108 protein-coding genes and 1 tRNA gene (1 of these 109 running past the window's edge) are annotated in these 115,343 nt (G+C 61.1%); 41 read left to right on the top strand and 68 right to left on the bottom strand.

The features are described 5' to 3' along the window. Positions 1-31: 31 nt before the first annotated feature. Entirely contained in the window at positions 32-1,048 is a 1,017-nt protein-coding gene (dusA, locus tag C8264_RS07270; RefSeq protein WP_281261435.1) for a tRNA dihydrouridine(20/20a) synthase DusA, read from the top strand. Between the two features lie 319 nt (positions 1,049-1,367). Here the strand turns inward: dusA and C8264_RS07265 are convergent, their stop codons facing one another. Together C8264_RS07265 and C8264_RS07260 are read right to left on the bottom strand one after the other, a co-directional pair. Next, the gene (locus C8264_RS07265; protein ID WP_108460292.1) at positions 1,368-2,054 is read right to left on the bottom strand and encodes a retropepsin-like aspartic protease family protein; all 687 of its coding nucleotides are present in this window, start codon (positions 2,052-2,054) and stop codon (positions 1,368-1,370) included. Positions 2,055-2,117: 63 nt separating this feature from the next. Next, positions 2,118-2,963 (bottom strand): adenosylcobinamide-GDP ribazoletransferase, encoded by an 846-nt coding sequence (locus tag C8264_RS07260; RefSeq protein ID WP_108460291.1) that lies wholly within the window; start codon positions 2,961-2,963, stop codon positions 2,118-2,120. A 65-nt stretch (positions 2,964-3,028) separates the two neighbouring features. Here C8264_RS07260 and cobT point away from each other — a divergent pair, with 65 nt between their 5' ends. Next, positions 3,029-4,051: a nicotinate-nucleotide--dimethylbenzimidazole phosphoribosyltransferase gene (gene cobT, locus C8264_RS07255; protein WP_108460290.1), complete on the top strand. Its 1,023-nt coding sequence runs from the start codon at positions 3,029-3,031 to the stop codon at positions 4,049-4,051. Here the strand turns inward: cobT and C8264_RS07250 are convergent. Further along, positions 4,048-5,574 carry a sensor histidine kinase gene (locus C8264_RS07250; RefSeq protein ID WP_108460289.1) on the bottom strand — a complete coding sequence of 509 codons (1,527 nt, stop codon included), beginning with the start codon at positions 5,572-5,574 and terminating at the stop codon, positions 4,048-4,050. The two genes, cobT and C8264_RS07250, sit on opposite strands and share 4 nt — an antisense overlap. Positions 5,575-5,739: 165 nt before the next feature. Between C8264_RS07250 and C8264_RS07245 the strand changes: the two genes are divergently transcribed. The 3 genes from C8264_RS07245 to C8264_RS07235 all read left to right on the top strand — a co-directional run bounded on the left by C8264_RS07245 (position 5,740) and on the right by C8264_RS07235 (position 7,246). Beyond that, complete coding sequence (locus C8264_RS07245; RefSeq protein ID WP_245892973.1) at positions 5,740-6,234, top strand: thermonuclease family protein; 495 nt, start codon at positions 5,740-5,742, stop codon at positions 6,232-6,234. A gap of 121 nt (positions 6,235-6,355) precedes the next feature. After that, positions 6,356-6,835 carry an Lrp/AsnC family transcriptional regulator gene (locus C8264_RS07240; protein WP_108460326.1) on the top strand — a complete coding sequence of 160 codons (480 nt, stop codon included), beginning with the start codon at positions 6,356-6,358 and terminating at the stop codon, positions 6,833-6,835. A gap of 9 nt (positions 6,836-6,844) precedes the next feature. Then, positions 6,845-7,246: a VOC family protein gene (locus C8264_RS07235; RefSeq protein WP_108460288.1), complete on the top strand. Its 402-nt coding sequence runs from the start codon at positions 6,845-6,847 to the stop codon at positions 7,244-7,246. A gap of 187 nt (positions 7,247-7,433) precedes the next feature. Here the strand turns inward: C8264_RS07235 and moaA are convergent, their stop codons facing one another. Both moaA and C8264_RS07225 read right to left on the bottom strand, forming a co-directional pair. Next, complete coding sequence (moaA, locus tag C8264_RS07230; protein WP_108460287.1) at positions 7,434-8,450, bottom strand: GTP 3',8-cyclase MoaA; 1,017 nt, start codon at positions 8,448-8,450, stop codon at positions 7,434-7,436. Between the two features lie 96 nt (positions 8,451-8,546). Beyond that, complete coding sequence (locus tag C8264_RS07225) at positions 8,547-9,077, bottom strand: L,D-transpeptidase (RefSeq protein WP_211197771.1); 531 nt, start codon at positions 9,075-9,077, stop codon at positions 8,547-8,549. A 317-nt stretch (positions 9,078-9,394) separates the two neighbouring features. Between C8264_RS07225 and rpiA the strand changes: the two genes are divergently transcribed. From rpiA to C8264_RS07200, 5 genes are all read left to right on the top strand, one after another. Continuing rightward, the gene (gene rpiA, locus C8264_RS07220; protein WP_281261434.1) at positions 9,395-10,144 is read left to right on the top strand and encodes a ribose-5-phosphate isomerase RpiA; all 750 of its coding nucleotides are present in this window, start codon (positions 9,395-9,397) and stop codon (positions 10,142-10,144) included. After that, the gene (locus C8264_RS07215; protein WP_108460285.1) at positions 10,119-10,631 is read left to right on the top strand and encodes a DUF2059 domain-containing protein; all 513 of its coding nucleotides are present in this window, start codon (positions 10,119-10,121) and stop codon (positions 10,629-10,631) included. The genes rpiA and C8264_RS07215 overlap by 26 nt, the downstream gene beginning before the upstream one ends. A gap of 114 nt (positions 10,632-10,745) precedes the next feature. Further along, positions 10,746-12,125: a glutathione-disulfide reductase gene (gene gorA, locus C8264_RS07210; protein WP_108460284.1), complete on the top strand. Its 1,380-nt coding sequence runs from the start codon at positions 10,746-10,748 to the stop codon at positions 12,123-12,125. A 94-nt stretch (positions 12,126-12,219) separates the two neighbouring features. Beyond that, positions 12,220-13,596, top strand: coding sequence for a class II 3-deoxy-7-phosphoheptulonate synthase (locus tag C8264_RS07205; protein WP_108460283.1), 1,377 nt, complete (start codon positions 12,220-12,222; stop codon positions 13,594-13,596). Between the two features lie 101 nt (positions 13,597-13,697). Next, a complete protein-coding gene (locus C8264_RS07200) occupies positions 13,698-15,593 on the top strand; it encodes a PAS domain-containing protein (protein WP_205245635.1) in 1,896 nt (631 codons plus the stop codon). Positions 15,594-15,602: 9 nt separating this feature from the next. On the opposite strand, the gene C8264_RS07195 is transcribed toward C8264_RS07200, so the two are convergent. Continuing rightward, positions 15,603-16,010 carry a response regulator gene (locus C8264_RS07195; protein WP_108460282.1) on the bottom strand — a complete coding sequence of 136 codons (408 nt, stop codon included), beginning with the start codon at positions 16,008-16,010 and terminating at the stop codon, positions 15,603-15,605. A 214-nt stretch (positions 16,011-16,224) separates the two neighbouring features. Between C8264_RS07195 and C8264_RS07190 the strand changes: the two genes are divergently transcribed. Beyond that, positions 16,225-17,133, top strand: a complete 909-nt coding sequence (locus tag C8264_RS07190; RefSeq protein WP_108460281.1) for a hypothetical protein — start codon at positions 16,225-16,227, stop codon at positions 17,131-17,133. 122 nt (positions 17,134-17,255) lie between these two features. Next, on the top strand, positions 17,256-18,581 hold the full coding sequence (gltX, locus tag C8264_RS07185) for a glutamate--tRNA ligase (RefSeq protein WP_108460280.1): 1,326 nt from the start codon (positions 17,256-17,258) through the stop codon (positions 18,579-18,581). Here gltX and C8264_RS07180 read toward each other — a convergent pair. Beyond that, positions 18,526-19,695, bottom strand: a complete 1,170-nt coding sequence (locus C8264_RS07180) for a DUF2865 domain-containing protein (protein ID WP_108460279.1) — start codon at positions 19,693-19,695, stop codon at positions 18,526-18,528. The two genes, gltX and C8264_RS07180, sit on opposite strands and share 56 nt — an antisense overlap. Positions 19,696-19,830: 135 nt before the next feature. Between C8264_RS07180 and C8264_RS07175 the strand changes: the two genes are divergently transcribed. The 8 genes from C8264_RS07175 (at position 19,831) to C8264_RS07140 (ending at position 29,399) form a co-directional block, all read left to right on the top strand. Further along, complete coding sequence (locus C8264_RS07175; RefSeq protein ID WP_108460278.1) at positions 19,831-20,832, top strand: fumarylacetoacetate hydrolase family protein; 1,002 nt, start codon at positions 19,831-19,833, stop codon at positions 20,830-20,832. A 374-nt stretch (positions 20,833-21,206) separates the two neighbouring features. Then, complete coding sequence (cysS, locus tag C8264_RS07170; RefSeq protein ID WP_108460323.1) at positions 21,207-22,619, top strand: cysteine--tRNA ligase; 1,413 nt, start codon at positions 21,207-21,209, stop codon at positions 22,617-22,619. Positions 22,620-22,660: 41 nt separating this feature from the next. After that, positions 22,661-23,137, top strand: coding sequence for a GFA family protein (locus tag C8264_RS07165; protein WP_108460277.1), 477 nt, complete (start codon positions 22,661-22,663; stop codon positions 23,135-23,137). Beyond that, positions 23,134-23,610 (top strand): GFA family protein, encoded by a 477-nt coding sequence (locus tag C8264_RS07160; protein WP_108460276.1) that lies wholly within the window; start codon positions 23,134-23,136, stop codon positions 23,608-23,610. Before C8264_RS07165 ends, C8264_RS07160 begins: the two co-directional genes overlap by 4 nt. 4 nt (positions 23,611-23,614) lie before the next feature. Then, complete coding sequence (cimA, locus tag C8264_RS07155; RefSeq protein WP_108460275.1) at positions 23,615-25,231, top strand: citramalate synthase; 1,617 nt, start codon at positions 23,615-23,617, stop codon at positions 25,229-25,231. Positions 25,232-25,341: 110 nt separating this feature from the next. After that, complete coding sequence (locus C8264_RS07150) at positions 25,342-27,090, top strand: LysM peptidoglycan-binding domain-containing protein (RefSeq protein ID WP_108460274.1); 1,749 nt, start codon at positions 25,342-25,344, stop codon at positions 27,088-27,090. A 93-nt stretch (positions 27,091-27,183) separates the two neighbouring features. Continuing rightward, positions 27,184-27,504 (top strand): ArsR/SmtB family transcription factor, encoded by a 321-nt coding sequence (locus tag C8264_RS07145; protein WP_162783497.1) that lies wholly within the window; start codon positions 27,184-27,186, stop codon positions 27,502-27,504. Next, positions 27,504-29,399 carry an ABCB family ABC transporter ATP-binding protein/permease gene (locus C8264_RS07140; protein ID WP_108460272.1) on the top strand — a complete coding sequence of 632 codons (1,896 nt, stop codon included), beginning with the start codon at positions 27,504-27,506 and terminating at the stop codon, positions 29,397-29,399. The genes C8264_RS07145 and C8264_RS07140 overlap by 1 nt, the downstream gene beginning before the upstream one ends. An 8-nt stretch (positions 29,400-29,407) precedes the next feature. Here C8264_RS07140 and C8264_RS07135 read toward each other — a convergent pair whose 3' ends face one another. The 10 genes from C8264_RS07135 to C8264_RS07090 all read right to left on the bottom strand — a co-directional run bounded on the left by C8264_RS07135 (position 29,408) and on the right by C8264_RS07090 (position 44,413). Next, a complete protein-coding gene (locus C8264_RS07135) occupies positions 29,408-29,791 on the bottom strand; it encodes a type II toxin-antitoxin system death-on-curing family toxin (protein WP_108460271.1) in 384 nt (127 codons plus the stop codon). 2 nt (positions 29,792-29,793) lie between these two features. Continuing rightward, complete coding sequence (locus C8264_RS07130; protein ID WP_108460270.1) at positions 29,794-30,033, bottom strand: type II toxin-antitoxin system Phd/YefM family antitoxin; 240 nt, start codon at positions 30,031-30,033, stop codon at positions 29,794-29,796. Between the two features lie 110 nt (positions 30,034-30,143). Continuing rightward, entirely contained in the window at positions 30,144-33,497 is a 3,354-nt protein-coding gene (locus C8264_RS07125) for an efflux RND transporter permease subunit (RefSeq protein ID WP_108460269.1), read from the bottom strand. Beyond that, on the bottom strand, positions 33,494-34,771 hold the full coding sequence (locus tag C8264_RS07120) for an efflux RND transporter periplasmic adaptor subunit (RefSeq protein ID WP_108460268.1): 1,278 nt from the start codon (positions 34,769-34,771) through the stop codon (positions 33,494-33,496). The genes C8264_RS07125 and C8264_RS07120 overlap by 4 nt, the downstream gene beginning before the upstream one ends. Positions 34,772-34,785: 14 nt before the next feature. Continuing rightward, positions 34,786-35,313, bottom strand: a complete 528-nt coding sequence (locus C8264_RS07115) for a PadR family transcriptional regulator (protein WP_205245633.1) — start codon at positions 35,311-35,313, stop codon at positions 34,786-34,788. A 151-nt stretch (positions 35,314-35,464) separates the two neighbouring features. Next, on the bottom strand, positions 35,465-36,298 hold the full coding sequence (cysQ, locus tag C8264_RS07110; protein ID WP_108460266.1) for a 3'(2'),5'-bisphosphate nucleotidase CysQ: 834 nt from the start codon (positions 36,296-36,298) through the stop codon (positions 35,465-35,467). 70 nt (positions 36,299-36,368) lie between these two features. Further along, on the bottom strand, positions 36,369-37,154 hold the full coding sequence (locus C8264_RS07105) for an SDR family oxidoreductase (protein WP_108460322.1): 786 nt from the start codon (positions 37,152-37,154) through the stop codon (positions 36,369-36,371). A 59-nt stretch (positions 37,155-37,213) separates the two neighbouring features. After that, the gene (locus C8264_RS07100; protein WP_108460265.1) at positions 37,214-38,485 is read right to left on the bottom strand and encodes an AGE family epimerase/isomerase; all 1,272 of its coding nucleotides are present in this window, start codon (positions 38,483-38,485) and stop codon (positions 37,214-37,216) included. A gap of 239 nt (positions 38,486-38,724) precedes the next feature. Next, entirely contained in the window at positions 38,725-39,672 is a 948-nt protein-coding gene (locus C8264_RS07095; protein ID WP_108460264.1) for a class 1 fructose-bisphosphatase, read from the bottom strand. Between the two features lie 82 nt (positions 39,673-39,754). After that, positions 39,755-44,413: an NAD-glutamate dehydrogenase gene (locus tag C8264_RS07090; RefSeq protein ID WP_108460263.1), complete on the bottom strand. Its 4,659-nt coding sequence runs from the start codon at positions 44,411-44,413 to the stop codon at positions 39,755-39,757. Between the two features lie 267 nt (positions 44,414-44,680). Between C8264_RS07090 and C8264_RS07085 the strand changes: the two genes are divergently transcribed. Continuing rightward, on the top strand, positions 44,681-45,706 hold the full coding sequence (locus C8264_RS07085; RefSeq protein ID WP_108460262.1) for a sulfate ABC transporter substrate-binding protein: 1,026 nt from the start codon (positions 44,681-44,683) through the stop codon (positions 45,704-45,706). Between the two features lie 221 nt (positions 45,707-45,927). Here C8264_RS07085 and C8264_RS07080 read toward each other — a convergent pair whose 3' ends face one another. From C8264_RS07080 to C8264_RS07070, 3 genes are all read right to left on the bottom strand, one after another. Beyond that, complete coding sequence (locus C8264_RS07080; protein WP_108460261.1) at positions 45,928-46,230, bottom strand: DUF6894 family protein; 303 nt, start codon at positions 46,228-46,230, stop codon at positions 45,928-45,930. 85 nt (positions 46,231-46,315) lie between these two features. Then, positions 46,316-46,855: a flavin reductase family protein gene (locus C8264_RS07075; RefSeq protein ID WP_108460260.1), complete on the bottom strand. Its 540-nt coding sequence runs from the start codon at positions 46,853-46,855 to the stop codon at positions 46,316-46,318. Between the two features lie 135 nt (positions 46,856-46,990). Next, entirely contained in the window at positions 46,991-47,593 is a 603-nt protein-coding gene (locus C8264_RS07070; protein WP_108460259.1) for a superoxide dismutase, read from the bottom strand. Positions 47,594-47,679: 86 nt separating this feature from the next. On the opposite strand from C8264_RS07070, the gene C8264_RS07065 reads away from it, so the two are divergent. From C8264_RS07065 to C8264_RS07045, 5 genes are all read left to right on the top strand, one after another. After that, a complete protein-coding gene (locus tag C8264_RS07065) occupies positions 47,680-48,345 on the top strand; it encodes a helix-turn-helix transcriptional regulator (RefSeq protein ID WP_108460258.1) in 666 nt (221 codons plus the stop codon). Further along, complete coding sequence (locus tag C8264_RS07060) at positions 48,342-48,818, top strand: group III truncated hemoglobin (protein WP_108460257.1); 477 nt, start codon at positions 48,342-48,344, stop codon at positions 48,816-48,818. Before C8264_RS07065 ends, C8264_RS07060 begins: the two co-directional genes overlap by 4 nt. 262 nt (positions 48,819-49,080) lie before the next feature. After that, positions 49,081-49,950, top strand: coding sequence for a sulfate ABC transporter permease subunit CysT (gene cysT / locus C8264_RS07055; RefSeq protein WP_108460256.1), 870 nt, complete (start codon positions 49,081-49,083; stop codon positions 49,948-49,950). Further along, positions 49,940-50,812: a sulfate ABC transporter permease subunit CysW gene (gene cysW / locus C8264_RS07050; RefSeq protein WP_425430667.1), complete on the top strand. Its 873-nt coding sequence runs from the start codon at positions 49,940-49,942 to the stop codon at positions 50,810-50,812. Before cysT ends, cysW begins: the two co-directional genes overlap by 11 nt. A gap of 12 nt (positions 50,813-50,824) precedes the next feature. Continuing rightward, entirely contained in the window at positions 50,825-51,862 is a 1,038-nt protein-coding gene (locus C8264_RS07045; protein WP_108460254.1) for a sulfate/molybdate ABC transporter ATP-binding protein, read from the top strand. Positions 51,863-52,013: 151 nt separating this feature from the next. On the opposite strand, the gene C8264_RS07040 is transcribed toward C8264_RS07045, so the two are convergent. Continuing rightward, positions 52,014-52,481, bottom strand: coding sequence for an Lrp/AsnC family transcriptional regulator (locus C8264_RS07040; protein ID WP_108460253.1), 468 nt, complete (start codon positions 52,479-52,481; stop codon positions 52,014-52,016). A gap of 121 nt (positions 52,482-52,602) precedes the next feature. Here C8264_RS07040 and putA point away from each other — a divergent pair, with 121 nt between their 5' ends. Next, positions 52,603-55,992, top strand: a complete 3,390-nt coding sequence (gene putA / locus C8264_RS07035; protein WP_108460252.1) for a bifunctional proline dehydrogenase/L-glutamate gamma-semialdehyde dehydrogenase PutA — start codon at positions 52,603-52,605, stop codon at positions 55,990-55,992. A gap of 60 nt (positions 55,993-56,052) precedes the next feature. Here the strand turns inward: putA and C8264_RS07030 are convergent, their stop codons facing one another. From C8264_RS07030 to C8264_RS07010, 5 genes are all read right to left on the bottom strand, one after another. Next, complete coding sequence (locus C8264_RS07030; protein ID WP_108460251.1) at positions 56,053-56,544, bottom strand: GAF domain-containing protein; 492 nt, start codon at positions 56,542-56,544, stop codon at positions 56,053-56,055. A gap of 159 nt (positions 56,545-56,703) precedes the next feature. Further along, a complete protein-coding gene (locus C8264_RS07025; RefSeq protein WP_108460250.1) occupies positions 56,704-57,453 on the bottom strand; it encodes an ABC transporter ATP-binding protein in 750 nt (249 codons plus the stop codon). Then, on the bottom strand, positions 57,450-58,283 hold the full coding sequence (locus tag C8264_RS07020) for an ABC transporter ATP-binding protein (RefSeq protein ID WP_205245632.1): 834 nt from the start codon (positions 58,281-58,283) through the stop codon (positions 57,450-57,452). Before C8264_RS07020 ends, C8264_RS07025 begins: the two co-directional genes overlap by 4 nt. Continuing rightward, positions 58,283-59,182 carry an ABC transporter permease gene (locus tag C8264_RS07015; RefSeq protein ID WP_205245631.1) on the bottom strand — a complete coding sequence of 300 codons (900 nt, stop codon included), beginning with the start codon at positions 59,180-59,182 and terminating at the stop codon, positions 58,283-58,285. The genes C8264_RS07020 and C8264_RS07015 overlap by 1 nt, the downstream gene beginning before the upstream one ends. Beyond that, positions 59,182-60,183 (bottom strand): ABC transporter permease, encoded by a 1,002-nt coding sequence (locus C8264_RS07010; RefSeq protein ID WP_425430669.1) that lies wholly within the window; start codon positions 60,181-60,183, stop codon positions 59,182-59,184. The genes C8264_RS07015 and C8264_RS07010 overlap by 1 nt, the downstream gene beginning before the upstream one ends. 203 nt (positions 60,184-60,386) lie before the next feature. On the opposite strand from C8264_RS07010, the gene C8264_RS07005 reads away from it, so the two are divergent. The 3 genes from C8264_RS07005 to C8264_RS06995 all read left to right on the top strand — a co-directional run bounded on the left by C8264_RS07005 (position 60,387) and on the right by C8264_RS06995 (position 63,987). Next, complete coding sequence (locus C8264_RS07005; protein ID WP_108460247.1) at positions 60,387-61,070, top strand: helix-turn-helix domain-containing protein; 684 nt, start codon at positions 60,387-60,389, stop codon at positions 61,068-61,070. Further along, positions 61,067-62,653 carry an ABC transporter substrate-binding protein gene (locus C8264_RS07000; RefSeq protein WP_108460246.1) on the top strand — a complete coding sequence of 529 codons (1,587 nt, stop codon included), beginning with the start codon at positions 61,067-61,069 and terminating at the stop codon, positions 62,651-62,653. The genes C8264_RS07005 and C8264_RS07000 overlap by 4 nt, the downstream gene beginning before the upstream one ends. A gap of 233 nt (positions 62,654-62,886) precedes the next feature. Further along, positions 62,887-63,987, top strand: a complete 1,101-nt coding sequence (locus C8264_RS06995; protein WP_108460320.1) for a M24 family metallopeptidase — start codon at positions 62,887-62,889, stop codon at positions 63,985-63,987. Positions 63,988-64,044: 57 nt separating this feature from the next. Here the strand turns inward: C8264_RS06995 and C8264_RS06990 are convergent, their stop codons facing one another. From C8264_RS06990 to C8264_RS06960, 7 genes are all read right to left on the bottom strand, one after another. Then, positions 64,045-64,959 carry an ABC transporter ATP-binding protein gene (locus C8264_RS06990; protein WP_108460245.1) on the bottom strand — a complete coding sequence of 305 codons (915 nt, stop codon included), beginning with the start codon at positions 64,957-64,959 and terminating at the stop codon, positions 64,045-64,047. Continuing rightward, positions 64,956-65,984, bottom strand: coding sequence for an ABC transporter ATP-binding protein (locus C8264_RS06985; protein ID WP_108460244.1), 1,029 nt, complete (start codon positions 65,982-65,984; stop codon positions 64,956-64,958). The genes C8264_RS06990 and C8264_RS06985 overlap by 4 nt, the downstream gene beginning before the upstream one ends. Before the next feature lie 4 nt (positions 65,985-65,988). Continuing rightward, positions 65,989-66,846 (bottom strand): ABC transporter permease, encoded by an 858-nt coding sequence (locus C8264_RS06980; protein ID WP_108460243.1) that lies wholly within the window; start codon positions 66,844-66,846, stop codon positions 65,989-65,991. A gap of 6 nt (positions 66,847-66,852) precedes the next feature. Beyond that, positions 66,853-67,857, bottom strand: a complete 1,005-nt coding sequence (locus C8264_RS06975; RefSeq protein WP_108460242.1) for an ABC transporter permease — start codon at positions 67,855-67,857, stop codon at positions 66,853-66,855. A 310-nt stretch (positions 67,858-68,167) separates the two neighbouring features. Then, complete coding sequence (locus tag C8264_RS06970; protein ID WP_205245630.1) at positions 68,168-70,087, bottom strand: ABC transporter substrate-binding protein; 1,920 nt, start codon at positions 70,085-70,087, stop codon at positions 68,168-68,170. Positions 70,088-70,389: 302 nt separating this feature from the next. After that, positions 70,390-71,901, bottom strand: a complete 1,512-nt coding sequence (arfA, locus tag C8264_RS06965; protein ID WP_108460240.1) for an arabinosylfuranosidase ArfA — start codon at positions 71,899-71,901, stop codon at positions 70,390-70,392. A gap of 133 nt (positions 71,902-72,034) precedes the next feature. Further along, complete coding sequence (locus tag C8264_RS06960) at positions 72,035-72,964, bottom strand: ArsR/SmtB family transcription factor (RefSeq protein ID WP_108460319.1); 930 nt, start codon at positions 72,962-72,964, stop codon at positions 72,035-72,037. A gap of 185 nt (positions 72,965-73,149) precedes the next feature. Between C8264_RS06960 and C8264_RS06955 the strand changes: the two genes are divergently transcribed. Then, a tRNA-Gln gene (locus tag C8264_RS06955) sits at positions 73,150-73,223 on the top strand. 150 nt (positions 73,224-73,373) lie between these two features. Next, positions 73,374-75,017 carry a site-specific integrase gene (locus tag C8264_RS06950; protein ID WP_108460239.1) on the top strand — a complete coding sequence of 548 codons (1,644 nt, stop codon included), beginning with the start codon at positions 73,374-73,376 and terminating at the stop codon, positions 75,015-75,017. Positions 75,018-75,032: 15 nt separating this feature from the next. Here C8264_RS06950 and C8264_RS22075 read toward each other — a convergent pair whose 3' ends face one another. The 20 genes from C8264_RS22075 to C8264_RS06845 form a co-directional block, all read right to left on the bottom strand. Further along, positions 75,033-75,779, bottom strand: coding sequence for a hypothetical protein (locus tag C8264_RS22075; RefSeq protein WP_162783496.1), 747 nt, complete (start codon positions 75,777-75,779; stop codon positions 75,033-75,035). 95 nt (positions 75,780-75,874) lie between these two features. Then, complete coding sequence (locus C8264_RS06935; RefSeq protein ID WP_108460236.1) at positions 75,875-76,093, bottom strand: hypothetical protein; 219 nt, start codon at positions 76,091-76,093, stop codon at positions 75,875-75,877. Then, entirely contained in the window at positions 76,093-76,386 is a 294-nt protein-coding gene (locus tag C8264_RS06930; protein ID WP_108460235.1) for a hypothetical protein, read from the bottom strand. The genes C8264_RS06935 and C8264_RS06930 overlap by 1 nt, the downstream gene beginning before the upstream one ends. A 116-nt stretch (positions 76,387-76,502) precedes the next feature. Next, a complete protein-coding gene (locus C8264_RS06925) occupies positions 76,503-77,033 on the bottom strand; it encodes a hypothetical protein (protein ID WP_108460234.1) in 531 nt (176 codons plus the stop codon). A 50-nt stretch (positions 77,034-77,083) separates the two neighbouring features. Beyond that, positions 77,084-77,275 (bottom strand): hypothetical protein, encoded by a 192-nt coding sequence (locus C8264_RS06920; RefSeq protein WP_108460233.1) that lies wholly within the window; start codon positions 77,273-77,275, stop codon positions 77,084-77,086. An 840-nt stretch (positions 77,276-78,115) separates the two neighbouring features. Beyond that, the gene (locus C8264_RS06915; RefSeq protein WP_108460232.1) at positions 78,116-78,574 is read right to left on the bottom strand and encodes a hypothetical protein; all 459 of its coding nucleotides are present in this window, start codon (positions 78,572-78,574) and stop codon (positions 78,116-78,118) included. A 51-nt stretch (positions 78,575-78,625) separates the two neighbouring features. Beyond that, positions 78,626-79,240, bottom strand: coding sequence for a hypothetical protein (locus tag C8264_RS06910; protein WP_108460231.1), 615 nt, complete (start codon positions 79,238-79,240; stop codon positions 78,626-78,628). A gap of 11 nt (positions 79,241-79,251) precedes the next feature. Further along, positions 79,252-81,354 carry a phage tail tape measure protein gene (locus tag C8264_RS06905; protein WP_108460230.1) on the bottom strand — a complete coding sequence of 701 codons (2,103 nt, stop codon included), beginning with the start codon at positions 81,352-81,354 and terminating at the stop codon, positions 79,252-79,254. 12 nt (positions 81,355-81,366) lie between these two features. Continuing rightward, on the bottom strand, positions 81,367-82,992 hold the full coding sequence (locus tag C8264_RS06900) for a terminase large subunit (protein WP_108460229.1): 1,626 nt from the start codon (positions 82,990-82,992) through the stop codon (positions 81,367-81,369). Then, complete coding sequence (locus tag C8264_RS06895; protein ID WP_108460228.1) at positions 82,967-83,362, bottom strand: phage terminase small subunit P27 family; 396 nt, start codon at positions 83,360-83,362, stop codon at positions 82,967-82,969. The genes C8264_RS06900 and C8264_RS06895 overlap by 26 nt, the downstream gene beginning before the upstream one ends. After that, positions 83,359-83,673 (bottom strand): phage head closure protein, encoded by a 315-nt coding sequence (locus tag C8264_RS06890; protein ID WP_281261436.1) that lies wholly within the window; start codon positions 83,671-83,673, stop codon positions 83,359-83,361. Before C8264_RS06890 ends, C8264_RS06895 begins: the two co-directional genes overlap by 4 nt. Then, positions 83,673-84,083, bottom strand: coding sequence for a DUF3168 domain-containing protein (locus C8264_RS06885; protein WP_108460226.1), 411 nt, complete (start codon positions 84,081-84,083; stop codon positions 83,673-83,675). The genes C8264_RS06890 and C8264_RS06885 overlap by 1 nt, the downstream gene beginning before the upstream one ends. After that, positions 84,080-84,505, bottom strand: a complete 426-nt coding sequence (locus tag C8264_RS06880; protein ID WP_108460225.1) for an HK97-gp10 family putative phage morphogenesis protein — start codon at positions 84,503-84,505, stop codon at positions 84,080-84,082. The genes C8264_RS06885 and C8264_RS06880 overlap by 4 nt, the downstream gene beginning before the upstream one ends. After that, entirely contained in the window at positions 84,505-84,795 is a 291-nt protein-coding gene (locus C8264_RS06875; protein ID WP_108460224.1) for a head-tail connector protein, read from the bottom strand. Before C8264_RS06875 ends, C8264_RS06880 begins: the two co-directional genes overlap by 1 nt. After that, complete coding sequence (locus tag C8264_RS06870) at positions 84,792-85,280, bottom strand: hypothetical protein (RefSeq protein ID WP_108460223.1); 489 nt, start codon at positions 85,278-85,280, stop codon at positions 84,792-84,794. Before C8264_RS06870 ends, C8264_RS06875 begins: the two co-directional genes overlap by 4 nt. Continuing rightward, positions 85,277-85,633 carry an HNH endonuclease signature motif containing protein gene (locus C8264_RS06865; protein ID WP_108460222.1) on the bottom strand — a complete coding sequence of 119 codons (357 nt, stop codon included), beginning with the start codon at positions 85,631-85,633 and terminating at the stop codon, positions 85,277-85,279. Before C8264_RS06865 ends, C8264_RS06870 begins: the two co-directional genes overlap by 4 nt. Further along, positions 85,633-86,244 carry a phage tail assembly chaperone gene (locus C8264_RS06860; RefSeq protein ID WP_108460221.1) on the bottom strand — a complete coding sequence of 204 codons (612 nt, stop codon included), beginning with the start codon at positions 86,242-86,244 and terminating at the stop codon, positions 85,633-85,635. The genes C8264_RS06865 and C8264_RS06860 overlap by 1 nt, the downstream gene beginning before the upstream one ends. A gap of 1 nt (position 86,245) precedes the next feature. Beyond that, complete coding sequence (locus tag C8264_RS06855) at positions 86,246-87,754, bottom strand: phage major capsid protein (protein ID WP_108460220.1); 1,509 nt, start codon at positions 87,752-87,754, stop codon at positions 86,246-86,248. Next, positions 87,754-88,110 (bottom strand): gene transfer agent family protein, encoded by a 357-nt coding sequence (locus C8264_RS06850; RefSeq protein ID WP_108460219.1) that lies wholly within the window; start codon positions 88,108-88,110, stop codon positions 87,754-87,756. Before C8264_RS06850 ends, C8264_RS06855 begins: the two co-directional genes overlap by 1 nt. Further along, the gene (locus C8264_RS06845) at positions 88,110-89,363 is read right to left on the bottom strand and encodes a phage portal protein (protein WP_205245629.1); all 1,254 of its coding nucleotides are present in this window, start codon (positions 89,361-89,363) and stop codon (positions 88,110-88,112) included. The genes C8264_RS06850 and C8264_RS06845 overlap by 1 nt, the downstream gene beginning before the upstream one ends. A 134-nt stretch (positions 89,364-89,497) precedes the next feature. Between C8264_RS06845 and C8264_RS06840 the strand changes: the two genes are divergently transcribed. Both C8264_RS06840 and C8264_RS06835 read left to right on the top strand, forming a co-directional pair. Further along, entirely contained in the window at positions 89,498-89,776 is a 279-nt protein-coding gene (locus C8264_RS06840; RefSeq protein ID WP_162783495.1) for a hypothetical protein, read from the top strand. Beyond that, positions 89,776-90,252: a PIN domain-containing protein gene (locus C8264_RS06835; protein WP_108460217.1), complete on the top strand. Its 477-nt coding sequence runs from the start codon at positions 89,776-89,778 to the stop codon at positions 90,250-90,252. Before C8264_RS06840 ends, C8264_RS06835 begins: the two co-directional genes overlap by 1 nt. A 177-nt stretch (positions 90,253-90,429) precedes the next feature. On the opposite strand, the gene C8264_RS06830 is transcribed toward C8264_RS06835, so the two are convergent. The 7 genes from C8264_RS06830 to C8264_RS06800 all read right to left on the bottom strand — a co-directional run bounded on the left by C8264_RS06830 (position 90,430) and on the right by C8264_RS06800 (position 94,658). Further along, positions 90,430-90,627, bottom strand: coding sequence for a Flp family type IVb pilin (locus C8264_RS06830; protein ID WP_108460216.1), 198 nt, complete (start codon positions 90,625-90,627; stop codon positions 90,430-90,432). Positions 90,628-91,032: 405 nt separating this feature from the next. Then, positions 91,033-91,284, bottom strand: coding sequence for a hypothetical protein (locus C8264_RS06825; RefSeq protein WP_108460215.1), 252 nt, complete (start codon positions 91,282-91,284; stop codon positions 91,033-91,035). Positions 91,285-91,473: 189 nt separating this feature from the next. Further along, on the bottom strand, positions 91,474-91,704 hold the full coding sequence (locus tag C8264_RS06820; RefSeq protein ID WP_108460214.1) for a cold-shock protein: 231 nt from the start codon (positions 91,702-91,704) through the stop codon (positions 91,474-91,476). A gap of 112 nt (positions 91,705-91,816) precedes the next feature. Beyond that, on the bottom strand, positions 91,817-92,956 hold the full coding sequence (locus tag C8264_RS06815) for a phage major capsid protein (RefSeq protein ID WP_108460213.1): 1,140 nt from the start codon (positions 92,954-92,956) through the stop codon (positions 91,817-91,819). Then, positions 92,947-93,615: a head maturation protease, ClpP-related gene (locus C8264_RS06810; protein WP_108460212.1), complete on the bottom strand. Its 669-nt coding sequence runs from the start codon at positions 93,613-93,615 to the stop codon at positions 92,947-92,949. The genes C8264_RS06815 and C8264_RS06810 overlap by 10 nt, the downstream gene beginning before the upstream one ends. Further along, the gene (gene fabA / locus C8264_RS06805) at positions 93,539-94,066 is read right to left on the bottom strand and encodes a bifunctional 3-hydroxydecanoyl-ACP dehydratase/trans-2-decenoyl-ACP isomerase (protein WP_108460317.1); all 528 of its coding nucleotides are present in this window, start codon (positions 94,064-94,066) and stop codon (positions 93,539-93,541) included. The genes C8264_RS06810 and fabA overlap by 77 nt, the downstream gene beginning before the upstream one ends. Before the next feature lie 28 nt (positions 94,067-94,094). Then, a complete protein-coding gene (locus C8264_RS06800; protein ID WP_162783493.1) occupies positions 94,095-94,658 on the bottom strand; it encodes a TetR/AcrR family transcriptional regulator in 564 nt (187 codons plus the stop codon). Between the two features lie 428 nt (positions 94,659-95,086). On the opposite strand from C8264_RS06800, the gene C8264_RS06795 reads away from it, so the two are divergent. From C8264_RS06795 to C8264_RS06765, 7 genes are all read left to right on the top strand, one after another. After that, the gene (locus C8264_RS06795; RefSeq protein ID WP_108460210.1) at positions 95,087-96,049 is read left to right on the top strand and encodes a TAXI family TRAP transporter solute-binding subunit; all 963 of its coding nucleotides are present in this window, start codon (positions 95,087-95,089) and stop codon (positions 96,047-96,049) included. A 150-nt stretch (positions 96,050-96,199) separates the two neighbouring features. Next, positions 96,200-98,311 (top strand): TRAP transporter permease, encoded by a 2,112-nt coding sequence (locus C8264_RS06790; protein WP_108460209.1) that lies wholly within the window; start codon positions 96,200-96,202, stop codon positions 98,309-98,311. Continuing rightward, positions 98,308-98,724, top strand: coding sequence for a DUF1850 domain-containing protein (locus C8264_RS06785; protein ID WP_108460208.1), 417 nt, complete (start codon positions 98,308-98,310; stop codon positions 98,722-98,724). Before C8264_RS06790 ends, C8264_RS06785 begins: the two co-directional genes overlap by 4 nt. 124 nt (positions 98,725-98,848) lie before the next feature. Further along, the gene (locus C8264_RS06780) at positions 98,849-99,412 is read left to right on the top strand and encodes a TetR/AcrR family transcriptional regulator (protein WP_108460207.1); all 564 of its coding nucleotides are present in this window, start codon (positions 98,849-98,851) and stop codon (positions 99,410-99,412) included. A gap of 44 nt (positions 99,413-99,456) precedes the next feature. Beyond that, positions 99,457-100,641: an efflux RND transporter periplasmic adaptor subunit gene (locus C8264_RS06775; protein WP_245892970.1), complete on the top strand. Its 1,185-nt coding sequence runs from the start codon at positions 99,457-99,459 to the stop codon at positions 100,639-100,641. Between the two features lie 9 nt (positions 100,642-100,650). Next, the gene (locus C8264_RS06770; protein ID WP_108460205.1) at positions 100,651-103,794 is read left to right on the top strand and encodes an efflux RND transporter permease subunit; all 3,144 of its coding nucleotides are present in this window, start codon (positions 100,651-100,653) and stop codon (positions 103,792-103,794) included. Positions 103,795-103,843: 49 nt separating this feature from the next. Continuing rightward, entirely contained in the window at positions 103,844-104,419 is a 576-nt protein-coding gene (locus C8264_RS06765; protein ID WP_162783492.1) for a PadR family transcriptional regulator, read from the top strand. On the opposite strand, the gene C8264_RS06760 is transcribed toward C8264_RS06765, so the two are convergent. The 8 genes from C8264_RS06760 to C8264_RS06725 all read right to left on the bottom strand — a co-directional run. After that, a complete protein-coding gene (locus C8264_RS06760; RefSeq protein WP_108460203.1) occupies positions 104,376-106,481 on the bottom strand; it encodes a beta-galactosidase in 2,106 nt (701 codons plus the stop codon). The genes C8264_RS06765 and C8264_RS06760 overlap by 44 nt on opposite strands. Before the next feature lie 77 nt (positions 106,482-106,558). Then, positions 106,559-107,434, bottom strand: coding sequence for a 2-hydroxy-3-oxopropionate reductase (locus C8264_RS06755; RefSeq protein ID WP_108460202.1), 876 nt, complete (start codon positions 107,432-107,434; stop codon positions 106,559-106,561). 10 nt (positions 107,435-107,444) lie between these two features. Continuing rightward, complete coding sequence (gene hyi, locus C8264_RS06750; protein WP_108460201.1) at positions 107,445-108,221, bottom strand: hydroxypyruvate isomerase; 777 nt, start codon at positions 108,219-108,221, stop codon at positions 107,445-107,447. Between the two features lie 10 nt (positions 108,222-108,231). Next, positions 108,232-109,971, bottom strand: a complete 1,740-nt coding sequence (locus tag C8264_RS06745; protein WP_245892969.1) for an ABC transporter ATP-binding protein — start codon at positions 109,969-109,971, stop codon at positions 108,232-108,234. A gap of 4 nt (positions 109,972-109,975) precedes the next feature. Further along, a complete protein-coding gene (locus C8264_RS06740) occupies positions 109,976-111,148 on the bottom strand; it encodes an ABC transporter permease (protein ID WP_108460200.1) in 1,173 nt (390 codons plus the stop codon). Then, a complete protein-coding gene (locus C8264_RS06735) occupies positions 111,148-112,134 on the bottom strand; it encodes an ABC transporter permease (protein ID WP_108460199.1) in 987 nt (328 codons plus the stop codon). The genes C8264_RS06740 and C8264_RS06735 overlap by 1 nt, the downstream gene beginning before the upstream one ends. Positions 112,135-112,145: 11 nt before the next feature. Beyond that, positions 112,146-114,254, bottom strand: a complete 2,109-nt coding sequence (locus tag C8264_RS06730; protein WP_108460198.1) for a family 10 glycosylhydrolase — start codon at positions 114,252-114,254, stop codon at positions 112,146-112,148. Between the two features lie 83 nt (positions 114,255-114,337). Continuing rightward, positions 114,338-115,343: the 3' portion of an ABC transporter substrate-binding protein gene (locus tag C8264_RS06725; RefSeq protein WP_108460197.1), read on the bottom strand. 914 nt of this gene lie beyond the right edge of the window; the window shows 1,006 of its 1,920 coding nt (coding positions 915-1,920); its start codon lies off the right edge, out of view; its stop codon occupies positions 114,338-114,340.

Genomic DNA, 115,343 nt, shown 5'->3' with positions numbered 1-115,343 from the left:
GGACCCGCTTGCCTCAACCCGGTTCGTTTCCTTGCTTCAGCAGCCACACATCCCGCTAGCGCAGGCGCGCAAATTCTCCGTCGCCCCGATGATGGACTGGACTGACCGCCGCTGTCGCTTCCTTCACCGCTTGCTGACGCGCCATTCGCTGCTGTTCACCGAGATGGTCACCTCGGCCGCCATCGTGCATGGCGACGTGGAACGCCATCTGCGCTTTGACCCCATCGAGCAGCCGGTGGCGCTGCAGTTGGGCGGCTCCGATCCGGTCGAGCTTGCGCAGGCAATTCGCCTCGCCGAACCATTCGGCTATGCTGAGATCAACCTCAATGTCGGTTGCCCGTCCGATCGCGTGCAGTCGGGCCGGTTCGGCGCGTGCCTCATGGCCGAGCCAACGCTGGTCGCCGATTGCGTTCGCGCTATGCGGGACGCCACCGATCGGCCCGTCACCGTCAAATGCCGCATCGGCATCGACGATCAGGATACCGAGCAAAGCCTAGACCGTTTTGCCGATGCCATGGTGCAGGCGGGCGTCGATGCGCTTTACGTCCATGCCCGCAAGGCATGGCTAAAGGGCCTTTCGCCCAAGGAAAACCGGACCATTCCGCCGCTCGACTACGATCGTGTGCACCGCCTGCACACCCGCCTGTCGCCCCTGCCGGTGATGATCAATGGTGGGCTCGAAACGCTCGAAGCAGCCGAAGCCGAAATGGCCCATATGGATGGCGTCATGCTCGGCCGCGCCGCCTATCACACGCCGATGCTGCTCGCCGAAGTCGACCGGCGCTTCTTCGGCAGCACCGATGAAGTCATCACGCTTGAGGCTGTCATGCGCGCCATGGCCGACTATGCCGAGCGCGAGCAAGGCGCCGAAGGCACCCGCATCAACAGCATCACCCGCCACATGCTGGGCCTCGCCAATGGCCTGCCCGGCGCGCGCCACTTCCGCCAGATCCTCAGCGTCGATGCCTGCAAGCCCGGCGCCGGTCCAGAGGTCATCTTGCGCGCGCTCGAAGCGGTGAACAGGCCGCGTCTGGCTGAAGCGGTCTAAAGCGCGTCGCACAGCAGCAGAGCTTGTCATGCAGAACTGGGTTGTTCAGCAGACCTCATGGTGAGCCTGTCGAACCACGAGGTCGTGGCACCAGGCCTCCACTCTCCCGACCTCGTCACCCCAGGCTAATCGAACGCGCCACGCTTCAGGAAGTGTTGAGATTCATGATTGAGCAGCGGTCAATCCGAACAACCACAGCGTCATTCCCGCGAAAGCGGGAACCTCCGTTTTCTTCTTTCGCACTCACCAACGGGGGGGGCCACTTTCGCGGGAATGACGCGGAGGAAAGTCGTCGCATAGGCGCAAATCTCAACAGGCCCTAGTCGGCCAGCTCCAGCGAATTCTGCGTCACGCTATAGCGCGACAGGGTTTCAAGGAACGTCATGCCGAGCAGGCTCGTTTCCAGCGCTTCCGCTTCGGTCACGAAAGCCACCACGCGCTCGCGCACAATGCCGCCCACCTCGATCTGCTCCAGCCGAACGCGCGCCGCCCGACCGGTGCCGTTCGCGGTAGAAACCGGGATGGTGAAATCGAGATTGGACGTGTCGATCCCGGCGGCCTCCGCATCGTCCAGCGTCAGCACCACGGCGCTGGCGCCTGTGTCGAAGATCATCGGCGTGGTATGGCCGTTGACCGTCGCATTGACTTCGAAGTGCCCACCCATGCCGCGCCGGAATGTCGCCGTGCCCTGGCTGGCGTCCACCAGCGCCACGCCCGGCCTGAATTCGCCGGCAACGCGTCCGGCGATCCCGACGATTTCGTCGCGATAGGCATAGGTCAGCCCGGCGATGGCAAAGATGCCCACCCAGAGCACCACGCTGCCAAGCAGTTCCGAGGCTTTTCTGCGCCGCGTAAAAAGCCCACCCGCAAACACCACCAGCAGCACCAGCAGCGGGACCAACTGCGCCGTCTGCTGCTGGGTCATCCCAACGAGACTGCCCGCATCCGCACTGATGAGCAGCGCCAGCCCAACTGCAACAAGAAGCGCAATGCCGATAAAGATCATGCCCTTGCGTCCTTTCGTGGCCCTACCCCATCCATAAAGGCATGGGCGGTGTCGTTTTCAAGGTCAGACAAAGGGCAATAACGCCGCAAGCACCGCAATTTCCACCAATGCTCCCAATGCGCCAATCAGGTCTCCCGTCTGTCCGCTGACCATTCGCTTACATAGCCAGGTCCATCCGGCAATCACCAGAACGGCTAGCACCAGCGCACAGGCCAGCCCCAGCAAACTCGCCGGCGGTCCCGCCAGGATAAACAACAGCAAGGTCGCAAACACCGCACCCACCGCGAACGCGCCGCGCCCCACCTGTCCGGCAGTGGCCGATGCGCCATTGCTGCGCGCTGGCGGCAGAGCAACTGCCAACCAGAGCGCGCCTGAGCGTCCAACAATGCTGGCCGCGAGCCAGACCGCGCCAGCGGCCAGCGGGTTGATCGCGGCCATCGCGCCAAGCGCGGTAATCCGCAGCACGATAAACAAAGCCAGCGCCGCCACCCCATAGGTGCCGTGCCGGCTGTCCTTCATGATCTCGAGCCGCCGCTCGACCGTTTGCCCGCCGAACAGGCCATCCATCGCATCGGCCAGCGCGTCATCCGCCATGGCGCCACTGGCAACCAGCATGGCGGCCACCGCCAGGGTCGCGGCGAAATACACCGGCAAGCCGATCAGCGCCGCGCCGATCAGCAGCAGCGCCGGACCAATCCCGATGGCGACGCTGGCCATGGGCAGGGCCATGGCAATGCGGCTGAGTTCCGGCTTCTGGTGCGACGACGATCCAGTGGGCAGGCGCGAAAAGAATCGCAGCGCCATGATGAAATCGTCCTTGAGGCCGAAGCCCTGCGCGGCAGCGCCCGGCTCGCTTGCCGCCACGTTTCCAGGCTCTATGGCATCATCGGCTTGCTGTTTTTCGCTCAATTGCTTTTGGCTCGGTTCTGCGTAACAAGGTCGCCAATCTCCTACCACAGCATTCCGGACGTGCCATGCCTTCGCTCAATCCCGCTTACGCCGACGTTCTCGAATTGCTGACCCTGGTGCCCGATGGCGACGAAGCGGCCGTCGCCGCCGTGCGCGAGCGCGACGCCCAGTTGACCAAGCCCGCCGGCTCGCTCGGCGCCATGGAAGGGCTCGTTGAATACCTCGCACGTTGGCAGGGCAGGGCACACCCACGGCTCGACAATCCCATGGTCACCATTTTCGCCGGCAATCACGGCGTGACCGATCAGGGCGTGTCGGCCTTCCCGCGCGAAGTCACGGCCCAGATGGTCGCCAATTTCACCAATGGCGGCGCGGCGATCTCCCAGATCTGTGCCCTGCACGAAATCAACCTGCGCGTGTTCGAACTGGCGCTGGAGCTACCCACCGGCGACATCACCCAGGAAGCCGCGCTCGACGACAAGATGTGCGCAGCCACCATCGCCTATGGCATGGAAGCCGTCGCCGGCAAGCCGGACCTGATCTGTCTGGGCGAAATGGGCATCGGCAACACCACCGTTGCCGCTGCCATCTACGCAGCCCTGTTCGGCGGCACGGGCGCCGACTGGGTCGGTCGTGGCACCGGCGTCGATGATGCGGGTCTTGCCCGCAAGGCCGACGCGGTCGATCGCGCACTGGCCCGCCATGCCGGCGAGCTCGATCACCCCCTGGCGATTCTTGCGCGCCTCGGCGGCCGCGAGATAGCGGCGATGCTCGGCGCCCTCCTTGCCGCGCGCCACCAGAAGGTGCCCGTCATTGTCGACGGCTTCGTTGCCACTTCCGCCGCCGCGATTGCCTATGCGGTCAACCCCGATGCCATCGCCCATTGTGTCTTCGCCCACCAGTCGGCGGAACACGGCCATGCACGGGCGCTCGAAGCCATGGAGCAAACGGGTTTGCTGCATCTCGGCATGCGTCTGGGCGAAGGCACCGGCGCCGCACTCGCGGCCGTGCTGGCGAAAACAGCGCTTCACCTGCACAACAACATGGCGACGTTCCAAAGCGCTGCGGTGAGCGGCCGGGAAGGCTAGCCGGCTTCGGAGTAAATCTCGAGGCGGCTCTTCTTTTCGACCACCGGAGCCAAAGCGTCCATGACGCGGGCGCGAGGAAAAGTCGCAATAACTTCGGTGCCGAACCGTAGCTTGCTGAACAGGTCGAACCGCCCCTGATGCAGTTCCATGATCTTCTGCACGATGGGTAGACCCAGGCCCGCGCCCTGTTCGGCGGTCTTTTGTGCCAGCGATCCCTGGCCGAACGAGGAGAGCACGGTCTCGATCTCCTCCTCCGGAATCCCCGGCCCGTTGTCCTTGACCGACACAAACTGCCCGCCGTCCCCGCTGCGGGTAACCACCAGCACCACCTTGCCATTCTGCGGCGTGAATTTGATGGCATTGCTCAGAAGGTTCAGCACCACCTGGCGGATTGCGCGTTCATCGCCCCAAAGCCGCGGCAGGTTGTTGCCCACATTGTAGACTAGCTCGATGCCCTTGCTCTTGGCCCGAAGCTCCATCATGCGGCGGCAGTCTTCGGCGATATCGACCAAGGAAACGACTTCTTCGTTGAGATCGTACTTGCCCGCTTCGATGCGGCTAAGGTCCAGCAGCTCGTTGATCAGGTTCAGCAAATGCTGCCCGCTGCTGTGAATGTCACCTGCATATTCCTTGTACTGTGGCACATGATGGGCCCCCAGCAGTTCGGACTGCAGCACTTCGGAAAAACCGATAATGGCATTCAACGGCGTCCGTAGCTCGTGGCTCATGGTCGCAAGGAACTGCGACTTGGCGATATTGGCCTGCTCGGCATGGCGGCGGGCTTCGTCCGACATCTGCCGGGCTTCCTCGAGCTCGTTGATGAGCGAATCCTTCTCCGCCTGGTGCGTGATCGTCTCGAGTTCGGACGCGTGCAATTGGCGGGCCAGATACACAAAGAAGATGACCCCGGACACGGAGACGGCGGCGAGCGTGTAGTTCAGCGTTCCGCCCAGCGCGATCAGGTTGCCTGAAACCGTGATCGCAACGGGCAGGGTGCTGGTCAGCGTCGCCGGAGGCAGTGTGTGCGTTGCAACGGCGTTTGCCGCCACCGCCACCAGCACCATGGCAAACATCACCGGCGTCAGCGTCTCGGGATTGGCCACCAGCGTGAACAGCGCCAGGGTGGACCATGACAGCCCGCAAATGGTCTCTCCGACCACGAAGCTAGTAGTCCATTGCGCGGCGTTGAACTTAGCCGGCTCGCTTCTCTTGAAGCGTTGGGCCACCAGCACGACGATCAGCAGACTCAGCAAAACCATGCCCGCCCACAAGGCGGTAAAGATCGGCGGCACCCAGAATGTCGCGACGATCGCCAGGATAATGACGAGACCGGCTATCGGCAGGGCCGAACGCAGCCGTGAGCTTGCATAATCATGCATCAGCTCGAAATCATAGGAGGCGCGGGTGCCTGAACTGGACGTAAGGCGCTGGCGCGCATCAAGCACGGTCTTTTGTGCTGCGCGCTTGCTGTCGCGTCCCATCTGTGAACGGACGTCGTCGGTGACAGCCGGTTGGGGCGACATGGGGACTCGTTTACTCGTTACTAGGTAATGCGAATGGTAAAAGCATTCGCTACGCTTACTGGCCAAACACTAGCGGTCTCATAGTTAATAGGCGGTGAAACCCTGCGACGGCGATTATATCAAAGGCGCCCATTTGCCGGTCGCGGCGGGGCTATCCTTGCCATCGTGATCCTGGCGGCCGCTGCGGCCATGGCTGCCTATCTGGAGCCTGCGCCCCTACCTGTCGGCGGAATGGCGCGGGTCAGCGATGGCGATAGTTTTCGGCTTGGCGACACCCGCATTCGCCTGCTCGGCATCGACGCACCCGAACTGCGCCAGACCTGCCAGGACCAACAGCAGCGCTCCTGGGCCTGCGGCGAGCGCGCACGCGATAGCCTCGCTTCCTTGCTCAAGCAGGGCGAAGTCGATTGCCGGCCTGAAGGCACCGATCAATACGGCCGCCTGCTCGCCTACTGCACCGTTGCGGGGCAGGATCTCGGCGCCGCCATGGTCAGCGATGGCATGGCCATTAGCAGCGACAATTATTGGCGCGAGGAGCAAACTGCCCGCAAAACCCAAGCAGGCATCTGGCAAGGCGGGTTCGAAACTCCGAAAAACTGGCGGCAGGATCGATGCAAACAGCCCTTTGCTTGGGGCCTGCCTCCCCACCTCGGCTTTTAGCTGTATCGGCCATTCGCGCAATAATATTGCGAAAGGGCGCTGGGTATGGCAGGTAGAACGTCAATTTACAGACGATTTCAGCTGATCTGGAAAATCTGATTTCACGGGGGCAGGCATGGCTTTGGACAAGATCGACCGCAAGATACTGACACTCCTGCAAAAAGACGCAACAATGCCCGTCGCCGAGATTGGCCGCAAAGTTGGCCTTTCCACCACCCCGTGCTGGCGCCGCATTCAGAAGATGGAAGAGGACGGCGTTATCCAGCGCCGCGTCGCTGTTCTGGACCCAGCCAAGGTCAATGTAGGTGTCACCGTATTTGTCTCGGTCAAGACTAACGAGCATAACGATGCATGGATGCGCAAGTTTGCGGGGGTAATCGACGAGTTTCCTGAAGTCGTCGAGTTCTACCGCATGAGTGGCGACGTCGATTATCTCATGCGCGTCGTGGTTCCAGATATTGGCGCCTATGACTCCTTTTATAAAAAGCTCATCAGCAAGATCAACCTGACCGATGTTAGTTCAGCGTTTGCCATGGGACAGATCAAATATACCACCGCGCTCCCGCTCGACTTCGCTATCGTCGTCGACGACGACAAATAGGTGGCGGTCATGCTGATTGATTTCGAACATATCGGCACCACCTCGCGAGACCTCGACAGGACAATCGAATTCTACTGCGATCTGCTTGGCTTCCGCCTCGTGCTGCGCAAGCCACAGGCGTCAGGCGAACTGGCTTTCCTAAACGCTGGCGGCGGCATGCTGGAGGTTTTTGCTCCGGCAACGGCCATCACGCCCGCTCGCGATGTCCCCCCGGGCGAAGCAGGCATGCGCCACCTGACCCTGGCCGTGACCAACGTGGATACCATGGTCAACCGGCTGGAAGCCGCCGGCGTCAAAGTCATCGAACGTCCGCGCAACGCCCACAACACCGAGCTCATCAAGCGGGTAGCCTTCGTGCGTGATCCCGATGGGATCATCGTAGAACTGATCGAACGAGCGGAAGGGCGCTAGAGCGCGACGCGTTTAGTGGGCCTCAGGTGAAGGGTGCCGGCAGACCTCATGGTGAGCCTGTCGAACCACGAGGTCGAGCGAGTGGAGGTTCCTGTGCCACGACCTCGTCCTTCGACAGGCTCAGGATGAGGTCTACTGAGTCAATCCTATTACGTGCGGCGCGCTTATAGTCCAGCGCACCTACACATTAGCCGCCAGTAACACTCATGTGTCTCGTCACAGCTGGCGTTGGTCGATTGCGATCCAGCACGAAATCATGCCCTTTGGGCTTGAGCAGCATGGCCTGATCCAGTGCTGCATCGAGCGCCTCGGCGCCTCCGTCGCGCAATGCGTCGCGTAGATTGACCTGATCGTCTTGCCCCAGGCACATGAACAACTGCCCGGTGGCGGTCAGCCGAACCCGATTGCAGCTTTCGCAGAAATTGTGGCTCATCGGGGTGATGAAACCCAGCACGCCGTCGGTTTCGGCCACGTGCACATAACGGGCTGGTCCGCCCGTGCGCTTGTCGAGCTTGGTCAAGCTGTAGCGCCGTGCTAGCCGATCATGCAGTTCGCGCAGGGGCAGATAACTGTCCACCCGGTCAATTCCGACGTCTCCGAGCGGCATGCCCTCGATCAGGGTCAGCCCCATCCCGCGGCCATGCGCCCAGGCCATCATGGGCTCGATCTCGTCTTCGTTTACCCCGGCCATGGCGACCATGTTGATCTTAATCGCAATCCCCGCCGCCTGTGCCGCGTCAATCCCGCTCATCACGTCTTCGATCCGGCCCCGGCGGGTGATGTCTCGGAAGCGCTGCGGATCGAGCGTGTCGAGCGACACATTGATGCGCCGCACGCCAGCCGCATGAAGCCCCTGTGCGTGCTTGGCCAATTGGCTGCCATTGGTGGTGAGAGTCAGTTCCTCAAGACCGCCGGCGCCAATGCGGGAGCCCAGGGTCTGCACCAGATCCATGATGTCCCTGCGCACCAGCGGCTCGCCGCCCGTCAGCCTAATCTTGCCCACGCCACGGCCAATAAACGACATGGCGATGGTTTCGATCTCCTCGAAACTGAGCACTTCCTTTTTGGGCAGGAAGGTCATGTTCTCGGCCATGCAATAGACGCACCGGAAATCGCAACGGTCCGTCACCGATATCCTGAGGTATGAGATATGCCGCCCGTACCGGTCAACGAGCGGGCGGGCAGGGGGCGCTTGCTTGGTCATTGTCTCAATCTATGCGCTTGCCCGCGCAATTCAAAGCAGTGTGCAAACAAAAAGGGCCGCCTCGATGGCGGCCCTTCGTGAAATATTTTCGTCTCGTCAGTGATTGACCACGATCGTCGCGCCGACCCGAACACGTTCATAAAGATCGGTCACGTCCTCATTGGTCAGGCGTATGCAGCCTGAAGACACTGCCTGGCCAATCGACCATGGCTCGGAGGTTCCGTGCACGCGATAAAGCGTCGAGCCGATATAGAGGGCGCGAGCGCCCAGCGGATTATCCGGTCCCCCTGGCATGTAGGCCGGCAGGTCCGGCACGCGCTTGCGCATCTGCGGCGGCGGCGTCCAGCCTGGCCATTCGGCCTTGCGCGTGATGCGGTGCTTACCCGACCAGGTGAAGCCGTCGCGGCCCACGCCGACGCCGTACTTCATGGCCTTGCCGCCTTCCAGCACCAGGTAGAGCCGGCGCTCGCCGGTTTCGATCACGATGGTGCCGGGTTTGTAGTTGGTCGCATAGTCCACCACCTCCTTGCGGACGGGGCTGCCCCTGCGGCTGCTGCTCGAGGCCGCCGAGGGCTCCTCCCAGGTATTGGTGGAGGCATTATAGACCCGCGCGGCCATGGTTGGCATCACGCTGGTCGCCGACAAGACTAACGATAGCGCGACCGCTACCACAGACTTTAGATTAAACATCTGACGACTTGGCCTTTGAAGTAGAACGGACTCGATATCGGAATATCGAAACAATCTCCGCTGCTTACGCTTAATGTCCCGAAGCGGAAAGTAGCCCGCGCCACCATTCCGCCGCACTCGCCTTATCTTCGCCGATATGTGTTGCCGGAAAGTTACAACACGCGTTCACCACGACGTGATCGCTCAGGCAGGAGTGCATTGACTCTGTCGGTCGCCCTCTGCAAGGAACAAGGGCATCAACAGTCGGGGCGAGCGTGAGCGAAGATCTGAAGCGGCAGGCGGCTGCCATGGCGTTGCGATGTGTGGAGCCCGGGATGCGCCTGGGCCTGGGCACTGGGTCAACTGCGCGACACTTCGTTGACCTGCTGGGCGAGAAGGTTGCGGCGGGGCTCGACTGCATCTGCGTACCGACGTCCGAAGTAACGGCGGACCAGGCGCGATCCCTTGGTATTTCCCTGTCCGATCTTGATCATCTGGATCGGCTCGATCTGACGATCGATGGCGCCGATGAAATCGACTCCAGGCTTAATCTCATTAAGGGTGGCGGCGGGGCGCTGCTACGCGAGAAGATCGTTGCGGCCGCTTCCGACGCAATGATCGTAATTGCCGATGCGTCCAAGCTCGTGCAGACCCTTGGGCGCTACCCCCTTCCGATCGAGGTAAACCGCTTTGGGCTTGGCGCGACGACCCGGGCCATATCCGAGATTACCAAAGCCCATGGTGCTGAGGGCGGCATTCGCCTGCGCGACGCATCTTCCGGCGTTCCCTTTGTCACGGATGGTGGACACCTCATTGTAGATGCTTTTTTTGGCCGCATTTCGCAGCCAGAAGCGCTGTCGCGCGACTTGTTGGACATTGCTGGTGTGGTCCAGCACGGGCTTTTTCTCAACATGTGCAAAACAGCTTATGTGGCAGCGCCCGATGGCGTAAGAACACTCTCAAGCGGCAAGACCTTTTGGGACAATAGGGGTAAAAACGATGACCGGTCTGATTTCGCGCGGTAAGGCGCTGTTGGCAGTAGCGCTGAGCGCTACCATTCTTGCGGTGTCCGCGCCTGCAATGGCTCAGGAAGTGCCGCCCGAGCAGTTGGAGCTTGCGCGCAAATATATCGACCTGACCGACCGTTCGGCCATCTACGAGACGACCCTGGTCGAGATCGCGATCGGCACCATGCGCCAGATCGTGCAGCAGAATCCCGAAATTTCCGAACAGACCAACACTGCGATCAGCAAGATCCTGGAAGAGTACAAGGGCCGCAAGGGTGAGCTCCTCGACCAGTTCGCCCGCGTTTATGCAGTTCGCTTCACCATCCCCGAGCTGCAGGAAATCGTGGCATTCTATGAATCTCCCACCGGCAAGAAGCTCGCGGCAGCCAACGCTGAGGTGAACATCGATCTGCAGCGCGTCATGCAGGTTTTCACCAACAATGTTCGCCCGGAATTCTTCGCCAAGGTGCGCGCCGAGCTGCGTGAGCAGGGCATCGAGCTTTAGTAGCCAGCATCGCAGAATCGAGGACCCCGCCCGGCGCGGGGTCTTTTTTTGCCTATGACATCCGACTATATCTATCGGTAAACACCGATATAAGCTGAACACGCAGGAGCCACAATGTCCCACGACTATGATCTGATCGTTATTGGTGGCGGCTCCGGCGGGGTTCGCGCCGCACGGATGGCGGCCACCTATGGCGCCAAAGTCGTTGTGGTCGAGGAGTTCCGTGTCGGTGGCACCTGCGTTATCCGCGGCTGCGTGCCCAAGAAGCTTTATGTCTATGCTTCAAGGTTCAAGGATCAGTTCGAAACTGCATCCAGCTTTGGCTGGCAGGTCGATGCCAGTTTTGATTGGCCCACATTGGTGGCCGCCAAGGAAAAGGAAATTACGCGGCTCGAGCACGCCTATACTTCCAATCTGGCCAAGCCCGGGGTGGAGATTATCAAGGATCGCGCGGTCGTCACCGGACCCAATAGCGTGCGCATTGTCGGCCAGAACCGCGAGTTGAGCGGCAAATACATTCTGGTTGCCACGGGCGGCCACCCTTTCGTACCGGACATTCCGGGCGCCGAGCTTGCGATCACGTCCAGCGAGGCATTTGATCTGCCCCAACTGCCGCATTCGATCCTGATCGAGGGCGGCGGGTATATCGCCGTGGAATTTGCCACCATCTTTGCCGGGCTTGGGGTGAACACCACTATTGTCTATCGGGGCGATCGCGTGTTGCGCGGGTTCGACGAAGACATGCGCACCGGCCTCGAAGCCGGGCTGATTGAGCGCGGCATCAAGCTCATCTACCAAACTACGATCACGTCGCTTGCCTCGTCGGGTAATGACGTTTCCGCCAGCTTCAGCAATGGTACCACCGCTCCCTATGGTGCCGTGATGTTCGCCACGGGACGCACCGCCAATACAATGGGCCTTGGACTTGAGGCTGCCGGAGTCAAACTCACCGTTAACGGCGCCATTATGGTTGATGCGCATTCGCAATCATCGGTGCCCTCCATCTATGCGGTGGGCGACGTAACCGGCCGGGTTGCTCTGACTCCAGTCGCCATTCGCGAAGGCTGGTACTTCGCCGAGACGCTGTTCAACGACAATCCGATGGCCGTGGATTACGGCCTGATCCCTACGGCGGTGTTCTCCGAGCCGGAGCTGGGCGTCATCGGCCTCAGCGAGAGCGAAGCGGCCATGAAGTGCGATGTCGATGTATATCTGGCCCGCTTCCGGCCAATGATAAACACGCTCTCGCACAAGACCGAGCGCATGGTTCTAAAGCTCATCACGGAGAAAGAGGGCGGTATGGTCCTGGGCTGCCATATCCTGGGACCGGGCGCAGCCGAGATGATCCAACTGGTCGCTATTCCCATGGGAATGAATGCGACCAAAGCCGACTTCGACCGGGCTATGGCGCTCCATCCTTCCGCCGCTGAAGAGCTCGTGACCTTCAAGGCGCCGAGCTATAGCTATCGCGATGGTGTAAAGATCGGCGCCTGAGCCGGCTTAACGTGGTCCGATTGCACTTGGCAGGCCCGCCAAGCCTTGGTATTCCGCCATTCACGCTGTTTGCGACCCGCAAGGAACTGCTGCAATGACCACCTGGACCCCCGATAGCTGGCGCGCGAAGCCGATCTCACAGGTGCCGGCCTATCCTGACCAGGCGGCGCTGGCAGAGGCCGAGCGGCAGTTGGCCACGTTCCCGCCGCTGGTTTTTGCCGGGGAGGCGCGCGACCTCAAGGCGCGTCTGGCGGCCGTTGCGCGCGGTGAAGCCTTCCTGCTTCAGGGCGGCGATTGCGCCGAAAGCTTCGCCGAACATGGCGCGGACCATATCCGCGACTTCTTCCGCGTCTTCCTGCAGATGGCGGTGGTGCTCACCCATGGCGCGAGCAAGCCCGTGGTCAAGGTCGGCCGCGTTGCCGGCCAGTTCGCCAAGCCCCGCTCGGCCGACACAGAAACCATCGATGGCGTCGAACTCCCGAGCTATCGCGGCGACATTATCAACGCCATCGACTTCAACGAAAAGGCGCGCGTTCCCGATCCTGATCGCATGCTGCAAGCCTACCGTCAGTCAGCTGCAACGCTCAACTTGCTCCGTGCATTTTCGATGGGCGGATATGCCGAGCTGACCCGCATTCATGAGTGGACGGTCGGCTTCATGAAGGGGTCCAACTGGTACCCGCGCTATGAGGAAGTCGCCCGCAAGATCGACGACGCCATCACCTTCATGGGCGCGCTGGGATTGAACCCCGACAACACGCCCGCCCTGCGCCAGACCAGCTTCTACACCAGCCACGAAGCGCTTCTGCTGGGCTATGAGGAGGCGCTGACCCGTCGCGACTCCATCACCAATGACTGGTACGCGACCTCCGGCCACATGCTCTGGATCGGCGATCGCACCCGCCAGCCCGATGCTGCCCATGTCGAATACTTCGCGGGCATCAAGAACCCCATCGGTATCAAATGCGGCCCGACACTCTCCAGCGACGATCTGCTGCGCCTGCTCGATCGCTTGAATCCAACCGATGAGGCCGGACGCATCACGTTGATCGCCCGCTTCGGTTCCGACAAGATCAACGACCATCTTCCGCGCCTGATCGAAACCGTCCAGAAGGCAGGCCGCACCGTCGTCTGGTGCTCCGATCCGATGCACGGCAACACCATCAAGGCATCGACCGGCTTCAAGACGCGACCGTTCGAGCGCGTTCTCTCCGAAGTGCGCTCGTTCTTCGAGGTTCACCGCGAGATGGGCACCTATGCCGGCGGCGTCCACATCGAAATGACGGGCGACGATGTGACCGAATGCGTGGGCGGCGTGTCTGCGGTTACCGAAGCCTCGCTCTCGGACCGCTATCACACCTATTGCGACCCGCGCCTCAATGCGAGCCAGGCGCTGGAACTCGCTTTCCTGGTGGCCGAGGAAGTTCACGCGCAGAAGCCGCCGCGCAGGCAGCTGGCTGCGGGGGAATAATCAGCCCCAGGCAACTGCCAGGGGCAGCGACGCGTTTCGTCGATCTCATCGCATAGTCAGGCGCGGCGGAAAAGCTGTGCGCCGTCTCTTGAAAGCCGCGAATGCCCAAGTCTTTGTTCCCCGCGGCAAGTCCCGAGACACGAGCGCAACTCGAGCAGGATCCAACGCTCAAGCTCATCAACGATTATGATTGGGCGGCGAACCCGCTCGGCCCGATTCCTGAATGGCCACAAAGCCTGCGTGGCGCCGTGCGAGTGATGATTGCTTCGACCACCCCGATGGTCATGCTGATCGGGCCGGCCGGCATCCTCATCTACAACAACGCCTACGCGGAATTCGCCGGTAGTCGTCATCCGGAAATCTTTGGCCTTCCGGCAACCGAGGCGTGGCCCGAGATCGCCGATTTCAATCGCCACAAGATTGCCATGGGCCTACGCGGGGAATCGCTGATCCTGCGCGATCAGGAACTGGTTCTCAACCGCCATGGTCGGCCGGAATCCGGCTGGATGGACCTTCACTACAGCCCCTTGCTTGGCGAGGATGGCGGGCCGGTTGGGTCGCTCTGCATCGTACACGAAACAACCGAACGGGTACTGGCGGAAAAGGCGCTGGCCCGCAGCGAGGAGCGTCTGTCGCTCGCGCTCAATGGTTCGAGTCTCGTCGGAACCTGGGACTGGGATGTCATCAATGACGTGGTTACGTCCGACGACAAGTTCGCGGAAATGTACAATCTCGATCCGCTCCATACTGGCATCGGCGTGCCTATCAGCGAGTTCTTGCGCGCCGTGCATCCCGATGACACAACGCGCCTTGGTGACGAGATCTGTGCTTCCTTGCGTGACGGCGCGCCGCTAAAATCCGAATACCGCCTGGTGGGGTCGGATGGGGAAGTCCGTTGGGTTGTGGCGTCGGGCCGCCCGCGCATGGACGCCGAGGGCCGCGCCACGCGTCTACCGGGCGTTGTGGTTGACGTGACCGCGGAGCGCCGCATTTCGGCGGCGTTGGCAGAAAGCGAACTGCGCTTCCGCACCCTGGCCGACACCATGCCCCAGATGGTCTGGTCCACGCTGCCGAATGGGTATCACGACTACTATAATGCCCGCTGGTACGAGTTCACTGGTGTCCCGGTCGGCACGACGGACGGCGAAGGTTGGAACGACATGTTCCACCCCGAGGACCGTGAGCGCGCCAGGACTGTGTGGAAACACTCCCTGGAAACGGGCGAACCCTACGAGATCGAATATCGTCTGAAACACCACACGGGCACCTATCGGTGGACCTTGGGGCTGGCGCTGCCCATCCGCGACACCGAAGGAAACATCGTGCGCTGGTTTGGCACCTGTACCGATATCCATCAGACCAAAATCGCCGGCGAAGAACGCGAACTGGTGGCACAGGAACTTAGCCATCGCATCAAGAACATCTTTGCGGTGCTCAACGGCATCATCAGCCTCTCGGCCCGCAGCCGCCCCGAGGTTAAACCATACGCCGATGACTTGCGGCAGCGCATCTTCGCCCTAGGTGAAGCACACGACTACATTCGACCCCATAGCCAGGGTGCCGGCGCAAGCCAGGGCTCCCTCAAGGTGCTCGTCGAACGGCTGATGCAGCCCTATCGGTCTCAAGACAGTGAGCGCATTGAGATCCTGGGCGAGGATGTCATCATCGATGATGCAGCGGCAACGCCGCTGGCGCTCTTGTTGCACGAGTTGGCAACCAACGCCGCCAAATACGGTGCGTTGTCCTCGCAAGAGGGCAGGGTGGTTTTGACGGGCTCGCAGGGCGATGATCGCTACCATCTCTCCTGGAAGGAGATCGGTGGCCCGCCGCCGTCGGGGGCTGTCGCGAATAGCGGCTTCGGTTCGCGGATGATGGAACTCAGCGTGAAAGGCCAACTGGGCGGATCGCTTGAGCGGCTCTGGGAGCCCAACGGATTACGAATCGAGATCGAAATCCCGATCTCGTCCCTGCAGCGTTCGTCTCGCCTGGGCAGCTAGCGCCGGCTTTTAGACGGCACTGGCAAAAAGCTGCAGTCGCTTGGGTGGGGTGGCGTCGGTTTGACCTCGTCGCGCCACCGCGAACAGCACTGCCGCTCGCAACTCGCTGTCCGTCACGGGTTTGGGCAGCACACCAATCGTTCCCGGCACGCCGTCGCCGAGTTGGGATGGGTTGGCGGTCATGAACAATACGGTGACACCGTGCCTCTGAGCCAGCGCTCGCCCGATCGCTACGCCAGTCGGGCCGTCCTTCAGGTTAAGGTCAACGAGTGCAACATCGGTCTGGTCAGCAAGCGCCATCGCGGTTTTTTGGTCAGCAGCAATGCCTGCAGTTTCCAACCCCATTTCGTCGATCACGTGCTCAATTTCCGTCGCTACGAAAATCTCATCCTCTACAACCAGAACTCTACAGGTCATTCAACAACTCTTAGCCAATCTGCCTTCTGGCATTCCGGCAACTACAAATATCTCGTTGCCGGCTGTCGCACATGTTCTCACTGCTTACGCGCAGTGTGTGCCCCAGCTGTTACTAAAGCCACAATCTGTTGCTTGGTAGCCAGCTTAGCGGAACATTAACCCTAATGAGAGATCAATAAGCCGTAACAAAATGGGCTTTTGATCCGGAGGATCCATGTACCGCTACCTGCAAGGCACTGTTGCACTTCTCGCGCTCAGCGCAGCCGTGCCGGCATTGGCGGCTGACTACGGCTTCCAGGACATGCGGCCGGCCTACGCTCAGGATTGGGGAACGGCTGATAATCCACTGCGCTTCGAGACAGGTCTGCGTTATTGGCATTCCTGGGGGGAACAAAGCACCGAGATTGGTGGGGAGACATTCGGCGTTCAGGATCGCAGCCACATCCTTGAGGGTCACTTTCGGATTGATGATGACTACACATCTACGTTCGTGAAAGGTCAGGCGGGGTATTCTTTCTACACAATCGGCGAGTACGAGACGCCTTTTGGAGAGTCGCCCTCTTTCGAGGGAGGGCAGGTCGGCTATGTAGGCGGTGATCTCGGTTATACCCCTTTCGGCAACGAGGCGTTCAGGATCGGCGGGCTCCTTGGATATCAGTTCACAAGGGAATCGCCGGATCGAAATCGCCTAGACGTCCTAGCCATTGATGGGATCAATGTTCAGTCGTTGCGCCTCGGCATCACTGCGCACGCTGACATCAACGAGTTCTTCGACATCGAAGCAGAAGCCATCGCAGTTCCTTACGCTTACGCACATGGAGCCACTGCCGAGATACCTCTTGCTGATACCATTGTGTCGGGGGTTTTGGTCAATCGTACACAAACAGAAGCCACCGGTGCGCTCTTTGGCGGAAGTGCTCAGGTGATGGTGGGCTTCCATCCAACTGAAAACCTTACTCTCCGATTGGGGGGGCGTGCTTCGGTGCTGACTGGCCCGAGTAGCGCTAGGCAGCTTTGGTGGGAAGCATCAGAGCCCGATAGCTTCATCTATAGCAATGCTGCCCTAAGCGGCTTCTCCTTAGTGCGATATGGCGCACTGGCGGAGTTGACCGGCCGTTTCTAACGCCTACCCCATTGCCTCTGGCCCGCTTGCCCTTGTACAGCCAAGCCGTCTAATCTGGCGCGCGTTGCGCTCGCCGGGCGGCGTTATCCCATCACCAATGGCTACAAGGATCGTACCCCCGCATGACAGTTGTACGCTGGGCACCTTCTCCCTCAGGCCGCATTCACCTGGGCAATGCTCGCCCGGCGCTGCTGAACTGGTTCTATGCCCGCCGAAATGGTGGCCGCTACGTGCTGCGCATGGACGATACCGACCAGGCCCGCTCCACCCGCGAGTTCGCCGACGGTGTAGAGGTGGATCTGGCATGGCTGGGTGTCACCCCCGACGTGCTGGTGCGTCAGTCCGAGCGCACGGCGCTCTATGATGCGGCGAAAGACCGCCTGATTGCTGCCGGGCGCCTCTATCCGTGCTACGAAACCGAGGATGAACTCGACCGCAGACGCAAGCGCGCCCGCGCCCTCAACAAGCCGCCGATTTACGATCGCGCCGCCCTCAACCTGACCGAAGAGGATCGCGCCCGGCTTGAAGCCGAAGGACGCAAGCCCCATTGGCGCTTCAAGCTCGACGGACGGCCGGTGCAATTCGAGGACCTCATCAAGGGCCCCCAGACGGTCAATACCGCATCCATGTCCGATCCGGTCCTGGTGCGTGAAGATGGCACCTATCTCTATACGCTGCCGTCCGTAGTGGACGATATTGACCTGGGCATCACCCACGTCATCCGCGGCGAAGACCACGTCTCCAACACCGGAACGCAGATCGAAATTTTTGAGGCGCTTGGTGGAGCCGTCCCGATTTTCGCTCACCATAATCTGTTGACCGATTCTGAAGGGCAGGGTTTCTCCAAACGCCTAGGCTCGCAGTCCATCGCCGATTTCCGTGCCGAAGGATACGAGCCGATGGCGATCGCCATCATGGCGTCCATCACCGGCACCAGCCTGCCCATCGAAACCTACGAAACCTTGGACGAGATCGCCAACCGCCTCGATTTCTCGATGGTCTCGCACGGCGCGGCGCGATTTGACCCCGCCGAACTCGACACGCTCAATGCGCGCCTGCTGCATGCAATGCCCTATGCGGCAGTTCAGGGCCGCCTATCGAGCCTTGGGCTGGAGGGCGAAGCGCTATGGCTCCTGCTGCGCGACAATCTCACCAAGTTCAACGACATCGTCGAACTCTCCAAGCTCGTCACGGGCCCTATCGAGCCGGTCATTGCCGACGAAGATCGAGATTTTTTGGCCCTGGCCAAGGCCATGCTTCCGGAGGAGCCTTGGGACGAAACGACGTGGTCGCATTGGACCGACGCCCTCAAGACGACAACCGGGCGCAAAGGCAAGGCGCTGTTCCTGCCACTGCGTCTGGCCCTGACCGGGCGCCACGATGGGCCGGAACTTAAGAGCCTGCTCCCGTTGGTTGGGCGTAAGGCGTGTCTGGACCGACTACCCTGACGACCTTCTCGCCGAACTGAACCAGCCGGAGCTGATCGTCCTGCGCGGTCTGCACCGGCCGCGATACCACGGTCTCGCCGGGCCCCGCCGGGCGCTGGCGGGGCAGGGGCACATCGACCAGCGTTGCGGTTTCCAGCGTCGCCTGGATGGGGGTGACTGGAGCCGCAACTGGCGCAACCCCACGCGGATCGCGCAGCGGCATCGGGAATCTCGCGCCCTGCACTTCGAGCATGGTGCGCGTGCTGCCATCGCTGCCCGTCGCTACAGAAATGGTGCCCTGCGACTGCGGCGCCACCTTGCAGTTGGCGGATGGGCTGGTATCGAGTTCATCGCGATATTTGAACGCGCTTGGCAGCGCCATGTACGGCTCGCCAAACTGGTTGCGCATCTGCTCCGGTTCCTGGCCGGGATTGTCGTAGAAATAGAGTTCCACCGGCGTGGTCGTGCAACTCGCCTGGCATGTCTGCGCGTCATTTCCCACATAGTCGGGCAGCGTGGCATAGCTGATCGGCCAGAAATATCCGTCACTCAACCGCACGCATACGGTTCGCACTGTCTGATAGCCCTGATAGCCCCAGTAATCCCCATTGTCGATCATCTGGCCGTCGCTGAAATCACCTTCCGACGTGGTGCCGAAGATGCGGTCGAAAATGGATTGGCGGTCGCTGTTGAAGGTTGCGCTGGAGCCTCGATTGGTGCCGCAGCCGAACCGCGCCATTTCCTGCAGGATCGCTTCGCGCTGCCCGGCCACGGCATTGGCTGATTCCACCTGCTGGCCCACCGAGGCCGCCACATCGCGCAGCCGCAGCACTTCGCGCCCGATCTGGGTGCATTGCGGCGTCAGTGTCCGCCCGGCCTTGGCGGCATCATTGCAGCCTTCCCGGATATAGCGGCTCTCCATCTGCTGGACGTCGCGCGCTGCCCGGCGAGCCGCTTGCGAATTGCCGCCCATTTGTTGAAAATCGCCATTGCGGTCAACCTGCCGCAGCATGTCCTCCAGCCGGCCACATTGCGCAGCCTGCGCATAGGCGATGTTGACGTCCAGCACGAGGCATAGGGCGGCGAGCACTATGAGAAGAAACGCGCGTCCAATGTTCCTGGCTGAGATAGTCATTAAGATCCCGTGATATGATGCGCGGCACGCCACTGTCCGGTCTTAAGATAACGCTAGGACCGCGCGCGGCACTATAGTGAGAGCCGCTGCGCCGTGGTAGCGCTGCGGGGTCACACCACCAAGAGAAATCAATCCATGAAGCTCGCAACGCTCAAGAATGGCCGCCCCGATGGACAACTGGTGGTGCTTTCGAGTGACCTTAGCCGTTGCGTTTCAGCGAGCCGTGTCGCGATCAATCTGCAAGCGGCGCTCGACGACTGGACCAGATGCAGTCCCGCCCTAGAAGCACTCGGTCGCGAGCTTGATGCCGGCGCCATCGCGGGTCAGTCATTTGACGCAAGCGAGGCTCTGGCTCCTCTGCCGCGCGCCTATCAATGGATCGATGGCTCCGGATATCTCAGCCATCTCGAACGCGTGCGCAGCCTAAAGGGTAGCAAGGACGCCGAGCTCCAGTCAGATCGCCCCTTGCTGTACCAGGGCGCATCCGATTCGCTGTCGGCGCCCCACGATCCGATCGTCGCCACCAGCGATGAACTCGCGATCGACCTGGAAGCGGAGATTGCCGTCATCATTGGCGCCGTGCCGATGGGCGCGAGCCGTGAGCGGGCCGCCGCGGCCATCCGGCTGGTCACCGTCTGCAACGATGTTTCCCTGCGACGCCTCGTGGTCGATGACCTGCAAAACGGCTTCGGGTTCTTCCACGCCAAGCCCTCGACGGCCTTTGCGCCCGTGGTCATCACGCCTGAAACTCTTGGAGCGTCGTGGAGCGACAATCGCCTGCATTTGCCGGTGCGGATCGAAGTAAACGGCGCGCTGTTTGGCCAGCCCAATGCGGGCACCGACGTTCACTTCGATTTCGCCGATCTGATCGTCGAAGCGGCGCGCACCCGAAACCTTGCGGCAGGCACCATCATCGGCGGCGGGACCATCTCCAACCGGCACGATGAGACCCTGCCGATCAAGCGCGACGGCATCGGCTTCGCCTGTATTGCGGAAGCGCGTACGGTTGAAAAACTGAAATATGGCCGCGCTCGCACGCCGTTCCTCAAGGCCGGCGATACCGTCCGTATTGGTGCAGTTGCGACAGATGGCCGATCCATCTTCGGGGATATTTTCCAGCAAGTCTCGATAGTCTGAGGGGCGGATACGGTCGGGCGACGCACCTCTAAGAGCTTGTCACACCTATAACATTGCTGTGTTCTTGTTGGGTCATCCCCTTTCTCGTGCCACTCTGGCTGGAACGTAGCTGGCGGCACTTGTGGCCAAAAGCTGGGAAATCGCCTCCAAAGCGATTGGCGGTCCTCCGGGGCCGCCATTTTTATTTGTGCTTGCTTTCCGCGTCGGCCCCCGTCAATTTGGCGGACATGAAGACCAGCACCATTCTGATTAACTGCTGCATTATTACCTGCTAACCACTCGTTGGCGGCACGGTCTTCTTCATCTGAAAAATCTGATATCTGAAGAGCCAGGCAGCCAGCGCATTTCCGCATGGCCAGGATTTTTCGACGATGATTTCGGGCACTCCGCTTTCGCTGTACAACACGCTGACCCGGACCAAAGAGGCTTTCACGCCCTTGGATCCGGATAATGTCCGCATGTATGTCTGCGGCCCGACCGTCTACGACTTCGCCCATATCGGCAATGCGCGTCCGGTGATTGTCTTCGATCTGCTGTTCCGCCTGCTGCGCCATGTCTATGGTGCGGACAAGGTCACCTATGTCCGAAACATCACCGACGTCGACGACAAGATCAACGCGCGTGCCCTGCGCGATTTCCCGGACCTGCCGCTGAACGAAGCCATTCGCCGCGTTACCGAAAAGACCGAGAGCCAGTTTCTGTCGGACGTGGCCGCTCTGGGGACTCTTGAGCCCACCGTGCAGCCCCGGGCAACCGATAATATTGCGGAGATGCAGGCGCTGATCGCTGATCTGATCGCGCGCGAGCATGCCTATAACGCCAATGGCGAAGTGCTGTTTGCAGTCGATTCAATGGCCGATTATGGTCAACTGTCCGGCCGTAATCTCGAGGACAACCTCGCTGGCGCCCGCATCGCCATCGACGCTCACAAGAAAAACCCCGCCGATTTCGTGCTCTGGAAGCAGTCGGCCGAGAACGAACCGGGCTGGGACAGCCCATGGGGAAGGGGCCGCCCGGGCTGGCACATCGAATGCTCCGCCATGAGCGAGCGCTACCTTGGCCAGACTTTCGATATTCATGGCGGCGGGCTCGATCTCATCTTTCCCCACCACGAAAACGAGATCGCGCAATCACGCTGCGCTCACGGCACCGAGGTTATGGCCAAGGTCTGGATGCACAACGGTTTTCTTCAGGTCGAAGGCCAGAAGATGAGCAAAAGCCTGGGCAATTTCGTCACCATCAATGACCTGCTCCAGACTGGCGCCATGGGTGGGCATGCCTGGCATGGCGAAGTGCTGCGCCTCGCCATGTTGATGACCCATTATCGCGAACCCATTGATTTTTCGGTCAAGCGCCTCGAGGAAGCCGAGAGCAAGTTGCGCGACTGGCAGCGTGCCGCCCGTGGCGCCGAGACAGGCGAGGCAGATGAACCCGATGCCTCCGTGCTCAGGGAACTTGCTGACGATCTCAATTTTCACCGCGCCAGCGTCGCGCTCGATCTGATTGCCAAAAAGGCCAATCGCGACGAGGGCCATGCCCGGCAATGCCTGGCCGCAACCCTGCAATTTCTGGGCTTCAGCCTCGATTCCCTGCTCACCTCCGACGAGGGCTGGGAAGAACCGCCTCACATCGCCGCCGCCATCGCCGACCGGCTCGCCGCCCTCAATGCCAAGGACTTCGCCAAGGCCGACACCATCCGCAAGGACCTCGCCGAGCAAGGCATTGCCCTGATGGACTACAAGGATGAAGCCGGAGCGCGTCAGACAAAGTGGGAAATCAAGCGATGAGTGCCGCTTCCCCCTCATCCGGTCCTGCAGGAGCCCGCCCCATGACCACACCAGAACCCCTTACTGGCGGGTGCCAATGTGGTGCCGTACGCTTCCGCGTGACGCGCCTGGGGCGCGGCTCGATCTGCCATTGTCGCATGTGCCAGAAGGCGTTCGGCGGATTTTTTGGTCCGCTGGTTACGGCACACAATGCCAGCTGGACCCGGGGCGAGCCGAAATGGTTCCAGTCTTCCAACGCTGCTCGCCGGGCGTTTTGCGGAGATTGTGGCACGCCGCTGGCCTATGAGACCCGCTTCGGGCTCGAACTTGCCATCGGTACCTTCGACGATCCGGTTGCTGCGGCGCCGCAAATCCAGGTCAATCTTCATGACAAGCTACCCTTTTTCGACGGCTTGACCGCTCTGCCGGTTCGCTCGGAGGAGAGTGACGAATGGGCGGATTTCCTGGCTGGAATCCACTCCAACCAGCATCCTGACCACGATACAGACGACTGGCCGCCCAAGGGAGATCGGGCATGACTCACGCTTGGTCCGGCGGTTGTCAGTGCGGCGCGGTGCGCTATCGCTTTTTGGAAAAGCCCTCGGGAGCCCATATCTGCCACTGCCGGATGTGCCAGAAGGCGTTTGGCGCATTTTATGCGCCACTGGTCGGCGGACCCAAAGCAAGCTTCGAAATTGCTCGCGGCACGCTTGCGGTTTTCTCCTCATCTGACCGCGCCGAGCGTGGCTTTTGCTCTGCTTGTGGTACCCCTCTTACCTTCGGTTACGTCGATAGCGTCCGCATCTCGGTTTCGATCGGCTCGCTCGATGATCCGGAAGCCTTTCCGCCGGTGGACCAGCATGGCGTCGAAAGCCGCCTGAGCTGGGTAAACGATCTTGGTCACCTGCCGGATCGCCCTCCGACAGAAGCCGAAGACGAACGGGCCGCAAGTTTCATCAAGTCCACCAACCACCAGCACCCCGACCACGATACCGATCGCTGGCCCGAGTAAGTTCATGTCCAAAGACCGCCTCTATCTCTTCGACACCACACTGCGCGATGGCGCACAGACGGCAGGAATCGAATTCTCCCTGGAGGACAAGATTTCCATTTGCCGGCTGCTCGAAGATCTGGGCGTGGACTACATCGAGGGCGGCTACCCCGGCGCCAATCCGGTCGACACCGAATTTTTTGCGGAACGCCGCACCAAAACTGCCAGGTTCACTGCTTTCGGCATGACCAAGCGGGCAGGGCGGTCGGCCGCCAATGATCCAGGGTTGCAGGCCATCCTGCAGTCCGAGGCCAGCGCCACCTGTTTCGTCGCCAAGACCTGGTCGGCCCAAGTGGAAATGGCGCTGGGAATTTCGCTCGAGGAAAACCTCGACAGCCTGCGGGACACCGTCGCGGCCGCCGTCGCCAGTGGCAAGGAAGCGCTGATCGATTGCGAGCACTTCTTTGACGGGTTCAAGGCCGATCCCGACTATGCCCTTGCCTGCGTCAAGACTGCCCTTGATGCGGGAGCGCGCTGGGTCGTGCTGTGCGACACCAATGGCGGCACCATGCCTTCGGAAATCCGCGAGATCGTGACCAAGGTCCTTGCCATCGCACCCGGCGATCATCTGGGCATTCATGCCCATGACGACACCGGCCAGGCGGTCGCCAATACGCTTGCCGCGGTGGAAGCCGGCGTGCGCCAGATCCAGGGCACGCTCAACGGCATCGGGGAGCGCTGCGGCAACGCCAACCTCATCACCATCATACCGACGCTGGTGCTGAAACCCATGTTCGCCGACCGCTTCGAAACGGGCATCGATGCCGAGCGGCTCGAACGCCTGACCCACATCTCGCGCGCCTTCGATGACCGGCTCAACCGTGCGCCAGCGCGGCAGGCGCCCTATGTCGGCGCCTCGGCCTTTGCCACCAAGGCGGGCATTCATGCGTCGGCCCTGCTCAAGGATTTTTCCTCCTATGAGCACGTACCGCCGGAAAGCATTGGCAATGAGCGCTCCATCATGGTCAGCCAGCAGGCCGGCAAATCCAATCTGCTGACGGCCCTCGCGCGGCATGGCATCCAACTAGCCAAGGACGACCGGCGCCTCGAAAAGCTGCTGGCAACCGTCAAGGAACGCGAATCGCGCGGCTATTCCTATGACGGCGCCGATGCTTCCTTCGCTGTCCTGGCGCATGAGGTGCTGGGCACGCTGCCCGATTATTTCCAGGTGGAAAACTATCGCGCCAGCGTCGAACGCCGCCACAACGCACTAGGCGAAGAGGTCACCGTTACCGAAGCGGTGGTCAAAATCCGCGTCGAGGGCGAATTGCTGATGTCGGTTGCCGAAGGCAATGGCCCCGTCAACGCACTTGATCTGGCCATGCGCAAAGATCTGGGCAAGTATTCGTCGCTTATCGAAGATCTGGAACTGGTGGATTTCAAGGTCCGTATCCTGGACGGCGGCACGGGCGCGGTCACCCGTGTACTGGTCGAGAGCCGCGACGGCACTGGCGAGCGCTGGTTCACCATCGGGGTGTCCCCCAATATCATTGATGCTTCTTTTGAAGCTCTGTATGAATCCATCACTTACAAGCTGTTGAAAACTGAAGCGGCTCAGCAGACAACAGAAGAAGTAGCTTAACCGGACGGCATTGCCGCCCTTGGGAGGACGAACTGGCCGATACCGCTCCGAAACAACCTCTTGCTCTTACCCTCGGGGCAGCAGCGGTTACTGTTGTCGTCATCATAGGTGTGCTTGCCGGCCCCTCGATCGTCACCTGCTTCAATGCCGATGGCGGCATGGGGCAGTGCCTGCGCGGGGAAATGGTGGACGCAGGCATTCTGCCGCAACCCGCCGTTGCCGCGGCCGATCCCGCAGCACCAGCCGCCGAGACGGCTGCTATTGCGACACCCGAGCCCATAATGGACATCGCCGCGCCTGACGCCACCGAACCCTCGGCAGAGGCATCCGATGCGCTCGTGGCCGCCAGCTTTGGCCTGTTGCGTGCCGAGCCCGATGGCTCCGTGGTGATTGCCGGCAGCGGCACGCCGGGCTCCGAAGTAGAAGTCTACGCCAACGAAGACCTGCTCGGCACCGCCAAGGTGGAACCCAGTGGCGATTGGGTGCTCGTTCCCGACGAGCCCCTGCCGCCCGGTGGCCTCGAAATCACGCTGGGCGAATCGGGCAAGGATGGTCGCGCCGAAGAATCCTTCGTCGTCGCCATCAACGAAGACAAATCCAGCGAACCCCTGGTCGTCGCCAGCACGCCGGGCGCCGCAAGCGAAGTGCTACAGGGTCTTGCTGCGCCTGAGCAGCTTGCGTCTGCCGATCCGATCCAATCTCCTGCGCCGGAGCCAGCACCTGCACCAGCGCCTGCACCGGTCCAAGAGGCCGTGGCGCCGGATGCGCCTGCCGTGCCAGTGCCAGCTGCCACACAAGCCGAAGCTGCTCCATCGCAGCCTGCGCCAGAGCCGGCAACCGCTCAAACCGCCGGCGCTCCAGTCGAGCCTGCTCCGGCTACAGAGCCGGAAGACGGTGCCGCCGCACCTGCGTCCACCCCCGAGCCCGCGCCGGTTGCTGATCCAGCGCCCCCGGCGCCCGAGCCTGAGTCTGCCCCTGCGGCAGTGGCGAGCGTAGAACCGCCACCCGCTGCACCGGAGCCGCTCGCGACGCCACTGGAGGGCGCAGCGCCCACCATCGATGCCATCGAAATCGAGGGCGATAGCACCTATTTCGCCGGTGCCGGTCCGGAAGGCGCCGACATCCGCCTCTATGTCGATGACCAGTTCGTTTCCGACGCCAAGGTGTCGGACGGCCGCTGGCTGGTGGAGGCTGGCCCCGTGCTCAAGCAGCCGAGCCAGCGCGTCCGCATCGACATGCTGCAGTCCGGCAGCGCAAAAGTCGCGTCGCGCGCCGAGGTGGATTTTGTAGTCGAAGTGCCCGGCGAAGAGCCGCCGCTTGCCGTTGCTGACGCGGATGCACCTGCACCTGCGCCTGCAACGCCAGACGCTCAGGATTCGGCTTCTCCACCGGCGGCAGAGCCGCAGACTGCGCCTGCACCTGAAGCTCAAGCTGCTGTACCCCAAGTTGCGCCGGCTACGTCCGTGGACACGCCGGCGGCAATTGCGCCTGCGCCGTCTCCATCACCGGCGGCAACGCCTCCGCAAGCCGAACCCACGCAGCCCGTGCCACCGGCCGCTACGCCAAGTCCGGCCGCCACGGCAGATGCCCCGCCCGAGCCGGCCCAACCGGCTACCACCACAGAAGCCGAAGTTCCGACCATGGTGGCGGTATCGGTCGGCGGGCCCGACGCCGAGCGCTTTGCTGCCGGCAAGGCCATCATCCGGCGTGGGGACAATCTCTGGACCATCGCGCGCCGCGTCTATGGCCAGGGAATGAAATACACGACGATCTATGAGGCCAATACCGGCCAGATCAGGGACCCTGACCGGATCTATCCCGGCCAGGTCTTCGCGCTGCCCGAAGATAGCGAAAACTAGGAACAAAATGGCCCACCCGCCGGTGGGCCATTGATTTTTCCGGCCGTAACGCCCATGTCTATCGTAATTCACCGATCAACGCAGTTGAGCGCCATGCAAGACGACGACATCGCTGCCATCATGCGAGCTCTGGGCCATCCGGTCCGGCTCAATATCCTGCGCATCCTGGCCAACCAGCAACGCGGCGAATGCTGCTGCGCCGACGTCACCGACGAACTCACGCTTGCCCAGTCCACTGTCAGCCAGCACATCAAGGTCCTGCTCGATGCAGGGCTGATCGAGCGCAAGCCGCGCGGCACCCGCAATTGCTACATCGTCCAGCATGAGCGCCTGGCTGCCATGGGCACTGCCTTTTCCGGCATGGTCGCCGGACTTGGGCGCACCGCACCGAAACTGGAATCGGAACTCGCCTGATGTCATCCGACAGCGCTGAAAAGAAACCCTCCGTTAGCGCGGAAGAGGGCTCGGTCTTTTCGACCATAAAAAACCTCTGGTCCTATATGTGGCCGGATGACCGCGCTGATCTCCGGCTCAAGGTCGTCCTGGCCATCGGAGCGCTGCTGCTCAGCAAGGTTGCCACCACGCTGATCCCCTTTGCCTATAAGGGCATCATCGACAGCCTCGACAGTTCCGCGCCCAATAATGGTGTCATCTTGGGGCTGGCGGTTCCTATCGTTCTGGTCATCGCCTATGCGCTCGGCAATATCCTCGACGCCGGCTTCCAGCAATTGCGCGACGTTCTCTTCGCTAGCGTCGGCCAGAACGCCGTGCGCAAGCTCGCCCTGCGCACCTTCCACCATCTGCACCGCCTGTCGCTGCGCTTTCATCTGGCCCGCCGCACCGGTGGCCTGAGCCGCGTCATCGAGCGCGGTACCAAGGGCATCGAGACCATCGTGCGGTTCACGATGCTCAACATCGCGCCAACGGTGGTCGAGTTCCTGATTACCGCCGTGATCTTCGTCTGGCTGTTCGGCTTCACCTATCTGGCTGTGCTGGTGGTGATGATCTGGGGTTATCTCTATTTCACCATCAAGGCGTCCAACTGGCGCATCGCCATTCGCCGGGACATGAACGAGTCCGACACCGACGCGAATGGCAAGGCCATCGATTCATTGCTCAATTTCGAGACGGTGAAGTATTTCGCCAATGAAGAGATGGAAGCCAGGCGGTACGATGCCTCGATGGCCGGCTACGAACGTTCCGCCATCCGCATCTGGACCTCGCTGGGCTTTCTCAACTTCGGCCAGGCACTTATATTCTACGCCGGATTCCTGATTATCTCCGTCCTGGCGATAAACGGGGTCATGGCCGGCACGCTGACCCTGGGCGACTTCGTCCTGCTCAACACCTTCCTGATGCAGGTTTATCGTCCGCTGAACTTCATCGGCTTCGTCTACCGCGAATTGCGCCAGGGCCTCACCGACATCGAGGAGATGTTCAAGCTTCTTGACCAGGACCCCGAGATCGAAGATCGCCCCGATGCCAAGTCGCTGGCCGTCACCGGCCCGGTGATCCGGTTCGACAACGTCACGTTCCACTACGATCCCGACCGCCCCATCCTCAAAGGCGTCAGCTTCGAAGTGCCGGCCGGCAAGACCGTGGCGATCGTCGGACCCACCGGCGCGGGCAAGTCCACCATCTCGCGGCTGCTCTATCGCTTCTATGACGTGACGGGAGGCTCGATCACTATCGATGGGCAAGACCTGCGCGACGTCACGCAGAAAAGCCTGCGCGAAGCGATCGGCATGGTTCCGCAGGATACCGTGCTGTTCAACGACACCATCGGCTACAATATCGAATATGGCCGCCCCGGCGCCACACCGGACGAAGTCCGCGCGGCTGCCGCCATGGCCCAGGTCGGCCCGTTCATCGAGACCCTGCCCAAGGGCTATGACACACCCGTGGGCGAACGCGGCTTGAAGCTGTCGGGTGGCGAAAAGCAACGCGTGGCCATCGCGCGCACGATCCTGAAATCGCCCTCGATCCTGATCCTGGACGAAGCCACTTCGGCGCTCGACACCAAAACCGAACGCGATATCCAGTCAGCGCTCGATGTCGTCTCGCAGAACCGCACCTCCGTCGTCATCGCGCACCGTCTGTCCACGGTCGTGAACGCCGACGAAATCCTGGTGCTGCGCGATGGCGTGGTCGCCGAACGCGGCAACCATCTGGCGCTGCTGCAAAAGGACGGCCTCTACGCCCAGATGTGGAGCCGCCAGCGCGAAGCCACCGAAGCCGAGGAAAAGCTGCTCCAGACGGCTAATGACCCTGATGGCTTTGTTAAGCGCGGATTGCCTGCGGCGGAGTAGGGCGGCGGCTAAGGTATGATCTCGACATGCCCATTGAGCCAATCTTCAAGCACCGGCTTGCGAAAGGTGCCCGCTTCGAGATTGTCGTAGATAAAGGAAATCCACTCTTCTTCGGTACCCACCGGAATAGCGCCGTTTGCCTGCAAGAACACTATCGTGCATGCGAGGGCAACGCGCTTGTTGCCGTCAATGAAGCCATGGTTCATCGCAAGGCTTTCCCAAAGAGCGGCTGCTTCTTCGACCAGGGTGGCGTAGTAGCCAGTTTGTGGCCTTAGCAATGCAGATAAAACCAGACCTTCGTCACGCACCCCAGGTGCGCCGCCATAAAGGCGAAGCTGTTCCTGGTGAATCCACAAGGCGTCGGTGATCGTCAGGTAGATGCGTTCAGCCATGGCTATTTGGCCAAGGCTTCATACACCTTTCCCCACCGCTTCACGCTTTCCCCGTGAAGCCTCATGATGAGAGGATTTACCTTGGGCTCATTGCTCTGGGCGACCAGTTCTCTGTATTGTTCGGGCGAAAGCAGCACACCTACATCGCGGCCGTTCTTCTGAATCCGGACTGGCTCAGCTTGAGCCATCTCCAGAACTTGGCCAAACTTGTTCTTGGCATCCGTAGCAGTGATAGAGGCCATGGCAGAAACTCCTTCGCTTCAAGCCAATATAGCTAATTTAGCTAACTCTGGCAAGTAGCACAAAAAAAGGCCCGCATCGCTGCGGGCCTTTTGCTTGGTGACTGAGCGGACTACTCGGCCGCTTCTGGGCGGTCCGGACGCACCACGGTGTTGCCGTGTTCGTCCTTGTTTTCCAGCCCGTCCTTCTTGCTGACGATGTAGCGCTTGGCGCCGTCGGCGTCGGCCGGGATTTCCACGGCCATGCCGTCGAAGCCGGCGGGCACTGCCGCCTCAGGCTGGCGTCCGCGGCCGGTCACGAACTGGCCGAGGCGGGCGAACTGATGGCCGACCCACTTGATCTGGCCCCACAGCACGTTGGGGGCAGTGACCATCACGGGCACCATAACCAGCGTCAGCAGTGTCGATACGAACAGCCCCGAGACCAGCGCCGCCGACAGGTGGATGAACCACGAACCGGCAAGTCCGCCCACCACCACTTCGCGGCGGATGAAGTCGAACTCGATGTTGAGCGCCATCGGGATCACGCCCAGCGCCGTCACCGTTGCCGTGAGCAGCACGGGCCGCACACGCTGGCTGATGGTGATCAGCATGGCTTTCACCGGCTCGACGTGTTCGTCGCGCTGGTAGTGGTTGTAGGTGTCGATCAGCACGATGCCGTTCTTCACCACGATACCGGCCAGCGCCACGATGCCCAGGCCCGTCATGATGGCAGAGAAGCTCATGCCGGTGACCACCATGCCCAGCATCACGCCCGCAATCGACATCACAACCGTCATCAGTGTCACGATGACCTGATAGAAGCTGTTGTATTCGATCAGCAGGATCAAGGCGATCAGCGCCAGGGCTGCGCCCAGCGCCACGACGATGAAGGCGTTGGTGTCATCGACCTGCTCGGCCGCACCGCCATAGACGATCTCGACGCTTGCGGGCCATTCCTGGGTTTCCTGCCATTCCTGGAGCTGCGCGATCTTTTCTTCCGAAGGCACGCCCTCGGTCAGATTGGCAGCCACGGTCATCGCATAGACGCCATTGCGCCGCTCGATATTGGCAACCTTGGGCACGGCCTGGCGGTCGATGAAGTTGGAGACCGGGACCAGGCCCTGCGCGGTCACAATGCGCAACGAGTCGAGGGCGTCGAAGGTGCGCTCGCTCTCCGGCAGACGAACGCGGATATCAAGTTCGTCGTCGGTGCCATCGTCGGGGCGATAGCTGCCCAGTTTCACGCCCGAGGTAACCAGCTGCACATAAGGCGAGAGCTCCCGCACGCCGATGCCGTATTTGGCAGCAGCTTCGCGGTCGATCGTTATCTCCCAGTCGATACCGGGGGCAGGGCGGCCGTCTTCCACGTCGATCGTGTCACCGAGTTCGGTCTCGACGTAATTGCGCAGCTTGGCCACGGCCGGCGCCAAGTCTTCATAGACCGTGCCCTCGACGCGCAGATTGATGGCCTTGCCGGCGGGTGGGCCGTTTTCCTGCGCAGCGATTTGCACTTCGAGACCCGAAATATCGGCAACCCGGTCACGGATGTTCTGGAAGATTTCCGCGGCCTTGACGCGATCATTGTAGGGCAGCAATTGCAGGTTGAACGAGCCGATGGTGTCCGGCGGCGTCGCGCTGCTCAGCCCGCCACTGGCCCCGGTACCACCGAAGCTCATGATGACGTCCTGGATGCCCTGCACCTGCAGGATTTCATTCTCGACTTCTGCCAGCAGGTCACGGATCTCAATCGGCGAGTAATTGCCGCGCGTGATCACGTTCACCGTGCCGAACTCCGGCTCGGAGGCCGGGAAGGCCTCGGTGCCGGTCGGGTTCATGATGTAGGCGGCGAACATCAGCACCACGAGCGCAAACCCGGCCGCCAGCGTCAGTATCGGCTGGTGGATCAGATGCTCCATGGTGCGCACATACATGCCGGTCAGCCCGCCCACTTTCTTGGTGTCGAACTTGTCGGCATACATCACGATGTCGGCTGCTTCCTTCGCCTTGGGATCGACATGGGTCGAAGCAATGAAGGCACCGATGATCGGCATGAAGATCAGCGCCGAGACGAGCGACGCACACATTACCACGATCACGATGATCGGCAGATAGCTCATGAACTTGCCGATGATGCCCGGCCAGAACAGCAGCGGAATGAACGCGCCGAGCGTCGTGAAAGTGGCCGAAACCACGGGCACGAACATCTTGCGCGCGGCCATGATGAAGGCTTCGCGCTTGGGCACGCCTTCCATCAGCTTGCGTTCGGCGTATTCCACCACCACGATAGGATCGTCCACCAGCACGCCCACGGCGAGCACCAGCCCGAACATGATCATCATGTTGATGGTCATGCCCATGATCTGCACCACGAGGAACGCGATCATGAACGAGATCGGGATCGACATGCCGATCATGATGGCTGGGCGCACGCCAAGCGTGGCGACGCAGGTGATCAGCACCAGTGCCACGGCGGTCAGCACCGCTGCTTCAAGCGAGCGGAACAGGTTCTTGGTGGTGTCGGCCTGGTCGATCAGGAAGCTCGTCGAGATGCCCTGCGGCCAGTCGGCCGTGAACGCCTCGGTGCGAGCGCGCACGTCATCGGAGATGGTGATGACGTTGGTGCCCAGCTTCTTGACCACGCCCAGCGTAATGGCCGGCTGACCGTTCACATTGGCATAAGAGGTGGCGTCCTCGAAGGTGCGGGTGATGGTCGCCACATCGCCAAACGTCACCACGTTATCGCCCGAAGTCTTGAGCGGCAGGGAATAAACGTCGGCGGCGTTCTTGATCAGGCCAGGCACTTCGACGTTGAACGAACCCTGGCCGGTATCAAGCGTACCGCCGGGCACGACCATGTTATTCTTGGCCAGCGCATCAAGCAGTTGAGCCGCTGTCAGGTCGTAGGCTTCGAGGCGGTTGAGGTCGATCTGGATCTCAAGCACTTCGTCGCGCGAACCCGAGAGCGTAACGCTCTGCACGTCGCCCATGCTTTCCAGTTCTTCCTGCAGGTCCTTGGCGCGTTGCACGAGCTCGCGCTCGGGCACCGAACCATAGACCGCAACCGAAATGGTCGGCATGTCGGTGAAGGAGATTTCCGTCACCGTCGGCTCGTCGGCTTCATCGGGCAGTTCGCTCGAGATGCCATCCATCTCCGCCCGGATATCGCTCAGCGCCTGATCCTTGTCGGCGTTGACGTTGAACTCCAGGAACACCGAAGCATGGCCGGTCGTCGAGGTCGACGAGTAGTTCTCCAGCCCGTCAATGTCCTTGATCCGGTCTTCGATAGGCTTGGCCAGCAGTGTCTCGGCGTCACGTGGAGACACCCCGGTCTGGGTGACCGAGATGTAGAAGTAGGGGATATCGATTGCGGGGAAGCTCTCCTTGGGCAAGGAGAGATAGGCGGAAAGTCCCGAGCCCAGCAGAATCACCATGATCGTCAGGATGACCCGCGGCATCCTCAGGATGCGTTCGAGCAAGTTTATCATGCGGGAGTCCCTTCCGATTGCGTCCCACTAACCGGCACGTTGGTAGCGTTCACAGCCTGGCCGTCCACCACATATTCCTGGCCCACCGTAATCACGTCGGCTGATGTGGGCAGGCCAAGCACCCACACGCCTTCACGCGTATCGCTCACGATGGTCACCGGCATGAACTTCACCGCATTTTCTGCGACCGTGCTTACGCCGAGCACGCCATCATCGTTCAGCGTCAAGACAGATTGTGGCAGCAGGTGCGCAGGGGCCGAGCCCATATTCACCGTCGCGGTTGCCGTGACACCGTCGCGGATGGAGCCGTCATCGTTGGGAACCTCGATCTCCACGGGGAACGAGCGGGTAGCGTTATCCGCCGTCGAAGCGATAAACGTCACTTTTCCCTTGGCTTCCTGGCCGGTGATGGTCCTGATGTCTGCTTCAAGACCCAGCTTGGCCAGATCGATGCGAGACTCTGGAACCTGGCCGATGAACACCATGGGGTTCAGTTGCACGATGGTTGCGCAAGGCTGACCCATTGGCAGCATGGAGCCCGCAACCACCAGCGGGTCCTGCACCACGCCCGCCACGCGGGCCTTGATCTCGGTGCGCTCCAGCTCTGCTTCGGCATTGTCCAGTGCCGCCTGCGCGGTTGTCACCTGCGCCTGCGCGGCGCTGAGCGCCACTTCAGTATCGCGTGCCGTGTTGGGCGCAGCCAACCCCTTGCTGCGCAATTCAGCATTGGTGTCATAATCGGCCTGGGCCTGCGCCAGGCTCGCCTGTGCTTGCGCTATCCCGGCCTCGGCCTGCGCTACCGCAGCGGCGCGCGTGCCCTGGTCCAGCGTGCAGAGCAGGTCGCCTACCCCAACGTCTTGGCCCTTCACCACATGCACCACGTCAACGATGCCGGCCGTTTCGGCGACGGCCCCCACGGTTGACTTGGCGCGCGTGCGGCCACGCAGCGGCACTTCGATCGCCATGGGTTGAGCAACATAGGTCGAGGTGCGAACCGACTGGAGCGGCGTATCCGCGCCATTTTCCTCTTCGATGCGCTGCGCGATAGTCAGGTGCGGATCAACCGCGTGCTGCGTCTCATGCTCGGCAAGTACACCGGCCTCGGAGAGCTGGGTCGCAATCGGCCCATGCTCTTCGCCTTCGATCACCGTGATGATCGCGCGCTCGCCATTGCCAGGGCCATTACCGCCCATCACCAGAGTTCCGGTTGCGAACCAGACGCCTGCCAAAGCAAGGATCACGAAGGCGATCCCGTAAGAGTATAATGCACGCATATTGAATTGCCCCTTTATTCAGCCGCGTCTTTATTTGGCTCGGCAAGCGCCAGGTCGATGAGTTCGTGCATATGGGTTTGCACATGTTGCTGCGCAACGCCCATGACAGCACGTCCAAAATTGATCACCCATGTGTCGCTGGCATTGCTGCCGCGCTCTGCCATGGCTTCTTCCAGATGCCGGTGTTTCTCGGTCATCCTGTCCAGGAATTCCTGCGCGCGCTGCGCCACCAATTCGCGTGGCAAAATATGGACATAGCGGGCAAACAGCAGGAACGGGCTGCGGAATAGGTCCTCGCCCAGGGGTTCCGCCAGTTGAGCGGCAAACGCCTGCCGTCCGGCTGCAGTTATCGAATAGACTTTTTTTGCCGGTTTGCCATTTTGTGGCTCCACTCGGCTGGTTACCATGCCCTCGTCTTCAAGCTTGGCCAAAGCAGGGTAGATGGAACCGTAGCTCGCCTCGATGAAATACGCGCACTCGCCCTCGACGCAAAGCCGCCGGATCTCATATCCGGTAGACTCACCCTCATAGAGGATCGACAAGCAAAGCGTTCTGACGTTCATGCGGGGGCGCTCCAGTGCATATGCCGGACAAGGATATGCTGGTTCTTTATATGCCGGGCCGGCATTGCGCAAGTTCCGCGACCTGCTTTCCGTGACAGATCAGTCAAGCACGATTTGCATGGCTGGGTGGCTAGCCCAGAATCCGGCTCATCTCCGCTGCGGCACGCTGCGCCAGGGGCATGTTTGCCGCCGCGACGAAGTAGGGGTTGAGGAAACTGGAATGATGCTTGCCATATCGCATGCGCTCACCATCCAGTGTCACCACCGCGCCCCCGGCAGCCTCTAACACAGCCTGTCCCGCTGCCGTGTCCCATTCACAAGTTGGCGTAAACCGCGGGTAAAGTTGCGCATCGCCCCGCGCCAGCAAGCAGAACTTGAGCGAGGAGCCCACCGAAACATCTTCGTCCACCGCCAGTGCCTCGCACAGGCTGGCAAGTGCTGCATGTCCATGCGAGCGGCTGGCGACGATACGCATTGGTGCCGCTGAAGAAGCCGCCATCTTTTCCGGGCTGGACATGATGCCGTTCCGGTTCATGCAGAAATAGGCGCCGCGTGCATCGCCCACGAAGGTTTCCCCGCTGGCCGGCGCAAGCACGACGCCCATCACCGGCACGCCATCCTCCACCAGGGCAATGTTGACCGTGAACTCGCCGTTGCGCTTGATGAATTCCTTGGTGCCATCGAGCGGATCGACCACGAAGTAACGATTGCCGAGCACCGGAATGATACCCGCCGCAACGCTTTCTTCGCCTAGGATCGGAATGCCGGTGACCTTCAGGTGCTCGATGATAATCGCTTCGGCGGCAGCATCGGCCTCGGTGACAGGTGAGCCATCCGACTTGCGCACCGCAGTGATGGGCCGGGCGTAAACTTCCATGATTACCGCGGCAGCCGCAATCGCCGCCTCGAGCGCGAGTGCGGTCAGGCCTTCCTCTGGGGTGGGCAGTCGATCAGCAAGCGACATGGGGCAGGGCCTTCAAACGGTGGCGCTGATTTACGCCCCGCGCACCCGCCTTGCAACTGGCGAATTGTCCTTACCTTAGCAGGCTTTGTCCGCCATCGATCCAGATCGGCGTGCCCGTGATATGTCGAGAGGCATCCGAGGCCAGGAACAGCACGGCATCAGCAATGTCCTCCGCCTTGCCGCTCTTGCCGCCGGTGAGCGGAATATCGCCTTCGGGAAATTCCACCGGCACCTCGGTCTCTTCCTTGCCGCGCTGCTGCGTGTTGTCGGAAATTTCCGACTCAATGGCGCCCGGGCAGATTGCGTTGATGCGGATTCGGCGCTCGCCCAGCTCCAGCGCCAACTGCTTTACCAGCGCCAACTGGCCCGCCTTGGTTACCGAATAGGCGCTGGCGCCCGGCGTGGTGAAGGTCCGCGTGCCATTGATCGAGGACATGACGATGATCGAGCCGCCACCCGCCGCCTCCAAGTGCGGCACGGTGTGGTGGATGGTCAAATAGGTCCCGCGCAGATTGACCCTGATGGTCTTGTCCCATTCGTCGGGTTTCAGCCCTTCAATGGGGGCCCAGACCCCGTTGATGCCGGCATTGGCGACCACGATATCGAGGCGCTTGTGGTCGCGGATTATCCCGTCGACCAGTTCCTGCATGGCGTTTTCGTCCGAAGTATCTGCGGTTTTGGCTTGGGCGTGCCCGCCTTTTGCTTCGATTTCGCGGGCGGTTGCTTCCACTTCTTCGGCCGTGCGGCTCATGACCACGACGACGGCACCGGCTTCGGCGAGTTTTATCGCCGAAGCCTTGCCAATTCCCGAACCTGCACCCGTTACCAGCGCTACTTTACCCGTCAGATCGTACATCAAAGCCTCCATTTGGAAGCTCCAACGCATGAACTGCCTTATGGTTTGCGCTGCGAGCGTCAGTGGTGCCGCTTGACCGTGTGATCTGCCTCGATAATCGCCGCCGTCAGGCTGCCCGTCGCGGGATAAAGCGGTATCAGGCAGGCCTGGAGGGCATGATAAATATCGGGCTTGCCGACAAACAGGCGCGAGGTGGGCGTCAGGTCTTCCTTGAGCTCGCTCAGCCAGCCGCCACGGGCGTGGTCGATCACGTGGTTTTCGGCATAGTCCCACAGCCTGCGGTACCAGCTCTGAAAATAATCGTCGCGCTCATGGGTGCTCAGCACGGCAGCGGCGCCGATGGCTTCGCTGACCGGCCACCACAGCTTCTCTCGCATGATGGGCTTGTTGTCCCAGTCCAGCGTATAAAAGAAGCCGCCATGCACCTTATCCCAGCCCAGCTCGATCGACTGCACGAACAAGTGCCGGGCCGCGTCGGTCATCCAGGAGAGGCGCTTGTCGCCGAGCGTCCAGAGCTGGAATAGCAGCCGTGACCATTCCAGCCAATGGCCCGGAGTGGCGCCGGACGGGCGGAACATCTCGTTGCCCTCGTAATCCTTGTCGAGCACCCAGTTCTCGTCGAAATGCTCCGCCACGCGGTGGCCCAGCGGCACGGCATTTTTGGCGATGATGAGTTCGGCGATGCGCTCGGCCTTGGTGAGATAGCTCCGGTCGCCCGTGGCCTCGAAGGCGGCCATCAGCGCCTCGGTCATGTGCATATTGGCGTTCTGCCCGCGATAGGGCAGGAGCGTGGACCAATCCTGATTGTACTCGTCGCGCACCGCGCCGCGCCCGTCATCCCAGAACTTGGCATTGATGACGGCCGTGACATCGGCGAGCATCTGGTCGGCGAGCGGATGGCCCACGACCTTGGCGCTGGATGCAGCGAGCAGCACGAAGGCATGGCCATAGGCCTGCTTGGAACCGTCGCTTATGCCGTGATTATTGACGCCCCAGGCGTAACCGCCGTGCTTGGCGTCGCGGTGATGCTCCCACACATAGCGCATGCCATGGTCGACGATCTCGTCCGATCCGGGCCGCCCGATCAAGCTGCCGATGGCGGCGCAATGCACCATGCGGGTCGTCACATGGATCTGCCGCGCCGGGTTATCTCCGCCCAGCGGCTTGCCCTCGTCATGCAACTCGAAGAACCCGCCCTTGGGGTTGATCGAGGCCTGCATGAAGAAATCGAACAGATTGTTGGCCTGCCGCATCAAGTACTGGCGGTGAAATGGCCGGGCCGACCAAAGGCTTGAATTGGTCCGGGGCAGGCTGATCGTGGCGTCGGTCATGGGATCTCCTCATCTACCCCGAGCTATAGCGACGCCGCAGCAACGTTGCAATTTGGGATCGGTGAAACATCCCCAGTCCGTCGCAACCACCGGTCTGCATCTGCCCCTCGACGGGGGAGGCTGGAAGGGGGCGGGAGCCACGATATCGAGGGCATCCGCCCCCCACCCTTGATCCCTCCCCGCAAGGGGGAGGGTGTCGACTGAGGGTCTCACAGTCGGCAACAGGGATTCGTGTGAACCTATCCCTTCGCGTACCAGTCCTCGACCCGTTTCACTTCGTCGGCGGAGCCCAGAATCACCGGCACACGCTGGTGAATGGCTGTCGGCTGCAGGTCGAGGATTTTCTCACGGCCGGTGGTGGCGTCGCCGCCGGCGGCTTCCACCAGCATGGCCATGGGGTTCGCCTCATAGAGCAGGCGCAGGCGCCCGCCCTTGCTCACCGTTTCGCTGTCCAGCGGATAGAGGAAAATGCCGCCGCGCATCAGGATGCGGTGGATGTCGGCGACCATCGAGCCCACCCAGCGCATGTTGTAGCGCTTGCCGGCGGCGCCGTGTTCCCCGGCGACGTTCTCTGCCACATAGCCCTTCGTCGCTGCATCCCAGAACCGCTCGCGGGCCGTGTTGATGGCAAATTCTCCCGAGGCTTCGGGGATGCGCGGATTGTCCGTGGTCAAAATCCAGTCACCTGCGCTGTCGAGCGTGAATACCGCCACCGATTGCCCGAACGTCAGTACAAGGCTCGTCGCCGGGCCATAGGCGGCGTAGCCCGCAGCCAGTTGCGCGCGGCCCTTCTGCAGCAAGCCGTCGGCGGCATTGAGCACGGCGAAGATGGTACCCACGGTGACGTTCACATCGAGGTTGGAAGACCCGTCCAGCGGATCGGTTGCGATCATGTAGGCGCCGTCGGTTCCAAGCTCCACCGGCTCTTCCAGCTCTTCAGAAACCAAAATCGAAACATCCGGATTTTCCCGCAAGTGCTTGAGAACAACATCATTCGAGATGACGTCGAGCGCCTTCTGTTCTTCGCCCTGCACATTGGTGTGTCCCACAAGGCCAACCTGCCCGGCGACGGGCGCCATGCGCAGCACCCCGGCAATCTCGGCGCTCGCCGCCGCCATGCTGGCCACCACCGAAGCCAGTTTGGAATCGACGGATTGGGCGGCAAGCCACTGGGCAAGATCGGTCATGGGGCACTCTCGTGTTCTGATTGGATGATTAGTCTGCGCAGCTCAACGGGCAAGACAAGGCCGACTTTCGCATGGGGGCACTTCAACCCTCCTGCGCCAGATCGGCCAGCAGGCCCGCGGCAACGGAGAGGCGCGACACCGTAAGCGTGCCTTGCGTCAATTCGGCAACGGCCGCGCGGGTCCGCTCGATGCCCACATTCTGCCGCGAGGTCCAACTGGCCACCCGATCCGCCACCAGCCCGTCGCCCGCTTTCAGCACATCGGCGGTAAGGTCGCGCTGCGCCCGCATCAGATTCGCCAGCGCCCGGTCCAGCGCCATCCGGTCGAACCGGTCGCTCAGAACGATTGCGCGCCCTTGCTCGATCACCGGCCACAGCTCGAACGCCGCAAAGACGCCGAAGAACGCCGCCGCACCATCGGCCACCGAGACGCCGGCGCGTTCGCTGACCAGCACGATATCGCTGGCATAACCCAGCACATCAAGCTCCGTGATGGCCTGCGCCACAGGCTCCGGAACGCCCTTGCCGACGAACTCGGAAACCTTCCGGTCAACGCCAAGGCTCAACGACGCGGGCAGGGCGCTCTTGAGCATGGTCCGCAGCGCCGCAACGCCTGACTTGTGCCGGTCCACCAGCCCCACCAGCCCCTGCGACACATCCCCATTGCGCAGGAACCACAAGCTCTCCTGCCGCAGCAGGTTCATGACGCGTCCATATAGTTCCAGTTGCACGGCGCCGGGCACCAGTCCGTCCAGCGCATCGATTGCTGAATTAAGGTCCGTCAGCCCATAAACATCGCGTGTCGCGGCATAGGCCAGAGCAATCTCGCCTGGGCTGGCGCTGGTCGCTGCCGTCAGTTCACTGACAAAGGCCGGCCCACCACGATTGATCATCGCATTGGCGAGCACCGTAGCGATCACCTCGCGCTTGAGCCGGTGCTGCCCCGCCGCCTCTGGATAGGAGCGGTGCAGCGTTTCGGGGAAATAGCGGAAGAGCTCACCGGCGAGATATTCGTCGTCGATCCCGCATCCCTCCAGCAAATCGGCATAGAGCGTCAGCTTGGCATAGGCCAGGATCACCGCCAGCTCCGGCCGCGTCAGGCCCTTGCCGAGCGCTGCGCGCGCATCGATCACCCCATCACTGGGCAGGAATTCGACCACGCGGTCAAGCAGCCCCCGCTGCTCCAGCCGTTCGATCAGTTCGCGATGGTCCGGCAGCTCACCCGTTCCCGCCCGTTCGGCCAGCGAGAGCGCCAGGCCCTGCAGGTAGTTGTTGCGCAGGCACAGTGCCGCCACTTCCTCGGTCATGGTTTCGAGAAAGCTGTTGCGCGCATCCAGCGTCAGCGAGCCGTCGGTCAGCAGCGGCGCCAGCGCGATCTTGATGTTGACCTCGAGGTCGCTCGAGTTCACCCCGGCCGAATTGTCGATTGCATCGGTGTTGATCCGGCCGCCCTTGAGCGCAAACTCCACGCGCCCGCGCTGGGTCACGCCCAGGTTCGCGCCTTCTCCGACGACCCTGGCGCGCACGCCGCTGCCAGTGATGCGGATCGCGTCATTAGCCCGGTCGCCCACATCGGCGTCCAACTCGGTCGTGGCGCGGATATAGGTTCCGATGCCGCCAAACCAGAGCAGGTCGACCTCTGCCGCCAAAATCGCTCGCATCACCTCGGCGGGCGTTGCCTGCGACTCATTCAGCCCGAGCGCCGCCTGCATCTCGGGCGAGAGCGGAATGGATTTGAGGCTCCGCGAAAATACGCCGCCACCGGCCGAGATCAGGCTCTTGTCATAGTCCTGCCAGCTCGATCGCGGCAGCTCGAACAGCCGCTTCCGTTCGGCAAAACTGGTCAGCGGATCGGGATTGGGGTCGATGAAGATATCGCGGTGGTCGAACGCCGCCACCAGCCGAATGGCGGGGCTCAGCAACATGCCGTTGCCGAACACATCCCCGCTCATGTCGCCCACGCCCACTACGGTGAATGGCTCGTTCTGGATATCGCGATCCATCTCGCGGAAGTGCCGCTTGACGTTCTCCCATCCGCCGCGCGCGGTGATGCCCATTTCCTTGTGGTCGTAGCCGGCCGAGCCGCCCGAGGCGAACGCGTCGCCCAGCCAGAACCCGCGCGACAGCGCGATGGAATTGGCGGTGTCCGAAAAACTCGCCGTTCCCTTGTCCGCCGCGACCACGAGATAGGGATCGTCCCCATCCCGCCGCACCACGCCCTCGGGTGGCACGACCACGCCATTGACCAGATTGTCGGTGACGTCGAGCAGCGCGCCGATGAAGATGCTGTAGCTGGCGACGCCTTCCGCCTGGAAAGCCTCTCGTGGCATGCCGGCGACCAGCCGCTTGGGCACGAACCCGCCCTTGGCGCCCACCGGCACGATGACGGCGTTCTTCACCTGTTGCGCCTTGACCAGCCCCAGCACTTCGGTGCGGAAATCCTCCGGCCGGTCCGACCAGCGCAGGCCACCGCGCGCGATGGCGCCAAAGCGCAGATGCACGCCCTCGACGCGCGGCGAATAGACCGAGATTTCGCGATAGGGGCGGGGCGCCGCCATACCCTCCACCAATTGGCTATCGAACTTGATCGCCAGCGCCGGCTTGCGCTCGCCGTTCTTGTCGCGTTGGAAGGCATTGGTGCGCACCGATGCCTCGATGAGATTGAGGAACCGCCGCACGATGGTGTCTTCATCAAGCGAGGCCATGGCGTCCAGCGCCGCCTGGACTTGGTTGCGGGCCGCCCCGGCTCGCGCCTCGCGTTCGCTTCCTGCCGGATCATGCAGCGCACCGAATAAGGCAATCAGCCCACTCGCGGCGGCGGACTGCGTCACCAGAACCTGCGCGATGTAGCGCTGCGAATAAGACGTTCCGATCTGCCGCAGATAGCGCGACAGCGCCCGCAACAGGGCAGCATCGGTCCACTCCAGCGCGGTCTTGCTGACCAGGGCATTGAGCTGGTCGCTCTCGGCCCGGCCGTGCCACACCGCATGCAGGCCCGCCTCGATGGCCGCGCCACGCTCGGCAACATCGAACCCGGCATCCAACGGCTCCAGCACCATATCGTGCAGATAGCGCTCCACCCCATCGCGAGGCACGATCGTATAGGTCCGCTCGTCGATAACCCGAAACCCGAAGGCTTCCAGCATCGGCACGCGGTCACTGAGCGGAATGGCGCTGCTGCGGTGATAGAATTTCAGCCCCAGAGAACCATCGGTTCCGGTGCGCGCATAAAGCCGCGTGGCAATGCCGGCGCCATCGCCCAACCCGCGCAGCACGGCTATATCAGCCACCGCATCCGCAGCGGAATTGCGTGACTGGTACGCCGCCGAAAACGCCCCGCGATAGTCGCTGACCTCGGCCGGGTCGCTCGCCTGGGCAACCAGCGCATCGCCGAAATTGGACGTCAGCGCATCGACACGCGCTTCGAGCTCGCCACGGCTGGGGCGCGGCGTTGGTCCATCCACCCGCCCGATGATGACATGCAGCCGGACCAGTTCCCCTTCCGGGAAATGCGGATAATAGGCCGAAACCCTGCCGTCATAGATGCTCGCCAGGAACCCAGTTATCCTGCCCCGCGCCTCGCCGTCGTAGCGATCGCGCGGCACATAGACCAGGACGGACACGAAATTGTCGAACCGGTCCACGCGCGGCAGGACGCGAACGCGCGGCCGGTCAAAAAGCGCCGCAATCGCCGTCGCGAATTCGAACAACTGGTCGACTTCGATCTGGAACAGCTCGTCGCGCGGATAGCTGTTGAGCGCGCCCAGCAGGGTGCGCCCGTCATGCCCCAGCGGATCGACGCCCGACTGGCGCATCACTTCACTGATCTTGCGGCGGATCAGCGGCACATCGGTATGCGGCGTCGCCTCCGCCTGGGCCGTGAACAGGCCGACGACCCGCAACTCACCGGTTACCGATCCGTCCTCGCCAAGCAGCTTGATCCCGACATAATCGAGATGCGCCCGCCGGTGCACGCGGGAGCGCACATTGGCCTTGGTGACCAGCAAGGGTTCGCCGGAGGCGACGAAATCGCCATGCTGCGGCGTGAACTCCACGAACTCGGCGCCGCTCCGCAGCACCTTGCGGTCCTCGTCCCGCAATATGCCCCGGCCGCTTCCGGCCACCTGTTCCAGCCGGCCATCGCTGATCCGGTATTCGCGCATGCCGATGAAAGTGAAATTGTGCTCGCTCAGCCATTCGAGAAACTGCAGCGCCTCGCCATCGTGTGCACCCTTGCGAGGGCTCAACGCGGCAGTCACCCGATGCAATCGGTCCAGCATGGGTTGCCAATCCCGCACCGCCAAGGTGACGTCGGCCATGGTCGCCGCGATCTCGCTGCGCAATGCCTCCAGGTCCGCCACCGGATCGCTTTGGATGTGCAAGACACTAAGTCGCCGGCCATCGGCGTCGTGCACCACTGGATGGGAGAACAGGCGCACCGTTCCGCCTGCGGCTCTCACCGCCGCAAGGGCACTATCGACGATGAACGGCATATCGGGAGAGATCACATCGATGCTGAGCGGCTCGCCCGCAGCGGAAGGTTCGGTCAGGAAGATCTGGCTGGCCTCGCCCCGATAGACTGCGACCCGCTCATAGGCGTGCCGCATGCCGGCTTCGAAGCGCTCCGGCGCCAGCCTGGACAGATCCTCCCGGTCCGTCGCTGCTCTGGCTGCCGCCAAAAATTGCGCAAACTCGGCCTGGCTCGATTGATCCTGATCCAACGCTTCTGTCTCCCATGTCACGCATGCACTCTAGGCACCCCGCCCTTCGCTGTCTGCCCATGCTTTAGTTGTCTGACGGAGAAGGGGTAACGCACCGGCCACAAATGCTGTTCAGGAACAGCTTTCTCTGCGGTGGCTTTATTCGGCCCATTCGGGCGAGCTTTTCCCCGATTGGCGGCTTTTGGGGAAAGGATGTTCTGCCGTGGGTGGTGCTGCGCAATTCCGCGGCCTTGTAATACCCCACTGCTCTGGTAGTCTTTCGCTATTCAATCTCACCGGGAGACAGAGATGAAGACTGCAACGAAAATCCTGGCCTATTCGGGCCTGGCCGCAGCGCTGGTGCTGGGTTTCGCGGTTACTGGCCATGCCCAGGAACGCACCCTGACCAATGTCAGCTACGACCCCACGCGTGAGCTTTATCAGCAGTTTAACGAAGCCTTCATTGCCCACTGGCAGGAAACCGCCGGCGAAACCGTCGCCATCCAGACCACCCATGGCGGCTCTGGCGCCCAGGCGCGGACGGTCATCGATGGGCTGGAAGCTGACGTCGTGACCCTGGCGCTCGAAAGCGACATCAACGCCATTTCCGATGCCGACCCGGCGCTGATCCCGGCCGATTGGCGCGGCACGCTGGAAAACAACAACGCACCCTATACCTCCACCATCGTGTTCCTGGTCCGCAAGGGCAACCCGAAGGGCATCAATGACTGGCCCGACCTGATCAAGGACGGCGTCGAAGTCATCACGCCGAACCCGAAGACCTCAGGCGGCGCGCGCTGGAACCTGCTGGCGGGCTGGGCCTGGGCAAAGGCTCAGGAAGGCGGCTCCGATGAAACGGCGCAAGCCTATATCACCGAACTCTACAAGCACGTTCCCGTGCTCGATACCGGCGCCCGCGGCTCCACCACCACCTTCGTGCAGCGCGGCATCGGTGACGTTCTGCTGGCCTGGGAAAACGAGGCTTACCTCGCGCTTGAGGAACTCGGCCCCGATGCTTTCGACATCGTGACGCCATCTGTCTCGATCCTGGCCGAACCGCCGGTAGCGCTCGTCGTCGGCAACGCCGAAAGAAAGGGCAACACCGACCTGGCCCAGGCCTATCTCGAATATCTCTATTCCGACGAAGGCCAGGCTATCGCCGCCGCCAACTACTACCGCCCCTTCAAGCCAGAAGCGGCCGCTCCTGAGGAAGTCGCCCGCTTTGGCGAGGTCAATCTCGTCACCATCGAGGACTTCGGCGGCTGGCGCGAAGCGCAGCCGAGATTTTTCGGAGATGGCGGGGTTTTTGATCAGATTTACTCGGGTGCTCAGTAGGCATCCGCAGAAGACGTCTGCCACTGGCGCGAGGCAGCCAAGAACGCCGTGCTGCCCTCGGGCTTGACCCGAGGGCCGTTCAAGGGAGCCCTTGCCGGAGCGGTGTGTTTGCGGGACGTGACCCTCGGGTCAGGCCCGAGGGAAGCACGGTGGCGGGGATAGATCTGATCCGTGCGGCTAAAGTGAACACTCCCCAAAGGGGAGGTAGGCGGCGTACCCCCTCAATGCACCGTCGGCACGTCGACCGGTTCATCGCCCACGTCGACCGGTTCATCGCCCACATCGGCACCAGCCTTGGGTCCGGCCCAGAACACCACATAAAGCAGTTCTTCGCCGGCCGCGTCGGTGATCTCGATGGAGCGAGGCACGCGGGTGTCGTCGCCCTTGCTGGCGGCATGTTCCACGATCGCCCGGCCAAGCTCGGCCGCGCTATGTTCCGCCGCATCAAGGTTCGGCAGGTCGCGGCCATCCTGGTCGCGGATCAGTTCATCATCGGTGCGGTAGTGGAAGAAATATCGGGGCATACGCGCCTCCCTCGGTCTCGGGAGAAATGCCGCTGCCTGCAATGGGTTGCGGGGCAGGGCGAGTTCGCCATCCAGCCTGCCAGTTTCAGTCGGTGCCGGCAAGTTGATGATATTGGTGCCGCTGCCAGATCAGCGGCGCACGGCTCGTGCTGGTCTCGGCATCCACGATCGCGCCGACGAACAGCACATGCGTGCCCGTTTCCATCGAGCCGATCACTTCGCAATCGAGCGCCGAAGCCGCCCCCATCAACAATGGATGACCCGAGGGCCAGGCGCTCCATTCTCCCAGGTTGAACCGCTCACTGGCGTCCAGGCGGCCCGCGAATGCGTCTGCAATATGCTGCTGGTCAGTGGCCAGTACGGACACCGAAAAGCCCTCCGTCTTGGCGATCATGTCCGCCAGCCGGCTCATGATGTTGATCGAGACCAGCACGGTAGGGGGCTCGGCCGCGAGCGACATCAGCGATGTGACTGTCCGGCCCACCCGCTCGTCGCCTCGGCGCGCGGTTACCACATGCACGGTTGCTCCGATGGCGGACATGGCCGCCCGGAATTCGGAGTCGCCGACCACCGGTCGCCGCGGCAGGCGGAGCTTCATGGCATCCGGCAGTTCGAAATCGGCCATCACTAGCTTGGTTCTCTCATTCGGAATGGTAACCAGCCCATCCGCTTAACTGTTCCGCTTGCTGCGAGAACTGATGGCGCCGGGTCGGCGACACCCCGGCATAAAACCGGGATGGCGCTGCGTAGTGTGAGGCGTTTAGCCCAGATTGGCTTCGGCAAACTCGTAGTTGGCGAGCTTGTCGAGGAAGTTGGTCACGTAATCTGGACGGCGATTGCGGAAATCGACGTAGTAGCTGTGCTCCCAGACGTCGAGGCCCAGCAGCGGCTTGCCTTCGCCCGTCGCCAGCGGATTGGAGCCGTTCGGTGTCTTGGTCGCCTTGAGCTTGCCATCGGTGCCCAGCACCAGCCACGCCCAGCCCGAACCGAACTGAGTGGTCGCTGCGGTCTTGAACTGTTCCTTGAACGCCTCGACGCTGCCCAGATCGCTGACGATCTTGCTTTCGAGCTTGCCGGGCAGGCCGCCACCGTTCGGCGAAAGCGCATTCCAGAAATGGATGTGGTTCCAGTGCTGGCCGGCATTGTTGAATACCGGCGCCAGGTCAGCCTTGCCATTGGCGAAAGCGATGATCTCCTCGAGCGACTTGCCCTGGAGATCGGGGTTCTTTTCCACGAACCCGTTCAGCGCCGTCACATAGGCCTGGTGGTGCTTGTCGTGGTGCAGCTCCAGCGTTTCCTGGCTCATGCCGCGTTCGGCAAGTGCGGAATGGGCATAGGGAAGGGCAGGTAGTTCAAACGCCATTTCTCGTCTCCTCGGATTGCACCGCTTGCATTTCGGCGGTGTGAAGCTTAATTTCCAAGCACCGACTTTGAAAACCTCGCGGTGATATGTCAAGCCAGAACTTGGAAAACGCACAATGGTCGCCTCGCAGCCCCGCTGAACGGGTGCTGATGGCGCTCAAGATGCACGGCACCATGTCCGCCGCCGCCTTGGGCAACATGCTCGGCACCACCGGGGAGGCTGCGCGTCAGCAACTCGCGCGCCTGGCCGAGGAGCGGCTCGTGGTTGCGACCAGCCAGGCGAGCGGGGTAGGGCGCCCGACGCAGCGGTGGACACTCACGCCCGCGGCCCAGGCGCGTTTCCCCGATACCCATGCCGGGCTTACCGTCCAGCTGCTGGACATCATCCGTTCATCTCTGGGGCAGGATGCCCTCGATACGATGATTTCGACCCGCGAGGACATTACTCGCAACGCCTATGAAACGGCACTGGCCGATAGTCTGTCGCTGCGCGACAAGGTCGCCACGCTCGTCCAGCTCCGCTCGGCCGAAGGCTATATGGCCGATTGGCGTGAAGAGGCGGACGGCACCATCGTTCTGGTGGAAAATCACTGCCCCATCTGCGCTGCAGCTACGGCCTGCCAGGGTTTTTGCCGGGCCGAGCTTGATGTTTTCCGCGCCGTTCTCGGGCCCTCCGCTGAAGTCACGCGCACCGAACACATCGTTTCAGGCGGCCGCCGCTGCACCTACTCCATTCGCGAGCTTCAGGCATGACCAACGACAATCCGCGCCCGCCCGCCGGCACCCGCCACCAGCGCGTCGGCTGGGAAACGCCGGAAAATCTCGATGAGACCATGATCCGCGCTGTCGTCGACCGCTTCTACGCCGATGTGCGTCGTGACACCCTGATCGGTCCGATCTTCAACCGCGTCATCGCGCCCGAGGCTTGGCCGCACCACCTCGATGTCATCACCGATTTCTGGAGCTCCATGCTGCTGGGCACCGGCCGCTATGGCGGCCGCCCCATGCCCAAGCACATGGCGATCCCCGAACTCGCCGATCCTCATTTCATGCGCTGGCTGGCACTGTTTCGCCGTACCGTCCAGGAACTCTGCCCGCCCGAAATTGCTGACCTGTTCATCGAGCGCTCCGAACGCATCGCCAACAGTTTCCGCATGAACATCGCCATGCGCCGTGGCGAAGATATAACCGGCATGGCGCCTTTGCAGCGTGAAGCCGTCTCCTAGGATACCCCACCCCACGACGTCATTCCCGCGAAAGCGGGAATCCCACTTCAGCCAAAGTGAGGTTCCCGCTTTCGCGGGAATTACGCCGGGGCAACCTTGACCCGAATCTCCCCCGGGCCCCACCCGCAGAATTATTTTCCAAACCTCTCCGGGCAAACGCCAAGCCTCCACCTTTGATAAACCCGACCATTCAACTAGGTTTTGGCCGCCGAACTGTTGAGAGTGTCGACATGCGCATTGCCAATTCTGCCTGGACCGCCGCTTGAGCACGGCTGTATCGACTGCGCGACGCCAGGGGTGGAGCTTCCGCCGGCCCAGCGTCATTCCGGGTTTCGGACTGACGCTCGGGTTCACGCTCACCTATTTCTCGCTGATCATCCTCATTCCCCTGCTGGCCCTGGCTATCCGCTCGGCAGGTCTCGGGCCGGAAGGCTTCTGGAAGGCCGCAACCGACCCGCGCGTGCTCGGGTCCCTCCGCGTCAGCTTCGTCACGGCCCTGATCGCTGCAGGCGTCAATGTGGTCTTCGGCACCCTGATCGCCTGGGTGCTGGTGCGTTATCGCTTCCCCGGCCGCCGCATCTTCGACGCCATCATCGATCTGCCCTTTGCCCTGCCGACCGCCGTTGCAGGCATTGCACTCACCGCCATTTACGCGCCGAACGGCACGGTGGGCTGGCTGTTTGCGCCGCTCGGTTGGCGTATCGCCTACACCCCCGCCGGCATCGTCATCGCCATGATCTTCATTGGCCTGCCGTTCGTCGTGCGCACCATCCAGCCTATCCTCGAGGAAGTGAGCCACGAGATCGAGGAGGCCAGCGCGACCCTTGGCGCCAACCGCTTCCAGACCATCACCAAGGTCATTCTGCCCAGCCTCACCCCGGCAATCCTGACCGGTTTCGCCCTCGCCTTTGCGCGCGGCGTGGGGGAATACGGCTCCATCATCTTCATCGCCGGCAATATCCCATTTGTTTCCGAAATCGCGCCGCTGCTGATCTATATTCGCCTGCAGGAATTCAATTATGTGGGCGCCACCGTGATCGCCACAGTCATGCTGTTGCTGTCGTTTGCCCTGCTATTCGCCATCAATCTAATCCAGGCGTGGTCGCGCCGGAGGTATGGCTATGGCAACTAAGCTGACCGCCCGCCGTCACCGTCGCATCTCACCCACCAGTGAAAGCCGCCCCGTCCAGTGGTTGCTGATCGGCATCTCGCTAATCTTCATGGGCGTCATTCTGGTGCTGCCGCTTTATGCCGTGTTCCACGAGGCATTCAGCAAGGGCATCGATATTTTTTTGGCGGCGCTGTCGGAAAAGGATGCGCAAGCCGCCATTCGCCTGACGCTGCTGGTCGCGGCGATCGCGGTGCCGCTCAACGTGATCTTCGGCCTCGCCGCCTCCTGGGCCATCGCCAAGTTCGAATTCAAGGGCAAGGCCTTCCTGATCACGCTGATTGACCTGCCGTTTTCGGTGTCGCCGGTTATTTCCGGGCTGGTCTATGTGCTGCTGTTCGGGGCAGGGAGCTTTCTTGGTCCCTGGCTTAAGAGCTACGGCATCGAGGTGCTGTTCGCGTTGCCCGGCATTGTCCTCGCCACCATCTTCGTGACTTTTCCGTTCGTCGCCCGTGAACTGATCCCGCTGATGCAGGACCAGGGCACCGGGGACGAGGAAGCCGCGCTTTCGCTCGGCGCCAATGGCTGGCAGACGTTTTTCCGCGTCACGCTCCCCAACATCAAATGGGGCCTGCTCTACGGCGTGCTGCTCTGCAATGCTCGCGCTATGGGCGAGTTCGGGGCGGTGGCCGTGGTCTCGGGCAAGATCCGCGGCCAGACCACCACCATGCCGTTGCAGGTGGAAATGCTTTATAACGAATACAACGCCACGGCAGCCTTCGCCCTGGCCTCTTTGCTGGCGCTTCTCGCGCTTGTTACGCTGGTGCTCAAAAGCGTGCTCGAATGGCGCTTCGGCGAAGAAATCGCCGCCGGTACACACGAATAGGATTTGGTGTCTATGGAAGTACGCGTTCAAAATGTGCGCAAGGAATTCGACCGGTTCCCGGCGTTGCATGATGTCTCGCTCGATATCCGCTCGGGCGAGCTGATCGCGCTGCTCGGACCTTCCGGGTCGGGCAAGACCACGCTGCTGCGCCTGATTGCGGGCCTCGAAATGCCCACCGCCGGCAAGATTTTCTTTGGCGATACCGACGCTTCCGAGAAGACGGTCCAGGAGCGCAATATCGGCTTCGTGTTCCAGCACTATGCCCTGTTCCGTCACATGACGATCCTCGAGAATGTCTCGTTTGGCCTCAAGGTGCGGCCACGGTCCAGCCGCCCACCGGCCGGCGAAATCCGTCGCCGCGCGCTGGAGCTGCTCGATCTGGTGCAGCTTTCAGGCCTTGAAAAACGCTATCCCAACCAGCTTTCCGGCGGCCAGCGGCAGCGCGTCGCGCTTGCCCGCGCGCTGGCCATCGAGCCGGCCGTCCTGCTGCTCGACGAGCCGTTTGGTGCGCTGGATGCCCAGGTCCGCCGCGAACTGCGCAAATGGTTGCGTGAAATCCATGATCGTACCGGGCACACGACCGTGTTCGTCACTCACGATCAGGAAGAAGCGCTGGAGCTTTCCGACCGCCTTTGCGTGATGAGCCAGGGCAGCATCGAGCAGGTCGGCACGCCCGACAGCGTTTATGATCAGCCCACCTCCCCATTCGTCTTCGGCTTCATCGGTGAGTCGAGCGAACTGCCGGTGGTCGTCGAAAACAACGAGCTTTGGGTGGGCGGCCGTGCCATCGGCGTTCCGGCGGGTGACGCCAAACCTGGGAAAGCGCGGCTCTTTTTCCGTCCTCATGATGTGGAACTGATCGAAGCCGATGCTTCGCTCTCCGGGGTCGTCACCACCTCCCGCCGCGTTGGCGGCACGCGCCGGGTGGAACTGGCCATTGGCGGCGAGGGGCAGCACGTCGAGGTCGATCTGCCGTTCGACCACCCCGCTGGCGAAAAATCCCGCCTTGCGTTCAGGCCAAGGCGTTGGAAGCTGTTTCCGGCAGCGTAGCGCTACTGAGGGTTGGTCAAGATTTGGCTCAGGCTGAGTCGAAAATGCTGGGTTGCGAGAACCGGAGCGCAGCGTACCTTGGGGTACGTGAGCACCGGAAGCGCAGGAACCTGGCGTTTGCAGACCAGCATCAGCCAAATATCGACTAACCCTACTCCTCGTCCCCCTTCACCGCTTCCATCGACACATGCGTCGATGTATGCGCAACATGGGGCAGGGCGGAGATTTTTTCTCCGAGCACCTCGCGATAATCGGCGATGTCCTTGGTCCGCACCTTGAGCAGATAATCGAAGCTCGATGCGATCATATGCGCCTGCTCCACTTCCGGGATGGCGCGCACCGCCTTGTTGAACGCTGCCAGCGCACCCTTGCGCGTGTCCGATAGTTTCACCTCGACAAACGCCACATGCGGCAGGCCAAGCCGCTTGGGGTCGATCACCGCGCGGTAGCCCAGAATGTAGCCCGCCTTCTCCAATCGCGTGATCCGCGCCTGGCACGGGGTCTTGCTCAGATTGACCCGCCGGCTCAACTCCGCAACGCTGATCCGTCCATCTCGGGACAGCTCGCCGAGAATATGCCGGTCGATCTGGTCCAATGTCTCGTAGCTGACGGTTTTCATGGGCGTATGTCCTGGCTTGTGCCTATTGAATAAAGCACAAGGCGCTCAGGCGCCAGAAGATCAGGCGAAACGCCTAACACGAAGGCTATATTCTGGGGCCTACTGTGGATCCAGAGCCCCCATGACCGACATCTCCGCCGCCCGTCACGCCCTTCGCGCCAGCACCCTTGCCGACGAGACGCAACTCGTCCGCCAACTCATCGATCAAACCGGCCTCTCGGCTCAAGCGCGCGGTGTCATCTCGACGCATGCCGAGCAATTGGTTACCACCGTTCGCACTGGCAATCGGCTGGGGCTCATGGAGTCGTTCCTCTCCGAATATGGCCTCGCGACCGACGAGGGCGTGGCGCTTATGTCGCTCGCCGAAGCGTTGTTGCGCGTGCCCGATGCGGACACCGTCGACCGGCTGATCCATGACAAGGTCGGCGGGTCCGATTGGACCAGCCATTTCGGCGGCTCCAGCAACCAGCTTGTGAATTTTTCGTCCTGGGCTCTCGGCCTCACGGCCGACGTGCTGGGCGATCCCAATGTCGGACCAAAGAACGCGTTGCACCGTGCCGTTGCTCGCCTGGGCGAACCCGTCATTCGCGCCGCAGTCGGCCAGGCCATGCGCCTTCTTGGGTCGCAGTTCGTTTTCGGCCGCACCATCGATGAAGCCATCGTCAATGCGAAAAAGCCCGAAGCGCAGGGCTATCGCTATTCCTATGACATGCTGGGCGAGGCCGCCCGCACCTCGGCCGATGCGAAGCGCTATTTCGACGCTTACAGCCGCGCCATCGCGAGCCTCGCACCGCACTGCACGGCATCGTCCGTGCGCGACAATCCCGGCATTTCCGTCAAGCTCTCGGCGCTGCACCCGCGCTACGAGTTCGCGCAACGCTCGCGCGTCATGACCGAACTCGTTGATGCGACTCGCCAATTGGCCTTGCAGGCCCGCGCTGCCAATATGGGCTTCAACATCGACGCCGAGGAAGCCGACCGGCTCGATCTGTCGCTCGACATCATCGCCGAAGTGCTCGCCACGCCAGAACTTGCGAGCTGGGAAGGATTCGGCGTCGTCGTCCAGGCCTATGGCAAAAGCGTCGTGCCCCTGATCGATTGGCTCGACGCCACGGCCAGATCGCTCGATCGTCGCATCATGGTGCGCCTCGTCAAGGGCGCGTATTGGGATGCCGAGATCAAGCGCGCGCAGGTTCTGGGGCTCGAAGGCTATCCGGTGTTCACCCGCAAGGCGGCAACCGACGTCAGCTATATCGCGGCCGCCCGCCGGCTCTTTGCCTCCTCCAACATCTATCCCCAGTTCGCCACGCACAACGCCCATACGGCATCGGCCGTGCTCCACCTCGCCGCAGAAGCTGGGCGCTTCAACGACAGTTTCGAGTTCCAGCGCCTCCATGGCATGGGCGAGCGCCTCCATGAAGTGCTGCGCACCAATCACAGCACGCGCACCCGCATCTATGCTCCGGTCGGCGCGCACAAGGATTTACTGGCCTATCTGGTCCGCCGCCTGCTCGAAAATGGCGCCAACGGTTCCTTCGTCTACCAGATCGCCGACGAGGACATTCCGGCATCCGTCGTTGCCGAGGACCCGATCGGCAAGCTCCTCAGCCTGCCATCGCTGCCCAACGCGGCGATTCCCGCTCCCGCAGACATTTTCGGTGCGCGTGGCAACTCCGCCGGCCTCGATCTCACCGATCCCGTGGCATTCGCCGCCATGGACGAAGCCCGCTACCGTTTCGTGACGACGCAGTGGCAGGCGCATCCATTGCTCGCGGGCGGCTCGGATGGCAGGGGAAATGGACCCTCCACCACGCTCACCAATCCCTCCAATCCCATCGATCAGGTCGGCACGGTTGTTGACGCAAGCCCGCAGCAGGTCGCCGACGCGATCTCCGCGGCCGAAGCCTCTCAATGGGGCGCCACTCCAGTCGCTACCCGCGCCAGCCTGCTGCGCGTCGTGGCCGACCTCTACGAAGCCAATCGACCGGAACTCTTTGCCTTGCTCGCTCGCGAAGCCGGCAAGTCCTGGGCTGATGCGGTTTCCGAAGTGCGCGAAGCGGTGGACTTCCTGCGCTACTACGCGGCTGAGGCCGAAGCGCAGCCACTTGCAGCGCCGCTTGGTCCCATCGCGGCTATTTCGCCCTGGAACTTTCCGTTGGCCATTTTTACCGGTCAGATCGCTGCGGCTCTCGTGGCCGGCAATCCGGTTCTCGCCAAGCCTGCGCCGCAGACCCCATTGATCGCCTTCCGCGCTGTGCAACTGATGCGGGAGGCCGGTATTCCCGCCGATGCGATCCAGCTGCTACCAGGCGCCGGTGAGGTCGGCACGGCGCTGACATCGAACTCCAAGATAGCGGGCGTTGTTTTCACCGGCTCGCTCCCCACCGCTCGCAAGATCGATGAGGCCATGGCTGCAAACCTGGCGCCGACCGCGCCGTTAATAGCCGAGACCGGTGGCCTCAATGCCATGATCGTGGATTCCACCGCGCTCCCTGAACAGGCGGTGCGCGATATCTTGGGATCGGCCTTTCAGTCTGCCGGCCAGCGCTGTTCGGCCCTGCGCATTCTCTACCTGCAGGAAGACACCGCCGAGCGCACAATCGAGATGCTCAAGGGCGCCATGGACGAACTGACGCTGGGCGATCCGTGGCATCTGGCGACCGATATCGGCCCAGTCATCGACGAGTCCGCTCGGACGAAAATCCAAGCATATATCGATGCTTACGAAGGTTCGGGGAATCTGATTCATCGCTTGAAGACGCCGGGACAGGGAACTTTCGTTGCGCCCACCATCGTCCGCGTCAACGGTATCCAGGACCTTGCCGAGGAGATCTTCGGGCCGGTGCTGCACCTTGCAATCTTCAAGGCAAGCGAACTCGACAAGGTCATTGCCGCGATCAACGCTTCGGGGTACGGGCTCACCTTCGGCATGCACACCCGCATTTCCTCGCGCGTGCGCTCAGTTTCCACCAGCATTCACGCCGGCAATATCTACATCAACCGCAACCAGATCGGCGCGGTCGTGGGCTCGCAGCCCTTTGGCGGCGAAGGTCTGTCCGGTACAGGGCCCAAGGCCGGCGGTCCGCACTATTTGCCGCGCTTCACGCGAGCCGCAAGCCAGCCGCAGACCGCGCCGGTGACGCTTCCCGGCCCAACCGGGGAAAGCAACATCATGCATGTGGCGCCTCGCGGCACCGTGCTTTGCCTGGGTCCGACCACGGCCGATCAGCAGACGCAGGCGGCGATGGCCGCAAGTCTTGGCAACACGGCTATTCTGGCCGAGCTGGACCTGACGACACTGCGTGTCGCCAATACCTTCCAGGCGGTGGCCTATTTTGCCGATGATGCCGATTTGCGCGCCATCCGCCTCGCCTTGAGCGAGCGCTCCGGCGCCATCATCCCGTTGGTTACCTGCGAGAATGAAGCGAGCCGCCTGCAGGTGGAACGCCATATCTGCATCGACACCACGGCGGCCGGCGGTAATGCGTCGTTGATGGCCCAGGCGGAATAGGGGCCTCTATCAATCATGGTCACCCTCGGGCTTGGCTCGAGGGTGAGAGTTTGGGGTGTCCTAGCGTGCCGCAACCAAGGCAGCCAACTTCGCTGGAACTGCGATCACATCCCGGATCATCTGCACCCGCTCGGGCGTATAATAGCCGGTGACGTCAAGCATGTTGACCGTGCCGACCAGCTCTCCGCCGATCACCACCGGCATATTCACCACCGACTGGCACCCCAGCGAGTCGATCAGTTCGTAGTCGGGGAAAACCTCGGCGATGGCCTCGATCGTATTGGCAACGAAATAGCGCCGTTCCTTGTGCACGATATCGAACCAGGAGTTGTAGCGGATCGGCTTGGTCCCCGATGCCGGATAGTTCGCGGGGTCGCTGGTGTAGGCGCGCCGAGCCACTTCGTTCGCCATGTCCACGCTCATATAGGTGAAGAGCTTGGCGCCAACCGTCGCCTGCACCAGCGCCTGCAGTGCACCAAACGCCTGGTCAGCGCCTTTGGCCTCGGCAATGGCGGCATCGAATTGCGCGATGGCTTGGGAATAGTCGTTCATCGATTTTATCCTTGGTCTGTATTCCGGCTTGCGCCGTATTCTTTGCGCCCACCGCGCGGGTCCTGCGGCATGCGTCCCTCACAACCACCGGCGCTGCCCTCGGACTTGATCCGAGGGCCACTCTCAGCGGATCAAGCCCGAGGACAACGTTGTGGTTGGCTATGCTTCCGCGCCGGCACGCCCTTCCGTGGCCGCGAGCAGTTCCTGCGAATACGCCTGGCTGAGGCGTCCCTGCTTGAGCTGGTCCACATCCGCCACCTCGACGATCTGCCCATGGCGCATCACGGCCAGCCGGTCGCACAGGAAGCTCACCACCGGCAGATTGTGAGTGACCAGCAGATAGGTCAGTCCCTGTTCCCGCCGCAGCCGCTTCAGCAGATTGAGAATTTCCGCCTGCACCGACACATCGAGCGCCGAAGTTGGCTCATCCAGCAGCAGCACTTTTGGCTCCAGCATCAGCGCCCGGGCAATCGCCACGCGCTGCCGCTGCCCGCCGGAAAGCTGATGGGGGAAGCGGAAGCGGAAGCGCCGATCCAGCCCCACTGCCTGCAGCATCGCCTCGACCCGTTCGCCGCGATTGCCGATGCCATGAATGGTCAGCGGCTCGCTGAGCGTCGCGTCGATGGTCTTGCGCGGATGCAGCGAGCCGTACGGGTCCTGAAACACCATCTGGCACTGCCGCGAAACCTGCCGGTCCACGCCATGGCTGCGCGGCTGACCGAGCACCGAGATTTCCCCAGTCCAGTCAGGCGCGAGCCCCGCAATGGCCCGCAGGATTGTCGATTTACCCGACCCGCTCTCGCCCACCAGCGCAAAGCTTTCGCCCTCGGCGATTTCGAGGTTCACACCAAGCACGACCTTGGTGTCGCCATAGGAAATATCGACGTTTGATAGCGTGATCGCGTTCATGTGCCCGCCCATTGCGTCCGGTCGAGCACCGGCAGTTCGTCCCGGCTCTCGTTGATTGTCGGCATGGCGGCCAAAAGCCCGCGCGTATAAGGGTGCTGCGCCTCGCTCAACTGCCCCTCCGCGCATTCCTCCACCACTTGCCCAGCATTCATCACCAATATCCGGTCGCAATAGCGGCTGACCAGGTTCAGGTCATGGCTGATCAGGATCAGCCCCATGCCTTTGCTGGTGACCAGGTCGTCGATGATATCGAGCACCTGCGCCTGCACGCTGACGTCCAGCGCCGAAGTCGGCTCATCAGCGATCAGCAGTTCCGGCTCGGGTATCAGCATCATCGCGATCATCACGCGCTGCCCCATGCCGCCCGATACCTCGTGCGGATAAAGCCCCGCCACCCGCTTGGGATCGTTGATGCGAACCGCTTCCAGCATGGCGAGGATGCGTTCATTCACCTCGCGCCGCGGCAGCTTTTCGTGCGTCACCAGCGCTTCGGCGATTTGCTCGCCCACCGTCATCACCGGGTTCAGCGAAAACTTCGGGTCCTGCATCACCATCGAAATGCGCGCGCCACGAACCTGGCGCATCTGCTTTTCGTTCTGGTTGCGCAGGTCGATGCTATCAAACTCGAGCTTGTCAGCCGTCACCAGCCCCGGCTTGCGGATGAGCTTGAGGATGGCGCGGCCTGTCATTGACTTGCCTGAGCCGCTCTCGCCGACAATGCCAAGCCGCTCCTTGCCAAGTTCGAAGGAGATGCCCTTGACCACTTCCACCCGCCCGCGATGAGTGGGGAAGCTGACGCGCAGGTTTTGTACCGAAAGAAGCGGCGCCATCACTTGCCCTCGTTCTTCGGGTCAAGCACGTCACGCAACCCGTCGCCCAGGAAACAGAACCCCAGGCTCACGATGATGATGGCAAAGCCCGGCATAGTCGCGACCCACCATTGATCGAGGATGAAGGTGCGCCCGCGCGATATCATCGCGCCCCATTCGGGTAGCGGCGGCTGCGCGCCCAATCCGAGAAAGCCCAGGCCGGCTGCGGTCAGGATCACCCCGGCCATGTCGAGCGTCACGCGGATGATCATCGATGAGGTGCACAGCGGCAGGATGTGCTGCACGATCACCCGGATCGGGCCCGCCCCCTGCAAGCGTACTGCGGCGATGAACTCGGCATTGCGGATGGTCAGTGTCTCGGCGCGGGCAATGCGCGCATAGGCGGGCCAGGAGGTTATGGCGATGGCGATGATCGCGTTGTTGATGCCGGGTCCAAGCGCCGCAACGAAGGCCAAGGCCAGGATCAGCTTGGGCATGGACAGGAATATGTCGGTGATGCCCATCAGCACCCGATCGGTCCAGCCGCCGAAATAGCCGGCAATCGCCCCGATGAGGAGGCCCAGTGGCGCCGAGATCAATGCCACCAGCGCAACGATGGTCAGGGTGATCTGCGACCCCCAGATCACGCGCGAAAAGATATCCCGGCCCAGCTCGTCAGTGCCCATCCAATTGGTGCCCGAAGGCGGCGCCAACCGGTTTGCGAGGTCCTGTCCCGTGGCGGAGTAGGGGGCAAGCCAGGGTGCAAAGATCGCCGTCAGGATAAGGACGAGAATGATGATGCCGCCCATCACGGACAGCGGATTGCGAAGTAGGGCCGTAAACACCCGATAGGCGCGCCCGGCATTTGCCTGCCAGCGCGAATTGGGGGAATCCTCAAGCAGCCAGTCGCGTGTTGTCATCACCGAGCCCTCGGATCCAGCACCCGATAAAGCACATCGGATATCTTGTTGATGAAAATGAACACGGCCCCGATCACCAGCGTCGAGCCGAGCACGGCATTCATGTCGGCGTTCAGCAGCGCCGTGGTCAGGTAGTTACCGATACCGGGCCAGGAGAACACCGTCTCGATCATCACGGACCCCTCAAGCAGGCCGGCATAGCTCAACCCGATCACAGTGATCAGTGGCACACGGATGGGGTTGAACGCATGGCGCCAGATCACCACCCGCTCCGGCACGCCCTTGACGCGCGCGGTGGTGACGAACTCCTGGCTCAACTGGTCGAGCATGAAGCTTCGAGTCATGCGCGCGATGTAGGCGAGGCTGAAAAAGCCCAACACCGAGGCGGGCAGGATCAAATGGCTGATCGCGTTCCAGAAAATGTCGATCTCACCGGCAAGCAGGCTGTCGACCAGGATCAAGCCCGTCACCGGGTCCACCAGCCCATCATAGAAAATGTCGAGCCGCCCGGGTCCGCCCACCCAGCGCAGGCGGGCATAGAACACAGCCAGGCCCACCAGCCCCAGCCAGAAAGCCGGCATCGAATAGCCCAGCAAGCCCACCACCCGGATGATCTGGTCGATGACCGAGCCCTGCCGGCTGGCGGCGATAACCCCCAGCGGCACCCCGATCACCACGCCGATGATGATGCCGATGGTCGCCATTTCCAGCGTTGCGGGGAAGAAGCGGCTGATGTCCTCGACCACCGCCCGCCCGGTACTCACCGACATCCCGAGATCGCCGGTCAGCACATTGCCCACATACTGGATGAACTGAATATAGAGTGGCTGGTCCAGCCCCATGCTGACGCGCGCCGCCTCATAAACCGCATTACTCGCCCGGTCCCCGACCACTGCCAGCACCGGATCGATAGGGATCACCCGGCCGATAAAGAAGGTGATGGCCAGCAGCCCCAAAAAGGTGAGGAAAACCGTCGCTACGAACCCCGCAATCGCCGAAATGCCACGCCCCCACCGGCGCTTTCGTTGCGCTTGCGGGATTGGGGATATGACAATCTGCGGGTCAAGGCTCAAAAGCTATTCTCCAGCGCAAACAAGGCATTACGCCTGCAGGCTGACTCTCCTGCAGACTGTGAGCGGCTTCACATTTCGCTTTCACCATACAGAAAACTTTGCTTATATCAAAAAAATTTTGGTGGAGCGGGATGACACTTGCGACGATAGGCAAGGCCGAACTGGAGGGGCACCCCAAGGTGGGCGCGCTGATCCGTGCGCGCCGTCGCCAGCAGCAGATGACGCTCGAGGCCCTTGGCAAACTGGCCGAAGTTTCCGTCGGTTACCTTAGTCAGGTAGAACGCGACCACGCCACGCCATCCCTCGGCACGCTGGCACAGATTGCCCGCGCTCTTGGCGTCGGTGTCGATTATTTCGTGTCGGCGCCCGCCACACAAGCCGCCCTTACCCGTGCCGGCGAGCGCAACCAGTTCTCGGTCAATGGCTCATCCATGATCTACGAGCGGCTGGGCGCCGATTTTCCCGGCAACACCCTCTCCAGCTTCGTCATGACGGTGCCGCCCGGCTATCGCTCGGAAACCGTGGCGCATGAGGGCGAGGAAATTCTCTACGTGCTCGAAGGCTCCATCACCCAGCGCCTCGACGGCGAGGAGATGGTGATGAATTCAGGAGATTCGCTGCACTTTCGCGGCAATCGTCCCCATTCCTGGTCCAACCACACCGACCAGCCGGCGCGCCTGCTCTGGACCGGCACGCTGGCCCTGTTCCGTTCCACAGCGCGCCCGCCGCGCCAGGTGGCTGCCAAGCCCAAACCCGGCGTCAATAAGCCGGTGAAGTCCAAGACGACCCATAAAAAACAGGAGAAACGCACATGAAAATGCTACGCGCTGCCTTGCTGGCCACCGCGCTGTCCCTGCCGCTTGCGGCGGGCGCCGTTTATGCCGCCACCCCCGCCGACGCGCTGGTGATCGCGCAGAATATCGACGACATCGTTGCGCTCGATCCGGCGCAGGCCTATGAGTTCACCTCGGGCGAGATCAACACCAACGTCTATGACCGCCTGGTGCAGTACGAAGCCGAGGACACCACCACTTTGGTTGGTGGTCTCGCCTCCGAATGGGCCGTCGATGAAGCCGCCAAGACGCTGACCTTCACCCTGCGCGACGCGACCTTCGCCTCGGGCAATCCGGTCCGTCCCGAAGACGTGCTGTTCTCCTTCAAGCGCGTGGTCACGCTCAACCTGACGCCCGCCTTCATCCTCACCCAGCTCGGCTGGACGCCCGAGAACATCGACGAGATGGTCACCATTGCCGATGGCAAGGTGGTCGTGAAGTGGGATGGTGACTTCGCATCCGCCTTTGTGCTCAACGTGCTCGCCGCCCGCCCGGCCTCGATCGTCGATGAAGTGCTGGTGACCGAGCATGCCGAGGGTGAGGACTGGGGCAACGCCTGGCTCAACACCAATTCAGCCGGCTCGGGCCCCTTCGTGATGTCCGACTATCGCCCGGCCGAAATCGTGCGCCTCACCGCCAATGAGAACTACTTCCGCGGCGCGCCGGCCATGAAGTCGGTCATCATCCGCCACGTTGCCGAAGCCGCGACCCAGCAATTGCTGCTGACCTCGGGCGATGTCGATATCGCCAAGAACCTGACTCCCGACCAGATCTCCGGCCTGCCAGCCGACACGGTCAAGGTCGAAAGCTACCCGCAGGCGGCCGTCCACTTCCTCTCGTTCAACCAGAAGGATGAAGAATTGACGCCCCCAGCCGTCTGGGAAGCTGCGCGCTACCTGGTCAACTACGATGGCATGACCCAGTCGTTCCTCGCAGGGCAGATGGAAAAGCACCAGGCCTTCTGGCCCAAGGGCTTCCCCGGCTCCTATGACGAAACGCCCTTCACCTACGACGTCGAAAAGGCCAAGCAAATCCTGGCCGATGCGGGTATCACCACACCGATCAACGTGACGCTGGATGTCATCAACTCGACCCCGTTCACCGATATCGCGCAGTCGCTGCAGGCGTCGTTCGCCGAAGCGGGCATCAACTTCGAAATCCTGCCCGGCACCGGCGCCCAGGTCATCACCAAGTACCGGGATCGCACCCATGAAGCCATGCTGCTTTATTGGGGCCCTGACTTCATGGACCCGCACTCCAACGCCAAGGCGTTCGCCTACAACTCGGACAATTCCGACGAAAACTACGCGGCAACTACGACCTGGCGCAATGCCTGGGCAGTTCCGCAGGAGTTGAACGACAAGGTCACCGCCGCCCTGGCGGAACCCGATCAGGCCAAGCGTAACGAGATGTACATCGAGATCCAGAAGGAAGTTCAGGCTTCTTCCCCGATTGTCATCATGTTCCAGGCGGCCCTGCAGATCGCCATGGCCAACAATGTCGAAGGCTACGTCAACGGCGCAACGTCGGACTTCGTCTACTACCGCCTCGTGACCAAGAACTGATGCAGTTTGCGGCAGCGACCTTCGGGCCGCCGCCGCGCAGGAGCCGGGCTTCCTCCCTCCGGCCCGGCTCCTTGCCACCATCCGCTGCAGCGCCATCATCCACGGAGTCATTCCCGCGAAAGCGGGAACCTCCGTTTATTGACGCCAGCATAATAACTGAGGTTCCCGCTTTCGCGGGAATGACTCAGCGGTCCAGCACTAATCGCGCAGTCGAACCAAACACCGAGGTCATCATGAACCCCACTCTTACCAAGCGCCTCGAAAACCTTCGCACCCGCATGGCCGCGACTAACACCGATCTCGTGGTCATCGGCCCGTCCAGCCACATGGTCTACCTGGCCGATCTGTCCCCACACGGCGACGAACGGCCCGTCATGCTTATGGTTAGCCAGAGCTTCGCCGGCTTCCTGATGCCCGCGCTCAATGTCGACAGCGCGCGCCAGCACACCGATTTGCCGTTCTTCCCCTGGGCCGATGCCGATGGTCCGGATGCCGCGCTCAAGGACCTGCTGAACGCCACTGGCGTCTCCCCGATCAGCCCCTCCATCGTGCTCGACGAAACCATGCGCGCCGATTTCGCGCTGCTGGTTCTCGATGCCCTGCCGGGCGCGCACCGGCGCTTTACGAATGATACCGTGGGCTATCTCCGTTCGCGCAAGGACGACGCCGAATATCGCGCCCTCAAGGACAGCGCCGTGCTCAACGATGCCGCCATGGCTGCGGGCTTCGCCGCATTGCGCCCCGGCATCACCGAGCGCGAGATCGCCTCGGTGATCCGCGATTTCTACAAGGCCAATGGCGCGACGCCCGAATTTACCTCGGTCTGCTTCGGGCCCAACGGCGCCTTCCCCCATCACCACACCGGCGAAACCCAGCTAAAAGCCGGTGATGCAGTCCTGATCGACACGGGAGGCCGAATCAATGGCTACCCCTCCGACATGACGCGCGTTGGCTATTTCGGCTCGGCCCCCGAAGGATTCGACGAAATCCATGCCGTGCTCGACCGTGCCGTTGAAGCCGCAATCGCCGCTGCCAGGCCCGGTGCCGCTGCCAGCGCTGTCGACAAGGCCGCCCGCGATGTAATCACTGCCGCCGGTTACGGCCCCAATTTCCTCCACCGCACCGGCCACGGCCTGGGCATCGACATTCACGAAACGCCCTACATCACCGCCACGTCTGACACGATCCTCGACGAGGGCATGGTCTTCTCCATCGAGCCCGGCATCTACCTGCAAGGCCGCTTCGGCCTGCGCCTCGAAGAGATCGTCATCATCCGCAACGGGGTAGCCGAGAGCCTCTCCGAGATGCCGAGAACCGCAGTGGCCGCGGGGTAGGGCGCAGAACCCCTCATCCGCCGCTACGCGGCACCTTAAAGGGGACAAGGGAAGAGCCTACCCATAAACCCGCACCAGCCGGCCATCCGGTCGGTCCACCAGCCGTCCGGGCTTGCTCACCAATTCGCCTGCGAGCGCGACCATGCCTGGATCAGTCGCGAGCTTGCCGTCGCCCGCGTCTTCGGTCGACAGCACGCTGGCCTTGAGCAGCCGAGAATAGGGATGCTCGGGATTGTCCAGCACCGTGCGCGCATCGCCCATTTCCACGATCCGCCCGCGCTGCATGATGATCAGCCGGTTGGAAATGTAGTACGCAGTCGCCAGATCGTGGGTGATGTAGATAACCGATACCTTGAGATCATCGCGCAGGCTTTTGAGCAGATTGACGATGCTCATGCGCAAGCTTGCATCCACCATCGACACCGGCTCGTCAGCCACCAGCAATGGCGGATTGGGGATCAGCGCCCGCGCAATCGCCGCGCGCTGCAATTGCCCGCCGCTCATTTCGTGCGGATAGCGGCCGCGCACTTCGGCAAGGCTCAAGCCCACCTTTTGCAGCGCGCCATCCATCGCCGCGTCGATATCGTCGCGCTGGCGCAGCTTGAGGAACCGCGTGGCGGTGGATTCCAGATAGCGGTCGATCCGCTTGAGCGGGTTGAATGCCTCGAACGGATTCTGGAACACCGGCTGCACATTGGCCATGAATTCCAGCCGCTCGGCACGGCCCACCTTGTGGCTCACCGTCTTGCCGCGGAAGCTGATCTCGCCGCTGCTGGGCAGTTCCAGCCCCAGGATCATGCGTGCCAGGGTCGTCTTGCCCGAACCGCTCTCGCCGATGATCGTGAAGATCTCGGGCTTCTCGACGCTCAGCGACAGCGAAGCGCCTTCCACGGCTCGCACGATCTTGCGCGACAGCATGCCGCCCATGGTGAACTGCTTGGAAACTTCCTTGACCTCAAGCAGCGTGCTCATGCCATCACCCTATTCGCCTGATGCGGCTTGACCAGCGGCCCGACATCCTGCCAACGCCAGCAGGCACTGCGATGATCGTTCGCCACCGGGATCAGCGGCGGCACCTCGGTTTTGCACTTGTCGATGGCTAGTGGACAACGCGGGTGGAAGCGGCATCCGGCGGGTGGGTTGGCCAAGCTCGGCGGACGACCTTCCAGCGCCGGGCGCTGCGTCGTGTCCCCAATGCGCGGCAGGCTTGCGACCAGATGCGCGGTATAGGGATGCTTGGGCGCAAAGAACATCTGCCGCGTCGGCCCTTCCTCCACCAGCCGCCCGGCATAGATGATACCCACGCGGTCGGTCATGTTGGCATGCACGCTCATGTCGTGCGTCACGAACACCACCGAGCTCCCCATGTCCTGCTGGATTTCGCGGATCAGCCCCAGCACTTCTTTTTGCACCACGACATCCAGCGCCGTGGTCGGCTCGTCGGCGATCACGAATTCTGGGTGGCACACGGTCGCCAGCCCGATGGTCACGCGCTGCCGCATGCCGCCCGATAGCTCGTGCGGATAGGCGTTGAGCACATCGGCCGGCAGCTTGAGCCGTTCCAGATGCCCCAGCACCCGCTCGCGATAGGGCGTGCCGCTCGCCGCCAACGGTCGCTTGGCGAAGTCCTCAAACGTCTTGCCGATGCGCCGCACCGGGTTCAGCGTGCTCATCGAGCCCTGCATGATGTAGCTCAGATGCCGCCAGCGAATGCTCTCGATCTGCTGGGGTGTGGCCGTGGTCACATCGATAGGCCCGTTCTTGAAGTTGAACTTGGCGGAGCCGTCCACCACCCGCATTGGCGGGCGAATGGCGGCCGCGAGCACCTTGATGAAGGAGGTCTTGCCCGACGAGCTTTCCCCGGCAATGCCGTAGATCTCGTTCTTGCGCACGGTCATGGTGATGCCATCGACCGCCCGCACTTCGCGTTCCACGCCGAAATAATTCATCTGGTAATAGGCCTTGAGCCCGTCGACCGTGAGAATATCCTGTGTCATGGCGCTATGCTCCCATGCGGCGCAGCCGGCTGCGCGGGTCGATATATTCGTTCATGCTGACGGCCAGCAGGAACAGACCCAGGAAGGTCATGACGATCAGGACCACGGGAATGACGATCCACCACCACACGCCCACGACGATGGCAGAGTGCGAGATCGCCCAGTATAGCACCGTGCCGATGGTGGGGTTGTTGAGGTTGGTGAAGCCGAGCACCGCCAGCGTCACTTCGAGCCCGATCGACCAAAGCATGTTCGCCATGAAGGTCGAAAACACGATCGGCATCACATAGGGCAGGTGCTCTTCCAGCAGGATCTTGGGCGTGCTCATGCCGGCAAACACAGCATGGCGGGTGAATTCGCGATGCTTGAGGCCCAGCGCCACCGAGCGGATCAGGCGGGCGTCGAACGGCCAGCCGAAACAGGCCATGATCAGCGCCAGCGTGAAGCTGTCCATATTGTTGCGCAGCACGAAATAGAACAGCACCAGGATCGGAAAGATCGGCACGGCCACGAAGATGTCGTTGATGAACATCAGCACCCGGTCGACCCAGCCGCCGACATAGCCCGAAAGCAGTCCGACGGTGATCGAGATGATGCGGCTGAGCACCGCCACGGTGATGCCGAAGATCAGGCTGTTGCGGAATGCCGCGGAGAGTTGCCAGAACAGATCCTGCCCGCGCGAATTGGTGCCGAACCAGTACTGCCCGGAAGGCGGCTGGTCGGGCATGGCCACGTAGATCAGGGTAGGGTCTACCGGCGCGAAATAGCTCAGGCAGGCGAAGATCACCACCGCGCCGACCAGGATCAGGCCGATGGCGAATTCGATATTGTAGCGGATGAGGTCGCGGAAAACGCTGAACATGTCTGGTTACTCCGCCCGCACGCGAGGATCGAGCAGGGGATGCAACAGGTCGACGATGAAAATCGCCAGCGCCACTGCGGTGATCGAGACGGTCGACACCGCCAGCACCAGCGAATAATCGCCATAATTGACCCCGTCGATCAGCAGCGAGCCGATGCCGGGATAGTTGAACACCTGCTCGGTAATGACGGTGCCCGAAAATACACCACCCAGCGCCATGGCCAACGCTGTCAGCTGCGGCACCAGCGCATTGCGGATGACATAGCCGCCGACGATGGTCTGCTTTTTGACTCCGGCCAGCCCCGCATAGGTGACGTAGTCTTCGTTGACCACATTGCTCACCAGCGCCCGCATGCCCAGGAACCAGCCGCCGAACCCGACCAGCACCAGCGAAAGCGCCGGAAGAAGGGAATGCTGCAGGATCGACAGGATGAACTGCCAGTTCATGGCCGGCCTTACGTCCATCGCAAAGCCTCCCGAAATCGGCAGCACCGGGAACAGGAAGCCGAAGATGATCAGCAGAATGAACGCGACGATATAGTAGGGGATCGGCTGCACGCCCATGGCGATCAGCCCGAACGCCTTGAAGAAGCGGTTATCCGGATTGTAGCCCGCCAGTGCGCCAAGCAAATTGCCGATCACGAAGGTGAAAACGGTCGACGTCACCAACAGGCCCAGCGTCCATGGCATGGCCCGGGTGACCAGTTCCATGGAAGGCGTTGGAAAGGCCAGCAGCGACGGACCAAGATCCCCGCGCAGCAGCCGCGTCCAGAAGTTGAAATACTGGTTCAGTATGGGTTGGCCCGTGCCATACATCTCCGTCAGCGCGGCGCGCGTGGAGGCAATGGCTTCGGGTGACAGGTTGGAGCGGGCCGAGAGCCGTCCAAGCACCTGCTCGACAGGATCGATTGGCGACAGATGGGTAATCAGGAACGTCGCCGAAATTCCGCAAAAGATCACTGCGAACAATTGCAGCAGCCGTTTGCCTACAAACCAGAAATAACCTTGCATTCGGCCTCCTCAACCATCCTCTTGCTTGTCTTTCCTCTCCCCATCGGGGAGAGGTCGGCCGAAGGCCGGGTGACGGGCGCTCTCTCGATACCGCCACAACCACCGCGCGGCACCTCCCCTTGACGGGGAGGTTGGGGAGGGGGTGTTGGAAGCCACGATACCGGGGTTCTCGCTCCCCACCCATGGTCCCTCCCCGCAAGGGGGAGGGTGTCGACTGAGACATTGGCACGCCACAAAACGGCAAGGCGTGCGCGGGACCGCAACCCCTCGAAGTGGCGTGGCCGGAGCCACGCCATCCGGGAGGACGCCGTTACGCCACAGGCGTGATCTGGGTGAAGATGTACCGGCTATTGGCCCAGTTGGTCACCGGGTTGGCATATGGCTTTTCTACGTTCGGCCAGCCGGTCCAGTAGCGGTTGGACTGCACCGAGAACACGTTATAGGCCATGATCGGGATGTTCGGCATTTCCTCGAGATGCAGCTTCACGAACTCATGGCCATATTCGATGCCCTTGGGATCGTTGAAGTCGCTGTTGCGAATCTTCTCGATAAGTTCGTCAAGCCGCGGATCGGACCAGCGCATCCAGTTGCGATCCGGCTGGGACTCGCCTGGCTCCACGACATATTCGGAATGATAGCTGTCGAGGAAGAAGCTGAGGTCGGGGTGACCGCCCCATGATTCCACGGCCCAGGCGATGTTGACGTCATAATTGCCGACGCGCTGGCGATCCCAGGTGTCGGATGCTGCTTCGACTTCCGCCCCGATGCCATTTTGCGCCCAGGTCTGGGCGATGATTGAGCCAAGGCGATTGACCACGCCATCGGTCGGCACCATGACGCGGAACGCGAACGGCTGGCCGTCAGGCATCATCCACTGATTGCCCTGCTTGGTGAAGCCGGCCGCGGTCAGCAGTTCTTCTGCGGCTGCAACGTCCTGTTTCCACCAGCCAAAGCCGAACGCGTTGCGGATAGCGGCTTCGTCGGTCGGCACGGCGTCGCCAAACTGGCCGCGCACCATGTCCGCGATCTGCATGCCGATATTGGGGTCGTATGGCTTCACCTTGCGGGTGCCGGTATCGACCTCGTAGTTGATCAGGAAATCCTGCAGCGGCGCATGGTAGTCGCGCGGATGGGTGCCGGTCGGTGGCACCGAAATGGCCGACAGCGTCGCCGCGCCGCGATAGGACGCCATCGACATCGAACGCGCGTCGAGCATCAGGGCCAGAGCCCAGCGAACGCGCTTGTCCTGGAACTTGGGGTTCTGGTGGTTCGGGATCGCCATAACCAGCGTCGGGTCCGGATGGGCATAAGGGAAGCCGGGGAACCAGCCCTGCACTTCGGGATCCTGCTGTACGATCGAGAACGTGGCCTCCGGCGACAGGTCATGAACCATGTCGAGATTGCCGTTGCGCATTTCGATCAGGCGGTTATCGGCCGAGATGTTGTTCCGGTAGATGATGAAGCGCGGCTTGGGCTCGCCCACCATGCCGAGCGAAGTCTTGTCCCAGTCTTCACGCTTCTGCCAGATATACCAGGTGCCGTTCGGGTCGTACGAATGCAGCGTATAGGCGCCCAGGCTGACCGGGGGATCATTGGGGAAGCTGAGAATGTCGTCGACCTTCTCGAACACATGCTTGGGCATGATCCAGGCACCGGTCCAGCGCACCGAGAACAGCGTGTGGAAGCGGGAGTTCGGGTTTTTGAGGGTGAAGTGAACGGTGTAGGGGTCGACCGCTTCCACGGTTTCCACCTGGGCGTTGAACGCGCCGTTGTATGAGGTGCCCGGCGTCGCCTTCTGCTTCTCGACCGTGTAAACCACGTCGTCGGCGGTGAAATCCACGCCGTCGCTCCAGGTGATGCCCTGCTTGAGCTTCACGGTCATTTCCGTGAAGTCGTCATTGTACTGCCAGAGGTCGTCCGCGAGCGAGTTGTAGATGGCGTTTTCGCTGGCGCCCTCGACGCCCGCATCTGGGTCGATCAGCCAGAGCGTGTCGGTCGTCAACTGATGCAGGCCGTTGGAGATGCCGGCGCCCGCGCCGACCACCCAGGGATTGAACCAGGCCGGATTGCGGATAACGCCTTCCGGATTGTGCACGATCAACGTCTCGTTGCGCGGAAAACTCGCGAGGTCGGGTGCAGTACCCTCGGCCTCCTGCGCAAAGGCCAGGCCTTTCGCCGAAATCAACAGGGCACCCGCAGCGGTGCCAAGCATGAAGCTACGTCTATCCATGTTTCTCTCCCTTGGCGGCAGCGCCTCCGCGCCCCGCTTCGCAGCGCCCTCCAGCGCAGCTATAAGTCATACTTAAACGAGCAATCAGACCTGTCAACGAGTTTGATGATGTAAATCAAATACCATGATACAGAGGATGCGGTCATTCGGAGTCTGCGATACGTACCTCAAAGCAGCGCGAGGAACTCTCGCGGTTAGCAGTCTGCTAACGCATTCGCCCGATCCGCTATCAAATGTCGTGATTGATTGCCGTTCGAACGGCCCCGGCTGACGCCGGGACCGAAAGTCGAAAAAGCAGCCGACTAAACCTTCACCCGCACCATCTGGTACGAATAGGGCGGCAGCGTCACCGTGAGCGTGCCACCAGCAATGTTGGCCCCATCGCCCTTGCGCGGCGCGACTTCGTCCTGCTTGCCGGCCGTATTGGTTGCGTTCAGGTCCGGATGCGTCATCACCTGATGGTCGATGATAGTGCCGCCGGCAAAACCTTGCAGGCTCACTTCCGTCTCGATGCTTTCGCTCGTGTGACGGTTGACGAGGAAGAAGCTCAGGGTGCCCTCTTCTTCATTGTGCACGCCCGACACGTCTACGAATGGCGTGTCCTTGGCATGGGTTGTTTCATAGCCCGGCGACTTGGTTTGCAGTTGCAGCGCCGTGCCGCGGCCGAAAATCGAGGCGAAATAGTAGGGATAGTAGATCGTCTGTGCCCAGGCTGGGCCGCCCTTTTCCGTCATGATCGGCGCAATGACGTTCACCAGCTGCGCAATGCAGGCGATCTTCACCACGTCCGAGCGGCGGATGAAGGTGTTGAGGATCAGCCCGACCATCAGCACGTCTTCGAAATTGTAGATGTCCTCCAGCAGGCCGGGCGCATGCGGCCAGCCGCTATTGCCATCCAGGATTTCGCGGTCTTTCTTGTTCGAATGGTACCAGACATTCCATTCGTCGAAGCAGATGTAGACGTCCCTCTTGGACTTCTTCTTGGCCTTCACTTGTTTGATCGTCGATGCCACGGTCTCGATATAGGTATCGAGCTTCTCGCTGAGGCCCAGATAATTGGGCGTGTTGTCATCGCGGTTGGCGAAATACATGTGAAGCGAGATATAGTCGACGTGATCATAGGTGTGCTCGAGCACGATGCGTTCCCAATCGGGATAGCTCGGCATGTCCGAGTTCGATGAACCGCAGGCAATCAGCTCCAGCGACTTGTCGAACATGCGCATGGCCCGTGCAGTATTGGCGGCGAGTTTGCCATATTCGGTCGCGTCCTTGTGGCCGACCTGCCATGGGCCATCCATTTCGTTGCCCAGGCACCACATCTTGACGTTCCACGGCTCCTTGCGGCCGTTCTTGATGCGCAGGTCGCTCCAGTAGCTGCCGCCCGGATGGTTCACATACTCCAGGAAATTGCGGGCATCGTCGACGCCGCGCGAACCAAGGTTCACCGCCAGCATCATTTCCGTGCCGACGCTGTCGCACCAGTCGGCGAATTCATGAATGCCAACGGCATTGCTTTCCGAAGTGTGCCACGCGAGATCCAGCCGGGTAGGGCGCTCTTCACGCGGCCCGATGCCGTCTTCCCAATTGTAGGCCGAAACAAAGTTGCCACCCGGGTAGCGGACAACGGGCACATTGAGGTCCTTGACCAGCTTGGCCACATCCCCACGCATGCCGTTCTCATCGGCCGTCGGGTGATCGGGCTCATAAATGCCCTCATAGATCGCCCGCCCCAAATGCTCCAAAAATGCCCCATAGACACGATCGTCGATTGTCGAGATCGTAAAATCCTTATGCGCGACGACCGAAGCCTTCACTCTTTCCTCCCACTGAACCCGTATATCTGATTTGTATCAGCTGTCCCGTTGTAGACGGGATCGGAGCGAGGTTGCAAGGGCAGCGGCCAATTAATTCCGCATAAGCAACGGCCTTGCTGCGGTGGGGCGTCCGTTAGGAATCAGTCTGCAATCGCATGATTATTTCCTGGTCGTAATTCCCGAAGCCACGCCCGAAAATATTGATGCCGCCGGGGTGTTTGGCATCGGGCTTCACTGCAATGCGCAGCCGGATGGAATGGTGATTGGCAAGGTCAAGATCCACCAGCGACACCGGCGAAATCTTGACGCCGTCCACATAGGTGCCGTCGTGGGTAACCCGCCAGCTCTTGAGCTTGCCATATTGACTGCCCTTCAGCTTCCACCAGTCCGGCGTATAGACGCCGCGCTTGTCGCCAAAGTCTCCCGGCGACATCCAGGTGCCAATCTCGGTGCCATTGACCGAGAGGGTGATATCGCTTGGCCAATCTGCCGAAGTACCGGGCACTTCCGAACTCAGCTCCATGGAAAATTCCATTGATTCGATCGTGGCTTGGCTCAGTTTGGCATTGTTGGGAAACTGGTATTCGAGAAATCCCCGCGTGAACCAGATCAACCCGGCCTTCATCCGGTCAGGATCGAGAAACGTGTCCGGCACGTCCAGCAGTCCGATGATCCCTTCCGTCGAGCACAGCCCGCAGGGTGCTGAAACCTCGCAGCTGGTATAAAGCCCCAGGGGCATAGCCACCTCGATCGCGTTTGATCGCAACGGCCTGATGTTCTCCTTGAACATCACCATCACCTCATCAAACATGGAGTGACAGATCTTCTGGTTCCCCTTGCGCGCCTTCTGCGTCTCGGTGCGGATCAAGCCTGCACTTTCCAGAATTTGGATGTTGGTCGAGACCGTGGACTGGGGCAGGGCGAGCTTGTCGGCAATGTCGTTGCCGTTCATAGCGCCCTCGATATGCAGCAATTTCAGAATCCGCACCCTGATCGGCGATGCCAACCCCTTGAGCACCTCCATGCCTTCTTCAGGGTCGATGACCAGAAAATTGCGGCTCATGGGAAGCTTTCGGGCAGGTGGATTGGTGACAATCATGTGTATCAACTTACCTGATACAATCAACCGCCCTCGGTTATCCCCACCTCCATGCGCTCATAATTCTAGGCACTTGCAATCCCCGCCAGCATTGTCTATGCAGACCCCGCGCCGGGAGATGCTCTCCGCGCCAGCCGGTTCCGGCCTGCTGGGGAATAGTTCAATGGTAGAACTGCGGACTCTGACTCCGTCAATCTTGGTTCGAATCCAGGTTCCCCAGCCAATCCTCCCTAAGTCATTGATGTTGCAATAAATCCTTGTTTCTCAGGGGTTTCCGCTTGGCCAGCTGGCCCACTCCTGTGGCCCACTTTGGACCTGTTGAAGCACTCAGTCGATGCGAACGCTATAATACCTGGGGAAGGAGAAATGACGCATGCCCACCGGCTCCAACCTCAAGATTCGTAACTCTGTCTACTATGTCCGGCTCAAGGTTCCCGTTGAGCTTCGGCACCTCATGAGCACCAGCGAACTGTCGCGTTCGCTTAACACCAAGGATCGGCGCACGGCCAACGTCCGCAAGCTGTCCGTTTTGTCCGAATGGCACACCAAGTTCGATGACCTTCGGCGTCGGCGTGACATGAGCGAAGCCGATTTCGCTAATGCGACATGGGAGCACTACGCGACCGAACTGCGCGCCGATGAGCTTGAGCGCACCATTCCGGAGCTGAACAATGCCACGCGCCTCCTTGGACACCGGGAACACCACCTGAAGGCCTTACGGGAGCATCTTGGACGTGGTGAAACGGTGTTGATCGAATGGGCGGCGGAAGCTTTCATCGAACGGCATCAGCTCTCCGTGCAATCAAACACAGCTCAGTATCGCGAACTGTGCTTTCGTTTGATGCGCGCGCAAATTGAAGTGCTGTTGCGCGCCGGTGAGCGCGACTTGGGCAACTATGCCGGTGTGCCTGCCGATCCCATCGTCACACGCCCTGCCGCCACCGCTGAGGTCGCTAAGCCCGGTGAAAGGCTGATGGACCTGTTCGAGCGCTATGCCAAGGAAAACCCCAAGCGGGTGAAAGAGGCGGCGCTGATGCAGGCCCGGCGCGATATTGGCACGTTCATTGAACTGGTCGGTGCTGACTTCCCGGTGACCAAGCTCGACAAGAAGGCTGCGCGGGAGTGGAAGGCGCTACTCATGGAGTATCCCGTGAAGGCGGCTGAAACTGGCGTTTTCAAGGGCATGGGCATCAAGGAAATTGTCGCGGCCAATGGGCGCTTTGAAAGCCCTAAGCCGGTGATCACTGCCAAGACAGTCAACCGCTACATCGCAGCGTTCAGCGCGTTCTGCAATTGGCTGGTGGCGCACGATTACCTGCCCGCCAATCCCTTCGTGGACATGTATCTGTCGGTAGACAAGACCAAGACGAACGTCCGGCCCTTCACTGATGATGAGCGCAAGGTGCTGTTTGCCTCACCGTTCTTCACAGGCTGCAAGAGCGAAGTGAAGTGGCACCTGCCGGGCAATCACAAGATCAGGGACCATCGCTACTGGCTGCCGCATGTCATGATGTATTCCGGCGCGCGTCCGGGTGAGATTGCCCAGCTCTTGGTGGATGATGTTCGGCAGATGCATGGCGTCTGGGTGATGCACTTCACCGACGAAGGTGACGAGGAAAAGAGCCTCAAGACCAAGGGCTCCTTCCGGGTCGTGCCGGTCCATTCCAAGCTGGTTGGGATGGGCTTTATCGAGCATGTGGAGCGGCAGCGCAATGCGGGTGAGCGCCGCGTCTTCCCGGAAGCAGAGCGGAATGAGCGCGGTCATATCGCTGCAAAGTTCGAAAAGAAGTTCGGCACCTACTTGACGAAGCTTGGCCTCAAGGAAGGGCGTGGGTTGACGCTCTACAGCTTCCGGCATGGCTTCTCGGACGCCATGCGGGCAGCGGGCTTCATGGATGAGGAATTTGGCTTCCTGATGGGCCATAGCAAGTTCAGCATGACCGCTCGCTATGGGGCGATGCCACAGGGGACCTTACAGAAGCGCGTCGAACTGATCGAGGCTGTGAGCTATCCATGAGCGAAAGTTAAGGTATCAAAGCTCCTTCTTTCGCTTGGGCCCTAAAGCCCATTTTTTCCGCATTCGCGCCAGATGGGGTTGCTCGAATATCATTCGCATAACGTTGAATTCTTTACTGCGCGAATAGTCACGCACGACCGTCCGAACAACACCAGAAATCCGGAGTGAGTGTGTTCGAAAACTAAACGGCATCTGGCGCTTGTCGAGCTTTAGATAGAATACGAAGCGGCCAGCGTAGATGACCATGAATCTCACGCCATCGAACCGGCTTTGGTGCGGATTAAGAAATCCAACGGTGTTCTCATCAAACTCTGCGATAACGGCATCAAAGTTCAGGAGATCACCGCTTTTGAGAACTTGAAGCATCTCAGATTCGTATTTTTCTGATGTAACGCGCTCGAACATTTCGTGACGCGCGATTGAAGCGCGCCACGCGACTGCGACGATGAACCTTAGAATAGTGTCAGCGTCAGCCGTGTCGTAAGTTTTACCTCTAGCCTGTCCTTGATGGACAAAGCTGTGACACGCTCCTCTAAGGAGGCATTCAACAGCGTGCTGATCGAGTTCTCCCAGTTTTGCGTCGCATTCTGCGCAGAGGATGTGTTGGTCATAAACGCCAACGGGGGCTCTTCTGGGGTATGCAAGATTGTCGGGGCCGGCAAGGATAACGGCTTCTGCACCATCGGCTTCCGGATGAAATGGTCGTGGAATAATGTGTGCATCGATGAGCTTCCTGTCTTGTTGGCAATAAGCACACTGCATGGCGATACCGACTCGAATAAGCGCAGGACATCTTACAAGACAAGCGCCGCCAAACCACTAAGGTCGGGCGGCGCGGGTGCTCAGTGCAGAATGGGCTAGTTCAGGCTATCCAACTCTTCCAGCACCTCACGGCGGAGTGCGTCCTCCTGGTCCCGCTTGGCTGCACGAACCACGATGCGCTGCAAGTCCTTCTTGGTGGCCTTTGCCAGCCCAAGTTCTGCGAGGTCGTTCAGCAGGGAAGGCTCGATGTCGGGACGCTCATACGCCCCCTTGGCCTTGGCGACCATCGCCATAAGGCGCGAGTCGAGAGCCATTATGCCGCCTCCACGCCGAGGTCAGCCGGATCGATGGCTGCACGGAACACCGTGACCAAATCCGCCCGCTCGCCATGATGGACCGCGACCAACGGGCCGTCCGGTGACAGCAGCACCTCAACGTAAGCAGCGTCGGCAATCACCATGTCCGCGTCGGCGTCATTGCTCACGCCGCGCTTCTGGCAATCATAGAGGTAGTAAAGATAGCTGTTGAAGTGGCGGCGGCTCATCGTCATCACAGTTGACGGCGTTACAGGCTTGCCGTTGTTTTCAATGAGAGTAAAATGCGTCATGTGACATATCTCCAAGTCACTTGCGTAGGCTTATCAAAGAGCGCCCACGCACTGCTCTAATCCGCGCCGGGTCGGGCTTCTGTTTGGCGACGTGGCCATGCCTGGTGCGGAATTTCTTATTCTGAGTAGCTGCCTTTCACGCTGATTTCAGCGAATGAGCGCCGGAACGTCTTCCCTGCCAAGCTGGCTCTGATGCCCTGCAAGGTCACGATGTCCTGCAACCCTTTGGCCCTAGCCGCTGGGTCGGACAAGTCGGCTTGCTCGACCTCAGCAACACGGGCGTCGATCTCTGCCAGCTTGTAGCTGTTGATGGTGTGCGCAAGCGCCGTTGCTGCATCAAGCAGGAGTGAAACCATGCTTTCGGCGCGACCTAACGAGTCCTTGGAATACGCGCCGTAGGGGTCTTCCCCGGCTTCCTCACCACCGGCCTCAACTTCGCCCCAGGCTGACTTAGGGCCGCTATCGTCTTCGAATGACGGCGGATCAATCCCCATCATATCGAAATACATGCCCCACTCTTCGCGCCCATCCACATACTCAAAAAATGGAGTGCGCAGGAAATTCGCGGTGAGGTCCGGAGCGGCCTTACGGGCTTCCTTCTGCCTTTCGCGGTATCGCTTCTGCTTTTCTGCGGGTGTCAGCGCCATCGGCAAATCTCCATTTGGTAACGGTCTTATAGTTACCGTTACCATGGAAGTCAAGCGGCTTCCTCTCCCGCCTCCCGCGTCTGGTCCGGCAATACACTCTCGGGCCAGATGCCGCCGGCTTCGCCAAGCACTTCGGCAAAGCAATGAGGCTCAAGCATGCCGGTGAAGCGGTCGGGTTTGACGTGCGGTAGCGCGGCCAGAAGCGCCGCATAGGTTTCATCGTTAAGGTGATGGTCGTGCACGGGTGCCTCCCTTGGTTTGCCGCATCAGATTCCCATACGTCAGGAATCGTCATCAAGCAGAAACCAACGTTAAGCCACTGCAACAACGTAAGTAATTCCTTACTTACTTCGGCTGAAGACGGCCTGCCTACCCGGCCCGCAGGCAGGCCGGTCCACTAGTAGGTGGAAATCCCTGACCGCCTATTTTCGTTATAGCGACGCAACGGGCGAAGTGCAGAAGAAAGCCCAATCATATGACTGGGCACTACTCGGCGCTGCGCGCCTCGCCTGCGCGGCCTTCGGCCTTGCCAGCTCGCTTCGCTCGCTACCTGTGTGTGATTTCCATCCCGGAAGGGTGAAGCATGACCTGCTTATCATTCCCTCATCCAGAGCAAGACTTATCCCCCTAGACCACGCAGCACCCAATAGGAAAGCTGCTTGGTCTAGGGGGATATGGCTTCAGTCTCATCCGTCGAAGTGGTGAAGAGCCAAGGCTTGTTAGGCCAGCAGGCGGTGTCCATTGACCTGCATTAGCTCCGATATCCTGCCCTTGCGGGCAACACGGTAGGCACCATGGCTGGCATACCGTCTACCTAGCCATGGCATGCGGTTGTCGCTTTCCCATCCTGTGGGGCTTTCAACAGAGCCGCAATCATTGTTCTGGTGAGTTTCATGGCAATGCCATCGGCCTCAACCTGCAAGAGCGTCCGATAGCATGTATCGGGGAGCGGACTTGCCGATCTTCCGGTCGCCTCTGGCGGGCTCATCGCGCCGGTCTTAATCCCGGTGTCGCGGTCATTGGTCGGTGCCAGTATGCTCCTTACCGGGCTAACTACCCGGTTCGGCCTGCGTCAGACTTACTTATAGCGGATGACCGGCAGCGCTGCGCTCGATGAGCACCGCTAGTTCGCGGGCGATTGAGGGCGCAAGGGTTCGCTCCCTACCATTTTCACCCGCGATCTTGATTGAAGTGCCCCGACGACTGATGCCGACAAGGTGCGAGCCGCTTAGCGCCTGAGCAAGCTCAGTGACAGCGGCGGGGATGCCCTTAACCTTGGTGGTGGAAAACCAGCGCAGGGTCGTGGCGAAGGCCTTGGCGAGGTCCAGCGACATCACGCGCTGGAACTCGCCAAAGTCTACCTGAACCTCATTGCCGACACGGCGCACGTCGATGGTGGGAATAGAGGCAGGGACCTTGCCCTGCTCAATGGCCCATCCGATGAGCAAGCCAACGGCTTCGGCTACGGTAACGTTATGTTTGGCTGCGATCTGGCGAAGCTGAGCTTCGCGCTCGTCGGGCACTACGATGTGTTTAGGCATGCACTTTCTCGCGTTAACAAGAAAGCATTCTACCTGTTAACATGTAAGAGCTCAAGTGGGTTTTGGTGCCAGACGCATGATTTCATCGATCCGCTCTCGACTGAAGTCAGCCAGTGCATTCGCTGCGCCCAGCAGCATCATCGCCATCGCACTGTGTTGAGTGGAACCGTCACCGGGATCGCTATACATCACAACAGCTCTTCGGTCTGAAGTGTTGTATTTCTCTATCATGTCAGTGATCTCGCTGAAGCGGTTACTGACCCGGTAAGAAGTATGCGTTGAGACCCGATATTGCAGGTTTAAAGGCGGTTCATTTATCTTCCGGCCCCATTTCAGAACGTATTCGGAATAAGGCTTCATGCTGTCCAGGTATTCGACTAGTCCCTGTAGAGCATCTAACTCACCTTCGCGGGAATCGAAACGCTCTAACTGATGCTGTGCCTCGGCTGAACTAATCTGCTTCCGAACCGCGCTCGTGGTCCATAGGGCTGCAACTAGGGCGGCAGCACCGGCTAACATGGTTTGATATCGAAAGAGGAAGTATTCAAGCGCACCATAAGGTGCATTGGTCGCATCTATGCCAGTGGTGGTCATTGAACCAATGAGGGCGCCTATGAGCAGCAACTCGACGCAGACAAACGCCCAAAATACGCGGTCAGCTTTCATCTAGTCCCCACTTACCTGCTCCTTGTATTTGCAACATTGCCGGGACGCATCGATTTCGCAATCTCCGATGCCACCAAGCCGCGCATAGTCGCTTCCATCTGACGGGACATCCGCTTTGCCAAATCGTTATTTTGGGCTTCAGTGCCGCCCGACGCAGTCACCGTCACCGGCGCGTTGATCGTCACCACCGGTGCACCGTTGTTATTGGCAAAGCGCACATTGTCGTTTGCCGCCCGGATGGCCGAACCGTCACCCACAAGTCCACCAGTGGCGAAGGCAGCTACCTTGCCGTCATTAATCGCGCGCAACAGGTCCAGATGCTTCGCCGTCTGCGATGCCCGCACGACGAACTCACCGTCGCTCAGCCGGGCGGGGATGCTGTCACTGGTGCCGGTGCCCGGTCCCCGGATCAAACCGCCCGTTGCGGCCTCGACAACGCCACCCTCACTGAAGCCGAAGACACCGCCCAGAAAGCCAGCACCACCGGCACCGCCCATCAGGTTGGAGAACAAGCTATTGATGAGCGTGTCCAGCGCCATATCGAGCAGGCGGTCAGCAAGACGGCCAAAGGCATTGGCGAGTGCCGTGGCACCATCAACACCACTGCGCAGGTCGCCCAGCAAACCACTCAAAAAATCCTTTGCCAAACCCTTGGCATTGTCCATCGCTGCCTGCATACGATCCATAGCAGCGGTCTCGGCTTCGATGGTTGTCACCAAGTCACGGATACTGGCCTTCTGCGCATCGGTCGCATAAGCGCCGGCACGACGCAGCTCGGCATCAACGCGCCTCTCGACTTCGGACATGCCGATGACGCGCAGCTCTTCCTCAAGCTCGGCAATAAGCTCGGCAGCGGCATCGCGCTCTTCGCGCATGGCGCTGGCCGAACGTCTACCACCACCGCCGCCAACACGCGGCAGCGGCTGAATGGTGTTGGCACCTTCCACCACGATCTCCAAAGGCGGCGGGCTGAGCGCTGCCTGCATTTCCTCTACGCTGCCATAGGTCGGCGTATTGAGGCCTTCAAAGACGCTGGCCACGTCGAACTGGCTAGGGTCGCTACGCTTCTCGATAGCTGCGGACAGGTCGGCAATTTCAGCGGCCAAGCTGTCCTTGGCGTCATCATGGCCGATGCCGGTGTTGAACCAGCCGCTTAGCTCACCGTTAGCTTCCCGCTCAAGCACGCCATCAAGTGCGGCCTGCTTGTCGGCAAGCTGGCGCTGCATAATGGACATGTCACGCGTGCCCAGCGGCGCAGTGCTGGCGCGCAGATTGACCATGGCCGGGAGCTGGTTGAACGTGTTGAGAAAGTCCACCAGCGCCAAGGTTGCACCAACAATGGCCTGCTTGAGCGCGCTGCCCACAGTGTTGGCAACCGCATTGAACCGGCGGTCCAGTTCATCTGCCTTGGCAACTAGCTCATCGCTCATGATCAGGCCAAGGTCGTGCGCTTCCTGACGCGTGGCATAGATGGCATCCCCGCCCTGCTCGATGAGCTGCACGAAGCGCTCACCACCAGTGCCGCCAAAAATCTCATCGGCAATACGGATTTGCGCGGCTCGGTCCAACTGCCCCAACTTGCCGATGATTTCGGTGAAGAGTGCCGAAGGCTCGCGCAGCTTGGTCCGCAAGGTTTCGGCATTGTAGCCAAGACGGTGGAACGCTTCGGCGGCGCTGCCGCCACCTGTGATGACGAACTCATCAGCGCGCAGGTTCAGCTCCTTGATGCCGTCAACAAGGCTATCAACGCCGATACGGTTCTGCTCAGCGACATACTTCAATTCCTGAAAGGTCTCGATGCTCAGCCCGGCGCGTTTTGCCTCATCGCCAATTTCAGCGATGCCGCGCGCAAGCTCACCACCACGGTCAAGAATGCCCATGATGCCGCCCGCGGCGAGACCACCAACGAAGCCAGCGGCCATGTTCTTGCCGATGCCGCCCATACGTGAGCCAAGGCCAGAGAAGTGCTTTTCGATGTCAGTGGCAGCGCGCTTGCTGCGCCTTTCAATAAAGTCAAAATTTTTGCCGACGATGCCGCTGGCCTTCTTCATTTCGCGCTCAAGCTTGTTGATACGCGCCTCAACCGAAACGGCGAGGATCTGATCGTTATTCAATGGTCGTCCCTTCTAGAACATGAGGAAGCCGCCCGGACGGGCTTCGTGGTCGTCATAAATTGATGCGTGGTTATCGTTCGCGGCAGCGCGTGACACGGCCATCCATGTGGCAACGGCACCATCGATGCGCCCGGTGCTCTTGCCCTTGTGCATGGTGCGATTGCCCGCGCTGTCAGTGTGGATGGCGACGTTGGAAAAGCACCAGCGCAACAGTGGGTCCCCACCATGCCGGAACTTGCCGCCGACGATGACGCGCTCAAGCTCATTGAGGGCAGGGGACTGCGTTACCCACCCTTGCCGTATGGTGAGAACTGGCAAGCCCTCTTCAAGCAGCGGTGCCATAACCGGCTGGGCGAAGTGCGGATCAAAGTTCAACTCTCGCACGTCATAGCGGGCGCAAAGCTCAGCCAGGTATTCCGTCACCGCACTATAATCGATGACGTTGCCGGGCGTGGCCGTTAGATATCCCTGCTCGGCCCATTCGGGATAAGGCACGCCATCTCGGTCGGCACGATCGCGCAATAGTTCGCCGGGCAGGAAGAAGTGCGGCTTGACGCTGATGGTGCCATGCTCATCGCGGAAGGCAGCCACAACGGCGGTGAGGTCGGTCGTCGTGGACATGTCCACACCGATCCAGCACGGCTCATTGTCCAACGGCTCCACCTCACCAGCGCCACGGTCATAGACTTCCATGTCAACAAATGGGTCGGTGGACTGGTCCAGCCAGATATTGAGCTTGAGCTGCTTGAAGCTCTGTCGTTCGCGCATGCTGCGCTCTGCCTTGGCGGCGGCGCGGCGGAAGCCGTCAAGGCTGGGATAGCCATGAGCAAGGCCGGGGTTGGTCTGATACCAAACCGCCTCATCCCGCCAATCGGCATCCCGGTCGGCTTCGAAGAGAATGGGCAGGATGGACGGGTCTAGAACCTCACCACGCGCCACCTTGCGGGCGTCTTCGATCTGTTCCCAGGCGACGTTTTCCTGCCCGCGCCCGGCAGTCGTCGCCACCACCATGAGGGTATTGTCGGACTTGTCGAGACCGGACTGCAGGGCTTCCCAGAGGTAGAAGTTCGGCCAGACGTGCAGCTCATCGGCCAGGACAAAATTGGGCGTCCGGCCATGCTGCGTGCCAGCATCGCCAGAGATGACTTCGAGCGTCACCCGCTCCTTGGCATAGACGATCTTCTTCGCGCTATTATGTGCGTCATAGACCTTCACCGCGCCGCTGATCTGGGCACGCGCCTGCACAATGCCCAGCGCTTCCTTGAAAGCGATGCTGGCCTGCTTGCGGTCGGCAGCGGCAAAGATGGCTTCGCCATGCGGCACCCGTTCCGGGCCGATGGTGTGCAACAACGCCAGCGCTGCCGCCATGCTCGTCTTGCGATTGCCGCGCGGCAGCAACAGCACCACCGTCTTGACGATGCGGGAGCCGTTCGGATGGCGCGGGCCATAGATGCGGCGCACTGTGCGCTCAAGCCAGGGGTCAAGCTGAAAGCCCTTGCCGGGCAGCTTGCTCTTGGGATGCTTGAGCCAGCGCAGGAACTGCACGGCGCGCTCACCGTCACCGAAAGTGTCTTCGATGGGCGTGCCGTCGTAAATCCATGCCGGATAGGTGCTAGATGCCGAAGGGGTTATCGTCATCGTTCTCTTCGCTGCGCACGGCAGGCCGTGACCGGCTGACAGGCGTCAAGCCAAGCTCGGCAGCGCAAAGCCGCTGGGTGGTCTGGGCAGCGTTCATGATGCCGAAGGCGGGATGGCGCTTGCCTTCTGCCGTGACCAGGCCATCCACATTGATGATGCGCTGAGCCTGCCGCATGGTGCTGGTGGAAAGGCAGTAGCTCTCCAGCGTGCCCATATCGGCTTCGGTGAGCGTCTTGCGCTCGAGCACAAGAATTGGCGCGATCTTGCGCCATTCTGCCTTGGCATCCTTGGGAAAGTAGCTCGGGGGTGACGGAACAACCGTAACCGGACTGCTACCGTTCACGATGGTGCTGGGCTTGCGTCCCCTCATGACAGCGCCTCGCAACGCAGCTCCATCGCGCGGCGGCGGCCAAGCTCGACAATGCCGGTGATGCCATAGGGCTGACCTGCATAGACCAGCCGGTCCTTGGTGGTGAGACCATGATAGTGCCGGATGCGAAACACCATGTCCGCGCCATCACCCTCGCCATAGGCGCGGGCAACTTCGGCAAACACGTTGCTCAACAGCTCGGCGCGCAGGGTGGCAAAATCCGTCCAGGTGGACGTGACGGTGCCGGCCGGTGAGACGGTTTCGGTCTCACGCTGCAAGGTGATAGTGCGGTCCAACCGCCCGGCGCGCATCACAGGTGATACCCCATGTTTGCGCACAGGCTCACAACGCCATGGCCGCAACCGGAAGGGTCGCGCATGTAGATGCTGCGCTCGACGCGGATGCCGTCATGCAGGTCAAAGCCCGGCACCGTGAGGTCACGACCGATGGCGTTCCAAACGGCACCCCCAATGGTCTTGGTATTCTCAAGCCCGTCGCCTTCTGCCCAAATGTGCAGGTCCAGATAGGCGGTCACGTTCCGATAGTTGGTGTAGTGACCGGCTATCACGACCTGCCCAGCGCCAAGGATGATGCTCGGAAACGCATCGGGCCGGGTGTCGCCATCGCGGATTTCGCGGGGCTCCACAAGCTCCATCACATGCGGCGAGGCGATGAGGCGGGCACGAATGGCCGCCTGCAAGGCAAGGCTGGGTTCGGTCACGGGTTACTCCAATGCTCTTTGATGGCCTTCCGCATAGCGCGGTTGATCCTATTGTTGATGCGCTTCTGAAGGGTCCGCACGGCAGGCCAGAAGAAGGGCTGGGCCGGTGCATTGGCGGTGCCATGCTCCACAAGGTGCGGATAGCGGACGGCGTGGTTGCCAACGGTGACGATGGCCTCAAGCTCATGGGCGGTGCGCTCACCGCCGGGCTGGCTATAGGCGGGCGTGTTGCCGCCGGGCGGCGTCACTTCGATGCTGTCGATCAGCGCGCCGGTGTCGCGCGACGGCTCGGCAAGATGCCCCATCATGCCAGCCAGCTCTTCGGCAGACTTCACGATGCTGGGCTGCATATCCTGCCGGATAGCGTCGGGGATGCTTTCAATGCGCCGCATAAGGCGCTGAACCTGCGCAGAATACGCCATCAGAACACCCATTTCCGATGCGGCGCGACCAGTTCCCAGAAGCCCAGCGGCAGCTCATCGGCGCTCACGCCAACAAGCACGGCCTCACGGTTCTCGTAAAAATGGGCAGCAAGCATCAGGACGGCGCGGCGAAGGCCACCCGGCGCATCGTCATAGTTGACGGGCGTCTCAGCGCCGATTGCGCTGCGCGTATGGTCCAGCGCGTCGGCAATCATGCCGGTGAGCAGGTCGTCGTCAGCATCATCATCGATGATGTTGAGCTGGGCTTTAAGGTCGGAAAGTGCGGTCACTGTGAAAACTCTATTTCGGAAAAATCTTGCGCGGTGCTCCCCCCGCCGGTCCCCTCAAGAGCTGGCAAGTTCGGGACCACCCCCGCCTTTCGCCTGCCGGTCGGTTTCAAGTCACCGATGGCGATGGCAGCTTCCAAGGAGCGAGTCTTGTGCATGCGCTGGGAGAGGGTGTTGAGGCTGATGCCGAGAAAGTCTGCCCATTCTCGCAAGGTCATGCTCATGCCACGCGCATACTGCGGCTTTCCGGACAGAAGGCGTTCGCGCTTCGGCTTCGCTATCGGCAGCGCAGGTTCGCTGCGTGCCGGTGTAGGCTTAGGGTTGAAGCGAACTGTTGGCGGAGGGCGTTCGTCATTGATCCAGCGCAGCACGCGGGCACGCTCGGCACCGTGGCGCTCAGCAATGAGCGCGAAGGCGCGCTCACGTGCAGCACGGCAGTCGGCTTCAAACTCAAGCCGGTCGATCTCGCAGGCTTCTTCGGGCGTCACTGGTCCACCTGCCTGCGCTCTTCGCGCTGCTTGGTGCTGTTATGGTGATGGGCACAAAGGGCCTGCCAGTTGGCGCGGTCCCAGAACAGGGCATAATCACCCTTGTGCGGGGTTATGTGGTCCACGTGGCTGGCCGCTGCATTGCAGCCGGGATGGGTGCAATGGGGATGGGTGATGAGATAGGCGGCGCGGGCTTTGCGCCATTCGTGGTTGTAGCCGCGTTGCCCAGACGAAGGGCGGCGACGATCATGGCGGGCCTTGCGGGCGCGGTCGTCTGCGATCTGACAAGCGCAGCGCTGCCCGGAAGCAACGATGTTGCCGCAACGGCAAAGGCGGGGTGGAGCTACGGGCATCAGGCAACGCGCTCCTTACCTTTGAGGGCATGAAGGCCAGCGCGATTGAAAGCCGGGTCGCGGCCTTCCGCTTCGATCTGCTTGAGCTGCGCTTCGGTGTAGTGGTCTGCGGTCTGGCCGGGCTTCTGTTCGACCAGCACGCCAGTCCGAATGAGATGTGCGGTCTGCCCATTGTGTGCGGCGATAATTTCGGCGGGTGTTGCGTTCCATGCTTGTTCCGGGGTCCAGCCCAGCGCGCCCGTCGCTATGCCGAAGAGCTGGGCGAACACCCGCTCAGGATTGCCGGGCTTGCCCGGTGCCGGCTCAGAGGGCGTGGCGTCGTCGGGATCAATACCCGCAACAGCCAGGACGAACTCTGCCAGCGGCCCGGTGAGCCGACTGCGGACAGCGCCAAGGCCAATAGCTTCAATCTCAGCCAGCAACAGGCTGGGCTTGACGGCAGCTTCCCTCAACACGTCCATGATGGTGGTGACGTTGAAGCCCTGCACGGCGGCAAGCAGGCTGGTGAGCCCATGCCGCCGAACAAGACGCATGCAGGCGCGAAGTGACGGGCGAAGCTCGAAAGCCTCGCCTGCCAACTCGACATAGATGCCGTCCGCGCCCAGCTTCATTTTAGGCTGCGATCTTCAGCTTCGTCAGGGCTTCGCCCATGATGATACGACCACCCACGCGACGGCGCGCGTGCAGCTTTACGATGCCGTTGCCAGCGCCGGTGAGGTCGTCACGGATGATTTCGAAGCCGGTCCGGTCCGCGATGGCATAACCGGCTGCAAAATCACCAAAGACGATAGGCGTTGCCGCTTCGGCAATGTCAGGCATGTCCACGGCCTCATAGACCGGACGACCAAGCAGCGAAGGCGGCTGACCACCGGCAATACCGCGTTCCCAGATGTAGGAACCATCGGTGTCCTTGAGCTTGCGCACCACGGACATGGTCTTGCGGTTCATCAGCCAAGCGCCGTTGGACGAATAGGCAGTCTTGATCGAATAGAAGAGGTCAATGAGGTCGTCGCCAGTGATGGCTGCAACTTCATGCTCAGCGACGGCATCAGAGGTGAGAACCCCTTCGGCCTGCGTGGTGCCATTGCCGTTGACGAACCAAGCGGCTTCCTTCTGGCCGAAGCGCCGGGCAACGTGATTGCTCAGGTAGCTGGTGAGGTCGATCTGGGCATCTTCAAGCAGGATGCGAGTGACCGGGACGATGATCGCCATTTCGAAGGGCTTGAGGTCGATCTGGTCAAAGGTCGGCTCATCTTCGGTGCGGGCGGCGGTTTCAGTGACGGGCACCGGCTCGACCTCATCAACGAGGCGCGGAAGCTGAAGCAGCGGGCCGGACATGCTGATGGTCTGGGCAAGGGTGCGGACAGGCGAGAACTCAGCCACCTTTTCCAGAATGGTCGTGGCAACCTGTTCAGGTGCCAGAATGCCGCCGGTTGACGGTGAGCCATAGCCCAGCGACTTCACTTCGGTGGTGTCGCCATTGCGCATGAAATCGGCAAACGCCTTGCGCTCATTGTCATTGGCAGCGCCGGGCTGGTTGTCATTCGCAGCAAGCGGGCGATTGGCCCTGGCCTCTACCTTGTCCAGCCGTGCGGTGAGCTTGGCGATGTTGTCGTTTGCTCCCTTCAATTCGAGCGCAGCGTTTTCGTCGGTCGTTTTGGGGTCCATACGGGTTTCCTGATTGATGGATTTGACAGAGGTAATCCGCGCGCCGGGATGAACCGGACGGCGACAAAGAGAGATTTCGGTGATGGTGAGGGCGTTGAACTTACGGCCACCGCTGGGCAGCGGGTCGAAGCCATTGGCCTTGAAGCCGATGGACAGTCCGGTGATGCGCTTGCTGCGCATGTCGTCGCGCGCCTTGCGGGCCGGGCCGATGCCTTCCACGAAGAGACGGCCTTTCACCTCAAGCCCGGCATCAGTTTCGGCAGCACTTTCCCAGACACCGACAACCTGAGACTGATCGTGCTCCATGACGATGGGCAGTGCGGGCGGAAGGGTGAAAGCACCCTTTTCGATGACGTCACCAACACTGTCGGCAGTGCCGAACGGCCAAGCCAGTCCGGTAATAGTGCCAGCGTCATCGATGCTGACTTCCGCCTTGATTTCGAGCTTCTCCATCAGACGGCACCACCGTTGAGTGTAGCGGCAAGGTCGCCGCTGGCAGCGGTGTCATTGACGGGCTGGTCAGTCGGGCCGGTCCAGAGGTCGTTGAGAATGTCCAGTGCAAGCAGATGCACCTCGCCCAGCGGGTGCGCCTTCACATAGGCATTGATAAGGGAGGTGGCCTCCTCGGGATGGACACCACCGCCAATGAGACCCAGCCGGATCGTGTTGACCAGCTCGGCAAAGCTGGCGCGGCGCACGCCTCCAACAATGGCCGCAATGCCTTTGCCGGTGATGCGTTCAAGTTCAGGAATCAGGTGCGGCGTGAGCGAGAAGTCCCGCTCACGGTCGCCAAAGAATGCTTTGTGCATCAGGCGGCGTCTTTCTCGGTATCAGGTGGATTGTCGTTGTCGGCCTTCGGCGTAAGTGCCGGGTCGGGATTGATGTGCGGACTGCCCAGCTCATCACCACCGGGAAGCGGCGGCAGGTTGCGGGCGGCGCGAACTTCATTGGCAGTCAAAACGCCCATGCTGCGATACTGGCCGAACGCGGTGGCCTGCGCGCCGTGGCTCACGGTGAGTAAGTCGTCGGCAATGAACTCAAAGAAGCGCTGGGTGCGCTCTTCAGCTGACAGCAGCACGCGGGCATAAGCCCACTCCCATGCGTCCAGCCAAGGCCGGAGTGTATAGGTAAGGAACTGGTGTCCCATTTCTTCGGTATTCGCCCAGGTGCCACGTGTGAGGTCGAAAAGCATGGTGGGTGGCACCCGGAAGGCGCGGGCAATTTCTTCAGTCTGGTAGCGGCGCTGCTCAAGGAACTGAGAGTCCACGCTGTTGAAGGTCAGCGCCTGAAAATCCATGCCGTCCTCAAGCAGTGCGGTGCCACCGCTGGCGTCACCGGACTGGCTGGCCTGCCAACCTTCCTTAAGGCGCTTGGCGGTCTCAGCGCCAAGCTTTCCGGGATGCTTGAGGATGCCGGACGGGCGGGCACCACGTGCAAAAAGGCGGGCGGCGTGCTGCTCAAGCGACATGGCAAGGCCAATGGCATTGCGGGCACGGGTGATAGGCGCGGTATCATCGAAGGCGCGAATGTGAAGCACGTCGCGGTATTCATAGCGGACGGCCTTCCGCCCCTGCTGGACCATGTAGAAGGGTTCGCCGGTGGACTCATTGGTCTTGGGTTCAACGGTCGTCGGGTCAACCCGGATGAACTCGACGACTCGGCCATCGCTGGTGCGGTTGGCGAGAGCGAAGCCACCCTTATCGTGCAACAGCGCATCGCGCGTGAGCTGCGTGCGCAGCTCGGCAGCGCTGGTCCAGTCGTTGGCTTCATCATGCGCAAGGCGAAAGGCAGGGTGCGCCGGGTCGGCTTCCTTGCCCTTGGCATTACGCACGAAAAGTTTGACGGGCAAAGTGCCCACCGCTTCCGCGATCAACTCCACTGCCGATGATACCGCTGGGATCTGCATTGCCGACTTAGGCGTAACCGACACGTTGGAGTGGGTCGGCACGGCACCGAACAGCCAAGAGGCCAGCGGGTCGGTAAGCGTCACCGGCTTCGGTGCTGATGGCTCAGGATCGGCTTTGCGGAAGAGGCCGGTGAGGTAGTCGGGAAAGGGGAACAAGTCTGCTCATTCGGTAATATATTACCACAATATGCCTGAGCGAGAACAAAATGTGAATCCCCTATTCGGCGAATTTTTGCTTGCGTTGTTTACGGCCCGCAGTTTTGCTAAGGAGGTCTGCAATGGAGGCTGGCATGCAAATCAAAGACGCAATCTCGACAGCAAAGAACTATGTCCGCGACATCATGGCGGACGAAGAGCCTATAAACATCGGTCTAGAAGAAATAGAATTCAACGAAAACAATAATGAATGGGAAGTAACCATAGGATTTTCTCGCCCGTGGAACTCAGTTCGAAATGCGATGTCGACAATAACAGGTGAGAGCGCACCGAAGCGCGCCTACCGGGTATTTTTCATTAAGGACGATACGGGGGAAGTTCGAGCAATGAAAAGGACAGATTTCGGCGGCTGATGGTGGACGACCTTCTCCTAGACGCCAACCTCGCAGTTCTGCTGACGGTGGGACTCGCGGATAGAAAGCTAATTGATCAGCATAAGAAGCTACGCGCTTACTCCCCGCGCGATTTCGATGAAGTAACAGAGTTCGTGGCGCTCTATGATCGCCTTATATTCTGCCCGCATGTCTTAGCAGAGACTTCAAATCTATCCCTGAGCATTACTGAACCATACAGAACAAAAATCAGCAACTCCCTCGCTCTTATTGCAAGGAGCTCGACGGAGCTTTACCGCAGTAGCTCGGATGCCTCCAACCACCCGCAGTTTACTAGCCTAGGTATGACTGACGCCATCTTGTTGACCCTAGCCGCCGAAGGCTGCGTGTTACTAACGGCTGACGCGGCTCTGCATGTTGCAGCCATCACTGCGGGTCACGAAGCATATAACTACAACCATTTGCGCGAAGCGCGAATTGAGCGAGAAGGCGAATGAGCTAGCGGTAATTTACTGCCTCAACAAGCTCCACTAGGCGGCTTCAAACAGACCGTAGCAACTTATGAGGGCCTAAACAAAAACCCCACCGCGAACGGTGGGGTTTCTTGTAGCAGTCCAATGTGACGTTGGCTGCTACGCTATCCCTGCGAGCCTGGTAAGGTAGCAGGGAATTTCTTAGGTCTTGGGTGCCGGAAGTTTAGTAGCTTCTGCGTCAAGTTGGCCCGAGATACCCCTAAAGAGACCATCCAAGCTGCCGCCGAGCGCTGTCGCTGCAGCAATGATACCCACTGCGATCAAGGCAGCGATCAGGCCATATTCGATTGCGGTCGCGCCGCTTTCGTCGTTTGCGAAGTTCTTCAGAAGGTTCTTCATTTACTGAGCCCCGTTGTTGATGCTTGCAACATAGCAACGGTGAATTGATGCCAAGTTAAAGCAATTGGCTAAACTTTTATTACGATTTGTTGGTTAATGGATACTTAACGGATTCAACAAGTTCAGCCCGGCGCTTCAAGGTGCCTTCCTGCTCGACACCATAACGTCCGGTCATCTTGGGCCGGCTTCATCCCAATGAGGTCTATCTGCTTCCACTTTCAGCTTCGGTAGTAACTGTTGAGCTTCGTCCGCCTGAGAGCGCCCTAGCGATAGATGCTGGCGACGTCTGGTTGGTGTCTGGGGCACTAGGTCACTAGGTCGGTAAAGCTCTATTGGCGTAGTGGCATAGCGCAAGGCCGGGCATCACCACCCGGCCCGCTAAATGATTATCGCCGAGAGATTCGTTCACGCCGCGCTGGTGTTGGGATGCGTCAGGCGAAACAGTTCGCAGCGCAACTTGTCTGTTTTCGCGTGATGTCCCTTGATTAGACCGGCAAGCCGATGCACCACGCGGCATTCATTGGTGTCTTGCAGGTCCAGGTTGAGCAACGTCTCGGCAAGGTCGAAGATCGCTTCTAGCGGGTCTTCCATCAACGTGACGACGCCGAAGGGACCGGGAAAGCTATGGGCGGCTGTGGGGACTGTTTCAGTCTTCATGTCAAAGGCACTCCTGTGGAGCGCCGGCATGCGCGACCACGAAAATGAAAAACCCGCTCGCCTGAAGCAGGGTATCATTCGTGGTCACAATTGACCGAGTTCCCGTTGGCTCATGATTCGGCTTCCATGTCTACATGCACGAAAGCCCGCCCCTTCGGGGACGGGCGCCAAGGCCGAGTGGAGTTCTTGCTATTGCTCGCCGACGCGGTGCAAGCGCACGAGTTCACCAGCCTGCGTCCGGTCGTCCCGCGAGCGCTGCGCAGCGAACTCGAATACGTCGCCAAGTTGCGGGTCGTAAATATCAGCGGCGCGGAAAGCGGAGATGTGGACGAACGTATCTTCGCCTGAGCTACCGTCTTCGGCCCGGAGGAAACCGAAGCCCCGTTCATCGTTCCACGTCTTTAGTTTGCCAATCGGCATGAGTTGTCCCTTCACTTCTGTTGAATAGCGAGAGGCTGGACGAGCCCACCACGGTTAGCCCAGCCCCTCCAATGGCCGCCCGCCGCATTGCAGGATGGGGCGGCCAATCTCGTTACTCGCCGGTGCCGATCTTCACGAGCTTGATTGCGTCCGTATTCGATACGGCCCCGCCAACGCGGCGGTAGGCGTAGAACACGACATGCGGCTTGCTGGAGTACGGATCGCGCAAGAACTTGAGACCCGGGCGCTCAATGGCCGTGTATCCGCGCTGCCAATCTGCAAAGGCAATCGGCAGCGTGCCTGCGCCCACTCCTGGCATGTCTTCAGAAAATTCCACTGGCTTGCCCAGAAGCTCGTTCGGAGCGCCTGCCGTCATGCCGGCCCGCCACAGGTAATTGCCGGCCCCATCCTTGAGTCGGTCGATGCGGTTCGCCGTCGCTGACGACATCACCCAGGTAGCATTCTGCCGATGATCGCTGCGCAACGCCCAGTAGACATCCTTGACAGCGTCGGCGGTGATCGTCGTCGCTCCCCCGGACCATACGTGTTGCAGGGTTGCTGATGCACGCTCGAAGTCACCCTCTGCGTTGGTGGGATAAGACAGAAATCCGGTCGGCTTTTTATGGCCATCGCCGGTCGTAAATGCACGACCATCGGCACGACCAAACTTGTCGACCATTTTCGAGACGATCCACTCACCAACGTCAAACCCGGCATCGTGCAGCAGGCGCTGAGTGACGACCTGTAGCGAGTAGGATTCCATCAGTGGAATTGTAAGCAACCCGATCTTCGGTGCCTTGGTTTCCGGTCGGGCTTCTTCCTCACCGACCCATTCCGCGCCGACTTCATCATGGTCGATTGGTTCTTCGAACGAGCCACCATCACCGATCTGCACGACGCGAACCAGCTTGCGCAGCGGCGAACTGTCGAAAATCTTCTTGCTCATGGTGTCGCTGAGCGCGGGGTGTACGAAATACCCGCCGCCCGGATCATCCGCCACAGACAGGGCCTTGATGTCGTCGAGATCACCCGTGCGGGCGAAAGAGCCGATAGCAGCATACTCCGCCTTGAGATCGCCGGAGACGCGATTGCCAACACCACCGTTGCCGGGGCGGTTCAGGCGAGCCTCGATCTGGTCGAGAGAGTCGCGAAGGTCGTGGACCTCCCCGAGTTCTTTCTTCAGGTCTGCGAGTGCGGCGGTGGTCGCAGCGTGATTCTGCTCGAAGGCAGTCGCAAGCGCGTTCATATCCATTGTTCTAGTTCCTTTTCGAAGGGAGAGATTTCGGCGGTAGCCTTCGCCAGCCGCCCGATCAGGGAGAGGACCGCAAGCGGGTCCGTGTCTTCAGTGTCTTTCTGGAGAAGCGCGTCGTACCCGCCGATCGCTGCCTTCTTGGTGGCCGCCTTGGACAGTCCGCCGTCGCGGAGCAGGCGCTCTAATTCGAGCCTACTCTGGATTTGGATTGGCCCTACCGGGGCCCTGAGAGCTTCGGGCGCTTTGGCATACGTGCCTAGGTCGAACTTTGCCGCTACGGGCAGATCGCCGAGAACTTCGTCTGCGAAGCCACCGGCCTTTGCTTCACGTGCCGTGAGCCACGTTTCGGCGTTCATGAGCCGATGCATTTCAGCGGCAGCTTTGCCGGTTCGAGTAGCATATGTCCCGGCTAGAGCCTTATCGATCTTCGACAGAACCGACGCCTGTTCAACGTGATCTGCCTCGTTGCCGACCGTAACGCCCCAACTGCGATGGACCATGAGGAAGGAATTGGAAGCCATCGCAATCTCATCACCGGCCATGGCTATGATCGATGCTATGGAGGCGGCGATACCAACCACCTCAACCCGAACGTGGCCCCGATACGCGCATGTCCTTGGCCAAATAAACGCAAGTATTGTCGGCAAACACTCGTCCATCCGCAAGGCCGACGACCAGACGACCACGCCTGATCTGTCGCATGCTGATTTCATAGCGTACGCACTCCGTTTCTGGAGTTATTTGTCCTCGGAACTTGACCTCGCCGACACCGGCAGCCCGGCCTTTACCCGGCGAACCCGACCAACCCAGCCAAAAGCCGACGATCTGCCACATGGCATCAAGGCCCAAGCATCCGGGCATCACTGGATCGCCGGGGAAATGACATCCGAAGAACCAAAGGTCGGGGACGACATCCAGTTCTGCGATGACATGGCCCTTACCGAACTCGCCGCCGTCGAGACTGATCTCCGTGATGCGATCCATCATGAGCATTGGAGGCGCCGGCAATTGGGCATTACCTGCTCCGAAATAGCCGCCTCTGCTGGATTTGAGCAGATCTTCCCGACTGTAGGAGCTCTGAGCGGTGTGAAATTCATGCGGGTCGTACACTAAGAACTCCAATAGACGGGTGGACATGTCAGGCGACTAGTGGCGGCGTTAGCCGCAATGCGGCAGCAATGAAGGCCCAAACGTTTTCCGTAAGCTCGTCCGGGTGAGGCCGTGGGTCCTGCTTCATGGCATAGATCAGCGCTTGGCGGATTCCGCCGCTCATGAGCGCTATGGTGAGATGAGGATCGACGTCGGCGGGAATGGTGCCGTCTCGTTGTGCCGCTATCAGCATCTTTGCCCCACCGGCCAACTGTCGGTTTGAGAAGTCGGCCTCAACGTCGAGCACTTCGGGAGCTCTGCTCAGTGTCCCGATCGCCAACCTGGCAAAGGGATGATCGTAGTGGAACGAAATATAAGCCGCGACGCGGCCTTTTTCCTTTTCTGCCCAAGTGGCGTAGGGCCATTTGGGTTCCCTGAACACTGCGGTTTCCAACTGCGCGTAGAACGCCTCGACGACCGCCGCGATCAACCCTGCCTTTGATCCAAAATGATGATAAGCCAGCCCTACGGAGACTTGTGCTCGCTTGGCAACGGCCTGCATTTCCAGATGGCCTTGACCTTCAACAAGCACTTCCTGTGCCGCCTCAATCAATCGCTCCTGACTTCCAACCACGCCAGTCATATGTCACCCAAGATCTGAACTGAATTCAATTCAATTCAATTCAATTTAATTTAATGAAAGCATCCGGCTCGCTTGTCAAGTTTGAGGATCATTGTCGTTGGGGCTATTCCAGGCGCTGCGTGACTTCGGTGGGTCCACAGATCGCTTGGGGATGCCGCGGCGCACGCCTAACGAAAAGATCGCGCGTTACGGGCTGCATGAACTGTCGAGTTGAGCGGAATTCCGCCAACGGCGTGGCGCATTGAGTAGAAATCCGCCAGCTTCGGCTGCTAGAGTCGGCGAAAACACTCGGTTGACGGCGCCGCGAAGACTGGCACGATGCTTGCACTTTACCGGGTGCCCAAACACTGATCAGGTGGCCGGGTCAAAAAAGTACGCATGCTACAGGAGGATAAAGCATGACCGTTATTTCCCCACGCTGGCTGTCCGGTGTCTTGTTGGGCGCCACTCTTGCCGTTGGCGCCGGCACCGGCGCGGCACAGTCGCAGGAATTCATCAATGTGCTGACCGGCGGCACATCAGGCGTCTACTACCCGCTCGGCGTTGCATTGTCGGAAATCTATGCCGACAACATCGAGGGCGCCCGCACCCAGGTGCAGGCCACCAAGGCCTCGGTGGAAAACCTCAATCTCCTGCAGCAGGGCAAGGGCGAGCTGGCTTTCGCGCTGGGCGATTCGGTTCAGGCGGGTTGGGATGGCGTCCAGGAGGCCGGTTTCCCGCAGCCGCTCACCGAAATTCGCGCTATTGCTGCGATCTACCCCAATTATGTACAGATCGTCGCCAGCGCCGATTCCGGCATCAAGACGCTTGAGGACCTCAGGGGCAAGTCAATCTCGGTTGGTGCTCCTGCTTCTGGTACCGAGCTCAACGCCCGCGCCATATTCGCTGCCGCCGGCATGAGCTACGACGATATGGGCAAGGTCGAGTATCTGCCCTATGCGGAATCCGCCGAACTCATCAAAAATCGCCAGCTCGACGCCACGCTGCAGTCCTCGGGCCTTGGCGTTGCATTCATCCAGGATCTAGCCGCGACCATGGAAATCAACATCGTCGCCATTCCAGCCGAAGTGGTGGAATCCATCGGCGCGCCCTATGTCGCATCGACCATTCCCGCCGGCACCTATGACGGCCAGAACCAGGATGTCCCCACGGCTGCCATCGGCAATATCCTGGTCACGCATGCCGGGGTTAGCGAAGAGACCGCCTATCAGATGACCAAGCTGATGTACGAGAACCTTGACCGGATGATTGCCTCGCACGCTGCGGCTAACGATATCGACCCGGCCAAGGCTCTGGATGGACTTTCGATCCCGCTTCATCCGGGTGCCGAGCGCTACTATCGTGAAGCCGGCCTGATGTAACGCGCACCTGGTCCGCCGGCATTGCTGGCGGACCAGGTGCCGCAAAGCTCGGGACTGCGAACGATTTCTACCTCATAATCGCTGCCATCTGCTCTGCCGGGCGTCTCCGGCGGACAGTATGCCCGCACGAGTTGTCTGGGAGGAGACTCGATGTCCACCGCCACAAGTTCCACTTTTCCCAATCAACCTGCGGCTAGTGTCGAAGAGGCTGTCGAAGGTCTGCCCCCAGGCTTCGGGCTGGGTATCATGGGCCGGCTCGCATTTTGGATCGCTGTTGCCTTTTCGTTGTTCCAGCTCTGGACGGCTGCTTATGGCACGCTGCCAAGCCAGGTTGTGCGGGCTATGCATGTGGGCTTTCTGTTGCTGCTTGGCTTTGCTCTGCTCGGCAATCTCGTCGCCAAGACTGTCTGGGGCAGGGTCTGGTTCTGGACCCTGGGCGTGGCGGGTTTCCTCACCGGCATCTACAATTGGGTCTTCTATGCTGACCTCGTGCGGCGCAGCAGCTTCCTGACCACGCTCGATATCGTGGTTGGCACGACAGCGATTGTTCTCGTGTTCGAGGGCGCCCGGCGTCTCATGGGTTGGCCGCTGGCGATCATCTCCGGCCTGTTCCTGGCCTATTGCTTCTTCGGGCAATACGCACCGGGCGCGCTGGTGCATCGCGGCTACGATTTCGTGCAGATCATCGAGCACTTTGGCTTCGGAACCGAAGGCATCTACGGCACGCCGGTCTATGTTTCGGCTGCCTATATCTTCATTTTCGTGGTCTTTGCCGCCTTTCTCGAAAAGGCGGGCATGATTGCCCTGTTCAACGATTTCGCCCTTGGGCTCGTGGGTGGCTGGCGCGGTGGCCCGGCCCAGGTTTGCACTCTATCATCGGCGCTGATGGGCACCATTTCGGGTTCCGGCGTTGCCAATGTCGTGGCCAGCGGCCAGTTTACCATTCCCCTGATGAAGCGGTTCGGGTTCCGCTCCTCCTTTGCTGGCGGGGTGGAGGCAACATCCTCCATGGGTGGCCAGATCATGCCGCCCATCATGGGCGCCGTCGCCTTCATCATGTCCGAGACGCTCAAGGTACCCTATAGCGGCATCGTCCTGGCCGCGATCATCCCGGCGATACTTTACTTCGCCAACTGCTTCTGGATGGTGCATCTGGAGGCCGGCAAGGCCCGCCTCAGCGGAATGAGCAAGGACGAACTCCCCAACCCCTGGCACGCGGTTCGCGATCATTGGCCCTTGGTGCTGCCGCTCGCCGCACTGGTCTATCTGCTATTCGCTGGGTACACCCCGATCTTTGCCGGCACCATGGGCCTCGCACTGGTTGTCGTCCTGATCCTGGGCACGCCTTTGGCCGCGATGATCGGCCCGCGCGCCTTCCGCTATGCCTTCTGGATCGCGCTGGGTCTGGCCTGCGCAGCCTTCCTGCAATACGGCGTCAACCTGCTGCTGATCGTCATCGCAGCGCTGGTTCTGGCCTGCGCCGTCTCTCGCGGCGGCCGAGAAACACTGCTCATCGTCCGCGATTCGCTGGCCGAAGGCGCGCGCAATGCACTGCCTGTGGGTATCGCCTGTGCCGTGGTCGGGATCGTTATCGGCACGCTCACGCTGACCGGTATTGCCTCCACCCTGATCGGCGCCATCATCACCATCGGCGAGAATAATCTCTTTCTGTCCCTGGTGCTCACCATGCTGACCTGCCTGGTGCTGGGCATGGGCATCCCCACCATCCCCAACTACATCATTACCTCTTCGCTGGCCGGGCCGGCCCTGCTGGAGCTGGGTGTGCCCCTGCTGGTCAGCCATATGTTCGTCTTCTACTTCGGCATCATGGCCGATCTCACGCCGCCGGTTGCCCTTGCATGCTTTGCTGCCGCGCCCATTGCGAAGACGTCCGGCCTAAAGATCTCACTCCAGGCTACCAAACTCGCTGCTGCTGGTTTCATCGTGCCGTTCATGGCTGTCTACACGCCATCGCTGATGCTGCAGGACGGCGGCGCCATGGCCGCTGCGCTGGGCTATCCAGTCGAGGTAATCTACATCGTGTTCAAGGCCTGCTTCGGCATTGCGCTCTGGGGCGTGGCCATTGTGGGCTTCTTGTTCGCCCCGATGAATGTGGTCGAGCGGCTCGCCGCTTTTGCCGCAGGCCTGCTGTTGATCCTGGCGCTGCCTTATACTGACGAAGCCGGTTTCGCCCTGGGCATTCTGCTCACCGCCTGGCTCTGGTGGCGCCGCGGTGCCGCAGAGCCGCGACCCGCCACATGAGCCTCTGCATCGCTTCGGCCGGCAGCATCATGACGCTGCTGGCCGGTAGCTTTTCTCTCAGCTGGACCCACTCGGTCGAAAAAAACACCTGGATGGAACGCTGGCAGGTCGAAGGTGATCGCCTGGCCTTGGTGTGGGCGAGCGTGGAAGGCTCCGGCGCCGGTATCGACCTGCCACAAGATGCCGTCTGGGAGGATGGCCGCTGGACCTACCGACCCAGCCTGCCGCCACTCACCCGCCTGAACCTGGCCGCCTCCGGCGCTACGGTCGGCGGCTGGCAATTCTGTGCCGGCGGGAATTGTCAGGAACTTGGCGCCAGGGCAGGGGAGGCGGTATCGATTTGGGTCGCGGATGTATGCAATCCGGCGGCTGAACGAGACGCACACCGGCTTCCCGACACTGCGGCTCAATGAAGAACTCCATGCTGAAACCGATAAGCACATCAGCAGTTCGCTAGCTCTCGCCCTCTCGCAAAGGCTTGACAACAGGGCTGACGGAAAATAATGACTGACCGGTCAGGAATTATCCGGTACCGATATGGCCCGCCACCGCACCATCGAGGAAGACACTATTCTTGATTCCGCCGAGCGGGTCATCATCGAGAACGGTGCTGCCAATTTCACGCTCGATGCGGTTGCTGCGTGCGCCGGTATCAGCAAGGGCAGTGTGGTTCGGGACTACGGAACCAAGCAGGATCTGATCCGGGCGATCGTCAGAAGACGGTTCAACGAATACCAGGCCATGCTCGATGATGCCGAGCGCGCTCAGCCCGCACAGGGGCCCCAAGCGCGAATCGCTGCCCATGTTGAGCTCGCTTGCTTGCCACTGCCGGAAGAGCAGCGCGTTGCTGCGAGCCAGCTGTGCTATTCGCTCGCGAACGACAAGCAGTTAACCGACATCATCACCGCGCACTACCAACGCGAGATCGATGCGGTCTCGGCTCCTGGGGTCAATTCCGGAGCGCTTCTGGCTCTCCTCGCGCTTGAGGGCATCAAATCGATCGAGCTGTTCGGCAGCCATAAATGGCCCGACGCCGAGCGAGAGCGATTACTGGCCCGGATCGCGAAACTGGCCAATTCCGACGTCGGCGGCGGCGCCTAAACCTCTCCTTCTTTGTTTCTCCTCGACTAACTGGGACATTTTCCGTGAACACTTCCGTTCGCCCGCTAAGGGTCGCTGCGCTCATCGGCCTTTCCGTAATTCTTTCTGCCTGCAGTGACTCCAGCGGCTCGACGGAAGGTGCTGCGGCCCCGGCTATGCCGCCGGCTGGCGTCAGCGTCGTGACGGTCGCTGCCGAGCGAGTGGCGCTAGTTGAAGAGCTTCCCGGCCGCATCGTTCCGACCCGGATAGCCGAAGTGCGCCCGCGTGTTTCCGGCATCGTGGTAGAACGCGTGTTCGAACAGGGCAGCCATGTGGAGCAGGGCGACGTCCTGTACCGTATCGACCCGGCGACCTTCGAGGTGCAGATGGCCAGTGCCGAAGCCAGCCTCGCGAGCGCCAAGGCTGCGCAACTGCAAGCGCAACAGGAGGCCGACAGGCAGAACTTGCTGCGCGAGCGCAACGTGTCCAGCCAGCAGTCGCTCGACAACGCGGTCGGAGCGCTAGCTCAGGCCAACGCGAACGTTGCGGCTGCGGAGGCCAATCTCGCCGGCGCCCGGCTTAACCTCCAATATACCCAGGTGCGTGCCCCGATCAGCGGCGAGATTGGCCGTGCGCTCATCACTGAAGGTGCTCTGGTATCGGCCAACAGCGTCGAAAATCTGGCTACGATCCAGCAGTTCGACCCGGTTTACGTCGATTTTACCCAGTCTTCCCGCGATCTCATCAATCTGCGCCAGGCGCTCGAAGAAGGCACCCTTGCCAAGGTCGGCGAGGATGCCGCGAGCATCACGCTCAAGCTCGATGATGGCAGTGAGTATCCCCACAAAGGACGCTTGCTGTTCCAGGAGGCGGCCGTCGATGCCAGCACTGGCCAGGTGACCATGCGAGCGGAACTGCCAAATCCGGACGGCGACTTGTTGCCGGGGCTTTATGTGCGCGTGCTTATCGAGCAGGGCGTCGATCAGAATGCTCTCGTCGTTCCCCAGCAATCGCTGCTTCGCGACGCAGGGGGCAATGCTCAGGTCTATGTCGTCAAGGACGACAACACGGTTGAGCTGCGCACCGTCGAAGTCGAACGCGCCCTTGGCACCAACTATCTGGTCTCGGACGGTCTGGGGATTGGCGACAAGGTCGTCGTCGAAGGCTTTCAGAAGATCGGTCCGGGTGCACCGGTCAATCCAGAGGAATGGCAGCCCGCGGTTGCTGCTGCCTCCACCAACGCGAACTAGGTATAAATAATGGCTCGTTTTTTCATCGAGCGGCCGGTCTTTGCCTGGGTCGTCGCTATCTTCATCCTTGTCGCAGGCATCCTTGCCATCCCCAACCTACCCGTGGCGCAGTATCCCAACGTCGCGCCGCCGCAGGTCTCTGTTTACGCCACCTATCCCGGCGCCTCGCCAGAGGAAATCTACCAGAGCGTTACGCGTCCGCTTGAGGACGAGCTCAACGGCGTCGACGGGGTGATCTACTTCGAATCGACGTCCGATTCCTCGGGCATGGTGTCGATCACCGCGACCTTCGAGACTGGCACCGAGCTGTCCAAGGCGTCCATCGACGTTCAGAACGCCGTCCGGCGTGTGGAATCGCGCCTGCCGCAGATCGTTACCCGGCTGGGCGTGCAGGTCCAAGAGGCCAGTTCCGGCTTCCTGATGATGGTGGCGCTGGTGTCCACCGACGGCTCCATGGATGCTGTTGCGCTGGGCGACTATCTCAGCCGCAACGTCACAAGTGAAATCGCCCGCATCGAAGGTGTCGGTCGTGCGCAGGTCTTTGCATCGCAGCGCTCCATGCGGGTCTGGCTCGATCCGGACAAGATGCTGGGCCTGAACCTGACCTCGGGTGACGTTACGGCAGCGATTGCGACCCAGAATGCCCAGGTGGCTGCTGGTCGCATCGGTGCACAGCCCAACCCGATCACGCAGCAGATTTCTGCCAGCGTGCTCGTCAGCGGGCAGTTGAGTACGCCCGAGGAGTTCGGCTCCATCGTGCTGCGGGCCAACCCGGATGGCTCTGCCGTGCGTCTGCGCGACGTCGCCACGATTGAAATCGGCGCCGAAAGCTACGGCTTCTCGACGCGCATCAACGGCCAACAGGCTGCCGGCTTTGCGGTGCAGCTCGCCCCGAGCGGCAACGCGCTGTCGACGGCGGAAGCCGTGGAGCACAAGATGGAAGAGCTGTCTCAGTTCTTCCCGCCCGGCGTTGTATTCGAAATTCCGTACAACACCGCGCCTTTCGTCGAAGTCTCGATCGAGAAGGTGATTCACACGTTGATCGAGGCCATGGCTCTCGTCTTCGTCGTGATGTTCATCTTCCTGCAGAGCTTCCGCTACACCTTGATCCCGACTTTGGTGGTGCCGGTGGCTCTGGCGGGCACCTGTGCTGTCATGCTGGCGGCAGGCTTCTCGATCAATGTGCTCACCATGTTCGCCATGGTGCTGGCCATCGGCATTCTCGTTGACGACGCCATTGTGGTGGTCGAGAACGTTGAACGCATCATGGCTGAAGAAGGGCTTCCGCCCCTCCAGGCCACGCGCAAGGCCATGAAGCAGATATCGGGTGCCATCATCGGCATTACGCTGGTGCTGTCGGCGGTTTTCGTTCCGCTTGCCTTCACGGCCGGAGCCGTGGGCGTCATCTACCAGCAGTTCAGCCTGACCATGGTGACCTCGATCATCTTCTCGGGCATCCTGGCGCTGTCCCTGACGCCGGCCCTGTGTGCCACGCTGCTCAAGCCGATCAAGCCCGGCCACCACGAGAAGCGGGGCCCCTTCGGTTGGTTCAACCGCGGTTTCAGCCGCGCAACCGGCGCCTATTCTTCCGGCATCGGCTGGATCATCCGGCGTGCTGGTCGGTTCATGGTCATCTACCTGGCGCTGATCGTTGGTCTTGGCTACGCCTTGCTGCAGTTGCCCACTTCGTTCCTCCCCAACGAGGACCAGGGCTTTCTGATCGTCGATATGCAGGCTCCTCCGGGCGCCAGCAACAATCGCATGGCCGAGATCACCCAGCAGGTCGAAGGCATTTTCCAGGGCGAAGAGGCTGTTCAGGACATCGCTGCCATCAACGGCTTCAGCTTCTCGGGCGCCGGCGACAACGCGGGTCTTGCTTTCGTGACGCTCAAGGATTGGAAGGAGCGCGACGAAACCAATTCGGCCGACGCGATTGCCGGCCGGGTCAACGGAGCGCTGTTCGGCCTCAAGGACGCGATCTCGTTTGCTCTGTCACCACCGCCTATCGCAGGCCTGGGCACATCCAACGGCTTCACGTTCCGCCTGCAGGACCGTGGTGCACAGGGACAAGCGGCCCTGGCAGCCGCGAGCCAGCAACTCATGGCAATGGCGTCGCAAAGCCCGGTGCTTGCGGGGCTGCGTGTCGAAGGCATGCCTGACACCGCCCAGATCCACCTTCTCGTCGATCGCGAAAAGGCCAATACGTTCGGCGTAGCCTTCTCCGATATCAGCTCGACCATCGCCACCAACCTTGGCTCCGCCTATGTCAACGACTTCCCCAATGCCGGCCGCATGCAGCGCGTCACGGTGCAGGCGAACGAGGGCAAGCGAATGCAGGTCGATGATCTGCTCGATCTGACCGTCCGCAACTCGAACGGAGGCATGATCCCGCTTTCGACCTTTGCGCGCGCGGACTGGCGGCTGGGGCCTGCCCAGATCGTTGGCTACAATGGCTATCCTGCGGTTCGTATCGCCGGTGCCGCAGCTCCAGGCCATACATCAGGCGAAGCTATCGCCGAGATGGAGCGTCTGGCCGCACAGCTGCCATTGGGTTTTGGCTATGAATGGACCGGGCAGACCCTGCAGGAAATCCAGTCGGGCAGCCAGAGCATCTTCCTGATGGGCCTGACAATTGCCTTCGTGTTCCTGCTCTTGGCGGCGCTCTATGAAAGCTGGTCCATCCCGCTCTCGGTGATGCTCGTGGTGCCACTCGGCATCATCGGCTCCGTGCTGGCGATCATGTTGCGAGGAATGTCGAATGACGTCTACTTCACGGTCGGTCTCATCACGATCATCGGGTTGTCCGCCAAAAACGCCATTCTGATCATCGAGTTCGCTAAGGACCTCTGGGCTGAAGGGACGCCCTTGCTCGAAGCAACCGTCCAGGCTGCACATCTGCGGTTCCGTCCGATCATCATGACCTCGCTGGCCTTTACGCTGGGGGTGGTTCCCCTAGCCATCGCTACTGGTGCTAGCTCGTCCAGCCAGAATGCCATCGGCACGACGGTTCTGGGTGGCATGATCGCGGCAACGCTTCTGGCGGTCGTGTTCGTGCCTGTGCTCTTCGTCTTCGTGATGCAGCTCTTCCGGGTAAAACCGAAGCGCGTCGACGCGGGCCATGAGCTCGCAACGGCGCCAGCCCCGGCTGAGTAAGCCTTCAAAACGGGCAGGGCGGCTCAACCGCCCTCTCCCAATCGATCCAATGAACGGTGAAACCGTGAATGTTGAAATGCTGTGCCTCTCGATCCTGTTTGAAGAACAGGCAACGGGGTACGAGATAAACCAGCGGTTCAAGTTGGGAGAAGAGGCACTCTTCGCCGAAGCCAGCGTCAGCGCAATCTATCCCGCACTGCGCAAGCTCGAACACAAAGGTTTCGTCGACGTCCGGGTGCAGCCGCAGGCCGGCAAGCCGGCCCGCAAGATCTATCGCATTACCGATTCTGGGCGCGAGGCATTCCAGGCCATGCTGAACGAGCCCTTAGCCGACGACACCTTCGAGAGCCCGTTCCTCTATTTGATGCGGTTCGCTCATCTGCTTCCGCGTGAGGTGATCATCGATCGCATCGCATCGCGCGAGCGTCAGCTTGCAGCGGAGCTGACCTGCATCGGCGCTCTGATGCGCGAACATGGAACCGACGAGCGCCGCCGCTGGCTTTTGGAACAGCGCCAAGCGATGGCCCTAGCCCTGAAAGACAGTTTGGCGGCAGTGCTTCAACGCTGTAGCCGAACCAGCTTCAGCCCATTCCCAGAACGAGCACGTCGCGGGCAGGCACAGTGAACTTGCCCGCCGAGGACCCGGCTGCTTCACCCCAATAGCAATGGCCCGCGTTAAATGCCCCGGTGGCTAATGTGACGATCGTCTCCTGCGCCTCGCGGGTGGGGTTGATCAACCACAGCACTTTGCCTTGCGGGCCATCGTGCAGGCGGGCCTGCAAGACGTGGTTCGAGACGGCAACGTGCTGCGTCTTGCCTGTCCAGGCGAAAACATCAGCGAAATAGCCGAGGTTTTCCGCGTTGGAGGTCTTGAAGTAGGCGACGCCGGGATGCGTGCCAACCAGCAGTGATCTGCCGCTGCCGTGCTGGTTCTCAATCACGGCGATCCGGCCATCACTGAACTTGCCACGAACGGTACCGGTCGTGGGCGTATAGGACTGCAGAAACCCGCCGCCGACCAGTGTCTTGCCGTCGAAATCGAAGCGAATGCGGTTGGCGATATCGGGCATGAACTCGACTTCGTTCTCCCGTGCGCCGAACACCGCGTCGAGCCCGCTATTGGGCTGCACCGTGCCAACCTTGCCGCGGTCGCCGAAATAGCCGGGTGTCGCTTCTGAAATCAGCGTCCCGCCACCAGCAACCCAGTCGGCCAGGACTTTGGCGTGTTCAGCCGTAAGCATGATCGGGTAGGGGGCGTAGATGGTGTCGTACTCGGCGATATGGTCGATATGAACCCAGTCGGCCTGGATGTTGTTGTCGAAGAAACCCCGATAAGCGCCCCACATGGCTTCGCGATAGGTCTCGGGCTTGTGTCTGTGATTGAGCAAATAGTCCCACGCCTGCGCTTCGGGGATTACCAGAATGCCGACATCCCCTTTGACCGGCTTTGTCTCGAACAGCGGCTTCTGCTCTGGGGCGTTGGCCCATTTGCCGATAGCGCTGGCCATGTCCGAGCGGGGCGTGCGCGAGCCGTCCATGCCGTAGGAGCCAAACGCGCCAAATAGCGGACCGTCGAGCAGCGGGCGGTAGCGCAGATTCATAACGCCCGTGGCGCCGGCGGCGAAAGACGTCATGGTCAGCAGCCGAATGTCCTCCGGCTCCATCACCCGGCCATCTTCCTTGTCGCGGCCAAGCACCTGCGGCTGCAGCCATAGCGGGCCACCGGGCCGCTCTGCATGCCACCACTTCTTGCCGCGTGCGGCCGCACGGGTGAGATCGGGGCCGAAGAAATTCTGCCAAGTCTTGAAGCCTCGGCGGCTGGGAACCCAGGTCAGGCCGTATAGCTCGACTTTGGACGCCGCGAGCCAATCGTCGGAACCGTTGGCCGCCATATTGGGGATGGCGCCGCCGACGCCATGGGCAGCAATGAGGCATTCCTGATCGATCGCGCGGATCGTATCGATCTTGAACTGCATCTGGTCGTAGTAGTTCTGCTTCTTGAACTCGAGCCAATCGAGGTTTTCCGGGTAGGCGGCAATTTCGTGCGGCGGTTCGATATCGTCCCATTCCGCATAGGAATAGCGATACCAAGCCTGTGCCAAGGTATCTAGATCGCCATATTTCGCCTTCAACCAAAGCCGGAAGTCGTCCTTCATGAAGGGGGAATAGTCTACCTCTGCCGAATAGTTGACCTCGTTCCACACATCATAGCCGAGAAGGCCCGGGTGACCCTTGTAGCGGGTCGCCAGCGTAGTGAGGAACGCCCCGACGGCGTCCTTCACTTCGGGCGCATTCATGGTCAGCGAGCCTGCGCCGCCACCATTGTTTGCGAACCCGCCTGTGGCGGCACTCACGCCCATATTGGACGACAGCGGCCTGCCATCGGCGCGGAGTTGGCGCGCGTGGGCGAACTTGCGGTAGGCCCAATCGGGCGCGGTATGGGTGAGCTCGGCAATGACGGTCCTGAAGCCGTTCTTGGCGGCCAGGTCCATCTGCCGGTCATAGTCTTCCCAATCATAAACGCCGGGCTTGCGCTCGATGGCCGACCACATGAACCAGTGACGGAAGACGTTCATTCCGTCTTCGGCCGCCACGCCATAGTCCCGGTCCCAATCCTCCCGGGGCGGATTGGACTTGCGGAAATAGACCGCACCGAACGGAACCTGGGGGAGTTTGTCGAGAGGCATGGGAGCATTCCTTGGGCAAAGTGGCATCGTCCGGCGGAAAGCCGCCGCTCAAAAATTCGGGTAGTGGATGGCTGAGGCTAGCTTTCGGTGCCGGCCAGCGCCTCCAGGGTGCGGATCAGTGCCGAGTGGTCCTTGTCGCCGTCGCCACGCGCGATGGCCGCATTCATCAACTGCTGGGTGGCGCTGGTATTGGGCAGCGCGATATCGAGCGACTTGGCTGCGTCGATGGCCAGCGACAGATCCTTGCGATGCAGCCGGATACGAAAGCCGGGATCGAAGATGCGCTTGACCATGCGCTCGCCATGCACTTCGAGCACCCGGGACGCCGCAAAGCCGCCCATCAGCGCCTCGCGCACCTTGGCAGGGTCGGCGCCGGCCTGCTTGGCAAACAACAGCGCCTCGGCAACCGCCTCGATGTTGAGGCCGACGATGATCTGGTTGGCGACCTTTGCGGTCTGGCCATCGCCATTGCCGCCGACCAGGGTGATGTTCTTGCCCATGGTCTGGAACAGGGGCAGCGCCTTGTCGAACACTGCCTGCTCGCCACCCACCATGATGGTGAGCGCGGCGTTCTTGGCACCCACTTCGCCGCCCGAAACCGGTGCATCGAGATAGTTGCAGCCCAAGGCGCGGATGCGCTCCGCAAAATCCTTGGTGGCGACCGGCGAGATGGAACTCATGTCGATGACGAGCTTGCCGGCGGACAGGCCAGCGGCAACCCCATCGGCCCCGAACAGCACCGCCTCCACGTCCGGCGTGTCGGGCAGCATCAGGATGATGACGTCCGAGGTTTCGGCAACGGCACGGGCGCTATCGAGCGCAACGCCGCCCTGATCGACCAGGAACTGCGAGACTTCCTTGACCCGGTGCAGCGCGACGCTGTGGCCCGCAGCAATCAAATGGGCGGCCATTGGACGGCCCATGAGGCCCAGGCCGATAAATCCGATATTCATGGGACGTTCCTTACAAGTAGGGTTTCATCCAGCCGAGGCCAGCTGTGGTGCCGGCCTTGGGCTTGTATTCGCAGCCAACCCAGCCGTCGTAGCCAAGCCGGTCGAGTTCGGAGAGCACAAAGCCGTAGTTGATCTCCCCGGTGCCGGGCTCGTTGCGGCCCGGATTGTCGGCAATCTGTATATGGCCGATGCGGTCCTTGAGCCGGGCATAGGTCGACACCAGATCGCCCTGCATCACCTGGGTGTGGTAGACGTCGAACTGGATAAACAGATTGTCCGACCCCACCGCATCCAGGATGCGCTCGGCATGGTACGTGGTCGAGACATGGAAGCCCGGCATATCGCGCAGATTAATCGGCTCTAGCAACAGCTTGATGCCTGCATCAGCAAGGCGGGGCGCGGCGTATTTGAGATTGGCGACGAGCACGGCGTCGCGCTCTTCGGCTGAAGTGCCGGCGGGGGCGATGCCCGCTAGGCAGTTGATCTTCTGGCAGCCCAACGCCTGACCGTAGCGAATGGCGGTCGCGATACCCTCTTGAAATTGCTCCACACGATCGGCGTGGCAACCGATACCGCGCTCCCCAGCGCTCCAGTCGCCTGGCGGCAGGTTGAACAGCGCCTGCGTAAGGCCATTCGTCTGGAGCGCAGCCGCGACCTCTTCAGCCGGGAAGAGGTAGGGTTCGACATATTCCACGGCCTTGAAGCTGTCCTTGGCCGCCGCGGCGAAGCGGTCGAGGAAGGACAGTTCGGCATAGAGGAACGAGAGGTTAGCAGAAAATTTGGGCAATGAAAGTTCCTCAGGCGGTAAAGCGGGTGCGGTGCATCATCCGCTTGTGACGCGGATCAGGATGCGGCACGGCGGAGATCAGGCTCTTGGTATAGGGCTGCTGCGGATCGGTGCAAATCTGCTCGGCGCTGCCCATTTCCACCAGCTTGCCGCGGTGAAGCACGGCGACGCGGTCGCAGAAATAACGAACCACCGAAATGTCGTGTGAGATGAAGATGAAGCTCAAATCCAGCCGCTTCTGGATGTCGAGCAACAGATCCAGGATCTGCGCGCGGATCGACACGTCCAGCGCCGCCGTGGCTTCATCCGCAATAATGATCTTGGGGTCGAGTGCCAGAGCGCGGGCAATGCCGATGCGCTGCCGCTGTCCACCCGAAAAAGCATGCGGATAGCGCTCCATGACCATCGGGTCGAGCCCGACCAGTTCTAGCAATTCCCCCACCCGCTTCTCCAGCGCCGCACCACGCACCTTGCCGGAAACAATCAAGGGATCGCCGATCACTTCCTTGACCGTCATGCGCGGATTGAGCGAGGCAAACGGGTCCTGGAACACCAGTCGCACGTCACGGTGGAAGTTTTTGAGCTGGCGCTTGCTGAGCCCCGTCACATCGACCGGTTCACCCTGGCCGAAATAGGTGACCTGGCCCGATGTCGGCTCCACCGTGCGCAGGATCAGCCGCCCGAGCGTCGTCTTGCCCGAGCCGCTTTCGCCCACAATGCCCAGATTTTCGCCGGGATAGAGATCGAGGCTGATGTCGTCGACCGCCTTGACGGCAAAGTCATTGCCGCCAACCCAGGAGGTCGAAGCGCCATAGATCTTGTTGAGATTGCGCACGCTCAGCACCGGCTTGCGGTCCGCGGGCAGGGCCGTTGCGCGGGTGCTGGCGCGCGGGTTCTGCTCGAGTTTCACCGTCGAACCCAGCAGGCGCTTGGTATAGGCGTGCTTCGGATTATGGAAGATCTCGTCTGTGCTGCCGGCTTCGACGATACGGCCATAGTGCATCACGGCGACGGCGTCTGCTACCTCGGCAACCACGCCCATGTCATGGGTGATCAGCAGCATGGCCATGCCGCGACTGACCTGTAGCCGCTTGATCAGGTCGAGGATTTCGGCCTGCGTCGTCACGTCGAGCGCCGTCGTCGGCTCGTCCGCGATCAGGATTTCCGGGTCCGCCGCCAGAGCCATGGCGATCATTGCGCGTTGGCGCATGCCACCGGAAAACTCGAACGTGTACCGATCGATCATCTTGTCTGGATTGGGTATTTCCACCTGCCGCAGCAACTCGATTGTTTCGGCGCGCGCCTGTTGTTTGTTCATCCGCCGATGCAGAAGCAGCGCCTCGATGATCTGGCTGCCGATGGTGTGGACCGGGGAAAGCGAACTCATCGGCTCCTGAAAAATAAGCCCGATGCGCCCACCACGAATCTTGAGCAATTCAGGGCTGCGCTCGGTCAAAGGCGCAATGTCGATATCGCCATTCTTGCCGGCCAGCAGGATACTGCCGGAAGCAATGGACCCGTTGCGATCGAGGATACGCAGCAATGCCCGGGCGGTGACCGACTTACCCGAACCGCTCTCGCCAACAAGGCACAGCGTCTGGCCACGGCGCAGCTCGAAGTTGACATCGCGCACGGCGTGAAGAATTTCCGTACGCAGCCGGAAGTCGAGGCTCAGATTCTCGACCTTGAGCACGACGTCGCCGGCCTGGCCCTGTTGATTGCGTTCGGTTTTGACGGCTTGCATCTGCATGGCGTCAGCTTTCATAGGGGTCGGCGGCGTCGCGCAGGCCGTCGCCGAGGAAGTTATAGGCAAGCACCGTCAACACCACGGCCGCCGAGGGCCAGATCAGCAGCCACGGCGCGTTCGCGATAGTGCGCACATTCTGCGCGTCCTGCAGCAGCACACCCCAGGAAACCACCGGTGCCTTGAGGCCGATGCCAAGGAAGCTCAGGGCTGTCTCGGCGACGATCATCGTCGGAAGCGCCAGGGTCACCACCGCGAGGATGTGACTGGTGAGGGAGGGGAGAATATGCCGGAAAATCAGCCGGCGCTCGCTCGACCCGTCCAGCCTCGCGGCAGTAACGAAGTCTTCGCTGCGTAGGGCAAAGAACCGGCCACGCACTTCGCGCGCCAATCCTGTCCAGCCGAACAGCGAGACGATGAGGGTAATGACGAAATAAACCGTCAGGGGTGACCAGGTGAGCGGGATAGCCGCTGCCAGTCCCAGCCAGAGCGGAATGGTAGGCATCGAGGAAATGACCTCGATGACGCGTTGCACAACCAGGTCGACCCAGCCGCCATAAAAGCCGGAGATGGAACCCAGCACCACGCCGAGCAAAAGGCTGATGGTGACCCCGATCAATCCGATAGACATGGAAATGCGAGTGCCGTGGATAAGGCGGCTGAACAGGTCGCGGCCCAATTTGTCGGTGCCCATCAGGTACATGGTGTCGTTCGGGCTGAGCGGGCCGATGAGATGGATGTCGGACGGAAACTGGCCCCACAGCTTGTAGGGCGCACCTCTGACGAAAAAGCCGACAGGCACGACCTGGCTGTCATCGATCGCGTAGGATCTGCGCAATGAAGCCTGGTCAACCGTCATGGTGTAGCCGGTGACGTGCAACTGGAAGTGTCGATTGCCCTCGGCGTCGGTCGTGAAGAGCCGCAGTTCCTGCGGCGGAGCGTTGGTGAACTGTGGCCGGGCCGTCTCGGGCAGGGCAGGGGCCAGAAATTCGGCAAATATACCAACCAGAAAAAGCATCAGGATGATAACGCCTGCAACGAGCGCCACCTTGTTGCGAGAAAACTTGGCCCACATCAACTGCCAGGGCCCGGCCACCGCGGTTTGCACCGGCTTGCCGGCCTTGAGGGCAGAGACCGCGGGTCCTGCTTCGGGCGCTTCGTCGATAAAAGTGTGCTCTAGCATCAGTTGAACCTGATCCGGGGGTCGAGAAGGGCCAAGAGGATGTCCGAAATCAGCATGCCGACCAGCGTCAGCACGCCCATGAGGAGGATGAAGCTGCCCGCCAGATACATGTCCTGGCTGATCAGCGCCCGCAGCAGCAGCGGGCCGGCCGTGGGCAGGTTGAGGACGATGGCCGTGATGGTCACGCCGGAGATGAGTTCGGGCAGCACCCAGCCGATGGCTGAGACGAACGGGTTGAGCGCGATGCGGACCGGATACTTCACCACGGCTCGATATTCGGGCAGGCCCTTCGCCTTGGCCGTGATGACATAGGGTTTGCTCAGTTCATCCGTGAGATTGGCGCGCAGGATGCGGATGAGCGCCGCGGTGCCATTGGTGCCGATGACGATGATCGGGATCCAGAGGTGCGCCAGCAGGTCCACGAATTTGCCCCAGCTCCAGGGTGCCTCGACATATTCAGGCGAGAACAGCCCGCCCACGCTTTGGCCGAAATAGCGGTAGCTGAAATACATCAGCGTAAGCGCCATGATGAAATTGGGAATGGCGAGGCCAATGAAGCCCAGCAACGTAAAGCCGTAGTCCCCCACCGAATGGCGGCGCATGGCCGAATAGATGCCGATGGGCAGCGACACCGCCCAGACGAACAGCAGTGAGGCCAGCGAAAGGGCAAGAGTGGAACCCATGCGCTCCCAGATCAAATCGGCCACCGGCCGGTTCCATTCGAAGGAATAGCCGAAGTCTCCGCGGAACAGGATGCCGGTGATCCACTTCCAATATTGCAACCAGATCGGATCATCGAAGCCATAGCTGCGGCGCAGCGCTTCCAACTGCTCCGGATCGACGTTTTGCCCGCTGTCGGCCATGGTGGCCAGCATCGAGGTAACGTAGTCGCCCGGCGGCAACTGGATGATCATGAAGGCGATAAGCGACATGCCGAACAGTGTCGGGATCATGTAGATCAGCCGCTTGATCACGTAGTTCAGCATGACAAACTCGCCTAAGCCCAGGTGACGTGTATGACTTCGATCGTGTCGATGGACGGCACCACCACGTTCACGCGGCCGTCGGCAACAGTGCTCTCCACCGCGCCGCCGCCTACCAGCAATTCGGCCTGACCGAACTGCTTGCCTTGCGGAATAGCGATGGAAACCTCCTGCCGGCCAACGGGATAGACCTCGCGGATCGGCCCCTTCATCATCATGGGATTGGAGAGATTGTTGAGGATGATCGCAAGCCCGCTTGCGTCTTCACGCACACAAAGATCGAGCACCGAGCGTCCCCTGATCTCCACATCCGGGCGCTTGCTCAAAGCCCAGCGCACTACATTGCCGATCAGGCGGGAATGGTCGGCCGCCAGCACCTCCCAAAGGATGCCCCCGATATTCCAGGGAATGTAGACAGTCCGCCCGCCCGAGGCATGCTCGCGCGTGACGACAGCGGCCCCCTTCGGTTCTTCGCGTGGATAGACTTCCTCCATCGGCAGGTCGGGGAAATCAGGCACAAACAGGAAAGGCTGGACGGCGTCGGCAATCGTATCCACCGCCAGAAGCCTGGTGCCACCCATGATACGGTTGGCGCCGTCAAAACCTTCCGAGATCGGGTGCGATCCGTTGATCGCGACATAGGTGTTCTTGACCGGACCGCGCGCGGGCTTGGTCATGGTCACGCCCAGCAGCTTGCCCAGGGCAATGGCGTTGCGCGGTTTGTTGTCCGCCGTGCGGGTGGAAGTCTCGTGCGCCGCAACCACCGAACCGCCGCGTGCTACATACTCTTCCAGAGCCGTGATTTGCTCGTCGGAAAGGCAGGTGGAGTTCGCAAGGATGATGACCTTAAAGCGATCGAGCTGCGCCGCCGACATGGCTTGGTCGGAGGCCATTTCGAAGGGAATCTTGGCTTCGACCAGAGCCATATAGAAACCCAGATCATCGGCCTCCGCCTGGCGCTTGCTCCCCTGCCCATGGTGGCGAAGGGTGGTCGCAGGATCAAGGATCGCGATCTCCGCCGTTGGCGTCATGCGGCTCAGGATCGGTTCAAGATCGGCATGCAGCCCGAAACTGTCGGCGACAGGCTCAATCCAGCGGGTATCGGGCACAACGCCGTTGAATTTGGTGAACCAGGGCAGCAATCCCTGCGTGGTGCCATCGTCGATCCATGCCTGGATTTCGGCACCAGAGGTGACCGAGTCCTTCCAGCGATATTCTTCTTCCGGCCCGATAGAGGTGATGAGAATGGCGGGCCGCTCACGGAATGTGGCGCGCATGCGCTTGCCGTTGCGGCCACTCATCCACACCGGCTCAGTGCCACGACGACCTTGGTCGTCGACGCACAGGAATGGGCAATAGCGCTCGATGATGTCGAGATCGAATTCGGTCAGCGACACCGAGCCCATGTTGGGAATGAAGCTGGTGTGCGGCTTGATCACCTTCATCACCTCGTCCCATTCCACGACCAGTCGGCTCAGCACACCGCGGCGCCACGCCGTCCAGGCGAGCCATGCAGGGTTGTCCAAGCTCTCGTCCATCGGCAATTCGTGACCGGACGCAGCACGGAAATTGGTCTTGCAGCTATCGCAATAGCACACACCATGGCCCTGCCAGCGGTTGGCAAAAATGGCGTCGATGTCGTAGTTGGCGGTGATCTCCTTGAGCACTTCGGGCATGAACTTGAAGTTGTAGTCCGAATAAGCGCAGGTGATCCAAACTTCCGGGAAGGCCCAGTGGCGGCGCTTGTTGCCCTGCTTGTCGACGGCGATCCATTCGGGATGCGCATCGGCGGCATCCTGGTGGATGGCGTGGGGGTCGACGCGCGCCATCACATGCATGCCGAGCTTGCGGGCGCCGGCTACGAGGTCACCAAATGGATCGCTGTCGCCGATGAATTTGGAAACGTAGTGTAGCGGCACCTTGGACGGATAATAGGCGACATAACCGCCCGCGCTGATGCAGGTGGCATTAGAGCGTGTCCGCTTGAATATGTCGAACCATACCGCCGGGTCGTACTTGACGGGATCGTCCTCGGCCAGGGTCAGCTGGGTCCAGCGCGTGGCCGACTTGTACCAGTCGGGTGTACGAAGGTGGTCGGTGGATTGCGCCTTGGAGTCGAGCATGTCTGGTCCCGGATAAAGGGTAAGGGAGAGCCCTCGCCGGTCCTGGGAAGAACCGGCGTGGCGATTGATGATGGAAGCGCCGATCAGGCCTTGAAGAACTGCTCGGGTCGCGCTGGGCCGGGCGTTGGCCAGCCAAACGAGTTCGGCATGGTCTCCGGCAGGTTGACGACATCGTTCTTGACGATGCCATAGCCATCGGCTGGCAGACTCACGCCGAAGGTGAAGAACAGATCGGCCGCGTTCTGCAGCACCTGCGCCATCAACTCGTTCTGCTTGGCCGGTTCGGCTGTGGCGACCAGCGTGCGATAAAGATCCTGCTGCGCCTTTACTGCCTCTGGTGGCTCGATGGCTGCTTCGTTGTCGGGCTGGGTGTAGTAAAGCGACCAGCCGGGTGCATAGAAGCAGTTGTTGTTGATCGGCACGTAGAAGCGGGCGTCGAGCATCGCCGCGATGCCGGAGTTGGCGCCGAACTGGTGCGCGGTTGCGTCATATGCACGGCCGCGGCGCACACGTTCTTCCCAGAGAGAGCGGTCCATGGTGCGCATCTGCGCATCGATACCGACAGCCTGGAACATGGGAATGGCCAGTTCGAACATGTCGAGGAAGGTGGTGCGCGTCTGGTCGATCTCGAAGATGATCGAAACGCGACGGCCCTCGGAATCCAAGCGATAGCCTTCGCCATCCTTGTCGGGGATGATCGCGTCGAGCATCTCGTTGGCCTTGGCCGGGTCGTACTCGGTGAATTGCTTGGCCAATTGCTCATTGTAGAGCGGATCATCTTCCCGCATTGAAGGCTGGGCCGGCGAGCCCTGGCCCACGAACACCGCATCGATCAGTGCCTGCCGATCGATCGAAAGGGAGAGCGCCTGCCGGAACTCGATGGTGTTGAACAGCTCGTTCTTGGCCGGATCCTCATGGTTCAGATTGAGCTGGAAGGCCATCACGTTGGCCGCCGTCTCCTTGAGGGTATAGAAGTGATAATCCCCGGATTCCTGCCCATCGAACAGCACCGGCTTGTTGGCCGGGGTGGCGATATATTGGTCCATGATGTCGATTTCGCCCTGCAGCGTCTTGAGCAGCAGCACTTCT

The organism is Devosia naphthalenivorans (genome assembly GCF_003056355.1).
GTDB lineage: Bacteria > Pseudomonadota > Alphaproteobacteria > Rhizobiales > Devosiaceae > Devosia > Devosia naphthalenivorans.
This window is presented reverse-complemented; position numbering and strand designations above follow the sequence as displayed.

What these genes read in the sequence shown, in the direction of transcription:
- C8264_RS06825 (WP_108460215.1), bottom strand. Translation starts at nt 91,284, where the DNA reads ATGAAGACTGAAACAGTCCCCACAGCCGCCCATAGCTTTCCCGGTCCC.
- C8264_RS07235 (WP_108460288.1), top strand. Translation starts at nt 6,845, where the DNA reads ATGCTGATTGATTTCGAACATATCGGCACCACCTCGCGAGACCTCGAC.
- C8264_RS06930 (WP_108460235.1), bottom strand. Translation starts at nt 76,386, where the DNA reads ATGACGCATTTTACTCTCATTGAAAACAACGGCAAGCCTGTAACGCCG.
- C8264_RS06890 (WP_281261436.1), bottom strand. Translation starts at nt 83,673, where the DNA reads ATGCGCGCCGGGCGGTTGGACCGCACTATCACCTTGCAGCGTGAGACC.
- C8264_RS06790 (WP_108460209.1), top strand. Translation starts at nt 96,200, where the DNA reads ATGTCCACCGCCACAAGTTCCACTTTTCCCAATCAACCTGCGGCTAGT.
- C8264_RS07125 (WP_108460269.1), bottom strand. Translation starts at nt 33,497, where the DNA reads ATGATAAACTTGCTCGAACGCATCCTGAGGATGCCGCGGGTCATCCTG.
- C8264_RS07065 (WP_108460258.1), top strand. Translation starts at nt 47,680, where the DNA reads ATGTCAAGCCAGAACTTGGAAAACGCACAATGGTCGCCTCGCAGCCCC.
- C8264_RS06860 (WP_108460221.1), bottom strand. Translation starts at nt 86,244, where the DNA reads ATGAAGCTGGGCGCGGACGGCATCTATGTCGAGTTGGCAGGCGAGGCT.
- C8264_RS06865 (WP_108460222.1), bottom strand. Translation starts at nt 85,633, where the DNA reads ATGCCCGTAGCTCCACCCCGCCTTTGCCGTTGCGGCAACATCGTTGCT.
- C8264_RS06830 (WP_108460216.1), bottom strand. Translation starts at nt 90,627, where the DNA reads ATGAAGAACCTTCTGAAGAACTTCGCAAACGACGAAAGCGGCGCGACC.
- C8264_RS07075 (WP_108460260.1), bottom strand. Translation starts at nt 46,855, where the DNA reads ATGGCCGATTTCGAACTGCCGGATGCCATGAAGCTCCGCCTGCCGCGG.
- gltX (WP_108460280.1), top strand. Translation starts at nt 17,256, where the DNA reads ATGACAGTTGTACGCTGGGCACCTTCTCCCTCAGGCCGCATTCACCTG.
- C8264_RS07085 (WP_108460262.1), top strand. Translation starts at nt 44,681, where the DNA reads ATGAAGACTGCAACGAAAATCCTGGCCTATTCGGGCCTGGCCGCAGCG.
- C8264_RS07120 (WP_108460268.1), bottom strand. Translation starts at nt 34,771, where the DNA reads ATGCGTGCATTATACTCTTACGGGATCGCCTTCGTGATCCTTGCTTTG.
- C8264_RS06810 (WP_108460212.1), bottom strand. Translation starts at nt 93,615, where the DNA reads ATGGACGAGTGTTTGCCGACAATACTTGCGTTTATTTGGCCAAGGACA.
- C8264_RS06735 (WP_108460199.1), bottom strand. Translation starts at nt 112,134, where the DNA reads ATGCTGAACTACGTGATCAAGCGGCTGATCTACATGATCCCGACACTG.
- C8264_RS06755 (WP_108460202.1), bottom strand. Translation starts at nt 107,434, where the DNA reads ATGAATATCGGATTTATCGGCCTGGGCCTCATGGGCCGTCCAATGGCC.
- C8264_RS06855 (WP_108460220.1), bottom strand. Translation starts at nt 87,754, where the DNA reads ATGGAGAAGCTCGAAATCAAGGCGGAAGTCAGCATCGATGACGCTGGC.
- C8264_RS06740 (WP_108460200.1), bottom strand. Translation starts at nt 111,148, where the DNA reads ATGCTAGAGCACACTTTTATCGACGAAGCGCCCGAAGCAGGACCCGCG.
- C8264_RS07045 (WP_108460254.1), top strand. Translation starts at nt 50,825, where the DNA reads ATGGAAGTACGCGTTCAAAATGTGCGCAAGGAATTCGACCGGTTCCCG.
- C8264_RS07215 (WP_108460285.1), top strand. Translation starts at nt 10,119, where the DNA reads ATGACCGGTCTGATTTCGCGCGGTAAGGCGCTGTTGGCAGTAGCGCTG.
- C8264_RS07200 (WP_205245635.1), top strand. Translation starts at nt 13,698, where the DNA reads ATGCCCAAGTCTTTGTTCCCCGCGGCAAGTCCCGAGACACGAGCGCAA.
- C8264_RS06915 (WP_108460232.1), bottom strand. Translation starts at nt 78,574, where the DNA reads ATGCCTAAACACATCGTAGTGCCCGACGAGCGCGAAGCTCAGCTTCGC.
- cysW (WP_425430667.1), top strand. Translation starts at nt 49,940, where the DNA reads ATGGCAACTAAGCTGACCGCCCGCCGTCACCGTCGCATCTCACCCACC.
- C8264_RS07265 (WP_108460292.1), bottom strand. Translation starts at nt 2,054, where the DNA reads ATGATCTTTATCGGCATTGCGCTTCTTGTTGCAGTTGGGCTGGCGCTG.
- C8264_RS06765 (WP_162783492.1), top strand. Translation starts at nt 103,844, where the DNA reads ATGAACGGTGAAACCGTGAATGTTGAAATGCTGTGCCTCTCGATCCTG.
- C8264_RS07160 (WP_108460276.1), top strand. Translation starts at nt 23,134, where the DNA reads ATGACTCACGCTTGGTCCGGCGGTTGTCAGTGCGGCGCGGTGCGCTAT.
- C8264_RS07225 (WP_211197771.1), bottom strand. Translation starts at nt 9,077, where the DNA reads ATGCCAACCATGGCCGCGCGGGTCTATAATGCCTCCACCAATACCTGG.
- C8264_RS06960 (WP_108460319.1), bottom strand. Translation starts at nt 72,964, where the DNA reads ATGAGCCGCAATTTTCTGGTCATCGACCCTGAAGAAGGCATGGAGGTG.
- C8264_RS06840 (WP_162783495.1), top strand. Translation starts at nt 89,498, where the DNA reads ATGCAAATCAAAGACGCAATCTCGACAGCAAAGAACTATGTCCGCGAC.
- C8264_RS07135 (WP_108460271.1), bottom strand. Translation starts at nt 29,791, where the DNA reads ATGGCTGAACGCATCTACCTGACGATCACCGACGCCTTGTGGATTCAC.
- C8264_RS07165 (WP_108460277.1), top strand. Translation starts at nt 22,661, where the DNA reads ATGACCACACCAGAACCCCTTACTGGCGGGTGCCAATGTGGTGCCGTA.
- C8264_RS07195 (WP_108460282.1), bottom strand. Translation starts at nt 16,010, where the DNA reads ATGACCTGTAGAGTTCTGGTTGTAGAGGATGAGATTTTCGTAGCGACG.
- C8264_RS07130 (WP_108460270.1), bottom strand. Translation starts at nt 30,033, where the DNA reads ATGGCCTCTATCACTGCTACGGATGCCAAGAACAAGTTTGGCCAAGTT.
- C8264_RS07190 (WP_108460281.1), top strand. Translation starts at nt 16,225, where the DNA reads ATGTACCGCTACCTGCAAGGCACTGTTGCACTTCTCGCGCTCAGCGCA.
- C8264_RS07080 (WP_108460261.1), bottom strand. Translation starts at nt 46,230, where the DNA reads ATGCCCCGATATTTCTTCCACTACCGCACCGATGATGAACTGATCCGC.
- C8264_RS07205 (WP_108460283.1), top strand. Translation starts at nt 12,220, where the DNA reads ATGACCACCTGGACCCCCGATAGCTGGCGCGCGAAGCCGATCTCACAG.
- C8264_RS07180 (WP_108460279.1), bottom strand. Translation starts at nt 19,695, where the DNA reads ATGACTATCTCAGCCAGGAACATTGGACGCGCGTTTCTTCTCATAGTG.
- C8264_RS07015 (WP_205245631.1), bottom strand. Translation starts at nt 59,182, where the DNA reads ATGACAACACGCGACTGGCTGCTTGAGGATTCCCCCAATTCGCGCTGG.
- C8264_RS07070 (WP_108460259.1), bottom strand. Translation starts at nt 47,593, where the DNA reads ATGGCGTTTGAACTACCTGCCCTTCCCTATGCCCATTCCGCACTTGCC.
- C8264_RS06970 (WP_205245630.1), bottom strand. Translation starts at nt 70,087, where the DNA reads ATGGATAGACGTAGCTTCATGCTTGGCACCGCTGCGGGTGCCCTGTTG.
- C8264_RS07060 (WP_108460257.1), top strand. Translation starts at nt 48,342, where the DNA reads ATGACCAACGACAATCCGCGCCCGCCCGCCGGCACCCGCCACCAGCGC.
- C8264_RS07140 (WP_108460272.1), top strand. Translation starts at nt 27,504, where the DNA reads ATGTCATCCGACAGCGCTGAAAAGAAACCCTCCGTTAGCGCGGAAGAG.
- C8264_RS06975 (WP_108460242.1), bottom strand. Translation starts at nt 67,857, where the DNA reads ATGCAAGGTTATTTCTGGTTTGTAGGCAAACGGCTGCTGCAATTGTTC.
- C8264_RS22075 (WP_162783496.1), bottom strand. Translation starts at nt 75,779, where the DNA reads ATGCAGTGTGCTTATTGCCAACAAGACAGGAAGCTCATCGATGCACAC.
- gorA (WP_108460284.1), top strand. Translation starts at nt 10,746, where the DNA reads ATGTCCCACGACTATGATCTGATCGTTATTGGTGGCGGCTCCGGCGGG.
- C8264_RS07040 (WP_108460253.1), bottom strand. Translation starts at nt 52,481, where the DNA reads ATGAAAACCGTCAGCTACGAGACATTGGACCAGATCGACCGGCATATT.
- C8264_RS06785 (WP_108460208.1), top strand. Translation starts at nt 98,308, where the DNA reads ATGAGCCTCTGCATCGCTTCGGCCGGCAGCATCATGACGCTGCTGGCC.
- C8264_RS07175 (WP_108460278.1), top strand. Translation starts at nt 19,831, where the DNA reads ATGAAGCTCGCAACGCTCAAGAATGGCCGCCCCGATGGACAACTGGTG.
- C8264_RS06910 (WP_108460231.1), bottom strand. Translation starts at nt 79,240, where the DNA reads ATGAAAGCTGACCGCGTATTTTGGGCGTTTGTCTGCGTCGAGTTGCTG.
- C8264_RS06730 (WP_108460198.1), bottom strand. Translation starts at nt 114,254, where the DNA reads ATGCTCGACTCCAAGGCGCAATCCACCGACCACCTTCGTACACCCGAC.
- C8264_RS06985 (WP_108460244.1), bottom strand. Translation starts at nt 65,984, where the DNA reads ATGACACAGGATATTCTCACGGTCGACGGGCTCAAGGCCTATTACCAG.
- cimA (WP_108460275.1), top strand. Translation starts at nt 23,615, where the DNA reads ATGTCCAAAGACCGCCTCTATCTCTTCGACACCACACTGCGCGATGGC.
- C8264_RS07105 (WP_108460322.1), bottom strand. Translation starts at nt 37,154, where the DNA reads ATGTACGATCTGACGGGTAAAGTAGCGCTGGTAACGGGTGCAGGTTCG.
- C8264_RS06980 (WP_108460243.1), bottom strand. Translation starts at nt 66,846, where the DNA reads ATGTTCAGCGTTTTCCGCGACCTCATCCGCTACAATATCGAATTCGCC.
- C8264_RS06780 (WP_108460207.1), top strand. Translation starts at nt 98,849, where the DNA reads ATGGCCCGCCACCGCACCATCGAGGAAGACACTATTCTTGATTCCGCC.
- C8264_RS06935 (WP_108460236.1), bottom strand. Translation starts at nt 76,093, where the DNA reads ATGGCTCTCGACTCGCGCCTTATGGCGATGGTCGCCAAGGCCAAGGGG.
- C8264_RS06820 (WP_108460214.1), bottom strand. Translation starts at nt 91,704, where the DNA reads ATGCCGATTGGCAAACTAAAGACGTGGAACGATGAACGGGGCTTCGGT.
- C8264_RS07145 (WP_162783497.1), top strand. Translation starts at nt 27,184, where the DNA reads ATGCAAGACGACGACATCGCTGCCATCATGCGAGCTCTGGGCCATCCG.
- cysQ (WP_108460266.1), bottom strand. Translation starts at nt 36,298, where the DNA reads ATGTCGCTTGCTGATCGACTGCCCACCCCAGAGGAAGGCCTGACCGCA.
- cobT (WP_108460290.1), top strand. Translation starts at nt 3,029, where the DNA reads ATGCCTTCGCTCAATCCCGCTTACGCCGACGTTCTCGAATTGCTGACC.
- C8264_RS06835 (WP_108460217.1), top strand. Translation starts at nt 89,776, where the DNA reads ATGGTGGACGACCTTCTCCTAGACGCCAACCTCGCAGTTCTGCTGACG.
- C8264_RS07030 (WP_108460251.1), bottom strand. Translation starts at nt 56,544, where the DNA reads ATGAACGACTATTCCCAAGCCATCGCGCAATTCGATGCCGCCATTGCC.
- C8264_RS07250 (WP_108460289.1), bottom strand. Translation starts at nt 5,574, where the DNA reads ATGTCGCCCCAACCGGCTGTCACCGACGACGTCCGTTCACAGATGGGA.
- C8264_RS06950 (WP_108460239.1), top strand. Translation starts at nt 73,374, where the DNA reads ATGCCCACCGGCTCCAACCTCAAGATTCGTAACTCTGTCTACTATGTC.
- C8264_RS07020 (WP_205245632.1), bottom strand. Translation starts at nt 58,283, where the DNA reads ATGGCGCCGCTTCTTTCGGTACAAAACCTGCGCGTCAGCTTCCCCACT.
- C8264_RS06760 (WP_108460203.1), bottom strand. Translation starts at nt 106,481, where the DNA reads ATGCCTCTCGACAAACTCCCCCAGGTTCCGTTCGGTGCGGTCTATTTC.
- C8264_RS06900 (WP_108460229.1), bottom strand. Translation starts at nt 82,992, where the DNA reads ATGACGATAACCCCTTCGGCATCTAGCACCTATCCGGCATGGATTTAC.
- C8264_RS06895 (WP_108460228.1), bottom strand. Translation starts at nt 83,362, where the DNA reads ATGAGGGGACGCAAGCCCAGCACCATCGTGAACGGTAGCAGTCCGGTT.
- C8264_RS06995 (WP_108460320.1), top strand. Translation starts at nt 62,887, where the DNA reads ATGAACCCCACTCTTACCAAGCGCCTCGAAAACCTTCGCACCCGCATG.
- C8264_RS06770 (WP_108460205.1), top strand. Translation starts at nt 100,651, where the DNA reads ATGGCTCGTTTTTTCATCGAGCGGCCGGTCTTTGCCTGGGTCGTCGCT.
- C8264_RS06815 (WP_108460213.1), bottom strand. Translation starts at nt 92,956, where the DNA reads ATGGATATGAACGCGCTTGCGACTGCCTTCGAGCAGAATCACGCTGCG.
- moaA (WP_108460287.1), bottom strand. Translation starts at nt 8,450, where the DNA reads ATGACCAAGCAAGCGCCCCCTGCCCGCCCGCTCGTTGACCGGTACGGG.
- C8264_RS07095 (WP_108460264.1), bottom strand. Translation starts at nt 39,672, where the DNA reads ATGACCGATCTTGCCCAGTGGCTTGCCGCCCAATCCGTCGATTCCAAA.
- C8264_RS06925 (WP_108460234.1), bottom strand. Translation starts at nt 77,033, where the DNA reads ATGGCGCTGACACCCGCAGAAAAGCAGAAGCGATACCGCGAAAGGCAG.
- C8264_RS06850 (WP_108460219.1), bottom strand. Translation starts at nt 88,110, where the DNA reads ATGCACAAAGCATTCTTTGGCGACCGTGAGCGGGACTTCTCGCTCACG.
- C8264_RS07100 (WP_108460265.1), bottom strand. Translation starts at nt 38,485, where the DNA reads ATGACCGACGCCACGATCAGCCTGCCCCGGACCAATTCAAGCCTTTGG.
- C8264_RS06745 (WP_245892969.1), bottom strand. Translation starts at nt 109,971, where the DNA reads ATGCAGATGCAAGCCGTCAAAACCGAACGCAATCAACAGGGCCAGGCC.
- C8264_RS06990 (WP_108460245.1), bottom strand. Translation starts at nt 64,959, where the DNA reads ATGAGCACGCTGCTTGAGGTCAAGGAAGTTTCCAAGCAGTTCACCATG.
- C8264_RS06880 (WP_108460225.1), bottom strand. Translation starts at nt 84,505, where the DNA reads ATGGCGTATTCTGCGCAGGTTCAGCGCCTTATGCGGCGCATTGAAAGC.
- C8264_RS06795 (WP_108460210.1), top strand. Translation starts at nt 95,087, where the DNA reads ATGACCGTTATTTCCCCACGCTGGCTGTCCGGTGTCTTGTTGGGCGCC.
- C8264_RS07025 (WP_108460250.1), bottom strand. Translation starts at nt 57,453, where the DNA reads ATGAACGCGATCACGCTATCAAACGTCGATATTTCCTATGGCGACACC.
- C8264_RS07000 (WP_108460246.1), top strand. Translation starts at nt 61,067, where the DNA reads ATGAAAATGCTACGCGCTGCCTTGCTGGCCACCGCGCTGTCCCTGCCG.
- C8264_RS07005 (WP_108460247.1), top strand. Translation starts at nt 60,387, where the DNA reads ATGACACTTGCGACGATAGGCAAGGCCGAACTGGAGGGGCACCCCAAG.
- putA (WP_108460252.1), top strand. Translation starts at nt 52,603, where the DNA reads ATGACCGACATCTCCGCCGCCCGTCACGCCCTTCGCGCCAGCACCCTT.